Origin of the sequence: Mycobacterium sp. RTGN4 (assembly GCF_033804635.1) — a bacterium.
Classification (GTDB): domain Bacteria; phylum Actinomycetota; class Actinomycetes; order Mycobacteriales; family Mycobacteriaceae; genus Mycobacterium.
On record NZ_JAPZLB010000004.1, the window covers coordinates 172,059 to 285,375 of the forward strand.

Below are 113,317 nucleotides of genomic sequence, written 5' to 3' on the forward strand. Positions count from 1 at the left end.
GTTGACCATCTCATCCAGCGACGGGGTGATCAGGCCGGACAGCCCGATGATGTCCGCGTTGTGCTCCTTGGCCGCATCCAGGATCTTCTGGGCGGGCACCATCACACCGAGGTCGATCACTTCATAGTTGTTGCACTGCAGGACAACTCCGACGATGTTCTTGCCGATGTCGTGGACGTCGCCCTTCACGGTCGCCATGATGATCGTGCCGTTGGTGTCCTTGCTCGCGGCAGTGCCGTTCTGCTCCTTCTCCGCCTCGATGAACGGCAGCAGATAGGCAACGGCCTTCTTCATCACCCGGGCCGACTTCACGACCTGGGGCAGGAACATCTTGCCTGCGCCGAAGAGGTCACCGACGACGTTCATGCCGTCCATCAGCGGGCCCTCGATCACCTCGATCGGGCGACCACCAGCTTCGGAGATCTCGGCGCGCAATTCCTCGGTGTCGGTCTCGACGTCGGCGTCGATGCCCTTGACTAGGGCGTGCGTGATGCGCTCGCGGACCGGGAGAGATCGCCACTCGGCGGCAACCGGGTCCTCAGCCTTGTCCGCGCTGTTGAACCGTTCCGCGATCTCCAGGAGCCTTTCGGCAGCGTCCTCGCGACGGTTCAGGACGACGTCCTCGATTCGGTCCCGCAGTTCGGCGTCGATCGAGTCATAGGGCACCAGCGCACCCGCGTTGACGATGCCCATGTCCAGGCCGGCCTTGATGGCGTGGAACAGGAAGACCGCGTGGATCGCTTCGCGGACGGGGTTGTTGCCCCGGAACGAGAACGACACGTTCGAGATACCGCCGGAGATGTGCACCCCGGGAAGGTTGTCCTTGATCCAGGCGCAGGCCTCGATGAAGTCGATCCCGTACGTCGCGTGCTCCTCGATACCGGTCGCCAGCGCGAAGCAGTTCGGATCGAAGATGATGTCCTCGGCCGGGAAGCCGACCTCTTCGGTCAGGATCCGGTAGGCGCGCCCGCAGATCTCCTTGCGGCGCTCCAAGTTGTCGGCCTGACCCTGCTCGTCGAAGGCCATCACGACGACGGCGGCGCCGTACTTGCGGCACAACCGTGCCTCGCGGATGAACTTCTCCTCGCCCTCCTTCATGGAGATCGAGTTGACGATCGGCTTGCCCTGCACGTTCTTCAGGCCCGCCTCGATGACGTCCCACTTCGAGGAGTCGATCATCACCGGGACGCGGCTGATGTCCGGCTCGGACGCGATCAGCTTGGTGAACCGGTCCATCGCGGCAATGCCGTCGATCATGCCCTCGTCCATGTTGATGTCGATGACCTGCGCACCGACCTCGACCTGCTGCAGGGCGACCGACAGCGCGGTGTCGTAGTCCTCGGCTTTGATCAGGTTTCGGAACCGGGCGGAGCCGGTGATGTTGGTGCGCTCACCGATGTTCACGAACAGAGAGTCGTCGGTGATGTTGAGCGGCTCCAGGCCCGAGAGCCGGGTGGCCACCGGGATCTCCGGCAGCTCGCGCGGCGGCACGCCCCCGACGACCTTGGCGATCTCGGCGATGTGCGGGGGCGCCGTTCCGCAGCAACCACCGACCAGGTTGACCAGGCCGGCCTTGGCGAACTCGGCGATGTAGCCGGCCTGAGCCTCCGGGGACTCGTCGTACTCGCCGAAGGCGTTGGGCAAGCCTGCATTCGGGTAGCAGGAGACGAAGGTGTCCGCGATCCGCGCCACCTCGGCGATGTAGGGCCTCATCTCCGGCGCGCCCAGGGCGCAGTTAAGGCCGACTGCGAGCGGCTTCGCGTGTCTGATCGCGTTCCAGAACGCTTCGGTGACCTGACCGGACAAGGTCCGCCCGGAGGCATCGGTGATGGTGCCCGAGATGATCACCGGCCAGCGGCGTCCGCGGTCCTCGAACAGCGTCTCGAGGGCGAACACCGCCGCTTTGGAGTTCAGCGAGTCGAAGATCGTCTCGACGATGAGGAGATCAGAGCCTCCGTCGACCAGACCGTTCGCGGCTTCGAGGTAGGCAGCGACCAGCTGGTCGTAGGAGACGTTGCGGGCTCCGGGGTCGTTGACGTCCGGCGAGATCGACGCGGTCCGCGTCGTCGGGCCGAGGGCGCCTGCGACGTAGCGGGGCTTGTCCGGGGTGCTGAACTCGTCGGCGGCCTTGCGAGCCAGTGCGGCGCCCGCGTAGTTCAACTCGTAGGCAAACTCGTGCATGTCGTAATCGGAGAGCGACACCGCATTCGCGTTGAAAGTGTTGGTTTCGAGGATGTCGGCGCCCGCCTCGAGGTACTCGCGGTGGATCCCCGCGATGATCTGCGGCTGCGTCAAGTTGAGCAGGTCATTGTTGCCCTGAAGCGCGGTCGGCCACTCCATGAACCGTTCGCCACGGTAACCGGCCTCGTCCGGCCGGTCCCGCTGGATCGCCGTGCCCATCGCGCCGTCGATCACCATGATCCGCTGGCGCAGCGCTGCCGTCAGTTCGTCGGTGCAGTCGGGGCGGATGTTCGGCTCCAAGGCGTCCACGTAGGTTCCTTCCGTAACGGAAGGCGTCCTTAGCTCTGCCGAGCGTGGCGGATACCGGAAGGGGACTGGCCCCCCAAATAACCGTTGCAACGCCTCTCGACCAGAAAAGTCTACGTCGTCATTCCGATCGACGTCTGCGACGCCCAACTCGACGTCGCTACCGACCCCGACCCGCTTGGCGGCGTAGTCGCTCTTACCAAACACCTCCTCCGCCGACCCGCGCCGGGATGACGCTCGTAGGTACCACGCAGGGCTTACGCTGGCCTGGTGACAAACCTGCCCGATCTGCAGGACACCATCGTCGTGGCAGCCTTCGAAGGCTGGAATGACGCCGGTGATGCGGCCAGCGACGCGCTGGAACACCTCGACGCCATCTGGGAGGCCGAAACCATCGTCGAGATCGACGACGAGGCGTACTTCGACTACCAGGTGAACCGTCCCGTGATTCGCCAGATCGACGGCGTCACCCGCGAGTTGGTCTGGCCGTCGATGCGGATCTCGCACTGCCGCCCGCCCGGCAGCGACCGCGACATCGTGCTCATGCACGGGGTCGAGCCGAATATGAGATGGCGCACATTCTGCGCCGAACTGTTGGCCATCGCCGAGAAACTCAACGTCGACACCGTGGTGATCCTCGGCGCCCTGCTGGCCGACACCCCCCATACCCGCCCCGTGCCCGTGTCGGGCGCCGCCTACTCCCCCGAATCGGCCAAGGCCTTCGGCTTGGAGGAGACCCGGTATGAGGGGCCGACCGGGATCGCGGGCGTGTTCCAGGACGCGTGCGTCGCAGCGGGTATCCCGGCAGTCACGTTCTGGGCCGCGGTTCCGCACTACGTCTCGCAACCACCGAACCCGAAGGCCACCGTCGCGCTGCTGCGGCGAGTCGAGGACGTGCTCGACATCGAGGTCCCGCTGGCCGATCTGCCGAGTCAGGCCGAGGAGTGGGAGCAGGCGGTCACGGAGATGACGGCAGACGACGAGGAGATCGCCGAATACGTGCAGTCGCTCGAGGAACGCGGGGACGCGGAGGTCGACATGACCGAAGCGCTCGGCAAGATCGACGGCGATGCACTGGCTGCCGAGTTCGAGCGCTACCTGCGTCGCCGCGGGCCGGGCTTCCGCGGGTAGTAGCGGCCGTCAGCTGGCTAGCGCCTTGGCGGCCGCGCGCTCCAGGTAACGGGCCTTCGAGTTCTCGAACTTGGCCGACTCGGATTCCATGTGCGCGACGAACACTGCGAGTTCGTCCCGCAACCGCAGACCCTCGCCGGTGAAGTCGTCGCGCTCGAAGACCCGCCAGTACCGGAGCACCGGCAGCAGCACGTCATCGAGATGCTGGCGCAGGTCGTATATACCGCTGACTGCGATCTTGACGGCGTTGCGGCGGAAGTTGGGTATCGCGGCGCCCGGCATCTGAAAGGTGGCCAGGATTCGGCAGATCGCGCGCATCATCCGGTCGGGCGCAATGTCCAGAGCGGCGGAGGCGATGCCGCGGTAGAAGATCATGTGCAGGTTTTCGTCGGCGGACACCCGCTTGAGCAGCTGGTGGGCGATCGGCTCGTCGCACGCCGTGCCGGTGTTGCGGTGTGACACGCGCGTGGCGAGCTCCTGAATCGTGACGTAGACGAGCGTATCCAGCATCGACTCGGAGCCGACCGTGCCTTGTCCCTGTTGGCCGGGACTGAAGCCCGCCGTGACCTGGAGCATCCTGGCCCGTTCCAGCTCGACCGGATCGACGGCCCTGGTGACCACCAGATAGTCGCGGAGCGCGATGCCGTGCCTGTTCTCCTCAAGGGTCCAGCGATTGACCCAGGCTCCCCAGGCGTCGTCGAGGTTGAAGTGCTCGGCGATGGCGCGGTGATACGACGGCAGGTTGTCCTCGGTGAGCAGGTTGGTGATCATCGCGATCCGAGCCACCTCGGAGAGCCGGGACTGGTCGGGGTGCCAATCCTGTCCCCCGGCGGTGCCGAAATTCCGGCCGTCCGACCACGGTACGTAGTCGTGGGGGTTCCAGTTCTTGGCAGCGGCGAGATGCAGATTCATGCCTGCCTCGGCGACGGGTGCGAGCTCCTTCAAGAGTTGGAGGTCACTGATTGGTCTTGCCGCCATGCTTGGTTGACACCTGCGTCCCGTGGTCCGTAATCGGCCCGCGACCGTTTGGTGCATCGCGATGTATTGCGTGCTTAGGCTACCTCAGTAGCCCGCCAAACCTCGGGACGCGCACGTCAGGCCTTCACCGGCTGGGGGGCCTTCCACGTTCCGTTCAACGCATCGGGCTTCGGCCAGTAGAGCCGCAAGACGACCTGGAACGGCCCCTTCGGCGCGGGCAGCCAATTGGCCGCCTTGTCCGGGCCCGGCGACTCGTTCTGGAGGTAGAGCGTGATGCCGCCGTCGGGATCCTTGATCAGGCTGGACTCCATCGGGGAGTTGATGAGATAGCGATTCAGCGGATTTACTACCAACAGGCTCTGCGGCAACTCGTACATCGTCAGCGACCAGAACGCGTTCACGGGCGGCAACTGGCCCGAGGCGAAGTGGTAGGTGTACTTGTCCGCCCCGGTGAGCGCCTGGCCGGTCGAGTCCGTCGCCGATCCGGGGTAGATGGCCTCCGCGGCGGTGTTGCCGTAGATGCCGAATGCGGCGCCCGCCATGCGGTAGAGGTAATTGCCCTTGAGGTCGTCGGCGGTGCCGAAGAATTGGGCCGAGCCGACCTTCCCGGTGTCGACCTGATCCTTCTTGAGCCCGTCCAGTTCGGCCCACGCGTCGGCCATGCCCCCTTCGATTGCCGCTCGCGACTCGGGGCTCAGTTTGTCGGCGTCGAACGAACCGTCCGGCCCGATCCCGATGGTGGCGAACCGCGCCCGCAGGTCCTTCTCGGAGGGCACCGTCGGTGCGAACTTCAGCGCGAAGTCGAGGATGTCGAAGAACTGCGGCGACGTCTTCTCCTGGTCCCTGCTCAACGGTGGCACGAAGTCGATGGGAGGCGCGGGCGGCGGCGGAGGTTGATTCAGGAAGGCCGAAAGCGGCGTGACCTGGTAGCCATCCTGAATCTTCTTGACGTTGTCGAGGTCGGACGGACCCAGCAGCTGGGTGCGATAGAGCACCATGGCCAGGTCGGTGTCGCTGCGTATCACCTTGTCGATGCCTGCGGGTTGCTCGCCCTTCCAATTCGGTCCCACCAGAAGGTATTTCCCGCCGCCGTTGCCGGTGGTCCGGCTACCGACGTAGTCGAAGTTATAGGTGTAGAGATCGATGAACTGCAGCGAGTAGTAGCGGTCCTGCTCGATGGGCGGGACGGTCAACACCAGCGGTTCGGCGCGGAGGTCGGCCCCGACGGCCGAGTACGGCGTATCGGAGTTCGGGGTTTGAATGGTGGTGTCGGCGGGCGTGTAAACCCTTGCGGTGTTGTGGATCTGGTTCCAGTCGCCCTTGTACTCGGGATCATCGGAGTTGACGAAGTAGGAATACATGACCCGGTAGTTGTCGACGATCGGGAAGCCGTATACGTAGGCGTCCTTGGCGATCGCGCGGGCATCCTGTGGACTGACCGGGGCCGAAGCCGGCGGTGGCGGTGTCGAACTGACCGCCTGTGGCGACTGCGGCTTCGTGCAGCCGACCGCCAACACGAGCAGTGCCGCGGCGACGACGAGTCTGCGCATCATCACTTCTCCAGCGCCTCGGTGCGTGCGCTCATCGAGCGTCCGAGTGCAGCCACCTCGGCGTCCATCTTGGGCAGTAGCTCGGGCACGTGCTTGAGCGTGGCCGATTCGCCGATCGGCGATGCGAGAAGGGGTTTCAACCATCGCAACAGCCCAATCCATTGCGGGCAGTCGACGTGGCGCTTACGCGCTTCGATGCCCTTCACGAACAGCTCAGCACACTTCTCGACCGACGTGGTCTTGCCCAACGGGCCTGGCAGCCTTGCCAACATCTCCTTGAAGGCAGGCGAGTCGGCCTTCCCTTCGCGGACCAGCGGCGTGTCGATCCACAACATGTGCGCCGATCCAACATCAACACCCCGATGGGCGACCTCAAGGCGCAACGCGTTGGCGAAGTGTTCGGTGGCGGCCTTCGATGCGTCGTAGGGCGCCATGCCCGGGGCCGCCGCGTAGGCCGCCGCGGACGACACGATAAGCACGTATCCGCGCCGCTCGAGCACCGACGGCAGCGCGGCCCTCACGGTGTGGAACACCCCGACGACGTTGACGTCGATGAGGGTCTGGAAGGCCACCGGATCGACACCAAGTACCGAGCCTGCCGTGGCGATCCCTGCGTTCGCGATGACGACGTCGATCCCGCCGAACTGTGCGACGCCCTTCTCCACCGCTTTCTGCATGGCCGCCAGGTTCCGCACATCGGCGACGGCGGTCAGCACCCGCTCGTCACCGAATCGCGTTGCGACCTCTTTGAGCCGGCCCTCGTCGAGGTCGGTGAGCACCAGTTTCGCGCCCTTGGGATGCAGTCGGCCTGCCACTTCGGCGCCGATGCCATTGGCGCCCCCGGTGATCAGCACGACTTTCCCGTGTATAGAACCCATAGCCAGGAAACGTACTCCACCGCGACCACGGCGGGTCGATGTGGCGCGCTACAGCTGGATGCCGAGCAGTGCGTCGACCGCCGTCGCTACCAGGGCTGGCGCGGCGACGTCGTGGCCGCCGTAGGTGAGCGCATCGGTGCTCCAACCATCAAGTGCCGCAAAGGCTTTAGGAGTATCGAGGTCGTCCGCGAGGTAGCGGCGCACCCGGGCGAGCACGTCCTGAGCGTCAGGGCCGGAGTCCAGCGAGGTGGCCGAACGCCAGCGCTCCAGCCGGGCGTGGGCTTCGGCCAGCACCTCGGCACTCCACGATCGATCCTCGCGGTAGTGGCCGGCGAGGAGCCCCAGTCGAATCGCGGCTGGATCGACGCCGTCGGCGCGCAGTCCGGATACCAACACCAGGTTGCCGCGACTCTTGCTCATCTTGTGGCCGTCCCAGCCGATCATGCCGGCGTGCACGTAATGGCGCGCGAATCGCCGCTCCCCCGTGACGGATTCGGCGTGGGCGGCCGAGAACTCGTGGTGCGGAAAGATCAGGTCGCTGCCGCCGCCCTGCACGTCAAGGCCTGTGCCGATGCGATCCAAGGCGATCGCGGCGCACTCGACGTGCCAGCCCGGCCTGCCCGGGCCGAACGGCGACGGCCAACTCGGCTCGCCGGGACGTTCGGCAAGCCAGAGCAGGGCATCGAGTTCGTCGCTCTTGCCTGGCCGCTTGGGGTCTCCACCACGCTCGGCGAACAATCGCGACATCGTCTCGCGGTCGTAGCCGGACTCGTAGCCGAATTGCGCGGTGGCATCCGCCCGGAAGTACACGTCGGGGTATTCGGCGTCATCCACGACGTACGCCGCCCCGGAGGCGAGCAGCTTCTCCACCACCTCGACCACCTCGGCGATGGCCTCGGTGGCCGCCACGTAGTCATGCGGCGGCAGCACCCGCAGCGCAGCCATGTCCTCGCGGAACAGTTGCGTTTCCCTGTCCCCCAGCGCCCGCCAGTCGATGCCGTCGCGGGCCGCCCGCTCGAACAACGGGTCGTCGACGTCGGTGATGTTCTGCACGTAGTGCACGCGATGGCCGGAATCCAGCCAGACCCGGTGAACCAGGTCGAAGGTCAGGTAGGTGGCCGCATGGCCGAGATGGGTGGCGTCGTACGGGGTAATTCCGCACACGTACATGGTCGCCAGCTCGCCTGCGGACACCGGCCGTACCTGGCGGTCGGCGCTGTCGTAGAGCCTCAGCTGTGGACCCATACCGGGCAGCTCCGGAACGCTCGGCGCGGGCCACGATTGCATGGCGTCGACTCTAGGGGGTTGCATCAGCAGGTCGTCCCGATGGTGGCTCATCGAAGAGGGTGACAACGCGCGGCCCCATTACATTCCCGAAGCGCGGTACTTCAGTACGCCGAGCTGATCGCATCGAGCAGCACTTGCGCCAGTTCCGGCCGGCACATCAGGAAGTCGGGCAGGTACGGATCACGCTGGTTGTAGATGAGCGGTGACCCGTCGATGCGCGACGCGTGCAGCCCGGCCGCCAGCACGACGCCCGCCGGTGCCGCGGAATCCCATTCCCATTGGCCGCCTGCGTGCACGTAGGCATCGACGTCACCACGGACCACCGCCATGGCCTTGGCGCCGGCCGAACCGATCCCGACCAGCTCCACATCCAATTGCTTGCGCAGCCACCACAGGATGGGCGGCGGCCTGTTGGCACTGGTCGCGATGACGATCGGGCCTTCGGCGCGCGGTGGCGGAGCCGTCACGGTGTCGGTGCGAAACAGCTCGCCGACGGCGGGTAGTGCGACCGCCGCGTCGGTGATGGTTCCGGCAGGCCCGCCGGTGCGCTGCCAGAGCGCGATGTGGACCGCCCAGTCGACGTGCCCGCGCTTCGAGAACTCCCAGGTGCCGTCGACGGGGTCGACGATCCAGACGCGGTCGGCGTGCACGCGGGACAGGTCGTCGACGGCCTCCTCGGAGAGCACGGCGTCCTGTGGTCGCTGCTCGTGGAGCCTGGCCAGAATCAGCTTGTTGGCAATGGCGTCCCCGGCGTCACCGAGCTCGTACGGGTCGTAGTAGCCGACCTCTTCGCGCACTCTCAGGAGTAGCTCACCGGCCTCCTGCGCCACCTCCGCGGCCAGCGCCGCATCGGTCACTTAGGGGTGGCGCCGGGAGCACGCACCACCATGGGCACCGCAGGGAAGTAGGCGGCCATCTCCGACCGACAACGACGCAGCGCGGCCGTGCCGTAACCGCGGTGACGGTAATCGGGGTGAATCCAGATCCGCACGTTCACCTCCCCGCCGAGCAGTTCGCCGAAGACCATGCCGACCTTGTCGTCGTGTTCCTCGGCGACCAGCCAGACCGCCTCTTCTGCGGACACGCGCGCGACGGCCGCGCGCAGCTCCTCGTCGAGGTCGCCCGCGGGCCTGCCCGAGCCGTCTCCGGTGGCCCCGACGTCCTGCGTGCGCGCGGCGAAGAGGTCCCGATCCACGGCCGCGGAGAAGACCCGCAGCGCCAAGCTCTCGCCAGAACTGGCCGGACGCTCGCCGAGGGTGAAGCTGAGCTGCTTGTTGAGGTCGTCGAGCTCTTTCGCGATCTGACGGCGGGAATCCCTGGTCAGCTGGGCGAACGAGATGGCCATCACGGCCTCGCCACCGATCTTCGACGTGCCGAGTAGCTGGGCGATCGCATCGACGGCGGATGCGTTGTCGTCGGCCTCGACGATGACGTCGAGCACTTCGTGGCGACGGTCGAGAGCCTTCTGCAGAGCATCGGCGATCTCGCGGCGGGCGGCGGCACGGTCGTGATCAGTCATGACGACGAGCGTAGATCACCGAGGCAAAAGAGGCAGTCAGAATGCCGGCCACGGGATGGGGCGGCGTCGGTCCGGTCCGGGCATCACTGGATTGTCAAGCAGGCCAACGGCTCTGGCATACAGTGCGTCGATCTCGCGTGGGGTGATGTGGAGCCGCAGCACCTCCTCGAGGTCGGCGCACAGCGCATCTCTCAGGGCTCGGACGTCGCCCAAGGTGTCGTCATCGACCGGCTTACCCGCCCAACCCCACAGCACCGTGCGCAGCTTGTCCTCGGTATGGAGGCTGACGCCGTGGTCGACGCCGTAAACCGCACCGTCGACACTCGTCAGGATGTGGCCCCCCTTGCGGTCGGCGTTGTTGATCAACACGTCGAACACCGCCATCCGGAACAGCCTGGCGTCGTCGGCGTGAACCAACGTCACCTCATCGCCTGCGTAGTCGTAGGCCTGCAGGATCGGCAGATACCCGGGAGGTATCGCCCCTGCGGGCAGCAGGTCGACCAGGTCGGGCCCGGCCTCGGGTTCGTCGCCAACCTGATCACCGGGCTGGTCGACCCAACTCTGCAGCATCCCCGGGCCGGCTGGCCCGTCGCGAATAATGGTGTAGGGCACGATGTTCCAGCCCAAGTGCGCCGAAACCAAGTATGCAGCGAGCTCTCGACCCGCCAGGGTGCCGTCGGGGAAGTCCCACAGCGGCGCCTCCCCCGCGATCGGCTTGTATACGCAATGCCCCTGGCGGTCACCGAGGTTGGCCTCGCACAGGAAGGTGGCGTTGCTCGCGGAGCGGATGCGCCCGATGACGGTCAATTCACCGTCGCGCAGCACCTCGCCGGGGCCATCTCGCTCCGCAGTGCGGTCAGGCTTCGGGGTCATCGTCGTCGGACCCCGTCCAGGCGCCGCGCCGGTAGCCATTGGCGCGCACGCAGATGTGCCCCTCCGGATCGAGAGGTTCGTCACACAGCGGGCAGGGCGGTCGTCCAGCCGAGATGACGCGGTTGGAGCGCGCCGCGAACTGCTGGGCCGACTCCGGCGTGAGGAACACCCGCACCGCGTCGGGGCCGTCCTCGGCGTCGTCGAGCACCACCGAAGCGTCGAATTCCGTCTCCGAGACCGCGAGCAACTCGACCACGACGGTCTGAGCCTCGGAGTCCCAGCCCAGCCCCATGGTTCCGACCCGGAACTCGGCGTCGACGGGGGTGACCAGCGGGCTCAGATCCTCGATGTCGCCGGTGTCGGGTGGAATCGGGGTGCCGAACCGGCGATTGATCTCCAGCAGGAGCGCCGCGATGCGTTCGGCGAGCACGGCGACCTGCTGCTTCTCGAGGATCACCGAAATGATCCGCTTCTCGTGCACGGCCTGCAGATAGAACGTCCGGTTGCCTGGCTGCCCAACGGTCCCGGCCACGAAGCGGTCGGGTGAGCGGAAGACGTGAATCGAACGGGTCATGGCGAATTCCAAAATACCGGTAGAGGCACCGCAGCCGTAAACCCAGCGGCGGTGCCGTCAGTCGGTCGTCCCGCCCACGACCGCATCTCCACTCGGCTCCGGCTTGGCCGTCAGGGCAGCCGTCAACGCGGAGCCGGTGTGATTGACGTGCATGACGAACGGCCTCTGCGCCGTGTACCGAATCACACTCATCGAGGCTGGATCGGCGGTGATCCGTTGAAAACTGTCCAAGTGGGCGCCGAGCGCGTCGGCGACGATCGCCTTGATGACGTCGCCGTGCGTACAGGCCACCCACAGTGCGTCGCCGCCGTGCTCTTCGGCAAGCCTGCGATCGTGTTCGCGCACGGCGCAGACGGCGCGGGCCTGAACGTGCGCCAGCGCCTCGCCGTTCGGGAAGATCGCGGCGCTTGGCTGCTGCTGGACGACGGTCCACAACGGTTCCTTGAACAGCTCGCCGATCTTGCGGCCGGTCCACTCGCCGTAGTCGACCTCCGATATCCGCTCGTCGACGACGGGTTCCAGGCCAAGGGCGGCGGCCAGCGGTGCCACGGTCCGCTCGCAGCGCAGCAGCGGCGAGCGCACGATCGCCTTCACGGGCAATTCGCCGATTCGGTCGACGATGGCGGCCGCCTGTTCGCGCCCACGGTCGTCGAGGTCGACGCCCTCAGACCGGCCGGCCAGCGTATGGGCGGTGTTGGACGTGGAGCGCCCGTGTCGGAGCAGGATGACCGTCACTGCGCTGCAACCACTCCCGTGCCGAGCAGGACAAGCAGGACGACACCGAGGATCACCCGGTAGCCGACGAACCAGTACATGCCGTGGCGCACCAGGAATTTCAGGAACCACGACACCGCCGCGAGGCCGATGACGAACGCGATGACGACGGAGACCGCCAGTTGCGGGCCAGTCGCACTCAGACCCTTGCCGTCGGGGTGGAACGCATCGGGCAACGAATACAGCCCGGATGCGAGCACCGCGGGAATCGCGAGCAGGAAGCCGAACCGCGCCGCCGCCTCGCGCTTCTGGCCGAGGAACAGTCCGGCGCTGATCGTGGCACCCGACCGGGACACGCCAGGGACCAAGGCGAGGCACTGGGACAACCCGATGAGGACGCTGTCGCGCCAGGTGAACGCTTCGATAGGGCGAGTCTGCTTGCCGTAGTACTCGGCAGCGGCGATGACGGCGGAGAACACGATCAATGCGGTCGCGATGATCCAGAGATTGCGGACGTCGTCACGGATGTAGTGCTTGAAGATCAGTCCGGCCGCCCCGATCGGGATGGTGCCGATGATCACCCACCACCCCAGCCAGTAGTCGGACGTCCGGCGCGCGGCGTCGAAGAGCCCGCCGAACCACGCCTTCAGGATCCGGCCGATGTCGCGGGCGAAGTAGATCAAGACGGCGAGTTCGGTGCCGAGCTGACTGACGGCGGTGAACGACGCGCCCGCGTCGTCGGCGAAGAAGACCTGGGACACGATCGCCAGGTGGCCCGACGACGACACCGGCAGGAACTCCGTCAGGCCCTGGACCACGGACAACACGATCACCTGGAGCCATGACATGTCCATCACGCCGACGACCGTACCGTGGGCAGGCTGTCAGCGTGCTGAGCGCGGCACCGGTTGTGCGTCGGCAACGGCGTCGCGCACGACGGCGACGAGACTGCGTTCATCGGTGACGTCGACATAGGCCAGGTTGCGGGTTGCGACGGCCACTACGTCCTCGCTCTGCGGGACCGGTCCCGCGACGTGCGGCCGGTAGAGCTCGACCGCGAGCGTCTGCCGCTCGACGTGGAAGGAGAACGTGCGTCCGTCTCCGACCTGGCCGAACCCACTGGCGTGCATTCCCGTCGAAATGTCTTCGATTTCAAACTCTTCGCCTGCTACGTCCCTGTCCGCCATGAGCGTCATTCGTCGCACCATACCTTCGGGCCGGTACGTGAGCGTGCCTAAACTGGCCATTCGATTGACGTACCCGCCATCTGCCGAAAGTTACCCTTTGCCACCGCACGCAAAACACGCCAGTCGGCTAGCTCACAGCAGCCTGGCGCTTGTGATGATCGTTGCTGCCGTAGCGTGTTCGAAGCACTCAAACGACGCGCCGCCCCCCACGATCGCCCCCGCCTCCGCCGCCGTGTCACCGCCGGTCCAGACGCCTGTCGACGGCGTCGTTCGCCCGCTCGGCGGACCCGGTTTGACCTGCGTGTTCGACGAGGCGACAGCGACTTTGGTCGTGCTGTCCGGACCGTCGAGTGGGACGTCGACGATCACCACCTTCCCGGCGAGCGGCGCGCCGCGCAGCGTTGCGCTGCCGTCGGGGGCCACTGCCTTGACCGGCGACGGCCACGGCACGGCCTATCTGGCGGCACCGGGTGGGTACCTGCGCTTCGACGTCGCCCGCGGCGTAGTCGAACGCCACGACGTACCCGGCCAGCAGGGCACCGACTTCACCGCGATCACGCGCCGCGCCGACGGACGACTTGCGCTCGGTAGTGCCGACGGCGCGGTCTTCACGCTTGCCGCCGACGGGAGCGTCGACGCCCAACTCAAGATCTTCGCCCGGGTCGATGATCTTGTCGCACAAGGCGATACGGTCTTCGTGCTGGACCGCGCGCAGACGTCGGTGACCACCGTCGAACCCAGCGGCACGAAGGCCCAACACGCGTTGCGGGCCGGAGCGGGCGCCACCAACATGGCGCTCGATCCCGATGGTCGGGTGCTGGTGACCGATACCCGCGGCGAGCAGCTGCTGGTGTTCGGTTCCGACCCCCTGATACTGCGACAGCAGTATCCGGTGCGCGGCGCGCCGTACGGGGTCGCGGGTTCGGCGAGGTTGGCCTGGGTGTCAGAGACCGCAACCAACAGCGTCGTTGGTTACGATCTGGCCACCGGCATCCCCGTCGAAAAGGTGCGTTATCGAACCGTGCAGCAACCGAACTCCCTGGCCTTCGACGATGAGAGCGGCACCCTGTACGTGGTGTCGGGCTCGGGAGCGGGCGTGCAAGTCATCGCAGGGGCGGGACGACTGCCATGACCGCCATCCAGCGTGGCCGGATGCCTGCGGGCTGGGAAGGCGACCTATCCGACGAATACGAGTGGGTGCCGCTTCGGCTGCCACCGGACGTCACGCGATTGTCGGCGTCCATACGGTTGTCGATTGAGGCGGAGTATCGCGGCTGGGAGCTCACGCGGGTGCGCCTGTACACCGACGGCAGTCGGCGAGTCTTGCTGCGCCGCAAGAAAACCAGTGCCGACCGACCGTCCATCGATCAGCCTGCGATGTGATGGCGGCCGCATCCTGATGTACCGCGCGCTGAGCAAGATCCTGTTCCTGGTTCCGCCCGAACGCATTCACACGTGGGTGTTCGCATTCCTGCGTGCGGTCACCACGGCTGGCCCGACGCGCCGCACCTTGGCACGGTGGCTGGCCCCGCACGACCCGGTGCTCGAATCAACCGTGTTCGGCGTGCGATTCCCCGGCCCGCTCGGGCTCGCCGCCGGGTTCGACAAGAACGGTACGGGCCTGAACACATGGGGCGCATTGGGTTTCGGGTACGCCGAGGTCGGAACCGTGACGGCAGTGGCTCAACCAGGAAACCCCAAGCCGCGGATGTTTCGACTGGCCGACGACCGCGCCCTGCTCAACCGGATGGGGTTCAACAACCACGGGGCGGGCGAGCTCGCGCTGCGCCTGACCCGCCACACTTCCGAGGTGCCGATCGGGGTGAACATCGGCAAGACGAAGGTGACGCCCGCTGAACACGCCGTTGCCGACTACGCCGAGAGCGCAGCACTGGTCGGTCCCCTGGCCGCCTTCCTGGTGGTCAACGTCAGCTCCCCGAACACCCCCGGATTGCGTGACCTTCAGGCCGTGACGTCGCTGCGGCCCATCCTGGCCGCAGTCCGGGCTCAGACGACGACCCCGGTGCTCGTCAAGATCGCACCCGATCTCTCCGATCCCGACATCGACGAGATTGCCGATCTTGCAGTCGAACTGGGACTCGACGGGATCGTCGCCACCAACACCACTGTGTCCCGCGCCGGGCTCGTCACCCCGGATGTGGACGACCTGGGTGCGGGTGGCATCTCTGGACGTCCGGTCGCGCAGCGTTCGGCTGAGGTGCTGCGCAGGCTCTACAGGAGGGTCGGCGACCGGCTGGTGCTCGTCAGCGTCGGCGGCATCGAGACCGTCGACGATGCGTGGGACCGCATCACTTCGGGCGCCTCGCTGCTCCAGGGCTACACCGGGTTCATCTACGGCGGCGGCTTGTGGGCCAAGCACATCCACGACGGCCTGGCCCTCCGCCTGCGCGAGGGTGGGTTCGCGTCGCTGGCCGACGGGGTGGGCTCAGCTGCCCCCCGCGAGGACTAGCTCTGCTCGTAGGTGCCGTGGATGACTGCGCGCGCGATCGCGTGGCCGAACAGGTTGAAGCCGAGGTACGCGGGCGTGGCCCCCTCCGGAAGGTCGAGCTTCTCCACGTCGACGGCGTGCACGGCGATGAAGTAGCGGTGCGGTCCGTGGCCGGCGGGCGGGGCGGCACCAATGAACCGCTTCAGGCCCGCGTCGTTCGCCAACGTGAGTGCGTCGCCAGGGAATCCGCTCTGACTGCCGTCGCCGACGCCTGCTGGCAGCTCCGTCACCGTGGCGGGCAGGTTGGCCACCGCCCAGTGCCAGAAGCCCGACGCCGTCGGGGCATCGGGGTCATAGACCGTCACGGCGAAGCTGCGCGTGGTCTCGGGGAAGCCCGACCAACTGAGCTGCGGCGAGACGTCCGATCCCCCCGCGCCCATGATGCCGCTGACTTGGTCGTTGCCCAACGGTTGGCCGTCGGTTACCGACTCGGAGGTCAGGGTGAAGCCGGGCAGTTTCGGAAGGTTGTCATACGGGGTGCTCATTGGATCCTCTCAGTTGATCTGGCGGTGGTGAATCAGCAGTGCAGCAGGAAGTGTTCGAGCACCTCTGTCCCGAACGTCAGCGACTCGACGGGTACCCGCTCGTCGACTCCGTGGAACAGGGCCGCGAAGTCCAGTTCGGGCGGCAGGCGCAGCGGAATGAATCCGAAGCAGCGGATACCAAGGCGGGCAAAGTGTTTCGCATCAGTTCCACCGGACAGCATGTAGGGCACGATGCGCGCATCGGGATCCACCGTCAACAGCGCAGCGTTCATGGCGTCCACCAGGTCACCGTCGAACGTCGTCTCGTATGCCGGCAGCGAGGTGATCCACTCGCGGGTGACGTCGGGGCCGATGAGCTCGTCGATCGTCGCCTCGAATTCCGCTAGGCGCCCCGGCAGGACCCGGCAGTCCACCGTGGCCTCGGCGGTGCCGGGGATGACGTTGGCCTTGTAGCCGGCCTTGAGCATCGTCGGGTTGGCCGAGTCGCGCATCGTGGCACCGACGATGCGGCCGATCGGCCCCAGCTTGGCGATGGTCCCGTCCAGGTCGGGCGACTCCGGGTCGAAGGCGTGCCCAGTCTCCTCGCCGACGGCGGTCAGGAACTGCGCGACCGGGTCGGTCAGCACCAGCGGAAACCGATGTCCGCCGAGCCGCGCGACGGCTCCCGCGAGGATGGTGACGGCGTTCTCGTCGTGCACGAACGAGCCGTGCCCGGCCCGGCCGTGCGCGGTGAGGCGCATCCACTGCATGCCCTTCTCGGCCGTCTCGATGAGGTAGAGCCGCTTCTCGCCGCCGTCGCGGCGCGGCACCGTCAGCGAGAAGCCGCCGACCTCGCCGATGGCCTCAGTGATGCCCTCGAAGAGGTCCGGCCGATTCTCGACCAGCCACCCGCAGCCGTACTTGCCGCCGGCCTCCTCGTCGGCGACGAAGGCGAACACCAGGTCCCGCGGCGGCACGATCCCAGCGCGCTTGAAGTGCCGCGCGACCGAGATCATCATGCCGATCATGTTCTTCATGTCAATTGCGCCACGTCCCCAGACGTAACCGTCGGAGACCGCTCCCGAGAACGGGTGCACGCTCCAGTCCGCGGCCACGGCGGGCACCACGTCTAGGTGGCCATGGATCAACAGCGCACCGCGGCCGGGGTCAGCGCCGGGAAGTCGGGCGAAAACGTTTCCGCGCCCAGGTGCGCCGGACTCGAGGTACTCGGTCTGGTAGCCGACCTCCTCGAGCTGCTGGACCACCCAGCGCGCGCACTCCTCCTCGCCCGCGGTGGTCTCCAGCTCGCCGGTATTGGAGGTATCGAACCGAATCAGGGTGCTGACGAGTTCGACGACCTCGTCGCGAGCCGGGGAAGAATGAGTCACGGTCACCATTCGTACCATTGCACGGACAGCCTGGTTTGGGTCCAGGCACCCCGTTCGGTTAGCCTTAATCGCTCTTGTCCGAGTGGCGGAATGGCAGACGCGCTAGCTTGAGGTGCTAGTGCCCTATTAATGGGCGTGGGGGTTCAAGTCCCCCCTCGGACACAACCAGCGACACGACTCAGGTCGGCCGTTGCCTCGACTGCCGTAGGCGGCTCAGCCGGGAACGGTGACACCGATGGCGAAGTCGAAGTTCCCCACCCCGTGGCGGGCGAGCCCCATCACGACCAGGCCCATTCCTTCCAGCCAGTGCGCCATGTTCAAGCCGCCGACGTCTAGCGGGCGCAGCTTGAGGCTCTCGACGAACTCCGCCACACTCGCCTTGGCGCGCGCGTCGTCGCCGGCGATGAAGACGTCGAGCGGCCGGCCCTGGGCCAGGACAACACCGAAGATGGTGTTGAACGCCTTCACCACGCTGGCGCTGGCCGGAGCCGCCGTGGCAACTTCCTGCGCGATTGAGGTGTCATCGGGGATGGCCAGCCCGTCGGCCTCGGAATTGAAGGGGTTGCTGATCTCGACAATGACCTTGCCCGCCAAGGCGTCTCCGTACTGGGCGACGACCGGAACTACGTTGGCGTACAACAGGGCCACGATGACGATGTCGCCGGCAGGGACGGCGCCGAATTCTCCCGTCGTGGCGCTGCCGCCGAGAGCCTTAGCCACGTCAGCGGCCTTGGACTGATCGCGGCCGATGACCTCGACGGTGTTGCCGCCCGCTATGGCCAGCGCGCCAATGGTGCGGGCCATGTTTCCTGTGCCGATGATGCTGATGTTGCTCATGAGATGTCCTGTCCTAGTTGTCGATTGAAAGGTTGACTCCTCCACACCATCCAGATTCGGTGACTACTCAACCCATCGAGGAAGCGTGGAGGCGGATGGAAGTTTCCGTCGTTACTCAGCGCCCGTGCGCAATTCCCAGGGCTGCATACCGAGTGCATCCGCAAGGTTGCGCTGCAGCGCCACGCCGGCCGGCAGCGAGCGCCAAAATATGGTCACCTCGGCGATCTTGCCGCCCGCGTCGAGCAGGACGTAGAAGATCCCGTTGACCGCGGCGTCTCCGACTTGCAGGCGGTAGAACGCCGCGTGGTGGGTGTCGCCGCTGAGGACCTCCAGATAGGTGTCGTCGGACGACAGTCTGTTGACGGTCTGGATGGTTTCCACGGCGACCTCGCGGCCGGTGATCTGCTCGCCGAGCGGGCCGTAGAACACCACGTCCTCGGCGAGCAGACCGGTGAGGGTGTCTTTGTCTGCGCCGCCGTGAATGCAGTCGACGAAGGACTCCAAGGTTTCGCGGTGCGGGGCGAACGTGGTCATGGTTACTCCTTGAAGTAGTGGCCGTTGTCCAGATCGGCGAGCAGGCTGGGCTGAGTGGGTTCCCAGCCGAGGGTCTGGCGGGTGATGAGGTTGGACGCCGGGAGGTCGAGCGTGACCAGGTTCGTGAACATCCCGAAGTATCCCGGCAGCATCAGGACGTCCATGGGAACGCTGACGACGGGCAGGCCTAGCCGACTGCCAATGGCCTCGGCGATTTCGCGGAACGGGATGCCCCCATCCTGAACTGCGTGCCAATAGCTGCCGGCCGGACCCTTCTCCAGCGCCAGCCGGAACACGGATGCGACATCGCGGATGTGCACGGCGTTCCACAGGTTTTCGCCGTCCCCGGGATAGCCGGCGAAGCCCTTCTCCGTCGCGAGCGCAATGAGCCCTGGGAGAAAGCCGGCACTGTCGGTCGTGCTGTGCGCGATGAGCGGAAGCCGCACGATCGAAGACCGCACTCCCCGCTCAGCGAGGCCAACTACGGCGCTCTCCACGGCGTTACGAACACGCAGGGTGCCCTTGAACTCCTCCCCGCTGGGAAGGGCCGGGTCCTCTTCGGTGGCCGGCCGGCCCAGGTTCCCGGCCGAGCCGATGCTGCCCGCCGCGACAAGTGGCTTTCCGGTTCCCGCGAGCGCGTCGCCGTACGCGAGCATGATGGGGAGCTCCGCGGCGGCCACGGCGTCGATCCCGCCGGACGGAAGCAGGTCTTGCCGGTGCGCGACGTGGATGACGCCGTCGGAGTCCGCGGCCGCCTCCTTGAGCCCGTCGAGATCTTCGAGGTCGCCGAGACGCGCCTTCGCGCCGTGCGCGGACAGGGCCGCCGCGGCCGTATCCGACCGGGCCAGGGCGGTGACGTCGTGCCCGGCGGCGACGAGCTCGGGGATGATGTACGAACCGGCATGGCCGGTCCCGCCAGTGACGAAAATACGCATGTGACAGCCTTTCTGAGGTAGGTGGCGCTTAGCTGAGAACGTTGATACCGAGGACGAAGTTGGTGTGCTTGACGGAGTGGGCGACGAGGCCCAGCTGCAACAGGGCGGCGTTCTCGATTGCCCGCGCCATGGGCAGGCGACCGGCGTCCAGCGGGCGCAGTCCCAGGCTCTCGATGAACGCCGACACCCGTGCCTTTGCCTGCTCGTCGTCGCCGGCGATGAACACGTCCAATGGGCGACCCTCGGCCCAGCCGGCTGCCAGAACACCGGCAAACAAGGTGTTGAACGCCTTGACGACATGCGCGCCGGCCGGGGCGGCCTTCGCGATCTCCTGCGCGCCGGAACTGCCGTCGGGGGTGACGAAGCCCTTGGCATCGGGGGTGATGGGGTTGGTGATGTCGACGATGACCTTGCCGTCCAGGGCATCGCCGTATTCGCTAACCACCCCCGTCGCGCTGGCGTACGGCACGGCGAGGACGACGATGTCCCCCGCCGGGACGGCGCCGGGCGTCCCGACAGTGGCACCGTCGAGCGTGGCGGCCAATTCGTTGGCTTTGGCCGGGTCGCGGCCGATGATCTCGACTGCGTTGCCGCTGGCGAGCGCCCGGTCGGCCAGGGTGCTGGCCATGTTTCCCAGGCCGATAATGCTGATGCTGCTGCTCATGACATATCCCGTCTTGGCTGACGATCAAAAAGGTTGATGACTCAACCATACGCATATTTGGTGAGGCGTCAACCAATCCGGGTTAACATGGAAGCCGTGGACCCGAACTGGCTGAACGCTCGTGAAGACCGCGCGTGGGGGGCCTTCATCCACTCGCATGACCAGATCGAGGCCCACCTGAACCGTCGCCTGCAGGAATCGGGCCTGTCCGGGGCCGATTACACGGTCCTGGCGTCGCTCTCGGCTCTCGACGGGGACCGCATGCCCGCCCACGCGCTATGCACAGCACTGGGCTGGGAGAAGAGCCGGCTCTCTCACCAGGTTCGGCGCATGGAGAAGGACGGGCTGATCAGCCGCGAGCCCAACCCCGATGACGCCCGCAGCACATTGGTCTGCCTACTGCCCGCCGGCCGCGCCGCCATCGAGACGGCGGCGCCCGGGCACGTGGCGGACGTCCGCCGCAACTTCATTGACCTCTTTACCCCGGCCGAGCTCGACATGCTCGCCACGCTCAACGAACGAGTCCTGCGCCACCTGGCCACAGACGACGACTCCCCTGCCGAAGACGAGCCTTCATAACCTTCGCCGGGTGGGCCGCGTCAACTCACCCGACGGGCGAAGTCGGCGACGTCGGTGAGCGCCCGATGGAAGAGCTCCGGCACGGCCGCGGCGGCAATCTGCTCACCCGCGTGCCCGACCCCGTTGTAGGTGTGCCCGTCGGCCGCTACCCCGGCCTTCTTGAGGGCGCGAAGGTAGGCCAACCCCTCGTCGCGCAACGGGTCGAGTTCATCGGTGGTGATGACGTGCGGTGGCAGCCCCGCTAAGTCTTCAGCGCTGGCGAAGTAAGGCCACGCCAACGGATTTCGCGCATGCTCGCCGGCCGGATCGTATAACGCGGCCATCAACGTCATGGCCGACGGACCCAGGAAGTAGCCCTCGTTCTCGAACAACGACGGAAGTTGGGGGACCGGAGCGTCGTAGGCCCCGAAGATGAAGGGCACCTGTGCATACACGCCGTCGATCCGATCCAGTCGACCCTCGCGCTTCGCCTTCAGGGCGGTCGCTAGCGACAGGTTGCCGCCCCCGGATTCGCCCGTCACGACGATCGACGTCAGGCCCAGCTCGGCGCGATTGTCATGCATCCAGTCCAAGGCGCTGGCGCAGTCGTCGAGACCGGCCGGGAACGGATGCGGCCCGAGGACTCCCCCCGAGTTGCGAAACTCCACGCCGACCACCACACAGCCCTGGGCGGCCAGCAGCGCGCGCCATCCCGCCGTGGCCTCGTCGGCGGCCTGCAGGATCGCCATACCGCCACCGTGGAGGTGCATCAAGCCTGGCAGCGACCCTTTGACTCCGGTCGGGCGGTCGACGTGCAGCGTGATCGCGTTGCCGTCGACGCCGGTAATGGTGAGCGTGCGCGACTCGACGCCATCGGGCCTGGGGACGTCCGCCAGCAACGCGCCGAACACTGCGCCGAACCCCTGCTCGGCTTCGAGGGCGGCAGCCAACAATTCCTCGACGGGAGTCTGGCGATTCACCGGGTAGTCCGCCGCCCGCACGTCGAGCCCGAACGGAGCGAACAGCGCGACCATGCGTGGATCGGCTCTTGGGTCGGAACGCAGTTCCAGATTCGGGTCGCCGAGGCGGCCGGGGAGCTTGACTTGCACGGTGGGAGCGGCCATGTGCGCGAAGTTACACCGCTCAGTACACGTCGCGCACGTAACGTTTGGCCGCGACGAGCTCGCGCTTGTATTCGTGGGCCGCGCCACCGGACAGTCCACCGTGCGTGCGGATGATCGTCGTCAGTGCATCGTCGACGTCCTTGGCCATGCGGGACGCGTCCCCGCACACGTAGAAGTGAGCGCCGTCCTCGAGCCAGCGCCATACGTCGCGCCCATAGTCGAGCAGCTTGTGCTGCACGTAGACCCGATCCGGCTGATCGCGCGAGAAGGCGAGATCGAGCCGGTTCAACAGCCCGTCGCGGGCCATGTCTTCGAAATCTTCACGGTAGTAGTAGTTCTCGGCCCGGTGCCGATCACCGAAGAACAGCCAGTTCGGCCCGGAATGGCCGAGCGCACGTCGCTCCTGAAGGAATCCGCGAAACGGCGCGATGCCGGTGCCAGGACCGACCATGATCATCGGAGTCTCGGCATCCTCGGGCGGCCGGAAGTGTGGGGACGGTTGAAGGAAGATCTCGGCGTGCGAGGCCCGGTCGGCCAGAAACGTCGACGACACCCCGCCCCGCTCCTCACCTCGGACGCTGCGATACCGAACCACCGAGACGGTCAACTGCACCTCGTGTGGGCTCACCAACGGGCTCGACGAAATGGAGTACGACCGCGGGGTGAGCCGCACCAACGCTTCCTGCCATGCTGCGGGCTCCGCGCGGATGGCGAACTCCTCGACGACGTCGAGCCCACTGCGACCACGCAGCCATGCCTGGCGTTCGTCCTTCGGCGCCTTCAGGATCCGGGCGGACGCCTTGTCATTGCAGCGCTCCGCGACGAACGTCAGCAGGTTCGGCGTGATCCGACTGATGTCATAGGCCGATGTCAGCGCGTCGCGCATCGCGACCTCGGCGCCGTCGACTTCGATCGGCTCGGTGCCCGAGAAACCTGCGGCGGTCAGCCATGCGTCGACGACGGTCGGTGCGTTCGTCACGACCACTCCAAGCGCATCACCGACGGCATAGCCGACCTCATGCTCGGAGATGTCGAATCCGACCTGCCGAACTTCCTTCGCCGACGTTCGCGGTGTCAATAGGACGTTGCGGCACAACGGCACCCGCAAGGGGTTGGCGCGCGTGAAGGGCTCGGCCACCGGCATCGTCGGAGTGTCGTTGCCGACCTCCTCCGACGGGGCTCCGATGAGCTCGACGACCGAGTCCGCCCAATGCGCCATGGGCTCGTCGTCATACGCCTCGCACTCGGCTCGGTCGATGAGCTTCACCGCCCCGAGATCGGCGAGTCGCCGGTCGAGCGACTTTGCGTGGCCGCAGAAGTCGGCATACGACCGATCGCCGATGCCCAGCACCGCATACCGCACCCCGGCTAGCTTGGGCGCGTCGTCCGCGTGCAGCCTTGCCCAGAAGTCGCTCCCATTGTCCGGCGGTCCCCCGTCGCCGAACGTGCTGGTGATGATTACGACGTCGCGCCGCTGCGACAGATCGTCCACTTTCGCCTCGTCCATGTTCTGCAGCCGCGCACCCCCGAGCCGCTGCGCCACCCGGGCGGCGAACGCCTCGGCCGTTCCGGTCTGTGACGCCCACAGCACCAGCGGACCGTGCTCGGGCTGCGCTTGGGCAACGTCGGCCCCGACACGCGAGTATCGACCGGCGAGCAATCCGTCCAGCCATAGCCGAATCGACGGACGCACTGGGGCAGAAGACGGAAGCACTGGTACCCCCGGCGCACCTCCGGCGATACCGGTGAAGAAGCCTGCCAGGTAGAGCTTTTCGTCGTCCTCGAGCGCGGGCGCAAACTCAGGCAGTTCTGGCACGGTATCGATTGCGACGGGTTGCAGGCGCACCGCGCACACCTTGAACTCGGGTTGCAACGACAGCGGGTCGACGGCGTCGTTGGTGAGCGCATTGATGGTCAGGTGCTCGCCGTGCTCGTCGTTCCAGTGGAACGGCGCGAAACAGGTACCGGACCGCACCCGGTCGGTGACGACGGCGGGAAGCACCGCGCGACCACGCCGCGACGTCAGCTCGACCGAGGCGCCGTCGACGATGTCGAATGCGGCTGCGTCAACGGGATGTATCTCGACGAAGGGCCCGCTGTTGAGCTTGTTCAACTTGTCGACCTTGCCGGTCTTGGTCATGGTGTGCCACTGGTGTTGCAGCCGCCCGGTATTCAGCACGACGGGATACTCATCGTCCGGAAGTTCCTTGGCGTCCATGTGCGGGCGCGCGTGGAAGACCGCCCGCCGTGACGGCGTCGGAAACGCCAGCCGAGGCCGCTGCCCGCTTTCATCGACGAACAGCTCCTGACTGATCCCGTCGTTGACATATCGAATCGGGTTGCGGTCGGGTGATTCGCCGGCGACCGGCCACTGCAGCGGCGTCTCCCGCAGCCTTTCGTAACTGGCGCCGCGCAGGTCGTAACCCGTTCGGAGATTGGTGAATCCGCGGATCTCCTCGAAGATCTGCTCGCTGGACTTGAACGCGAAATCGGCACCGAACCCCAAGTGCTCGGCGACCTGGCAGATCAGCTCCCAGTCCGGCCTGGCGTCCCCAGGGGGCGGGATGGCCTGGGCCAGTAGCGTCAGATTGCGCTCCGAGTTCACCATCACCGCGTCCGACTCGGCCCACAGGGTGGCAGGCAGCACGATGTCGGCGTAGCGGTTGGTTGCCGTGTCGCGGTACGGATCCTGCGTGATGACAAGCTCGGCCGCTTCGAGCCCCGCGATCACCGTGCTGCGGTTGGCCACGCTGGCAACGGGATTCGTGCAGATGATCCAGCACGCCTTGATTTCGCCGGTGCCGAGTTGGGCGAACATGTCAATGGTCCCTGGACCCACGTCGCTGCGAATGCTGCCGTCGTCGAGGTCCCATTGCGCCTCGACGAACGCCCGGTCCTCGGCGGACGTGACGGCGCGCTGCCCGGGTAGCCCCGGACCCATGTAGCCCATCTCGCGGCCACCCATGGCGTTGGGTTGCCCGGTGAGCGACATGGGACCGCTGCCAGGGCGACAGATCGCACCGGTGGCCAGATGTAGGTTGCAGATGGCGTTGGTGTTCCACGTGCCGTGCGTGCTCTGGTTCAGACCCATGGTCCAACACGACATCCACTCGCCCGCCTCGGCGATCATCGCGGCCGCGCTGCGGATGTCGGCCTCGGGCAGCCCCGTGATCCCGGCGACGACGTCCGGCGGATAGTCAGCCAGGAAGTCCGGCATGCCATCCCAGCCCTCGGTGTGCTCGGCGATGAAGTCCTCGTCGATGTCACCGCCCTCGACAAGCAGGTGGAGAATCCCGTTGAGCAGTGCCAGATCGGTACCTGGCTTGATCGGCAGATACAGGTCGGCCTGCTCGGCGGTGGTGGTGCGGCGCGGATCGACCACGATCAGCTTGGCCCCTGCTTTGAGCCGATCCGCCATCCGCAGGTACAGGATGGGGTGGCAGTCGGCCATGTTCGACCCGATCACGAAGAACAGGTCGGCGCAGTCGAAGTCGGTGTAGGACCCAGGCGGCCCGTCCGCGCCCAGCGACTGCTTGTAACCCGTTCCCGCACTGGCCATGCAGAGCCGCGAGTTGGACTCGATGTGCACCGTGCGGACGAAGCCCTTCGCCAGCTTCGTTGCGACGTACTGCGCTTCGATCGACATCTGGCCCGACACGTAGAGCGCGACCGCGTCGGGGCCGTGTTCGTCGATGATGGCGCGCAGTCGGCGACCGGCCTCTGCCACCGCGTCGTCGACCTGGACGGGAGCAAGCTCCCCGTCACGCGACGGCCGCAGCAGTGCCGTCGTCAGCCGGCCCTCGTCGGCGCGCATCAACTCCGCGTGGGTGGCGCCCTTGGTGCACAGCCTGCCGAAGTTCGTGGGGTGCAACCGGTCTCCGGACACCCGCGCGATCACGGGCACACCCGTAGCGGGATCGGCCCGAGTCTCCACCGAGATCCCGCAGCCGACCCCGCAATACGAGCACGCGGTCCGCGTCGTCTGGGTCGTCACAGTGGTCTGCTCCGTCAGCCTGCGCCGACGGGTTGGGGCGCCCTGCCCACGTGCTCGCCGGTAACCGACCGCACCGACTGCATGCGCAGGAAGACGAACCACGTCACGACGGCGCAGACGACGTAGAAGGCGAGGAACACCCAGAACGCGTTGGTGGCCGACTTCGCCGCGCCGGTATATGACAGCCGCAGTGCGACGTTGATGAACACTCCGCCCAAGGCGCCAACGGCGCCCGCGAAACCGATGAGCGCACCGGACATGCGGCGCGACCAGGCCGCCTTCTCCTCCGGACCCCAGCCGTCCTTGTCCTGCGCCTTGGCCTCGAAGATCGACGGGATCATCTTGTAGGTCGAGCCATTGCCGATGCCCGACAGGACGAACAACACGATGAAACCGACGACGTAGCCGGTCATTTGGCCCCCTGTCGGGGCGCCCTTCATCCCGTCGTCGATCATGCCGGTGACGACCAGGATGCCCGCGGCGAAGATCATCGCGACGAACGTGTACAGCGTGATCTTGCCGCCACCGATGCGGTCGGCGAGCTTGCCGCCGAATGGCCGCGAGATGGAGCCGAGCAGCGGTCCGAGGAACGAGATCTGCGCGGCATGCAAGGCCGCCTGTGCGGCGTTGTCGCCGCCGGCTAGGAAGTTGATCTGAAGCACCTGGCCGAAGGCAAACGAGAAGCCGATGAACGACCCGAACGTGCCGATGTAGAGGAAGCTCATCACCCAGGAGTGCTTGTAGCGCAAGGCCTCTGCGAGCGCTCCGAGGTTGGACTTCTGATTGCGCAGGTTGTCCATGAAGAAGGCGGCCCCCAGCGCAGCAAGTGCGATCAGCACCAGATAGATGGCACACACCACTTCCGGCGCGGTGTTGCCGACGCTGGCGATGACGAGCAGGCCGATGAGCTGGATGACGGGAACACCGATGTTGCCGCCGCCGGCATTCAGGCCGAGTGCCCAACCCTTCAACCGCTGTGGGTAGAACGCGTTGATGTTGGTCATCGAGGAGGCGAAGTTGCCGCCACCGAACCCCGCGAACGCCGCGACCACCATGAACGTCGTGTACGACGTGCCGGGGGTGGTCATCGCCCACAAGGTCAGCACGGTCGGGATCAGCAGGAGCAGCGCGCTGACGATCGTCCAGTTGCGACCACCGAACTTCGCGGGTGCCACCGTGTACGGGATCCGCATGAATGCGCCGATCAGGGTGGGCATCGCGACCAGGTAGAACTTGCCCGCCGCGTCGATGCCGTAGACGTTCTGCGGCATGAACAGCACCATCACCGACCAGATCGACCAGATCGAGAAGCCGACGTGTTCAGCGACGATGGACCAGATCAGGTTGCGCTTCGCGATCTTGGCTCCGCCCGAGTCCCAGGCGGCGACGTCCTCGGCGTCCCAATGTTCGATGTTGCGGTCACGGGTCTGTCTAGACATGATGGCCCTTCCAGCAGAAATGCGGTCTGGCCAAGATTTACGCGCTTCTGGTTGTGCATCCGTTGCGCATCGGTATCCGCCATGTCAACACCAACTCACGCCGTTCGGGGCTTCTGGTGCGCAACGGTATTCACGCCCGCATCGCGTACGAAACGCTATGGAAACATCAGCCCCCTAGTCATTGAGGCATGAGCGACGGCAGCACGCCCCGATTCCTGCAAGGCGCATTCGACTTCGAGGGGAACGGCCTCGACAAGCCGGTGCTGCTCGACGAGTCGTTGCGGTACGTGGTACCTCCGGGCGCGGTCACGCAGCCCGTCTACTTCCGCGGGGGCAACTCGACCGACGAGCTGGTCACCGTCGTGCTGTTCCGCGACGGGCAGCCGATGCGGTACTTCCCGATCGCCGCCAAGGGCGCGACGCACGTCGCCCTGCGGGTGGTGGAGGACCTGCTCGGTGACACCGTGCTGGAGTTGTTCGTCGCGGCGCCCGGCGGTTGCGCAGGCACCGTGGTCGTCGACCTCGGTCTGGTGGAGATCTGATGGCGCCCCGGCTCGTCGTCGTAGGAAACGGAATGGCCGGGATCCGCGCCATCGAGGAAGTGCTCGCCCGCGGCGGCGCCGACATGTTCGACATCACGGTGTTCGGCGACGAGCCCTACGGCAACTACAACCGCATCTTGCTCTCCAATGTCCTTGCGGGCAGCGATGATCCGGCCGAGATCTACCTCAACGCGCTGGACTGGTACACCGACAACGCCATCGACCTGCGGGCTGGTGTGCGGGTGGTGCGCGTCGACACGTTCGCGCACCTGGTCCATGCCAACGACGGCACCTCGATGCGTTACGACAAGCTGATCCTGGCCACCGGCAGCCGGTCGTTCTTTCCGCCGATGTCGGGGCTGTGGGCCGACGACACGACGCTGGCCGACGGGGTGTTCGGCTTCCGCACCCTGGACGACACGGCGACCATGATCGCCGAAGCGTCCAATCGAACGAAGGCCGTGGTCATCGGTGGCGGCCTGCTTGGGCTCGAAGCGGCACGTGGCCTTCAGGGCCGCGGGCTGGCCGTCGACGTGGTACATGCAGGCCCGACGCTGATGAACGCCCAGCTCGACGAGCTGGCCGGGGCGATCCTGCGCAGGTCGGTGGAGGGCCTCGGCATCGGCGTACACACCGACAAGCGGACCACCGAGGTCATCGTCGATGAAGGCCGGCTCAACGGCATACGGTTCTCGGACGGAACGCGACTCGACTGCGACATGCTGGTGATCGCGGCCGGGATCCGGCCCAACGTCGGACTGGCGCAGCGCGCCGGACTGACCGTCGAGCGCGCGATCGTCACCGACGATCGCATGCGGTCCATCGACGACGACGACGTCTACGTGGTCGGTGAGTGCGCACAACATCGCGGCCAGGTCTACGGCCTGGTCGCGCCACTGTGGGAACAGGCCAAGGTGCTCGCCGACCAGCTGACCGGCACCGATGTCGGGTCGGCCTATCACGGTTCCAGGGTGGCGACCAAGCTGAAGGTCGCCGGAGTCGACGTCGCCTCGATGGGGATCAAGGCGCCGGAGCGACCCGACGACGAATTCGTGCAGTACTCCGAGCCGCGGCACGGCGTCTACAAGACGGTCGTGATCCGCGACGGGAAACTCGTCGGAGCGACCTTGGTCGGCGACGTCAGCAAGGTGTCGTTCCTCACGCAGGCGTTCGACACCGGACTCCCGCTGCCCGACGAACGGGTGTCGCTGATGTTCGACCTCGGCACTCCCGACGTCGCGGTCGGGGTCGCCGAACTCGACGACGACGCACAGATCTGCAACTGCAACGGTGTGAGCAAGGGCGCGTTGGTCGCCTGCGTGCGCGACGGCACGACCTCGGTCACCGGGGTGATGGCGAAGACCAAGGCGGGCAAGGGCTGCGGCTCGTGCAAGGAGCTCGTATGCCAGGTCGTCGAGTGGGCGGCCGACGGCGCCGTCACCGAGGATCCGTCCGCGTCGTGGTACGTGCCGGGTGTGCCTTATGACAAGCCGACGTTGATGGGGCTGATCCGCGAGCTCCAACTACATTCGGTGTCTTCCGTTTTCGCCGCGCTCACCCCGGACGGGCAGGCCGACGCGGGCTCCAAGATGGCTCTGGCGTCACTGCTCGAGATGATGTGGGCCGACGAGTTCGTCGACGAGCGCGACGCGCGTTTCATCAACGACCGCGTGCACGCGAACATCCAGCGCGACGGGACGTTCTCGGTGGTGCCGCAGATGAAGGGTGGCGTGACGAACGTGGCTCAACTGCGCCGCATCGCCGACGTCGCCGAGAAGTACGACGTGCCGATGATCAAGCTCACCGGCGGCCAGCGCATCGACCTGCTCGGCATCCGCAAGGAGGATCTTCCGTCCGTGTGGGCCGACCTCGACATGCCGTCGGGGTACGCCTACGGCAAGAGCTTCCGCACCGTAAAGACTTGTGTCGGAAGCGATTTCTGCCGTTACGGGGTGGGCGACTCGACCGCGCTTGGCATTGCCCTCGAGGAGCGCTACCAGGGGCTGGCCAGCCCGGCGAAGATGAAGCTCGCGGTGACTGGTTGCCCGCGCAACTGTGCCGAGGCGCTGTGCAAGGACCTTGGCGTCGTCGCCGTCGACGGCGGCCGGTGGGAGATCTACGTCGGCGGGGCCGCCGGAGCACACATCCGCAAGGGTGACCTGTTGGCCACCGTCGGCAGCGCCGCCGAGGTGATGACGCTCACCGGCCGGTTCCTGCAGTACTACCGCGAGGACGCGAACTGGCTCGAACGCACGTACAAGTGGGTACCACGCGTCGGCATCGACAAGATCCGTGGCGTGGTCGTCGACGATTCCGAAGGCATTGCCACCCAACTTGATGCAAACATGGCGAAGTCCGTTGGTGCCTATCGGGATCCGTGGCAGGACGGCAGGACGCCCGTCACCGAAGGTCAGTTCCGGACGGCGCTGCCGCTACTGCCGCTCCCCCAGGTGCCCGTCCGATGAGCGAGGTGGAAGTCGGTGCGCTCGAGGACATTCCAGTCGGAGAAGGCAGAACGTACGCGGTCGAGGGTGCGCAGGTGGCGGTGTTCCGGCTGCGGGACGGGACACTGCGGGCCATCGACGCGCTGTGCCCCCATCGGGGCGGACCGCTGGCCGACGGGCTCATCGACGAACGGGTGGTGGTCTGCCCACTGCACGGGCACACCTTCGACATGTGCACCGGAGCCGAGGCCGGCGGTGGCCTGGCGGTGCGCAGCTACCCGGTATCCGCCAACGACGGGGTGATCAGGATCGCCCACCCGTAGGGTGCCGCCGCGACTACTCGTCGGGCTTGACCGCCAACACCGGCTTCGGGCATTCCAACAACACTTGCTGAGAAACGCTGCCCAGTAGCAGCTTTCCGACCGGGTTGCGGTGCTTGACGCCGATCACCAGGAGCTCGGCATTGGGCCGCTGCATCGCCGACAACAGTTCCGTTGCGGCGTCGACCCCGACGGGCTGGATCCACTCGAACGGAACCCCGGAGGTGTTGAGTCGGGCCTGCACGTCGCGGACCTGGTCAGGTTGCGCGAACGCAGGGTCGGAGTAGGCGTCCCCCGACGTCGAGTTGATCACCAGAAGGTCGGTGTCGCGGCGCCTGGCCTCCGCGATGCCATGATCCAGCGCGGCCTGGCCGAACCGATCTGCCGTATAGCCGATGACGATCATGCCTGCGCCTTCTCTCGTTGATCCTTGTCGTCCTCGACGATGAGCAACGTCTCCTCGTCGCGGTGTAAAAGCTTCAGCACCAACGGAATGAGCAGCAGGATCGCCATGCAAACGTACGTGACGATCGCCACTGGTTCCGTGAACAGGCTGCTCCAATCGCCTCCGCCGAGCTGAAGACTTTGTCGCAGTTGACGTTCGATTCGCGGCCCGAGAATGACGCCGATGATCAACGGCAGCACCGGAAGTCCGAACCGACGCATCATCAATCCCAGCAACCCGAAGATCAACAACAGGGCGAGATCAAGGGGCTGAACGTTGACGGCGAACGCCCCGAGCGTGGCGAAGAAGAGGATGCCCGCGTACAAATACGGCCTCGGCGTACGCAACAGCTTCGCCCACAACGGAGCCAGCGGGAGGTTCAACACCAGTAGCAGGAAGTTGCCGATGAACAAGCTGGCGATCAACGTCCAGATGAGCAGCGGCTCCTTGGAGAACAGCGTTGGGCCTGGCTGGATTCCGTATGACACGAACGCGGTCAGCATCACCGCGGCGGTGGCGTTGGTGGGCAGCCCCAGCGACAGCATCGGCACCAAAGTGCCTGCGGCGGAAGCATTGTTGGCCGCCTCGGGTCCGGCGACTCCCTCGATGGCGCCCTTTCCGAACTCCTCGGGGTGCTTGGAGAGCTTCTTTTCGGTGATGTAGCTCAGGAACGTCGGAAGCTCGGCGCCGCCCGCGGGCAGCGCCCCGAACGGGAACCCGAAGGCGGTGCCGCGCAGCCATGGCTTCCACGACCGCTTCCAGTCGTCGCGACCCATCCACGGCCGTCCCACCGGGATCACCTCGGCAGGCTTCCTCCGAAGGTGGGCGGCCACCCACAGCGCCTCGCCGACGGCGAATATCGCGACGGCGATCACCACGATGTCGATGCCGTCGGACAGTTGGGGAATGCCGAACGTAGCGCGTGGCTGACCGGTGAGGAAGTCGATGCCGACAATGCCGATCGCCAGCCCGAGCACCAGCGAGATGGCACCGCGGAGCTTCGAAGAACCAAGCACGGCGGTAACCGCCACCAGGGCGAACAACATGATCGCGAGGTACGACGGCGCACCGAGTGTGACGGCGAACCGGGAGATGGCAGGCGCGAACGCGGCGAGCAGGATCGTGCCGATGGTGCCTGCCACGAACGAGCCGATGGCCGCCGTGGCCAACGCCTGGGCGGCGCGGCCGGCCTTGGCCATCTTGTTGCCCTCGATCGCCGTGATGACCGACGATGATTCACCCGGTGTATTGAGCAGGATGGACGTCGTCGAGCCGCCATACATGCCGCCGTAGAAGATGCCCGCGAACATGATGAACGCCGCGCTGGGGCTGACGTTGTACGTGATCGGCAGCAGCAGCGCCACCGTCATCGCGGGCCCGATGCCCGGCAGCACACCCACGGCGGTGCCCAGCAGTACGCCGATCGCGGCGTACAACAGGTTCATCGGCGTCGCGGCCTCCGCGAAACCCTGGAGCAGCCAGTTGAAGTTGTCCATGTCAGAGGATTCCGTCCAAGATGCCTGCGGGCAGCGGGATTCCGAGCCCGGAGTAGAACGCGTAGAAGCTGGCCAACGCCAGCACGAGTCCGATCACGAAGTTGCGGACGTAGTGGTTGCTGCCGAGTACCGTTGCGGCGCCTGCGAAGAAGAGCGTGCTCGTGACCACCCAGCCCAGCGGGTTCACCAGCAGGATCATCGCTACGAACAGGGCGATCAGCAGCCCGACGGTGCGCCAGTCCCCCGGCGCGTCCGGATCGATGTCCTCGCCTGCGTCGGCCTCACCCTTCGACCCGCGCGGGATGGCGACGGCCAGAATCACCGCGAGCACAAGCGCTGCAACGCCGACAATCATCGGGAAGAGCTTGGGCCCAACGGGATCCACCTTCGCGAAGCCCTCCGGCAGGCTCATCGCGCTGTACACCAGGAATCCCCCGACGAGCGCCAGCACGGCGACGACCAGGTACTGGCCATAGTCGGGTGATTGATCCGTCGACTCGGCTGGCTGCTGCTCCACGGTGCTCACACCAACCCCAATTCGGTCAACGTCGACGAGACCCGGTTGTCCTGATCCTTGAGGAACTTTTCGAAATCTGCGCCGGTCATGAACGCATCAGTCCATCCGTTCTTCACCAAGGCCTCCTTCCATTGCGGTGTGCCATGCATCTCCTCCAGCGCCTTCACCATCGCCTGCTTGTCCTTCTCGGCGATGCCCGGCGGGGCAAGGACGCCGCGCCAGTTGGCGAACGTTAGGTCGATTCCGGACTCCTTGAGCGTCGGCGCGTCCACGCCCTCGACCCGTTCTTCACCGGACACCGCGAGCACGCGAAGCTGGCCTGCCTCGATCTGGTCGATGAGTTCACCGGGACTCGACGTGCCGACGGTGATCTTCTTGCCGAGCAGTGCGGTCAACAGGTCGCCGCCGCCGTCGTAGGTGATGTAGTTGACGGTTTTCGGATCGACGCCGACGGTCTTGGCCAGTTCCATCGGAAAGAGGTGATCAGGGCCGCCGGGTGACGAACCGCCGCCGATGGTCACCTTGCTCGGATCTGCCTTCCACGCCGCAACGAGATCCTTGATCGTCTTGAACGGCGAATCCGCCGGGACGAAGACGGCGCCGGGGTCCTCGATCAGCTTCGCAAGAGCGGTGGCATCGGAGGCGCGCGCAGACGACCCATTCGTGAAGACGGAGCCGACCACACCGAGGCCCATCGTCATCATCAGATCGCCGTTGCCGCGTTCGTTGATGAGCCGGGCCATCGCCACCGTGCCGCCCGCGCCGAGCACGTTGAACACTTCGACGCGACCGGTGATGTCGTCGTCCTCCATGATCTTCACTGCGGTTCGGGCGGTCAGGTCGTAACCGCCGCCCGGGCTGTTGGGCACCATCATCCGGAGCCGGTGCAGGCCGGCCGGTTCCTCACCTCGGGTTACTCCGCACCCGACCGCAAGCGTGGCGGCCAGCAGCACGACCGCCGATCCAAAAGCCCATCGGCTCCATCGATGACGTATGGACACACGCGTCTCCCTCGCTCGCTGTGATGCTCAGCAATACTGTTCCCATTAGTGACGTGAGTCACTCTTACGGACGCAAAGGAAGTTGTGGTCATTGAGGTCGTGGTCATTGAAGAGCGTTTCGGCGCGAAGCCTGGCGGGCCAATTCCTGGTCTTCCAGTTGTTGGTCGTCGCCGTGGTGCTGGCCGCCGTCGCGGCGGTCTCGGTGGCGCAGTCGACCCGCGAGTTCCGCGAGGTACGCGGCCAGCGCATGATCGCCGTGGCCGAGAACCTCGCGTCGACGCCGATCCTGCGCGACCGGTACGCCGACCCGTTCGCCGCCAAGTACCTCGCGCCCGACCTCGATCGCGCGGTCGCACTCTCCGGTGCCAGGCTGGTCGAGCTCATTGGTCCGGATGGCGTGGTGCGGGCGTCGACCGATCCGGCTCGCGTGGGCCAGCACACCGACTTCGGGCGCAGCCGGGTGACCGATGGCCGCGCCTGGTCGGGCGACCTGGACGTGGAGGGCGCACACTCCCTCGTCGGCCAGGTGCCCGTGTTGTCGACCGACGGTGCGGTGCTGGCGGTGGTCTCGGTGAGCGAGCCGTATCCGTCGCTGTGGCAGTCGCTTTCCGGCGCGGGCGAACGCCTCCTGATCTACCTGGGGTTGGGTGCGGCGCTCGGCGTCCTTGCGTCGTGGCTGCTGTCGCGGCGCATCAAGCGGCACACCGGGGGGCTGGAGGTGGCCGAGATCGCCGGGCTCGCCGATCACCGGGAAGCGTTGCTGCACAGCATCCGTGAGGGCGTCGTCGCGGTGAACAATGACGGCGTCATCACGCTGCTCAACGACAGCGCCCAGGAGCTGCTCGGAGTGGACGCCGAGGCCGTGGGTCGGCGCGCGGACTCCGTCGGGTTGGACGCGGCGGTCGAGGAGTTCCTGCTGTCGGGCGAAGACGGCCGTGACGTCGTGATCGCCACGCGCACCAGGGTGCTGGCACTGAATCGGCGCGCTGCGAGCACCCGCGGCGAGCGCATCGGTACCGTCACCACGATGCGCGACAGCACCGAGTTGGCCTCCATGCAGGGTCAACTCTCGTCGCACAAGAGCGTCACGGACACGCTGCGCGCGCAGACCCACGAGTTCGCCAACCAGCTGCACACCATCTCCGGGCTCGTCCAGCTCGGCGAGTACGACGCAGTGCGCGACCTGGTCGGGACGCTGACCCGCCGTCGAGCCGAGATCAGCGATGCGGTGACCCGTCACGTATCCGATCCGGCCGTTGCCGCGCTACTGATCGCCAAGACCACGCTGGCCGCCGAGAGCGGGGTGGCACTGGTCATCGACGGACGCAGTCACCTCGCCGCGCTCGATCCTGCGCTGGCCACCGACGTGATCACAGTGCTCGGCAACCTCGTCGACAACGCCGTCGACGTCTCGGAGGGCTCAACCCGCCGAGACGTCACGGTGTCAGTGAATGATGCTGATGGACTGATGATTTCAGTGGCGGACTCCGGCCCAGGCGTGCCGGAAGAGCTACGGGAGGCGATATTCGCACGCGGCGTCACGTCCAAACCCGACGTACCAGGAGGGCGAGGCATCGGGCTGGCACTGGTAAGGCTGGTGACCGCGCAGCTCGGCGGTTCGGTGGCCGTCTCAGACGGGTCCGACGGAGGGGCGGTATTCGTGGTTCGGCTGCCTCAGGCTCGCGTCGCCGGTGCGAAGGTCGGCACCGATGCGTGACGTGCTCGTCGTCGACGACGACTTCATGGTCGCCGACATCCACCGCCGGTTCGTCGATCGGATTACCGGCTTCCGTGCGATCGGCGTCGCTCGCACCGGTGCCGAGGCCTTGGAACTAGCCGCCACGTCGAACCCCGACCTGATCCTGCTCGACGTCTATCTACCCGACATGACCGGCCTGGAAGTATTGCAGCGCTTGCGGTCTGGTGGCAATCGGGTCGGCGTCATCATGATCACCGCGGCACGCGAACTCGACACGGTGGCGGGTGCCCTCGACGGTGGCGCGGCCGACTACCTCATCAAGCCATTCGAATTCGAGCAGCTGCGCGTCAAACTGGAGGCGTTCGCCGCACGCGAGGATGCGCTGAGCTCGGCGACGGGGATTGACCAATCCCTTGTCGACACCTTGTTCGGCGGCGCGCCGAGTGGTGCAGCCGCCGCACCGCTTCCGAAGGGGCTTGGGACTGAAACGGGCCGGCACGTCTTGGACGCCGTCCGAGCGGCCGGTGAGGTTTCAGCCGCGGAATGTGCTGAACACGTGGGCATTTCACGGGTGAGTGCGCGACGATACCTGGAGCACTATCTCAGCATCGGCGAACTGACGTTGCGGTTGCAGTACGGGGCCGGACGCCCGGAACGGCGCTACAGCGCGTCCTGAGCACGTCGCACGGCCTCCTGCGCAAGCTGAACCCGAGACGTGACTCCTAGCTTTGCGTAGACGTGCGTCAGATGCGTCTGCACGGTGCGAGGCGAGACGAACAAGCGAACTCCGATGTCCTTGTTGCCCAGCCCTTCCCCAACCAACCGCACCACGTCGAGTTCTGTCGGCGTCAACGATCCCCATCCCGACGACGGACGCTTCCGTTCGCCGCGGCCGCGCTGGGCGTAGGCGATGGCCTCGTCTACCGACAATGCGGCACCCTCTGCCCAGCCTTCGGCGAAGGCCTGCTCGCCCAATGCTTCTTGCAAGCTCGCGATCACGTCCTCGACATCGCGGTCGTGCACCTTGAACCGCACCGCGCCCGTTGCGGCGCGGATCTCCGCCGCGGCACTGCACAGCCGTACCGCTTCTCGGTGGCTGGCGGCGCTCGCGGCGCAGCGGCCGAGGCACTCGAGCGCATCGGGAACTCCGAGCCGGACGCCTAGCACCGTTGCGATCGACAACGCTTCGTACACGTCCCGCTCCGCCGGCTCTGTCTCGCCGGCCGTAGTCAACACGCGGGCTCGCGATACGAGTGACATCATGCGGTGCCAGCCTCGAGTGTCCACTGTGCCGTCGTTTGCCGATTGGAGCGCACCCGGGTAATCGCCGCTGGCCAACTTCGCTTCTGCCCGAAACCAACTGAAGATCGCCCCGACCTGGCCCTGAATACTGACATACGGCCACGCCCGCGTGATGGCGTCCTCCGCGGGCTCGGCGTTTCCGTCCGCCAATTCGACTTGCGCCAGCATCGCGTATCCAGTGCCCTCCAATGCTGGGCTCAGTCCCTCGCCTGCCTCGATGGCGGCAAGCGCAGCGCTCCGTGCCGCTCGGCAATCTCCTTGGTGGGCAAAGCTGTTGGATTGTTGCAACAACGCGATGTAGGCGTTGAGTTGGTCGTTGTCGAGTATGGCGGCAGCACCGTCGCCTTGGCACATTGCGGAATGTGCGTGCAACTCCCCTCGCATCACCATCGCAGCGCCAACTCCCCAGTTCCGACAGAACCGCGCGACGAAACCGTCACCGATTGCTTCGGCCAACGCCGCGCCCTCGACACCAGTCCTGTGGGCCGTCACCGGATCGCCGGCGATGAACGCCGCGTACGCCTGCCAACCGAGAATCTGACTGAGCCGCCAGCGATCGTCCAGACCGCGCACCAACTCGACGGCCTCCGCGAAGAACGGCTCTGCGATGGCTGCGTCGTAGGACGCGATGCTGCCGCACGCGGCGAGCGCACGGCCAAGAAGGGCGGCATCGTCCAGTTCGCGCGCGATCGCCACGGCTCGCTGCGCTTCATCGATGTCGTAGGACGTGACGCCCCATGCATCGAGCACCGCCTTGTCGGCGTACGTCCGTGCGCGCACCGTCAACGACAACTCATCGAACGCCTCGCTCTCCATCAGCGCGGCGAACCGCTGCCTGCCCTCCAAGATGCGCCCCCGCGTCAACCAGAGCGGCAGCAGTGCCGAAGTCAGCGTCAATGCCAATTCGAGATCACCGCTTTCCCGGCACCAGTCGTACGCCGCTCGCAGATTGTCGAGCTCACGCTCGGCGGCATCGATCCCGGCCGTGTAGCTGGTACCCGACGGGGTGTCCAGCACCATTGCCGTCGCAACGTAGTGGTCCCGATGCCTGACTCGCACTTCGTCGGCTTCGCCTGACTCACCGAGCTTTTCGAGCCCGTACTGCCGGACCGTCTCTAGCATCCGGTATCGCGAGCCAACCGGACCGAGCTCGGCCACGATGAGCGACTTGTCGACCAGCAACGAAAGGAGATCCAGAATCTGATGCCCTTGAACGTCACCGCCGGCACCAACGGCCGCCGCGGCCTCGGCATCGAACCCGCCGACGAACGCCGCGAGTCGGCGGAACAGCACCCGCTCGGGTGCAGTCAGCAGGGCGTGCGACCAGTCCACGGACGCGCGTAGCGTCTGCTGCCGACGTACCGCAGTGCGCGCACCACCGGTCAAGAGCCGGAAGCGATCCTGAAGCCCTGCGAGGATGCCCGCGGGAGCCATCGACCTGACCCGCGCGGCAGCAAGTTCGATGGCCAACGGCATGCCATCGAGCCTGCGGCAAATCTCCGTCACGACAACGTGATTCTCGTCAGTGAGCGCGAAGTCGGCCTTGGCCAGCCGGGCACGATCGACGAACAGTTCCACTGCTTCGTCGTTCAGCGACAACGATGGCACGCGCCAGATCGATTCGCCCGGTACGCCGATGGGCTCGCGACTCGTCGTCAGCACGGTAACCCGCGAAGCGGCGCCGAGCAGTGCGGTCACCATCGTCGCAACTGCATCCAACAAATGTTCGCAGTTGTCCAGCACCACGAGCATGTCGCGGTCGGCGAGAAATCTCGTCAACGCGTCGATCGTCGAGCGGCCCGGTTGGTCTGGCAGCCCAACCGCCCGTGCGGTGGTCTTCGCGACGAGGTCTGGATCGACGATCGGCGCCAGGTCCACGTACCGAGCGCCGTTGCCAAAGTCAGCGGCCACGCGGCCCGCGACCTCCACGGCCAATCGGGTCTTTCCCACACCGCCTGCGCCGGTGAGGGTGATCAGCCGTTTGTCCGCCACCGCTGCGGCGACCTCACGAGACTCGGTCGCCCGTCCGACGAATCGGGTCAGCTGGACCGGAAGATGCTCGGTAACAGCCGTTTTCATCGCCCGTAGCGGCGGGAAGTCGTTGTTCAAGTCCGGATGGCACAGCTGGAGCACACGCTCGGGCCTCGCCACGTCGCGCATGGCGTGCGTACCGAGTTCGGTGAGCCACGCCCCCTCGGGGAGGGTGTCCATCACCAGTTCGGCCGCCGCACCCGTCAATACCGACTGGCCACCGTGCGCGAGGTCTCGCAGCCGAGCGGTGCGGTTGATCGTCGGGCCGACGTAGTTGCCTTCGTCGCGGAGGTGCAGTTCACCGACGTGTATCCCGATGCGGAGTCGGAGCGGGGCTAGCGGCGCCACCTGCAGGGCGAGTGCGCACGACACGGCGTCGCTGACGCGCGTGAAGGCGATCACGAAGCTGTCACCCTCGCCTTGTTCGACGGGACGCACCCCGTGGTGTCTGGCCACGACCTCGACCAGGGTCCGGTCCAGGCGGGCAACGGCGGTGCGCATCTCGTCGGGCTGCGCCTCCCACAACCGCGTCGACCCCTCAACATCGGCGAGCAGCAGCGTCACCGTCCCCGTCGGCAACCCCGTCGACCCCGTCACGCCAAGCTCACCCCAGTCAGTCGCGCTCATGCTAACCAGCGTGTGCCATCACCGTGGCCGAGAGCATCGGCGAATGCGCGTATATCGCAGAGAATTGCGTCCGCTCTGCCAAGATCGGGCATGCCCTCCCCCCGTCGCATAGTTGCGCTTCTCAGCGCCGTCGTCGTCCTCGGCGCATGCGCACCGCCTGCGCAGCGTCCGTCATCGCCCCCACCGACCGTCGATACCGCCAAGGTGGATGGGGTCATGAAGGTCGTCACGGACACCATGGCGGAGCAGCACCTGAAGGCCGTCATCGTCAGGGTGACCATCGACGGTCGGGAATTGCTCACCCGCGCCGTCGGCGAGTCCATGACCGGCGTGCCCGCCAACCCGGCCATGCACTTCCGCAACGGCGCGGTCGCCATCTCGTACGTGTCGACCCTGCTGCTGCGCCTCGTCGACAAGGGCAAGGTGAGCCTCGACGACAAGCTTTCGAAATGGTTGCCCGAGGTGCCGAATGCGGACCGCGTCACGCTGGGCCAACTTGCCCAGATGACTTCTGGCTACGTCGATTACGTCATCGGCAACACCGAATTCGAAGCTGCCCTCTACCAAGATCCATTCAAACAGTGGGAACCAGATCAACTGCTGGGCTTCGCGACGTCGCGTCCGCTGCTGTACGAACCGGGCACCAACTGGAACTACGCCCACACCAACTACGTGCTACTGGGCAAGGCGCTGGAGAAGGCCACCGGAACCGACATGCCCACGCTGCTACGGGACGAGGTGATCAAGCCGCTCGGGCTGACCAACACCGCCAATTCGTTCACCCCGGAGATTCCCGACCCCGTCCTGCACGCGTTCACCAGCGAGCGCCGTCAGGCACTCCAAATCCCCAGCGGGACACCGTTCTACGAGGAGTCCACGTACTGGAATCCGTCCTGGACCATCACACACGGGGCGATCCAGACGACCAACATCTACGACATGGAAGCCACCGCGGTCGGCATCGGATCGGGCAAGCTGCTTACCAAGAAGTCATATGACCTGCTGGTGTCCACCGACCTGCGTGGCAAGACCCACCCGCAGCCTGACTGCACCACGTGCGCGGAGATGAACGACGGCTACACCTACGGGATGGGCTTGGTGATCTCGGGCGACTGGTTGCTCCAGAACCCGCTGTTCGCAGGCGAAGCGGGCGTCGAGGCGTATCTGCCGTCGAAGAAGATCGCCATCGCGGTCGCGGTCACCTATGCGCCGGAGGCGTTCGACGACCAGGGCAATTACGTCAATTCTGCTGAGGTGCTGTTCCGCAAGCTCGGCGCCGAACTGGCCCCCGACGATGCCCCACCGGTGCCGCCCAAGTGAGCCGCGGCCTCGCCGCTTAGGGTTCCAGGGGTGGCACCGAAGGTTCTGTTCATCGTCAACGACCCCGTCGCGCCGCCTGCCGTGCTCGGCGAGGTCTTTTCCGAATTCGGATACGACGTCGACACGTTCGAGGTCGTCCCCGAGGGGCAAGGCGACGACCCGACGTCCGACGTCGAGTTCCCCGACCCGTTGCGCCATGACGTCATCGTGCCGCTTGGCGCACGGTGGGCCGCGTACGACGAGCGACTCCTGCAGACGTGGGTCGCCGACGAGATGAAGATGGTGCGCGCCGCGGACGCGGCAGGCGTTGGCGTGCTCGGCGTGTGCTTCGGCGGGCAACTGGTCGCGCAGGCACATGGTGGCACCGTGGAGCGCTCGCCCGATCCCGAGATCGGCTGGCACCAGGTCACCACCGACGCACCCGAGCTGATTCCCGACGGTCCGTGGTTCCAATGGCACTTCGACCGATTCACGGTGCCACCGGGAGCCGTGGAACTCGCGCGCAACGGCCGCGCCACGCAAGCGTTCGCGATCGGACATACCGTCGGGCTCCAGTTTCACCCCGAACTCGACAGTCCGTTGTTGGAGGCATGGCTTGCCAACGACGGCGCGGAAGCCGTCGCGCTTGGGCTTGACCTCGACGAATTACGTTCGGAGACAGCCCGATTGCAAGATGACGCGGCGAACCGGCTACGCGCCCTGGTGCGCGGCTTCCTCGACCGGGTGGCGCATCAGCCATGACCAAGCTGATGGGCCAACGCGTCGGCGAGCAGTGGCTGCCGGAAGCGGTGCCCAAGGATCTGCAGCTTGACGGGCAGCACCCGCTGGTCGGCCTCGGCTAGCTCGCGCACCCCCTGCTCGCCCAACAGCAGCCGGGGGCCGAACGACGGGACGGGCAGCAGCGCGGGCCGATGCAACACCCGTGCCAACGCCTTGGTGTAGTCGACGTTGCGCACCGGCGCAGGCGCCACCGCGTTGACCGGGCCCGCCAGCCGGTCGTCGTACAGCGCCCGGTAGTACACGTCCAGCAGGTCGTCCAGGCCTATCCACGACAACCACTGCCGCCCACTGCCGAGCCGTCCACCCAGTCCGGCGCCGAACAGCGGACGCAACAGCCGCAACGTGCCGCCGCGCGCGGCCTGCACGACCCCGGTCCGTACCGCCACGGTGCGCAACCCCGCGTCCGCGGCGGGCGCCGTTGCGGCCTCCCAGTCGGCGACGACGTCGGCAAGGAAGCCGTCGCCGCGGACGCTCTCCTCACACAGCTGCGCGTCACCGCGGTCGAACCCGTAGTAGCCGATGGCCGATGCGCTGACGAAGACGTTTGGGCCGTTTCTGCTGCAGGCGGCCACCTCGGCGAGCCTGCGCGTCGGTTCGATGCGGCTATCGCGGATCGCCGCGCGGTGGGCATCGGTGAACCGGCCTGCGATCGACGTGCCTGCCAGGTGCACGACGGCATCGACGCCGTCGAGCAGGTCGGGCGACGGGAGCTCGGTATTCCACTGCCGCTCGTCCGGCCTGCTCGGCGCATGCCTGACCAGGCGGATCACCTCGTAGCCGCCGCTGGTCAACAGCGCGGTCAGCTGCGACCCGACCAGACCCGAAGCCCCGGTGACCGCGATGACGAGCGGACGCGGCCCGCACGATGCGGCGTCGTCGTGCGCGGCCAGGTCGTCGGCCAGTTGGCGGTGGCGGTAGACGAACGTCGAACGCAGTGCGGCCGCAGGCAGCGGAGCGTCCACGCGATCGTGCACCCTGGTCTGCCCGCCGGGTAGTTCCTCGAAGTCGTGCGTGTGGCGCCAGTGCCCCACCAAGCGCGGAGGCCAAGTCCTCAGCCCGTCCGACGACAGTTCGTCGACGAAGCGGCGGGGAGGGTCATAGCAGCCGGCCTGGTGCTGCGCTATCCAGCGCAAGCCAGCGGGAAGCCCAAGCACGGCGCGACCATCGGCCAACGACTCCGCCTCGGCGACCACCGTCATCGGCTGCCATGGCGGTACCAGCCGCGGCATCGCCCCGGGCCGGCTGTGCCAGCCGAACACCTCCTCGAGCGGATGGCCGACGGTGCTCTGAAATTCAATGCCCACGAATACCGATTCGTCGCCGCGCCCACGCCGGATGGCCATCCGCACCGCAGCGTGCTCCGAATCACCCTGGTGGCATCCAAAGCTGGCTTCACCGGCGCCGACCTGGTCCCGGTCGGGTGTCGGCTGCTGACGATGCACGGCACCGCTGACACGTGGACGGATCCCGTTGCAGCACAAGCACAAACCACGCGGGCACACGCCCGCGGAGTGGACGCGCACTGGGAACCCGTCGAAGGCTGCGGCCACTTCCTGCTTCGTGACTATGCGCGGCGGAATCGAGTGACCGCAGATTTTGCGATGGCGCCGTGGGCAGAGCGCTTCACGCCTTAGGCTGCTGGTATCCCGAGCCCAATCTTTCAGCGGACGTTCCGGGACCGCCGCGAGGCGGGCCGTGTCCTGGCGGGGAGTCTCTCGGCCTACAGCAGCCGCGCCGACGTCGTGGTGTTGGGCCTTGCTAGGGGCGGTGTGCCCGTCGGCTGGGAGCTCGCCGCCGCGCTCGTTGCACCGTTGGACGTCTTCCTCGTCCGCAAGCTCGGCGTGCCCCAGTGGCCCGAACTCGCCATGGGGGCCATCGCCTCCGGCGGCGCGGTGGTGATCAACGAATCGGTCGTAAACAGCTTGGGCATCACCGATTCGCAGCTACGGGAAGTGCAGGAACGGGAAACTGCCGAACTCGAGCGGCGGGAGCTGGCATATCGGGGCGGGCGCGCTCGCCTCGACGTCCACGCCAAGGTCGTGATCCTGGTGGACGACGGGATCGCCACCGGAGCCAGCATGCGGGTCGCGCTTGCGGCGGTCCGAACCGCTGGGCCTGCCCGACTGATCGTCGCGGTGCCCGTCGGGCCGCGCCAGGTCTGCCGAGCATTGCGCCGCGACGCCGACGACGTGGTGTGTGCCGCCACACCCGCCCGGTTCGAAGCCGTCGGCCAGGTGTTCGCCGACTTTCACCAGGTCAGCGACGACGAAGTACGCGAGCTACTGAACTCCCCCACCACTGCTGGGCACTAGGTGGTGCCACGCAGCCGAGCTAGTCGTGTTTGGAGGGGTCCGCAGCACCGTCGTCGGTCTTGTCGTTGGACGCCCCAACGGACTCCGACACCTCAGTGACGGGTTCCTCGGGATAGTCCTCGGCCGACTCGACGGGTTCCAACACGGTGGTGGCATCGTCGGCGGGGACCACATCGTCCCCGTCTTCGACGTCCTCGGCGTCGCCATGGGAGCGTTCCCGCACCGCATCCACGATGAGCAAGAGCACGCCGATGACGCTGGCGCCGATACACACCCACGCGATCAACTCATTGCTGGTGACGACGGCGGTCACCAACGCGGCGAGCCCGATGACAGCCAGTACTAGCGCAACGATCAGCATCAATCAGCCGATCAGTTGTTTCCTCGGTTGAACTGGTTGAACCCGCCGCCGTCGTTGTTGGCGGTCGAGTCAACCGGCGCCGCCGATCCTCGCTGTCCGAGCTCTTCGAGCTGGGACTCCAGATAAGTCTTGAGCCTGGTGCGGTATTCACGCTCGAACGTGCGCAGCTGCTCGAGCCGGCCTTCCAGCACGGTGCGCTGCTGGTTGATGGTGCCCATGATCTCGGAGTGCTTGCGCTCGGCATCCGCCTGCAACGCGTCGGCCTTCTCCTGGGCCTGACGCAGCTGTGTCGACGAACGCGTCTCGGCGTCAGCCAGCAAGGCGTCGGCCCGCTGCTTGGCGTCGGCGAGCGTGGTCTCTGCCGTGTGCTTGGCCTCGCTGACCATGGCGTCGGCCTGCGCGCGGGCGTCGGCGAGCAGCTTGTCCGACTCGGTCTTCGCGGTGCCGGTCAGACGATCCGCCGTGTCCTGGGCAAGGCCCAAGATCTTGGCCGCCTTGATGTGCGATTCCTCGCTGGCGGGAGCCGCGGCCTGCGGTGGCGCCTCGTAGACCGGGGCGGGCGGCGGTACGTGAACCGGCTCCGGTTCGGGTGGCGGCGGCTGGTACGCGGGGATCGACTGGGTGGCCTGGACGCCGCCGCCGGCACGGGCCGTTGCGAGCTCCTGGTCCAGCTCGGACACCCGCTGACGAAGGTCGGCGTTCTCCTCGATCAGGCGCTGCAGCTCGTTCTCGACGAGATCGAGGAACGCGTCTACTTCGTCTTCGTTGTAGCCACGCTTGCCGATCGGCGGCTTGCTGAATGCGACGTTGTGGACGTCAGCAGGTGTAAGCGGCATTGTCCGCCCCCTTTGAGTCTGGACCGTCTACCGGTCTCAAAGTGTAGAGCCATGGTGGAAGTAACTGGCGCCCATCCTGTCACAACAGACCCTGCGGTTGCAGTGGAGGTCGAGAATTAAGAGCGAATTTCAAACTTGGGCCTCGAATTAAGGTTCCGATAAACCCTGGGCAACGTCATGCACCCGCCGCTTGGAACGCCAACTGCATGCCGATGAAGGCCGCGAGCAGCAGCACCATGATGGACAGATCGAACCGCACCGCACCTATTGTGAGCGGCGGAATCAGCCTCCGCAACAGCTTCACCGGGGGGTCGGTCAGGGTCAGCATGATCTCGAGGATCATCACCGTCGCGCCCTTGGGTTGCCAGTCGCGACTGAACGATCGGATGAATTCGACGACGACCCGCGCGATGAGCAGGAGCCAGAAGACGAACAGCGCGAAGCCCAAGATTTCGAAGAACAGGGGCAACTGGGTGACCTCACTCCAGGCAGATGTGTGACGTTCCAACGAACGCGAATCGAATCGTCGTCAGCCTACCCGGCCACCACTGGCCGGCCCCTAACTACTGGTAGGCGCTACTGGTAGGCGCTACTGGTAGGCGTAGAAGCCGGCCTCGGCGATCCGCTTGCGCTCGTCGGCCGTGACGTCGACGTCGGCGGGCGAGAGCAGGAACACCTTCGTCGCGACCTTGTCGAAGGAACCACGCAGCGCGAACGCGAGTCCGGCGGCGAAGTCGACCAGTCGCTTGGCATCGGCGTTGTCCATCGTGACCAGGTCCATGATGACCGGCGTCCCGTCGCGGAACCGTTCCCCGATGGTGCGGGCCTCGCTGTAGTCCTTCGGGCGCAGCGTGGTGATCTTCGCCAGTGGGCTGCCCGCCTCGAACAGTTCGGCCATCCGGCGGGGCTCCATGGCCACGGCGCCCCGGGTCGGAGTGCGCATGGCGTTGAAGCGGGGGCGCTCGAACTCACGCCTGCCACGGAAGCCGGGCTCTTCGGGGTACGCGCCGCGGTAACCCGCTGCGGCACCTTCCATCTCGCGACCGAACTCCCGCTCGAACTCACGACCGCCACGCTCTTCGTAGCCGCGGCCCTGGGCGTAGCCGTCGTCCTCGAACCGGTCTTCGCGACCCCGCCGTGCGAAGGACCGCGCCCCGCGGTCTTCGTCCTCGTAGTACTCGTCGTCGTAGTCGTCCATCGGCGCCATACCGAAGTAGGCCTTGACCTTATGCAATGTGCTCATCGGATGACCCTTCTGATGACCTTGGAGGTGTTGCCTGTGATGAAGATGTGACTGGAGTGACTGCTCATGGTGACGTTAACGGTCGGTGCCCCAATAGCGCGGTTCCGACACGCACACAGGTCGAACCATGTTCGACCGCCGCCTCGAGGTCGCTGGACATACCTGCCGATAGACCGAGGCGCTGCTGGTAGCCGGTCTGTATCCGCTCACGCTCCGCCGCCAGAAGTGCGAACGCCGCGGCCGGATCGGACCCCAGCGGCGGTACGCCCATCAGGCCGACGAATTCGAGCCCGTCGGCACCGTCGACGACAGCGCACAGCTCGTCCACCAACCCCGGATTCCCGATGTCCGCCCCGCCCCTGGACGGGTCGCCGTCGAGACTCACTTGGACGTACGCGTTGATCGGCTTTGCGCGCCTGCCATCGTCTAGCGCGGTCGTCGCGGCCCGGTCCAAGGCCGCGGCCAACCTGATGCCATCGACGGCGTGCACGGTGTCCGCCCACCCCGCTATCGCGCGCGCCTTGTTGCGTTGGATACGGCCGATCATGTGCCAGCGAATTGGTGGCGGTGACGTTTCAGAAGTAAAATACGCCGCAACTTCGGCCACCTTATTCGACGCTTCCGGCTCACGTGCTTCACCAAATTCAATACACCCGAGCCGTCGCAATTCAATTACATCGGATGCTGGAAAGAATTTCGTAACGGGCAACAATTCAATTTCGCCGAGCGGACGTCCGGCGGCTCGTGCGGCGGTGTCGAGTCGACTGCGCAGCGCGGCCAGCGCCTCGGCGAGTTCGGCTGCCCGCGCAGCGGTCATGCCATCCACACCAGAGCGGCAAGGCGGCCGGTCGGTGCCCCGCGCCGATGGCTGAACAGGTTGGGGTCATCGACCGTACAGCGCGGATCGGCATCGACTGCCATTACACCCAAATCCCTTAATTGCCTTGCGATTCCAGCGCGCAAGTCGAGCCCGGCAGTTCCACGGGCGCTTGTGGTGCGACTGCCGGGTAACACGGCCTCCACCTCCGCGGCCATGGCATCGGGAACTTCGTAGTTGCGGCCGCTGACTGCCGGACCGAGCAGTACCGAGATGTGCTCGACGTGTGCCCCTTGGGCCACCATCGTCTCGACCGTCTTGGCCACAATCCCCTTCTGCGCACCGACCCGACCCGCATGAACTGCGGCGATCACGCCGGCGCGCGCATCGGCCATTAATACCGGAACACAATCAGCGGTTACCACCGCCAGCGCCAATCCCGGTTTCGACGTCACCAATGCGTCGGTTTCGGCGATCGTCGGACTCGGACCGTCCACCACGACCACGTTGTCGCCGTGCACCTGGTTCATCCACACCAGTCCGTCGTCACCCAGGCCGGTGGCCGCCGCCAGGCGCTTGCGGTTCGCGGCGACCGCGCCCGGATCGTCGCCCACGTGGTCGCCCAGGTTGAACGAGTCGAACGGCGGTACCGAGACGCCACCCGCACGGGTAGTCGTCACGCGCCGGATGCGGAGGCTCACGGTGTCCAGTATCGCGACCCGATGGTTGGGGCTGCTGGTGTGGTCAGTGCCGCATGAATGGCGGCACGTCGACGTCGTCGTCGTCATCCCCGCCGCCGCCGATGCTCACCGTCGCACCGTTCGTGTGCAACGGAACGCTCGCCGCGTCGACGGGCTCGAACACCGGTGAGGTCACCTTGCCAGCGACTCCGGTCCTGATCGCGGGGCCGACGCCGACGACCGGCTTCCGACTCGGTCCGGTGGCGTCGAATCCGGCCGCGATGACCGTGACCCTGACCTCGTCGCCGAGCGAGTCGTCGATGACCGTGCCGAAGATGATATTGGCTTCCGGGTGTGCGGCATCCTGCACGAGCGACGCGGCCTCGTTGATCTCGAAGAGGCCTAGATCGCTGCCGCCGGCGACGGACATGAGCACGCCCTGCGCGCCCTCCATGGACTGCTCCAGAAGCGGTGAGTTGATCGCGATCTCGGCGGCCTTGAGCGCCCGGCCGTCGCCACGCGCCGCGCCGATGCCCATGAGGGCCGTACCTGCGCCCGACATGATGCCCTTGACATCGGCGAAGTCGACGTTGATCAGACCCGGCGTGGTGATGAGATCGGTGATGCCCTGGACACCGTTGAGGAGCACCTCGTCGGCGCTGCGGAACGCATCCATGAGCGACACCGCGGCGTCACCCATCTGCAGCAGCCGATCGTTGGGGATCACGATCAGCGTGTCGCAGCTTTCCCGAAGCGAGGTGATGCCGATCTCGGCCTGATTGGATCGGCGCTTGCCCTCGAAGGAGAACGGCCGGGTCACGACGCCGACCGTGAGCGCGCCGAGCTTGCGAGCGATGTTGGCGACGACGGGGGCACCGCCGGTACCCGTGCCACCACCCTCACCCGCGGTGACGAACACCATGTCGGCGCCGCGGAGCAGCTCTTCGATGTCGTCCTTGGCGTCTTCGGCAGCCTTGCGGCCCACCTCGGGATCGGCGCCTGCGCCGAGTCCTCTGGTGGAGTCCCTGCCGACGTCGAGTTTGACGTCGGCATCGCTCATCAACAGCGCTTGCGCGTCGGTGTTGATGGCGATGAACTCCACGCCCTTGAGGCCTTGTTCGATCATGCGGTTGACGGCGTTCACGCCGCCACCGCCGATGCCGACCACCTTGATGACGGCGAGATAGTTGTGCGGGGGCGTCATCGGTCGCTTTCCTCCCAGGTTGCCTTACGTGGTGCGGATCTTCCGGGGCAAACCCTCAACCTCAACCATAGGCTTAGAGTTATGTCAAGTAGTTCCGCGCAAACAGAACGGTAGGGCGAGGACAACGGGTATCGACGCAGGCGCGCCGACGAATTGCGGCATTTCTGCACGAACTTCGCGAGGTTGGTGCTACCTGACCGTCGGCAAATCCGGACTGGACACGTCGTAGGTGGTGCCGGGCTGAGTGAGCAGCGCCCCGAGCTTGAGCGCCTTCTCCTCCGTGCGGTCCGTGGTGCCCCAAATCACTTGCCTGCCATCGTTCAGGGTCAACGTGATGGCGGCAACGGACGGGGCGGCCACGCGGCTGACCTGACTGAAGACCTCGGGCCGCAATGCGGTGAGCACCTGGAGCGCGGCCTTGGTGGGTGGATCACTCGGACCAGGATGGTCGGCATCGAGGTACGGCAGCCCGGGCGGCGGTGGCGCAGTGGCGAAGTCGACGCCGTCGCGGTCGAAGAGGTGCGGGCCGTCGGGATAGTCCTTGGCGACGACGGGTATCCGCTCGGTGATCGTGATGCGCAGCGTCGAGGGGTATTCCCGCTGCACCCGGGCGCTGCCCACCCGGCGTATGGTCGCGACCCGCTCGGCAACGGCATCGGTATCGACCTGCAGGAGTGGGGTATCCGGCTTCACCGCGGCGGCCTGTTCGACCTCCTCCTTGGTGATCACGCCGAGCCCGGTGATCACCGTGGACCTAGCAGCCATGATGGGCGTGAAGTACAACAACAGCCCCAGTCCCACGACGACGATGCTGATACCCGTCGTCCACAGAAGTACCTTGAGCCCCCGAATCAGGCCGCGCGCAGGCGTTTTCGCTTGTGTGGCGGGCCGCCCTTCAACGCGACGCTTCGCGGCACGACGAGCCTCCTCGATCGCGACGGCCCGAGCCTGTGCGGCGCGCCGCTCTTCGCGTTCGCGACGCGCCCGCCGACGCGGTCCTTCGTAGTCAGGTTCGGCGTCGGGTTCGGCGGGGGGGTCGGCTTCGGCTTCGGCTTCGGTGGACGGTCCGGGCTCGGCCTCACCGGGGGCTTCGACCTCATTGGGCTCGGGCTCGGGTTCGGGCACCTCGTCGGTGTCCGACGGCCCGGTCATCGCGAGCCTGCCCTGGCCTGCAACGCCGCCAGGATCTCCTGTCCGAGCAGCGTGACGTCACCGGCGCCCATCGTGACGACGGCATCACCGGGGCGCGTGGCCGCCGCGACCCGATCGGCCACCGCAGAGAAGTCGGGCACGTAGTGCACCGGCGCCTCGACGTGCTCGGCGACGGTTGCTCCGCTCACGCCGGCGATCGGCTGTTCGCGTGCCGCATAGACGTCGAGCACGAAAACCTCGTCCGCGACGCTGAGGGCCTGCCCGAACTCCTTCGCGAACGTCTGCGTGCGGGAGTAGAGGTGCGGCTGGAACACCACGATCGACCGGCCCTCCCCCGCGACCGCGCGCAGCGCCTCGAGGTTGACCTTCACCTCCGTCGGATGATGGGCGTAGTCGTCGAACACTCGTACTCCGGCCGCCGTGCCCACCGCCTCGAACCTGCGTCGCGTCCCTTCGAATCCGGCCAGCCCGTCCAAGACCGCGTCCACGTCGGCGCCGGTCTGGATCGCCGCGAGCGCCGCCCCGAGTGCGTTGAGCGCCATGTGCCTGCCGGGCACCGCCAGGCGTAGTCCTCGGGCATGGGACTCCCCGGCCAGCCGCACCGTCGCGACTCCGCCGGTGCCTTGCTGTTCCCAATTAACAAGGGCAGCAGCAAGTTTCGAATCCTCACCGCTGCCGTAGCGCAAGACTCGGACACCACGTTCGGCCGAGCGCGCGGCGAGCGCCGCCGCTCCCGGATCGTCGACGCAGACCACCAACGCACCACCTGGGCGCAGCTTCGCCAAGAACTCATCGAAGACCGCCGCGTAGGCCGCCTCAGTGCCGAAGAAGTCCAGGTGGTCGGCCTCGACGTTCGTCACCACCGCGATATCGGGCGAATACTCGAGCAGGGATCCGTCGCTTTCGTCGGCCTCGGCCACGAACGTGGCACCGCTGCCGTGGTGGGCGTTCGTGCCCGCTTGCCCCAGGTCGCCGCCAATGGCGAAGGACGGATCGAATCCGCTGCGTTGCAACGCCACCACGATCATCGATGTCGTCGTCGTCTTGCCATGGGTGCCAGTCACCATGACGGTCGTGTAACCGTCCATCAGCTTTGCGAGCACCACCGGACGCATGATCACGGGGATGCCGCGCCGTCGGGCCTCCACCAACTCGGGATTGTCCTTCGGGATGGCGGCTTGGGTACTCACGACCGCCGTCGGGCCTCCCGGCAGCATGTCGAGCGCTGAGCCGTCGTGTCCGATCCGGATCGAGGCGCCGCGGGCGCGCAGTGCGGCCACCCCCCTCGACTCCTTGGCGTCCGAGCCCGAGACCAAGCCGCCGCGATCGAGCAGGATCCGGGCGATGCCCGACATCCCGGCGCCGCCGATCCCCACCATGTGCACCCGCTGCAAGTCGGCGGGTAATGACGGGCCGGTCACCGTTGACCCCTCCGCAACACATTCCCGGGTCGCTTCGCTCCTGCGCTCCGCAACACATTCCCGGGTCGCTTCGCTCCTGCCCTCCGCAACACATTCCCGGGTCGCTTCGCTCCTGCCCTCCGGAACATCACGGCCACGTCCAACGCCACCTGCGCCACCCGCTGTGCGGCATCCCGGTGCCCCGCCAGGCTCGCAGCCGACGTCATCGCAGCCAGCTTGTCGTCGTCACCGAGGAGTTCGCAGACGGTAGTCGCGAGGAAATTGGGCGTCAGATCCTCGTCGGCGACGAGCAGCCCGCCGCCGGCGCCGACCACGGGCAGTGCGTTCAGCCGTTGCTCGCCGTTGCCGATCGGCAACGGCACGTACACCGCGGGGAGCCCGACGGCGGTGACCTCGGCCACGGTCATGGCACCCGAACGGCAGATCGCCAGGTCGGCGGCGGCGTACGCGAGATCCATGCGACTCAGATAGGGCACCGAGGCGTATGGCGGATCGCCCGCCGCGGGTTCGCGAAGGTCGAGGGTGTTCTTGGGTCCGTGAGCGTGCAGCACCGAAATACCAGCTGCGGCAAAGTCTTTGGCAGCCGCGGCAACAGCGCGATTTATCGACTGTGCGCCTTGGGATCCACCGAACACCAACAACACGCGGGCATCGTCGGAGAATCCGAAGTGGGCCCGCGCCTCGGCCCGCATCGCGGCTCGGTCAAGGGCCGTGATCGCAGCACGGACCGGGACGCCTACCACCTCGACACCTCGTAGCCCCGGATCGGGCACCGCAGACAACACCCGGTCGGCGGAGCGTGCCCCGACGCGGTTGGCCCAGCCGGCACTGGCGTTCGCCTCGTGGATGACGACGGGCACCCGGCGCCTGCGGGACCCGACCAGGCTGCCGCGCGCGGCGAGATATGCGGGCAGCGCGACGTAGCCGCCGAAGCCGATGACGACGTCGGCGTCCACTTCATCGAACACCGCACGCGTCTGCCGCACCGCCTTGCGCACCCGCAGCGGAAGCCGGATCAAATCACCCGACGGTTTACGTGGCAGGGGTACAGGGGTGATCAACTTGAGGTCGTAGCCACGTTCGGGAACAAGCCTGGTCTCGATGCCGCGCTGGGTGCCGAGTGCGGTGATCCGGATTCCAGGATCCAGCGCCACCAGGGCGTCGGCCACTGCCATTGCCGGCTCGACGTGACCTGCGGTACCGCCACCCGCGAGCACCACGGAGAAGGGGCGATTCACCCGTAACGTTGACCTTCCAATGGTCGAGCCCGTGGGCTCGGTTGGCGCTGACGGCCTCCATGATGCCCTGAGCGCCGAACTGACTCATCGCCCGCATGGGCGGTCCTGCGCCCGGCGTCCTTGGCGGGTTTGCGCACCTGCCCCGATTTCGGCTTCGGCTTTGGCTTCGACTTGGCCTTTGACTTCGGCTTCGGGGCGGCCTTGGCCTGACGGCTCCGCAGGCGATCGCGCGCCGACTCGAGCCGTGTCGGCACATAGGGTTCAGGAAGGGGCAGCCGCAGTAACCGGGTCACGGTGTCGTCTCGGCCAGCACGCAACGCGGCCACCGCCTCCGGCTCGTGGCGCGCGGCATTCGTGACCACCCCAAGGATGAGAAGCGTTGTCGCCGTGGATGTTCCACCGGCCGATATCAGGGGCAGCTGAAGCCCCGTGATCGGGAGCAGCCCGACGACGTAGCCGACGTTGATGAATGCCTGACCAAGGATCCATAGCGTCGCGGTGGCGGTCAACAGCCGCAGGAACGGGTCGGCGGACCGGCGGGCGATGCGCATGCCGGTATAGGCGAACAGGCCGAAGAGGCACAGCAGTGCGGCCGCCCCGACGAACCCGAGTTCTTCGCCGATGATGGCGAAGATGAAGTCGTTGTGGGCGTTGGGCAGGTAATTCCATTTCGCCGTGCCCTGGCCTAGGCCGTCGCCGAACAGCCCGCCGTTGGCCAGCGCATACCGGGCCTGTTTGGCCTGATAGCCAGAGCCCTGCATATCGGCGCCGGGGTTCAACCACGACTGCACCCGGTCGGAGCGGTAACCCTCGGAGACGGCCAACACGGCAGCCGCCGCGACGACGGCGCCGAGCGAGGTCATGAAGACGCGAAGCGGTAGGCCGGCATACCAGAGCAGCCCGAGCAGGATGATGCCGAGCGACACCGTCTGCCCGAGGTCGGGTTGAAGGACGATCAGGAACAGTGCGAGCACCGCGGCGGGCACCAATGGGAACAGCAGCTCGCGCAACGAGGCCCGCTCAAGGCGGCGCGTGGCCAGCAGGTGCGCGCCCCAGATCAGGAACGCGATCTTGGCGAGTTCCGAAGGCTGCATCGAGAAGCCGGCAACCACGAACCAACCGCGGGATCCGTTGGCTTCCTTGCCGATTCCAGGAACCAACACCAGGATCAGCATCACGATGGTGAGCGCGAACGCCGGGAAGGCCAGCCGCCGCATGATGTTGACCGGCATGCGTAGCGCGATGTAGAACGCGAATAGCCCGACGATCGTCCACAGCACCTGCTTGGCGAAGATCACCCACGGCGAGCCGTCCTCGTCGTAGGAGTGCACACCGGAGGCCGACAACACCATGATCAGCCCGAGCGTGGTCAGCAGCGCCGTGACCGCGATGATGAGGTGAAAGGACGTCATCGGGCGTCCGAGCCATGCCCCAAACTGCGTCCGGGGCACCCGGGGCGCTTCGCTGGAGGTCGTGGCGGCAGGCTTCGCCGCGTCGGCCGGGGTGCCGCGGCGAAGCCGTAGCCGGGTAAGAATTGCGCTCACCGGCGAGACGCCAACCGATAGTTCACCTGAGTCACATGGTTAACACCAGACTCAACTTTCCCTCGCACCCCAGAATCCTCCCCCGTCACACCCCCAGAACGCGGATATCCGTCGCGTGTCGCGAAATGCGTGCGAGGGCGAGGCCGGTTAGCCCCCGACCGCGGCCAACCACTCGCTGTAGAACAACGCGACGCCGAGGCCACAGGCGATTGCCGTGAGCAGCCAGAACCGGATGATAACCGTGGTTTCTGCCCAGCCGACTAGCTCGAAGTGGTGGTGGAAGGGCGCCATGCGGAACACCCGTCGGCCCGTCGTGCGAAACGCCAGGATCTGCACGACCACCGACGTCACCTCGGCCACGAACAGCGCCCCGAGCACCACGGCGAGCGTCTCCGTCCGGCTCGTCACGGAAAGCCCCGCGATGATGCCGCCCAACGCGAGCGAACCCGTGTCGCCCATGAAGATCTTGGCCGGAGCGGCATTCCACCACAGGAACCCGATACAGGCGCCCGCGGTGGCGGCGGCGACCAGGGCGAGGTCCAACGGATCGCGCACGTTGTAACAGCCAAGACCCGGACTCGTCGCACACGCGTTGCGGTACTGCCAGAAGGTGATCAGCACGTACGCCGCGCTGACCATTGCCATGGCACCGGCGGCCAGCCCATCCAGGCCGTCGGTGAAGTTCACCGCATTGGACCACGCGTTCACGATGACGACCGCGAAGAGCACGAACACCGCGGGTGCCAGGGTGACCGTCGCGATCTCCCGGACGTAGGACAGTTGCGCGCTGCCAGGGGTCAGCCCGTCGGCATTGTGAAATTGCAGCACCAGTACGCCGAACAGCACCGCCGCAGTGAGCACCCCGACGGTCTTGGCCGTCTTGTTGAGCCCGAGGTTGCGTGAGCGACGAATCTTGATCAGGTCGTCGACGAACCCGACCCCGCCCAGCGCAGTGGCCAAGCCGAGCACCAGCAGCCCCGACGCGGACGGGCCCTCACCATCCATGGCGAGCCCCACCAGGTGCGTACCGAGGTAGCCGGCCCAGATGCCCGCGATGATCGCCACGCCACCCATGGACGGCGTGCCGCGCTTCTTCTGGTGGCTCGGCGGCCCGTCCTCACGGATCTCGTGGCCGAAACCCTGTCTGGTGAAGACACGTATCAGTGCGGGCGTCAGCAGGATCGACACCGCCAGCGCGATACCGACCGCGATCAGGATCTGCCTCATGACGCCCCGGCCCCGGAATCTGCGGCAAGCGTGTCGGCAAGCGCACCGAGCCCAGCCGAGTTCGAGGCCTTCACCAGCACCACGTCACCGTCGCGTAGTTCGGCCCGCAGCAACTCCAGGGCTGCTTCGGCGTCGTCGACCATCACGGCCTCGCTGCCCCACGACCCCTCCATCACCGCCCCGTGATGCATGGCGCTCAATGACCTCCCCGTTCCGACGACGACCAGTCGTGACACATCTAAGCGCACTGCCAGTCGTCCGATGCTGTCATGTTCGGCTATCGCGTCGTCGCCCAGTTCGGCCATCTCACCCAACACGGCCCAACTCCTGCGCTTCTGCCCACCCGCGGCCGCCATCCAGGCCAGTGCCTTCAGCCCCGCCCGCATGGAGTCGGGGTTCGCGTTGTAGGCGTCGTTGACGACGGTCACGCCGTCGTCGCGGGTGCGGACCTGCATGCGATGTCGCGACACCGGCCCTGCCGCTTCCAGCGCCGCCGCGACCTGGTCGAGGCTGGCCCCGCACTCCAGTGCGACGGCGGCCGCGCATAGTGCGTTGGACACCTGATGGTCGCCGTGCACGGCCAGCGCGACATGGGTCTTGGCATCGGAATGAGCGCCGCCGGCGTGCAACGTGAATCGGGGCCGGGCGAGTTCGTCGAGGGTGACGTCCCCCGCCCAGACGTCTGCGGCCGACGAGCGACCGACACGGACCACCCGCGCTGCGGTCAGCTCTACCATCGCGGCGACCACCGGGTCGTCGGCGTTGAGGATCACCACCCCAGAGGCCGGAACCGCCTGCGGCAGTTCTGCTTTCGTGGCGGCGATGGCCTCGCGGGACCCGAACTCGCCGAGGTGGGCGGTGCCGACGTTCAACACGACGGCGATCGACGGCGGGGCGATGGCTGCGAGCGCTGCGATGTTGCCCGGGTGCCGCGCCGACAACTCCAGGATCAGGTAGTCGGTGTCGGCGGTGGCGCGCAGCACCGTCCACGGATGGCCCAGTTCGTTGTTGAACGAGCCTGGCGGCGCGACGACCTCGCCGAGCGGAGTCAGCACCGCGGCCAGCAGATCCTTCGTGGACGTCTTGCCGGACGATCCGGTGACACCGACGATCGTCAGCCCCGCCGAAACCAACTCGGCGGCGACCGCACCGGCCAGCAGGGCGAGCGCCGCCAGTACGGCGGCACCGGAGCCGTCGGTGTCGTGCTCGAGCACGCCGGCAGATGAATCAGATTCGGCACCAATCGGTTTCACCACGATTGCCGGCACTCCGACCGGGCGGGCAGCCAGTACGGCAACAGCGCCTGCGGCCACCGCGGCGGGTGCATGGTCGTGTCCGTCGACACGTGCGCCGGGCAGCGCAATGAAAAGGCCGCCTGGCGTCACTGCTCTCGAGTCGAACTCGACGGTGCCGGTGATTCGGATGCGGTCGGCGTCGGCAGCCGAGACGTCGACGAGCTCTCCACCGACGATGTCGGCCACCTGCTTCAGGGTCAGGTCGATCACTTCGTCGTCCCGAGTTCTGCTATCGCCGCGGCCAATTCGTCGCGGTCGTCGAATGGTCTTGTGACACCGTGGCTGGTCTGGCCGGCCTCGTGGCCCTTGCCGGCAACCAGCACCACGTCGTTCGCCCTGGCCCAGCCGACCGCGAAGTCGATGGCCGCCCTGCGGTCGCCGAGCTCGACGAGCTGGGCGTCGGCACCGACCGCAGCCGCGCCTGCCATGATCGTCGCGCGAATGCGGTCCGGATCTTCGTCACGTGGGTTGTCGTCGGTGACGACGACGAGATCGGCGAGCTCCGCCGCGACGGCTCCCATCGGCTCGCGCTTGCCCTGATCCCGATTGCCTCCGGCGCCGAAGACGACCGCGATTCGACCGCCCGAGCCGTCCCCCGTCTCGAGCTGCGCCCGCAGCGTCTCCAGCACCGCCCGCAGCGCGCCCGGCTTGTGCGCGTAGTCGACCAGGGCAAGGAAGTCCTGGCCGCCGTCGATCGGCTGCATGCGGCCTGGCACGGTGGCCGTCCGCAGCCCCGGCGCAGCTTGTTCCGGCGACACGCCGACGGCGTCGAGGAGTGCCAGCGCGAGCAGTCCGTTGGCCACGTTGTATCGGCCGGGCAGCGCAATCCGCACCCGGTGGTGCACCCCGGCGGGATCCGCCGCCACGAACTCCTGACCGCCCTGGGCGTCGGTGTGCACGTGCTCGCTCGTCCACGCCGCATCGCGGCCGGTGGCGCTCACGGTCGTCGGACGGTGGGCCAGCGCCGCGATCGTCTGCCCCGCGTCGTCGTCGACACAGATCACCGAAATGTCTGCGTGAGTGGCAGATTCGGGATCGAACAGTCTCGCCTTGGCCTCGAGGTAGTCCTGCATGGTCGGGTGGAAGTCGAGGTGGTCACGCGACAGGTTGGTGAATCCACCCACTGCGAAGTGCACGGCATCGACCCTGCCCAGGGTCAGCGCGTGGCTCGATACCTCCATCACGACCGTGTCGACACCGCGCTCGACCATGACGGCAAGCAGGGCCTGCAGATCAGGCGCTTCCGGCGTAGTCAGGGCGCTGGGCTCGGCCCGCCCGTCGATGCTGATGCCGACCGTCCCGATGAGCCCGGCCACCCGATCTGCCGCGCGCAGCCCCGCCTCGACGAGGTAGGTCGTCGTGGTCTTGCCCGACGTCCCGGTCACGCCGATGACGCGGAGCCGCTCCGAGGGGTTCCCGTATACCGCGGCGGCCAGCTCGCCGAGTACCGCACGCGGGTTCTGATGAACGACCACCGGCACATCGATGTCCGTTGGCAAAATCTCCAGCCCGGCGGGATCGGTGAGCACCGCCACCGCACCGCGGCCAACCGCGTCGGCCGCGTAGCGTGCGCCGTGCGCAGTGGCGCCTGGCAGGGCCGCAAACAGATCGCCGGCGACGGCATCCTGGCTGCGCAACGTCACCCCCGTCACCACCAGGTCCGACACGGACGCTCCTGGCGCGGCGACGGCCCCTACCCGCTCGGCCAGTGGCACGAGAGCTTCACCCACCGGGCGCGAGGGACGCAACTTCATGGCGATGACACAGTACCGGCCGGCCTCGATAGCTCGGCATCCGTCCGCTTAGGTCTGCTGCAGGGTCAGCGGCGGGCCGGGGTCCGGCGACAGTGGGACGTTCTCGCGCTGAAGCAGCCAGGAGTCGATGTTGTGAATCAGCGGCGCCGCCGTCGTACCGGGTGACCCGTCGGCCGTGTGGTGCGGATTGTCCATCATCACGCCGACGACGTAGCGGGGATCGTCGGCCGGGGCCATGCTGGCGAAGGTGATCCAGTAGACGTCGTCGTAGTAACACCCGCAGCCCGGGTTGATCTGCTGCGCCGTCCCGGTCTTGCCCGCGATCTGGTAGCCCTCGACCGCCGCTCCGGACCCCGTGCCCTGTTGAATCCCGCGCGGGTCCTTCTGGATGGTGGCCCGCAGCATGTTGCGAACGGTTCTTGCGGTGTCCGACGAAACCACGCGCACGCCGTCGGGCCTCGGCTCGTCGGTCTTGGTCCCGTCAGCGGCGATGGTGGACTTGAGGATGCGTGGCGGAATCCGCACTCCGTCGTTGGCGATCGCCTGGTACATCCCCGTCATCTGTAGCAGGGTCATCGAAAGGCCCTGTCCGATGGGCAGGTTCGCGAACGAGCTACCGGACCACTGGTCGATGGGTGGGACCAGGCCCGAGCTCTCGCCCGGGAGCCCGACACCGGTGCGCTGTCCGAGGCCGAACTTGTCTGCCATGTCCGCCCAACGCTCCGGCCCGACCCGCTGAGCCAGCATCAGCGTGCCGACGTTGGACGACTTTCCGAACACGCCAGTGGTGGTGTACGGCGCAAGCCCGTGCTCCCACGCGTCGTGCACGGTGACGCCGCCCATGTCGATGGAGCCGGGTACCTGCAGCACCTCGTCGGGGTTGGTCAGCCCGAACTCGATGGCCGAGGACGCGGTGATGATCTTGTTCACCGAGCCCGGCTCGAACGGTGACGACACCGCCAGGTTGCCCAGCTCCCGGTTGTCCTGACGCCCGATGTCCTGACTCGGGTCGAACGTGTTGTCGTTCGACATCGCAAGGACCTCACCGGTCTTCGCGTCGAGCACGACGGCGGACACGTTCTTGGCCCCCGACAGGTCCTTGGCCTGCTGAACCTGCTGTTGGACGTAGTACTGGATGTCGTCGTCGATGGTGAGTTGGACGGTGGATCCGTCGACCGCGTCGTGGCGGTTGCGGTAGCTGCCCGGAATCACCACTCCGTCCGAGCCCCGGTCGTAGGTCACCGATCCATCGGTACCTGCCAACTTGGAGTCCAGCGAGTCCTCGAGTCCCAGCAGGCCGTGCCCGTCCCAGTCGATGCCGCCGACGACGTTCGCGGCCAGCGACCCGCCTGGATACTGCCGGATGTCCTGCCGTTCCGCGCCGACCTCGGGGTACTTCTTGATGATCGCGGTGGCGATGGCCGGGTCGACGGCACGGGCTAGGTAGGCGAAGGAGTCCTTGCTTCTCAATTTCTTGAGCAGCGTCGCGGCGTCCGGCTTGTTGTTCAGCAGGCCGGACACCCCGGTGGCGATCTCGCGTAGCCGCACATCTGGGTCGGGGGCTGCGGGCTTCTTCGCCTTCTCCTCGGCCAGCTGCTTCTGAATCCTGGCCGGTTGGAAGGTCAGTGCCCGTGCGGCGATCGTGAAGGCCAACTTGTCGGCATTGCGGTCGACGATGCTGCCCCGCACCGCCTCTTCGACGTCGGTGACCTTGAGCTGTCCGGCCGCCTCGGCGCGCAGCCCCGACGCCTTCGGCCCTTGGAGCGTGAACAGCTGTGCCGCGGCCACGACCAACACCAAGGCGATGACGCCGTTGCCCACCCGATGCCGAAATGCGAACGACGCGGTGCGTACGCCGTCGCCCGCGGAGGCCTCCCTGGTGCGCCTGGCGCGCGCGGAATGCGGCTGCGCTACTGATTTTTGGGCTTTACCCTTGGCGGCCGGCGCCGCGGGCTTGCGACCGCGTCGATCGCCGCGGCTCACGCGGGCGTTCCGGGAGCGGGCACCGCGACGGGCGCGAGCGGGTCGGCGGAAGGTAGCGGGCCAGGCAGCGCAGGCGCCTGCGGCGATGCGACGTGAGGTGTGTCGGCCGCCAGCGGTGTGACGGGTGCGTCGATGGGTGGTGCTGCGGGTGCGGCCAGCACCGGAACCTCGGAGCCGGGGCCGGGCACGACTGGCACGCCGGGCGCGGCAGGCACGCCGGGGACGGCAAGCAGCCCGGGGTTGGGAGCCACTGCGGGCGCCGCTGGCAGATGGACCGTCACCTCGCGCGGTTCGACGACGCGCGGCGCAGGCGGCGGCGGTGGTCCTGGCGGCGTCGGTTCGGGCAGTGGGGTGTTCAACGGCGGCGGCGGAACTCCCTCGGCCGGTTTGGGGCTCCCGACGACCACCCAGGCACCCGAGGGGTCCTGAACCAGATGCGCGGTGTCCCTGGACGGAATCATGCCGAGGTTGCGCGCCGACTCCGCGAGCGCGGGTGCGGCCTGCGCCTCGAGCACATCGCGCTCCAGCGCCTCCTTCTGCTGCATCAACGCTTGGTTGACTTCGCGCGCATGACTGAGGTGGTAGGACCTTTCTGCGGCGTCGGTCGACAACCACAGCGTGACGCCGAGGCCGAGGCCGAGGGCCCCGATGACCAGCACCACGAACGGCACCCTGGCGACGTAGGTGCGCGGATCCAGGTCGATGGACGACAGCTTGATGAGCAGCCGCTCGCGGAGCGGTATGCGAATGACCTTGGGCGCCTTGGCCTTGCGGGCCTTGGCCCTTGCCTTAGCCTGGGCCGCGTTCTTGGGCCGGGCAGGCGCGGCCGACGGCCGGGGAATCGGGCTGGTCCGCGGGGCCGAGCGGGTCGGCCGCTGCTCACGCGCCGGCTTGCGCCCGCGGGTTGGCGCGTCACCCGACCGGCGCATGGAAGCGCCCTCTGGAACCCGGCGCCGTTCCTTACTGCCGCGTGCTGGTTCTGTCCGCTTGGCCATCACGAATCTTCCCTTCTGACAACTTCTTTCAGAGGTCGCTTTTCCAGGGCCCTGAGCCGAACCGACGCGCTTCGCGGGTTGAGGTCCAACTCGACGGCGTTGGCCTTCTCCGCGCCTCGGGTCAGGGTGACGAAATCCGCCTCGTGACCCGGCAAGTCGACCGGCAGGCCTTCGGGCGTGCGCGACGCGGTCGCGGCGGCGAACTGACCCTTGACGATCTTGTCCTCGAGCGATTGGTAGGACATGACGACGATCCGTCCGCCCGCGGACAGCGCCGCCATCGCCGCAGGCAGAGCGTCGCGCAGCGAGTCGAGTTCGCCATTGACGGCGGTGCGCAACGCCTGGAAGGTGCGCTTGGCGGGGTGGCCACCGGTGCGCCGAGCGGGCGCGGGGATGGCCACGTACAGCAGTTCGACGAGCTCGCGGGTGGTCGTGAAGGGCTGTTGCTGCCTGCGCCGCACGATTTCTCGGGCTATGCGGGAAGCGAACCGCTCCTCACCGAACTCGCGCAGCACTCGGGCCAGTGCCCGCTCGTCGTAGGTGTTGACGACGTCGGCGGCGGTCAGCGGCGCATCGGGGTCCATGCGCATGTCCAGCGGCGCATCTTTCGAATACGCGAAGCCCCGCTCGGCCCTGTCCAATTGCATCGACGAGACGCCGAGGTCGAACAGCACGCCGTCGACAGTGGGCTCCGCGCGATCTGACCAGTACCCGTCGTAGCGAGTACGCACGAAGCTGACGCGGTCGCCGAACCCGGCCAGCCGTTCGGCTGCGATGGCCAGCGCCGTGGGGTCGCGGTCGAGTCCGACCAACCGCAATCCGGGTAGCTCGGTGAGGAATCGTTCCGCATGTCCACCCGCGCCAAGGGTGGCGTCGACCAGTACTGCGCCCGAGCCGTCGGCATGCTGGCGGGTGAGCGCCGGCGTCAGCAGTTCGACGCAGCGCTCGAGCAGGACGGGGACGTGAGGATGGTGATCGCGGGCTTGTGGCATCGCAGCAGCCTCGAGAAGAAGGGATGCCCCTGCACCGAGGTCCCTGCCCGAGTTGGCGGACCTGGCGTTGGGGAAGTACGCCAGGGCCGATTCGGGCAGAGGCCACGGTGCAAGGGCACGTGGGTCAGATGATGTCGTGAAGAGCTTCATCGGAGGCCGCTGAGAAGTTCTCTTCGTGGGTGGTTTGGTAGTCCTGCCAGGCCTGGGCGTCCCAGATCTCCAGGAAGCGAACCGAACCGATCACTACGCATTCCTTGCTGAGGTTCGCGTAGCGCCGGTGGTCGACCGACAACGTGATGCGCCCTTGAGTGTCTGGGTGCTGTTCGTCAGTGGCGGCGGCCAGGTTTCGCAGGTAGGCGCGGGCCTCCGGATTGCCGCGCGACGCCCGCTCGTCCTTCTCGGTGATCATTGCTTCGAACTCGGCCCGCGGGTACACGGCGAGGCTGTGATCCTGACTCTTGGTGACCATCAACCCCCCTGCCAGTGCATCGCGGAACTTGGCGGGCAGCGTGAGCCGCCCCTTGTCATCGAGCTTGGGCGTGTAGGTGCCGAGAAACATCCCCGCACCTCCCACCACTCGGTTGGCCCCGAGTCGCGTCGCTTCTGCCCTTCGGAGCACCCATTCGCTCCGCTGGTCGCCACTTTACCCCACAATCCCCCACTTAGCTCCATTCGTGGGCAAAAGATTGGTCGCCCGCCCCACCTACCGCCACCGATGCCGTCGAAGACCTCCACGCGCCGCGGACGCGAGCGCTGCAGAAATGGGGAAACCCCAGGTAGTCGCACCGCGAACGCCCGGTGGGGCGCAGTGGGGCGCCGAGCCTCGTCAGCGCCCGGTGAACGCAGGCTCCGGCGTGTCCTGGCGAAAGGGATTTTGCGGCGGGCCAAAGCACCCGGGCAGGCCCAAGGAAGGGAGCAGCCCAAAAAATTGGGGCAGCCCCTACCGGAGCTACCCCAAGGTCATGAAGCGTCGATCACTGTTCGAATCGGCGGCGGAACCTGTCCTCCATGCGACTGGTGAAGGAGCCGCCAGAGCCCTTGCCCCGCTTGGGGCGCGCCTGGCCCGCCTCGCCGGCAGGACGCTCCCGTCCACCTGCCACCCGAGGACCCGTGATCGCGAAGATCACGCCACCGAACATCACCACGAATCCAACGATGCTGAGCGCCAGGAAGACATGGCTGACGTTGGTGTAGAGCGGCACTCCCGAGACCAGGAGTGCAAGTCCGAGCGCGAACAGCAGTGCCCCCTGCAACCGACGACGCGCCGAAGGTGCGCGAAGAGTGCCACCACGGACACTCGACGCGAACTTGGGGTCCTCGGCATAGAGCGCGCTCTCGATCTGGTCGAGCATGCGCTGCTCATGATCCGAGAGTGGCATGCGTGCCTCCCTTGCCTGCCTGCACCTGCCGAGGCCGTGTCTACTGTTCAACAATGCGTGTATCCGCATTCACGGACACCTAATGATAATGATACGAGCTCAATCTGACCCGTACCACCTTGTTCGTCGCACGATTGTATGACGTTGGACGCCACTGCCGAGCCGCCACCGCAGCGACTGGGCCCCGACGGGATAATGACAACGATTCCTCCGGCCGCCGCCGGGGGCCGCACCGCACTCGAACGCGCGAAGGGCACCTGTAGGTTGTCGACGTTTCTGATCGACCTGTCGCCTGACGACATGCACTCCAGACTCGGCGATGCGCTGGCCATCTACGTGGGCGCAATGCGGTACCCCAGAGGCACCGAGGAGCAGCGGGCCTCGATGTGGCTGGAACACACCCGCAGGCTTGGCTGGAAAGCAGTGGCGGCCGTGGAATCGGTAGAGCCGCCTGACGATCCGACGACGCTGGTCGCGGCGCCGATGCTCGGGGTGGCCTACGGCTACTGTGGCGCGCCGGATCAGTGGTGGCAGCAACAAGTGGTCCAGGGGCTCGAGCGTGGTGGCACCGATCGGGCCCGCATCACCGACCTGATGACGAGCTACTTCGAGCTCACCGAACTGCACATCGACCCGCGGGCCCAGGGGCGCGGGCTCGGCGAAGCGCTGACCCGCAGGTTGCTTGCCGGGCGCAGCGAGTCACACGTGCTGCTCTCCACCCCCGAGATCAACGGCGAGTCCAACCGAGCGTGGAGGCTCTACCGACGGCTCGGCTTCGGCGACGTCATTCGCGACTACCACTTCGCCGGCGACCCGAGGCCGTTCGCGATACTCGGCCGATCACTACCGCTCTGAGCGGGTAGAGCTGGCACGATTACTCAGGTGCCCGCCGCCCGCTTCCGCGCCAGACGCCTGTCGGCCCTCCTGTTGCTGGTGCTGATCCTCCCGATCGTCGTCGGCTGTGTACGCGTGCGCGCGTCCATCACGGTCTCCCCCGACGACCGGGTGTCGGGACAGATCATCGCTGCGGCCAAACCGCGCAACAGCGATGACAAGGGTCCGCAGCTGCTCAACACGCTGCCGTTCAGCAACAAGGTTTCCGTGACGAGCTACGAGCGCGATGACTACGTCGGCTCGCAAGCCTTGTTCTCCGACCTCACGTTCGCCGAACTTCCGCAACTGGCGAACATGAACCGGGACTCCGCGGGCGTCGACATCTCGCTGCGCCGGGCAGGCGATCTGGTGATTCTCGAAGGCCGGGCCGACCTCACCTCGCTCAACGATCCGGATGCCGACGTGTCGCTTTCCGTGTCGTTCCCCGGCGACGTCACCTCGACCAACGGCAATCAGGTGTCGTCCGACATCGTCGAGTGGAAGCTCAAGCCCGGCATCGTGAGCACCATGAGTGCGCAGGCCCGCTACACCGACCCCAGCGCGCGTTCGTTCACCGGCGCGGCGATCTGGATGGGCATCGGCGCCTTCCTCGTCGCGGGCATCCTCGCGGGAGTGGCGTGGATGGCGCGTGATCGCAGCCCGATTCTGGAAGACACGCGCGAACGTCGTTGACGCGGGCGAAGTGGCCCTGACTTGCTACAAATCCGATCGCACGCTCTACTCTGAATGCACCCAGGGGTAGTGAAAGGGGCGCCGGCTGAGCGTTGATGCAGCGGCACCGTCGGCGATGGAACTGACGGGCGCCGTCACTGAGCAACTGCGGGAATACCTGCGCGGGCGGCGAAGCGACGCCGCCTACATAGGTGCCGACTACACCGAGTTGACCGCTGCCCTCGAAGAATTCGTATTGCGCGGCGGGAAGCGGCTGCGGCCCGCGTTCGCGTACTGGGGCTGGCGTGCGGTTGCCCCGCCGGGTGCCGTCGCCGACGCCGACGTACTGCGCCTGTTCTCCGCACTCGAGTTGCTGCACGCGTGTGCCCTGGTACACGACGACGTCATCGATGCGTCGGCCACGCGGCGCGGCCTGCCGACCATCCACCGGGTGTTCGCCGATCGTCATCGGGAACGGCAGTGGCACGGGTCATCCGAACAGTTCGGCCTGTCGGCGGCGATCCTGGCCGGCGACCTGTCCTTGGTCTGGGCTGACGACATCGTCGCGGGAGTCGAGCTGCCCATCGACGCGCACCGCAGAGTGCAGCGCGTGTGGGCCGACATCAGGACCGAGGTACTCGGTGGGCAGTACCTGGACATTGCCGCGGAGGCCAGCGGGGCGGAATCCGTCGCGTCGGCGATGACGGTCAATACCTATAAGACGGCGTCCTACACGATCTCGCGTCCGCTTCAGCTCGGCGCGGCGGCTGCCGCGGACCGACCCGACGTGCAGGACATCTTTCACGAACTCGGCACCGACCTCGGGGTGGCGTTCCAACTGCGCGACGACGTACTCGGCGTGTTCGGCGACCCGGCCGTCACGGGCAAGCCCTCCGGGGACGACCTTCGATCGGGTAAGCGCACCGTCCTGCTCGCCGAGGCCGTCGAACGCGCCGAAGCGAACGATCCGATCGCAGCCAAGCTGTTGCGCACGTCCATCGGCACGGACCTCACAGAAGCCCAAGTCCGCGAACTGTGCCTGGTCATCGAGTCGGTCGGCGCACTAGCCGCCGTCGAAGGCCGTATCGAGACGCTGACCCGGCGGGCACTGGAGACGCTCGCCGCGGCGCCGATTGACGCACATGCCAAGATCGGCCTCGCCGAGCTTGGCAGATTGGCCTCCAACCGGTCCGCCTGAGGAGCATGACTACCCCGACATCGACGCGCGACCCGAAACCCTGGCTGGGTCGCCACGTCCGCGCGCTACAGACCTTTGCCACCGCCGAGGAGGGCAGACCCGCCCTCCTGGGCTTCCTCGGCGCCGCCTTGATCACCGTCGGCGGCCTTGGCGCAGGCAGCACACGACTGCACGATCCGCTGCTCGAGTCGCTTCACCTGTCGTGGATGCGATTCGGCCACGGCCTGGTGTTGTCGTCGGTGCTGCTGTGGGCCGGAGTGGCGGTGATGCTGGTGGCCTGGCTGTGGCTGGGTCGTCGGGTCGTCGACCGCTCCGCGACCGAGTTCACGATGGTCGCAACGACATGGTTCTGGCTGCTGCCGCTGTTGCTGAGCGTGCCGGTATTCAGCCGCGACACCTACTCCTACCTCGCGCAGGGCGCCCTTCTGCGCGACGGGCTGGACCCGTACGTCGTGGGACCCATCGACAACGAGAACTCGTTGCTGGACAACGTGAGTCCCATCTGGACGACGACGACGGCGCCATACGGCCCCGTGTTCATCATGGTGGCCAAGTTCGTCACGATGATCGTCGGCAACGACGTCATCGCGGGAACCATGCTGCTGCGGTTGTGCATGCTGCCGGGACTGGTGATGCTGATCTGGGCGGCCCCGCGGGTGGCGCGCCACGTGGGCGCCAATGGCGCTGCGGCACTGTGGATCTGCGTGCTCAACCCGCTAGTCATCATCCATCTGATGGGTGGCGTGCACAACGAGATGCTGATGGTGGGGCTCATGATGGCCGCCATCGCCTTGACGTGCGCCGACAGACCCGCGTGGGGTGTTGTGCTGATCGCCCTCGCCGTCGCCGTGAAGGCCACCGCGGGGATCGCGCTGCCTTTCATGGTGTGGATGTGGATGCACCGATTACGGGATCGCCACGGCTTTGGCGGCCTGCGCGCGTTCGGGATCGCCACCGCGGCGTCGGTGGGAATCTTCGCGCTCGTCTTCGCCGTGGTTTCGTGGCTGGCGGGGGTCGGGCTCGGCTGGCTGACCGCGCTGGCGGGTTCGGTGAAGATCATCAACTGGCTGACGGTGCCCACTGCGGCGGCCAATCTCATCAACGCCGTCGGCGGACTGTTCTTCCCGGTCAACTTCTACGCCGTGCTGGACGTCACGCGCATCATCGGCATCGGCGTCATTGCCATCTCGCTGCCCTTGTTGTGGTGGCGATTTCGGCACAATGACCGGGAGGCGTTGACGGGCATCGCGCTGGCCATGCTGATCGTGGTGCTGTTCGTGCCCGCGGCGTTGCCCTGGTACTACACGTGGCCGCTGGCGGTGCTGTCGGCGCTGGCGCAGAGCCGATCTGCCATCGCCGTGATCGCGGGGTTCTCGACCTGGATCATGGTCATCTTCAAACCGGACGGTTCCCACGGCATGTATTCGTGGCTACACGTGTTGTTGGCCACGGGATGTGCTGTGGCAGCGTGGTATTGGCTCGCCAAGGCCCCTCTCGGCAAGGCCGACGAGCAACTGTCGCCGGAGCGTCAGTAGGCCATCGCCTGGGCGCGCCGGACCACCTCGCGCGCCTGATGCGAGTGCAGGGCGTCGACCGGACGTGCGTTGGGTTGTGCCTCGGTGGCGCCGTCCCGGCTGATGGTGAGCGACGAGTCCGGGGTGAACAACCACCGCAGGATCTCGGTCTCGTGGTAGCCACCATCGCGCAACACCACCAACAGGCCGGAAAGACTCTTCACGACGTGCCCTGAGCCGTCGAAGAAGATCGTTGGCACGACGACCACGCCGTCGCGGCGCACCGCGATGAGGTGACCCTCCCGCAGGTGCTGGTGCACCTTGGTCACCGGAACGCCAAGCATGGATGCCACTGCGGGCAAGTCGTAGACGGCTTCGTCGGGATCAAGTACGTCCTCGGCGGCCGGAATGCTGCTCATCGCACCGAGTCTAAGATGCGTGAGTGGAGACCAGCCACCAATCGGGCACGCTCGTCGGTGCCGTGCTGGACGGGCGCTACCGCGTCGACGGCATGATCGCGACCGGTGGCATGTCCACTGTGTACCGCGGACTGGACGTACGGCTGGACCGACCCGTCGCGCTCAAGGTCATGGATGCCCGGTATTCCGGCGACCAACAGTTCCTCACGCGGTTCCAACGGGAGGCCCGGGCCGTTGCGCGTTTGAAGGGCCAAGGGCTGGTCGCGGTGTACGACCAGGGCTTCGACGGACGGCATCCGTTCCTGGTCATGGAGCTCGTCGAGGGCGGCACGCTCCGCGAGCTGTTGCGCGAACGCGGCCCGATGCCACCCCACGCCGTCGCTGCGGTAATGGCGCCGGTGCTCCATGGGCTCGCAGTGGCTCACCACGCCGGGCTCGTACATCGTGACGTCAAACCGGAGAACGTGTTGATCTCCGACGACGGAGACGTCAAGATCGCGGACTTCGGCTTGGTGCGCGCCGTCGCCGAGGCGAAGATCACATCGACCAGTGTGATCCTCGGCACTGCGGCGTACCTCTCCCCCGAACAGGTCAGCACCGGGGACGCCACCCCGCGCAGCGACGTCTACGCCGCCGGAATCCTCACCTACGAACTGCTGACCGGTGACACACCGTTCAACGCCGATTCCGCGCTGGCCGTCGCCTATCAGCGGATGGACAACGACGTACCGCGCCCCAGTGCCGCAATTGCGGGCGTGCCACCGCAATTCGACGAATTGGTCGCAACCGCGACGGCCCGCAACCCCGCCGATCGGTTTGCCGACGCACAGGAAATGGTGGCCGAGCTCGAATCCATCAGCGAGGAATTGGCGCTGCCGCCGTTTCGCGTTCCGGCGCCACGCAATTCAGCCCAGCACCACGCGGCCGAGGTCTTTCACAGCCAGGTGGTCGAAGAGCAGACGACGGCGGTGACCACCGACCGGCCTGCGGCCCCGCCACCGATCCTTCCGGTGCGGACACCGCAACCCGCGCGGCCGCCGCTCAAGCACACCCGTGAGTTCACGCGCGAGGAACGGCCGCGCGAAAGACCGTCCGCACCAGCACAATCCGGGCACTTCGCAGGCATCGAGCTCAGTGAATTCGAGTGGGCCAGACAACGCGGCAGGCGGGCGCTGCTGCTGTGGGTACTCGCCATCCTGATCCTCACCGGACTGGTGGCCGCCGGCGCGTGGACGCTCGGCAGCAACCTGGCGGGCTTGATCTGACCAAAATCCCCGGTCGCTCCGCTCCAGCCCGCCGAATCAGTCGCGCAGCATCTCCGCGACCAGGAAGGCCAACTCCAGCGACTGCTGGGTGTTCAGCCGCGGATCGCACGCCGTCTCGTAACGCCCGGCCAGGTCCGAGTCCGAAATGTCTTGTGCACCACCAAGACACTCGGTGACGTTCTCGCCCGTGATCTCGACGTGGATGCCACCGGGATGCGTACCCAGCGCGCGGTGCACCTCGAAGAAGCCCTGAACTTCGTCGACGATGCGGTCGAAGTGACGCGTCTTGTATCCGGTTGACGACTCATGGGTGTTGCCGTGCATAGGATCGCACTGCCAGATCACCTGATGTCCGGTTGCCTGCACCTTTTCGATGATAGGCGGCAGCAGATCGCGAACCTTGTTGTTGCCCAGCCGACTCACGATGGTCAGCCGGCCCGGCTTGTTGTGCGGGTCGAGCCGCTCGACGTATTCGACGGCCAGCTCCGGTGTCATCGTCGGTCCGATCTTCACTCCGATCGGGTTCGCGACCACCTCGGCGAAGGCAATGTGCGCGCCATCGAGTTGGCGGGTGCGCTCCCCGATCCACACGTAGTGCGCCGAGAGGTCGTACAGCGCCGCCGCGCCGGCCTCGTCGTGAGACAGCCGAAGCATCGCGCGCTCGTAGTCCAACACCAGCGCCTCGTGGCTGGCGAAGATCTCGGCCGTCTGCAGGCTCTGGTCCGTGACGCCGCAGGCATTCATGAACCGCAACCCGCGATCGATCTCACCTGCCAGCGCCTCGTAGCGCGCGCCCGCCGGTGACGTGCGAACGAATTCTCGATTCCAGTCGTGCACTGACTCCAGCGACGCCAACCCGCCGGACGTCAGGGCACGCATCAGGTTCATCGCGGCGCTGGCGTTGGCGTAGGCCCGCACCAACCGCGAGGCGTCGTGCTCGCGGACGGAGGCGTCCGGCGCGAAACCGTTGATCATGTCCCCGCGGTACGACTTCAGGCCCAACGCGTCAACGTCCGCCGACCGCGGCTTGGCGTACTGGCCCGCGATGCGGGCCACCTTCACCACCGGCATGCTTGCGCCGTAGGTCAGTACGACGGCCATCTGCAGCAGCGTGCGGATGTTGCCACGGATGTGCGGCTCGGTGTTGTCGGCAAAGGTTTCGGCGCAATCGCCCCCCTGCAGCAGAAACGCCTCGCCGCGGGCGACCTGTGCGAGCAGGCCCTGCAGGCGCTCGATCTCCGAGGGCACGGTGATCGGGGGGACGCTCTCCAGCACGGTCCGCATTGCCGCGGCCTGGTCGGCGGGCCAGCCGGGCTGCTGAGCCGCGGGCTTGGCCAGCGCTGCGTCGAGCCGTTCGCGCAGTTCAGCGGGGAGCGGCGGCAGGTCCGGGAGCTGGTCGATGGGTACGTCGACGGTCCAGTTCACCCATCTATGGTAACTGCGCGCACCAGCGGGTTTTACCGACCACGCTGCCCGCCTGAGGACCGACCGTCAGGCGCGCTGCGCCCAGCCGCCGTCGTCTGTCATCAGTTCGTTCATGATGAGAAAACGGCGCAGGTTGTGCTTGGCGTCGACGAGGGCGTCGTGCGCCTCCCTGGGCCGCGGTGGCATACGCGGGCAACCGCGTTCCTCCCAGTACTGGCGCAGCTCGCGCGTGAAGCGCGGGATGGACGGCGGCAGATCCGTCATCGGACCCCATAACTGGCACAGCACGACGTGGTCGTAGGCGCTCACCCAGGCCCACAACTCGATCGGCTCGTCGCCGTCGATGTCGAAGAACGTCTCGAGGTCGTCGCGGATCTGGCGCCGGGATCGCCATAGCTTCGACGACGGCGAAGGCAGTTTTGGCAGTACGTTCTTGCGCACCCAACTGCCCGCCCGCTCGGGGTCGAATTCGGTTGAGATGGCGTAGTATTCGCGGCCGTCCTCGGCGGCGACGCCGATCGAGATGAGCTCGATCGTACGACCGTTGTCGATGAACTCGGTGTCATAGAAGAAGCGCATGGCAGGACCTACACACTCGCCTTCTCATGGACCGCAGGCGGTTCGGACGGCGCCGCCGCTGGGTGGATTTCGAGGTCGAGCTGCTGATCGACCTCCCTGTCGTCGGGAAAGTGCGGTTCCCCGGCGACGACGTGCTGCAGCCAAAGCTTGGCCTGAACGACTGGTCTGCGCAATCTGCGTTCCCTGACGAGCGCCCGGTGCATCCTGCGTGGACGGGTGGTGTAGCGCCACCGCGACCACGGTGCGTGCGGGCGAGACAGTCGGAAGGCTCCGACCAGCAACAGCGGCGTGATGAACATTCCGACGAGCCCCGTCCAGACCTTCCCCTTGAGCAACACGATCACGGCGAGCAGCAGCGTGCTCGCGGCGAGCACGATCACCGCCGCGCGGGCCAGTAACGAATGGTCGTCACGCCAGACCCCGACGTCGAAGAACGAGAGCGGGTTGAAGCCAAGCGCCAGCAGGCCCGCGATGGCGATCGCGGCGAACACCGCGTCGACCGACGTTCGGCCGTCCTCCGACCAGTACACGTCCTGGAGGTGCAAGATCAACGCGAACTCGTCGAGCACCAACGCGGCTCCGATTCCGAAGAACGTTGCAGCCACTGTGAATTCGGGTACTCCCCCATTGACGGCCAAGGTCACCATCGTCACGCCGGAGAGCATGACGAGGATCACCCCAATGACGACGTGGTGAATGTGCACGCCACCGTGCCCGATGTTGCGGGGCTGCCACCACTTACGGGGAGCGTCACTGTCTGCCTGGGCCCGGATGTAGCGAACGATGGTGCGCGTAACGAAGAAGGTGAGGATGAACGCCACCAGGCAACACAGCAGCGGCAACCGCCCGCGGGTGATGAAGTCCAGCTCGATGTTCAGGTGCACGGTCGAAACTTACGCCGACCAGCGCGTGTCCCGAACGGATACCCGCCGACACGCGTTGGCGCAACGATAGGCTGGAGCCCGACATGAGTACTCAGCGGTTGCGCGGCGTAGCGGGCTGGTGGCCAACCGTGGCGTGGAGGCTTTTTCAGCTGCTCACCGCGGCGGCGCTGCTCTGGGCCGGCTGGCGCCTGCTGGGCCACACGCCGTATCGCATCGACATCGACGTCTACCGCTTGGGCGGCCAAGCCTGGCTCGACGGTCGCCCGTTGTACAGCGACGGTGTGCTGTTCTCCACCCAGGCGGGCTTGGACCTGCCCTTCACGTACCCGCCGCTGGCGGCCATCACGTTCGCACCGTTCGCGCTGCTGCCCCTTCCGTTGGCAAGCGCCGCCATCACGCTCACCACGTTGGTGCTGCTCGTGGTCTCGACGTGGATCGTGTTGACGCGGCTGGCGGTCGGCGACCGGTGGCCCGCCTTCACTGGCCCCGGCTGGCTGCGACGGTGCTGGCTGGCCGCCGCCATCGTCGCGCCCGCCGTGCTGTTCCTTGAGCCGATTCGGTCGAACTTCGAATTTGGCCAGATCAACGTCGTGCTGATGACCCTGGTGATCGCCGACTGCGTGCCCCGTAAGACGCCGTGGCCGCGCGGGCTGCTGCTCGGCGTCGCGATCGCGCTCAAGCTGACGCCCGCGATCTTCCTGCTCTACTTCCTGTTGCGCCGTGACACCCGCGCGCTGGTGACCTCGGCGGCGGCCGCGATCGGGGCGACCCTGATCGGGCTGGTCTTTGCGTGGCGCGACTCCCTGCAGTACTGGACCGAGACCGTGCACGACACCGACCGGATCGGGACGGTCACGTTCAATACCAACCAGAACATCGCGGGTCTACTGGCGCGGCTCGGCGTGAGCGAGGGCCCGCGGTTCGTGCTGTGGACGCTGGCCTGCTTCGCGGTGCTCGGGCTCACCGTGTGGTCGGTACGGCGCATCCTGAAGGCCGACCAACCGACGCTCGCACTCGTGTGCGTCGCCCTGTTCGGACTGGTCGTGTCGCCGGTGTCGTGGTCACACCACTGGGTATGGGCGTTGCCTGCCGTGCTCGTCACCGCGGTGATCGGCTACCGGGAACGCAACGCGGCACTGGCAGCCGTGAGTGTGATCGGGGTCGTCCTGATGATCTGCTTGCCGTACGTGTTGTTGCCCCAACACCACGAATCCGCGGAGTCCGTATGGCGCCAGCTAGTGGGCGGGCCCTACCTGTGGTGGGCGCTGGCGGTGATCGCGGTGTCAGGTGCGGTGGCAGGCCCACTCGGCCGTCGCGCCGAGGGGGCGAGCCGCTCGGCGTTGAACGCCACTGCGCCGGTGCCCGCGACGAGCTAGCCCCTAGCCCGCGGCCGCCTCAGGAATACGGGCTGCCGGATTGCCGTCATCAGGCTTGTTCTCCTTGACGTCCGCGGCGTACAGGTCGACGTACTCCTGACCGGACAGCTGCATCAGTTCGTACATGACCTCGTCGACGACGGCGCGTTCGATGAACCGGTTGCCTGCCAGCCCCTCGAAGCGGGTGAAGTCCATGGGCTTGCCGAACTTCACCGTGACGCGGCCGAAGCGCCACATCTTGCTGCCCGGCGGGTTGACCCCGTCCGTGCCGATCATCGCCACGGGGATCACGGGCACGCCGGTCTGCAGCGCGACCCTGGCCAGTCCGGTCTTGCCCTTGTACAGCCGACCGTCGGGCGATCGGGTTCCCTCGGGGTACATGCCGAGCACCTTGCCCTCGGACAGGATGCGCGCGGCGGTGTTCAGCGCGGCGAGCGCGGAATCGGCGTCGGTGCGGTCGATGGGAACCTGACCGGCGGCCGTGTAGAACCAGCGCTGGAACCAGCCCTTGATGCCGGTTCCGGTGAAGTACTCGGACTTGGCCAGGAACGTGATGCGGCGTCGCACGACCAGCGGCTTGTAGAAGCTGTCGGCGACTGCGAGGTGATTGCTGGCGAGGATTACCGGCCCGGAGTCCGGAACGTATTCGAGCCCTTCAACTTTCGGACGACCGAGCAAATTCAGCAGGGGTCCCATGAAGACGAACTTGAATAGCCAGTACCACATCGACCCTCCCGCAGCGGGCCCCGCGAATGGTGCCCTGCGACAACCTTACCTACGCGATGTTGACTCGACCACAGGACGGCGTTGAGAAGCCGCTGTGACTGAGCGATTCACCGGAGGCCGGCTACCTCCACTCACTCCTCTACGGAGACCGGGATGTGCTGATAGTGCCCGGGGCCCGAGGGCGGTGGCTCGTCGTCCGGAGGTGGGGGGCCCGCCGGGGTGGACGGGTCCGGGGGTTCCGGATGGCCGGCTGATGCGCCTGCGGGCTCGGCCACCGCGCGCACGACCGCGAGCAGGGCGACGCTATGTTCGGCGATCACGGTCAGAAGTGGATGCTGTTCACCGTTGATCAGGGCCGCCAGCGCGCACACCGGACACCACACCTGCTGGCATTTGCCTGCGCCACTTCCTGCGGCCCGCGCCGCGGCCAGCCGCACTGCGGGGTCGAGTCGGTCGAGGATCGTCTGCGCCAGTTGCCGCAGCTCGGGAGCTATGTCTGAATGTCCCCGGCCGTCGGTGCGAGACTCGGTCACGCCGGCCACACCTCCGGATCAGGTCGAAAACGCACGGTCAACTCACCGCCTCGCAGCTGCGCGTCCAACACGATGCATCTGCGCAGGACGGACGCCAACTTAACCCGGCGCCGCAGTCCTGCTGCCCCGATGATGAGGTCGTCGTCGACCCGGCCCAACGTCAGCGTTGCCGGATCGACCTGCGGCAACTCTAGCCGTAATCGATAAATGGCATCGAGCCCGGATCCAGCTTCCCGGTCGACCACGGGCCGCAGCGGACCGGGTGGGGGCGACCCGTCTCGACGCCTCGCGCTGTCGAGCAGCTCCGCGAGCGCCTTCGGCCCGATGGGCTCGCCGGGCAGGTGCGGAACCAGCACCAGCTTCACGTCGCCGATGGCGTTGTCGAGCTCGGAGAGCACGTTGCGCTGCTCGGATATCCGCTCGGTGTACCAATCGAACGCCGGGTGCTCGGGCAGATTTCGGTATTCGTACGAATCATCTTGAACCAAATACTGATTCACGATCAGTTCGTCCACCGAGACACCCATCAGGGCCAGTGCGCCCAGGGTTCGGACCGCCTCCGCGGCGACCACCCGCTCCGGGGTGAGCACGAGGTGCGCGGTCACCCGGGACTCGTCGGTCAGCAACGCACCCAACTGCTCGGTGCCTGCTGCGATGCGTTCGACGAGGGTCACTACCCCTGCTGCCACGGCCTCGTCGGTCACTAGTGAGAGCCGACGGTGTCGCGGCCACGCGCGCTCGAGGTACAACCCGAAGGTGGCGGGCAACGTCAGCATCCTCATGGCGTCGGCAGTCGACGCGCAGTCGACGACAACATGATCCCAATCGCCGGAGGCCGCCAACTCGCCGACCTCGTGCAGTCCGAGTACCTCTTGGATTCCGGGAAATGCCGAAAGCTCTTCGGGGGCAACGGCACCCAGGTCCGATTCGGGAAAGCGGTCCGCGAGCACTCCTGCGACCTCGCGCCACCGGCTTTCCAGCAGCGCCAGGGTGTCCAGCGCCAGTGCGTCGAGGAATCCGCCCGTGCCCGCGGTGCGTCCGGCATCGAGATCGGCGAGCACTCGAGTCGGTCGGCGCTCGCCGGTCGGAGTGATCGCCACCCCGAGTACGTCGCCCGTGGAGTGGGCCTGGTCGGTGGAGACGACCAGTACCCGTAGGCCACTCTGCGCGTCGCGCACGGCCGTAGCGGTCGCCAACGTGGACTTGCCTACGCCGCCCTTGCCGACGAAGAGGCTAATCCGGGCGAAGGCCGCGCGCGCATCGGTCACTCAGCCTCGACTCGCTTCTTGAGGTCTTTGAGGGCCGTGTCGGTGAGCCTCCGCTCAGCTTTGCGCTTCAACAACCCGATCATTGGAATGACGAGGTCGACGGAAAGCTCGTATGTGACGTCGGTTCCAGAACCCTTGGGCGCCAAGCGATACTCACCGTCGAGCGCCCTCAGCAGGGAACTGGAGACCAGCGACCAGGTCACAGATTTGCGGTCGGACGGCCATACGTAGGACAACACCATGGTGTCCTTGAGCACGGCGGCGTCCAGCACCAGTCTGGCCGTCTTCGGATTGCCCTTGGCATCCGAATCGAGCACCTCTGTTTCCTTGTACTCCGCGACCCATTCCGGATATGAGCCGATGTCGGCGATGACGTCCATCACCGTCGAAGGGTCGGCATCGATATAAATCGTCTGCGCAGTCTTGTCCGCCACGTGTGTTCTCCGAGTCGTTCGGTGCGCTGAAGGACAAGCGGGTCCCTCAGCACAGAAATGTACCCGCACCCGACGGTCCCTGGGGTCCAGCGCAGTACCTCGAGGGCGCTCGGCCCAGCTTGCCGTCACGCCAGTCGGGAGACCCCGACCGGACGCTTCGCCTCCAACTTCTGCTTCATTTCGAAGGCCATGTCCTTGCCCGCCACCCGGCGCTTGTGGACCAACTTCGGGAGGTTCAGCTTGGCCAGCTCGAACGCCGCGATGCCAGCAGGCTCGGCGTGCAGGAAATAGTGCAGGATCACACCGTCGAACGACGGTTCCAGCCAGATCTCCATGGTCCCGGTCAATGCCCCGCTGACGGTCCAGCGCTGCCCCGCCGGGCCCCTGTCCTCGACCACCGACAGCCGCAGATCCGGCCACCACCGACGCCAATTAGCGGGATCGGCGACTGCCTTGCCGACGTCGACGGGGTCCGCGCACACGAACGTCTCGTCCGCGACCTGGATGCTGTTCATCGCTGGATAGCTTCACACATGCGCTCTCGCGGCCACTAGGCGGCCGACTAGGCTTAAGCGACGTCATTTCCGGCCCAGGGCCGACTCCACCGTCGAAAGGGCCAAGATCGTGCGCGAGTTCAGCGTCCCGGCATCGTTCACCGTCGGCGAGTACGACACCGTCGTCAGCTCCGTGTTCACCCACGAAACCGACGACCCCGACCACGTGATCATCCAAAGACTCGTCGACGGCTCTTGGTCGGACGTCACCTGCGCGCAGGTCGCCGCCCAAGTGCGTTCGGCCGCTTTGGGTTTGATCGCCGAGGGGGTGCAGCCAGGCGACCGCGTGGCGATACTGTCGGCAACACGGTACGAGTGGCCGATCATCGACTTCGCCATTCTGTCGATCGGGGCGGTCACCGTCCCGATCTACGAAACCTCATCGGCTGAGCAGGTGCGGTTCGTGCTCTCCGACTCGGGAGCCGTCGCGGTGTTTGCCGAGACCGACGAGCACGCAGGCAAGATCGAGCAGCTCACCGACGAACTGCCTGCGCTGCGCAAGGTCCTGCGCATCGACGGGACGGGTCCGGCCGCGCTCGACGAACTCGCCGAGGCAGGCAAGGGCACCGACCCCGCAGCACTCGAGGCACGCCTTTCGGCCATCAAGTCAGCGGACGTTGCGACGCTCGTCTACACGTCCGGCACCACCGGCAGGCCCAAGGGCTGCCAGCTGACGCACTCGAACCTGCTGCACGAGATGCGCGGCGCCAAGGCCTCCTTCCCGGCGCTGCTGGACAAGGGCGAGAAGCTGCTGGTGTTCCTGCCTCTGGCCCACGTGCTGGCCCGCGCCATCACGATCTGTGCGTTCAGCAACAAGGTGACACTCGGCTTCACCAGCGACGTCAAGAATCTGGTGCCGACGCTCGGCGTGTTCAAGCCGACGCTGGTGGTCTCGGTGCCCCGCGTGTTCGAGAAGGTCTACAACACCGCCGAACAGAACGCCCGCGACGACGGGAAGGGCTGGGTCTTCGGCCCCGCGGTGAACACCGCGATCGAGTGGAGCCAGGCTCAGGAGAGCGGAGGGCCGGGCCTGCTGCTGAACCTCAAGCACTCCCTCTTCGACCGGCTGGTCTACGGCAAGCTGCGCGCGGCGCTCGGCGGCAACTGCCACGCCGCGATCTCAGGAGGCGCGCCGCTCGGTGCCCGGCTCGGGCACTTCTACCGCGGCGTCGGGTTGACCATCTACGAGGGTTACGGACTCACCGAGACCAGCGCAGCGATCACCGTCAACCAAGTCGGTGCGGTGAAGGTGGGCTCGGTCGGAAAACTGTTGCCGGGCAACAGTATGCGCATCGACGACGACACCGAACTGCTGGTCTCCGGTGGCGTCGTGTTCAGTGGCTACTGGAACAATCAGGCCGAGACCGACGCGGTGTTCTCGGACGGTTGGTTCCACACCGGCGATCTTGGGGCCATCGACGACGACGGCTTCCTGACCATCGTCGGCCGCAAGAAGGAGATCATCGTGACGGCCGGCGGCAAGAACGTCGCCCCGGCACTGTTGGAGGATCGCCTGCGGGCACATCCGTTGATCAGCCAGGCCTTGGTCGTCGGCGACGCACAGCCGTTCATCGCGGCCCTGATCACGATCGACCCCGAGGCGTTCCCCGGGTGGAAGCAGCGCAACGGCAAGGACGCATCGGCTTCGGTGGGCGACCTCGCCGAGGATTCCGATCTGATCGCCGAGGTCGAACTGGCCGTCAAGGACGCCAATCAGGCGGTGTCCCACGCCGAGTCGATTCGCAAGTTCCGGATTCTGCCGGTCGACTTCACCGAGGACACCGGCGAGCTCACCCCGACGTTGAAGGTCAAGCGCAAGGTCGTCGCCGAGAAGTTCGCGAGCGACATCGACGCCCTGTACACGAAGTCCGACGGCTAACCGCTCAACAACTCCGCCAACCGCCTAGCCTTGGCGCGCCACTGCCAGTTCTCGACGACCCACTGCCGGCCCGCTGCTCCCATGGCTGCGGCACGCGCAGGGTCGGCCAACAGGTCGCCGACGGCAGCGGCGATGGCGCCGACGTCCCAGCCGTCGACGACGAGCCCGGTCTCACCGTCGCAGACCGACTCCGGGGCGCCCCCGGAGCGGCCAGCCACGACGGGCACGCCAGTGGCGGAGGCTTCTAGATAGACGATGCCCAGCCCCTCGACGTCCAGCCCGGAGCCGCGGGTCCGGCACGGCATCGCGAACACGTCGGCCATCGCGTGGTGGGCAGGTAGTTCCTCCCCTGGCACGCCCTCGGTGAAGATCACGTGTTCGGCCACGCCGAAGCCGTGTGCGAGCCGGCGCAGCTTGTCCAGGTACGGGCCACCTCCGACGATCACCAGGGCCGCCCCCGGCACCCGCTGCCGGATCGACGGCAGCGCCTGAATCAGCATGTCCTGCCCCTTGCGCGGCACCAGCCGCGACACACACACGACGACCGGGCGCTCGCCGAGTCCGTATCGTGCGCGCAGTTCCGCGCGGGCGACGGAGTTGGGTTCGAATCGGTCCGTGTCGACACCGGGTGCGAGGTGTTCCAGCGCCGCTCGAGGCCCGAACGCCGAGGCAAACCTGCTTCGCGTGTAGTGACTGATGAACGTCACGACGTCGGTGTCGTTCCCGATGCGCCGCAACGCCGTTCGGGCCAGCGGCAACATCGACCAGCCCACCTCGTGACCGTGGGTGCTCGCGATCACCCGGCGGGCGCCCGCGGCGCGGGCGAGCGGAGCGAGTAACGCCAGCGGTGCCGCCGCGCCGAACCAGACGGTGTCGATTTCGTCGCGGGCGATGAGCCTGCGCATCCGCACCGCCACCGAAGGCTCCGGCACCATCAGCGTCGTCGGATGCCGCACCACGTCGACACCGCATGCCGAGGCGCGTTCGTCGTACTCGTCGGCACCCTTCCACTTGGGCGCGTAGACGGTGATCGAGTGCTCGCCCGTCAGCACGAGTTCGTCGACGAGGTTCTCCAGATACGACTGAATGCCGCCACGCCTCGGCGGGAAGTCATTGGTAACCAGCAGAACCCGGGTCATCGCGGTCAGGCTAGCCGCTCAGCCACTGCCGCCAGGCCACCAGCACCCGGTCCATGTCGGTACCGAGCGTGTTCCGGACCGCCGTGGCGACGTCCGCGTGGCCGCGCCCGCACGCCGCCAGGTAGAGCCGGCGCAGGGTCGGCGTCCCGTACTGGTCGGCGACGAACCGGCTGAACCACCATGCCTGGTCGTAGGCCAACGACCGCGCCGCACCGGCGCCGTCGAAGTCCGCGTCGGTGGGGAGCCGGGCCAGTTCGGCCGCCCGCGCTGGACCCGGCCGTGGTGCGGCGGGGCGCCCCACGAAGTCGGCCGCCCCCTCGGTCAGCGCCCACGGGGCGTCGGTGGCCGTTTCGGATCTTGCGGCGTAGTGGAAGAGTTCGTGGCGCAACACGATCCGCAGCGCTTGAGCATCCATCGACGTCGCGCCGGGCGCGAAGAGGATGCGCTGGGACGTGGTCGTCGCGGCGTTGTCCGGGGTACCGCCGCCCATGCCGAGGAACTCCTGGTCCGTCCCTGCGGCCACGATGAGCACCTGACGCGGCCAGTCCGCGCCCCAGAAGGCGGTGACGGCGTCCGCGGCGCCGTCGAGTTCGGAGCCGATCCGATCGGTCAGGAGCTTCGTGTCCGCTCCGCCGAGGGGCATCAAGGTGACGGTGCGACCATCCGTCAGTGCTCTCGAAGTGGTCACGCCGGACGGCGCATCGGGGGCGACGGAGACCGAGGGCGCCGCAACGGGCACCGCGGCGGTCGAGGTGGGCCACGCGATCAGCGCTGCGCCGAGCACCAGCTCAGCGAGCAGCAGTGAGCCCAGGAAGGGGCGCTCAGTAACGGCGGACGTTGTGAATCGGCGCATTGCCTACCGGGGCGACCCGCACCGGTGTGCCGTAGGTGGAGGCGTGCACCATCATCCCGTCGCCGATGTAGATCGCGACATGCGAGGCATCGCCGTAGTAGGTGATCAGGTCACCCGGCTGCATCTGGTCCATCGACACCGGCTGACCACCCTGCGCCAACGCCTGGCTGGAGTGCGGCAGATTGACGCCGGCCTGTCCGAAGGCCCACATGACGAGACCGGAGCAGTCGAACGCATTGGGACCCGACGCGCCCCACGAATATGGCGATCCGATTCGGGTCAGCGCCGCTTGCACAGCGACCGCGCCTTCGCCGCCCGCAATGGGCAGCGCGGCTTCTGGCGGTGCTATGTCACCTGGGGTGATACCACCCGGCGCGGCAGCAAGGACCTCGGGTCCGTCGGCGGGCGGCAACGCCTCGGGGGCAGGCGCCGGCGGGAGGGCGGCCAGGGCTTCGCGCTGCGCGGGAGTCAGCTGCGTGTACTGCGATCTGACGACGCCGATCTGAACTTGGAGCTTGCTTTGCTTTGATTGCAAATCGGCGCGCACAGCGGCGGCCTGCTCGGCCGCGGTCTTGGCGGTGGCGGCCGATGCCGCGGACGCCGATTCGACATGAGCGGCCTGATCACTGGCTGAGCGGAAGCTTTGCATCTGTGTGGTCATCTCGGTGGCCATGACGCGCTGTACGGCGAGTTGGTCGATGAGGTTCTGCGGAGAGTCGGCGGTCAGCATCGCGTTGAGTCCGTCTGTGCGACCACCCATGTACTGCGCGGCAGCAACCTTGTCTACGGCGCCCTGAAACTTTGCCAAGTCTGCGTTGGCGGCATCTACCGCAGCCATGTCGGCGGCGTGCTGCGCGTCGGCAGATTGTTGTGCCGCAACCTTTTCGCTGAGGTCCAGCTGGGCCGAATGCATGGCCTCGGTGGTCTGCTCGGCCTGCCTCGACAGCTCGTTGAGCTTAGCCAGGGCATCATCTGCCGGATCGGCGTGCACACTTCCTGCGACGATTCCACCCAGCAACATCGCACCTGCGATTGCACTAACTAGGGGTCGTCGAATTCCACGGTTGCATCGCTGCGTGCGGTTGAAACTCAAGATTTCGCGTCCTTCAACTGCCGTTACGAGCCGTCGAAACTGCTGTCAGGTCTCAGATAGGTTACGAAACGGCATCGGGGTTGTCCAACAGAACGGCAAATTTAACAGGAGCAAGGGAATTTTCTTCGCTGTCTTTGACAGCTGCGTGTCGCTAGGCGGCGCCCGAATCCCCTTCGGGTTCAGAGTGGCGGTGGATGGGAACCAACCGCAACCGTGGTGCCAGCCCCGCGTCGGCCAGCACCTCCAAGGCCTTGCGCTCGTCGTCCAGCAAACTCTCAGGAATGCCGAGCAGGACACTCACCACGCAGTCCTGGCATCCGATCCCGCGTACCGCGCAGTCGTCGCAGTCGATGACGACGGCTCCGGTGTCCGAATTGGGTGGCTCCGGGGTATTGGACGTGTGTGCCATTTCCGGCGCTCCTCTCGATGCTCGTTCGAAGGTTCGTTCGAATCCTCCGCGTCACAGCCACGCTAACGACGGCCACTGACAAATCACACGGATGTCAGTTACCGGGCCTACGGTCACGTGCCATGGGGCAGCTGAGCTTCGTCGACCTCGGGTCGGAGGACGGGCTGGCTCCGCTGTCGCTCCACGACACCACCTTCGTGGTCGTCGACCTGGAGACCACCGGGGGCCGCGCGAAGGAATCCGCGCCAGGCCGAAACGACCACGACGCCATCACCGAGCTCGGCGCAGTCAAGGTGCGCGGCGGCGTGGTGCTCGGCGAAATGGCCACCCTGGTCGACCCCGGCCGCTCCATTCCGCCCCAGATCGTCACCCTCACGGGCATCACCACCGCCATGGTGTGCAACGCCCCGACGATCGAGTCGGTGCTACCGACCTTCCTCGAGTTCTCCCGGGGCGCGGTGCTGGTGGCCCACAACGCCGGCTTCGACGTCGGGTTCCTGAAGGCGGCCGCCGAGCGGTGCGGGCTGCCGTGGCTCCGGCCACCCGTGCTGTGCACGGTCAAGTTGGCACGCCGGGTGCTCACCCGGGACGAGGCGCCCAGCGTCAGGCTTTCGGCGCTGGCGCAACTCTTCGGCGCATCCACCACGCCGACGCATCGCGCGCTCGACGACGCACGCGCCACGGTCGACGTTCTGCACGCCCTGATCGAGCGGGTCGGCAATCAAGGCGTACAGAGCTACCCGGATCTGCGGGCCTACCTGCCCGACGTCAGTCCTGCCCAACGCCGCAAGCGCACGCTTGCGGTGGGCTTGCCCCGCCGCCCGGGCGTGTACCTGTTCCGCGGCCCGACCAACGAGGTGCTCTACGTCGGCACCGCCGTCGATCTGCGACGCAGGGTCGGGCAGTACTTCACCGGTGCCGAACCGCGCACGCGGATCAAGGAGATGGTGCTGCTGGCCACCGCCGTCGATCACGTCGAGTGCGCGCACGAGCTCGAGGCGGGTGTGCGCGAGCTTCGCCTGCTTGCCGCCCACGCACCGCCGTACAACCAACGCTCCAAGTTCCCGCACCGGTGGTGGTGGGTGGTGCTCACCGACGAGGCCTTCCCGCGCTTCTCGATCGTGCGGGCCCCCAAGCACGACGTCGCGGTCGGGCCGTTCCGGGTTCACGGCGACGCCGTCGACACAGCAGCCCTGCTGGCCCGCTTCACCGGTATACGCACATGCTCCGTCCGTTTGGGCCGTTCGGCGCTCCACGGGCCATCCTGCGTCCAGCGCGAGGTATCGCCGTGCCCGGCACAGCGCGACGTGAGCGCTTCCGACTACGCCGCCGCTCCCGATGCCGCAGCCCAGATGATCGCGGGCCGCCACGACGACGCCCTGCGCGCCGCGCTCGCGCACCTCGACGAATTGGTGGGTCGGGGCCGCTACGAAACGGCTGCACGGCTACGCGATCACACCGCTACGGCCATCGATGCGCTGTGGCGTGGACAACGTCTGCGTGCGCTGGTGGGGGTCGAAGAGCTCGTCGCGGCACGTCCCGACGGCAGCGGCGGCTGGCACCTCGCGGTCATCCGACACGGTCAGCTGGCCGCCGCAGCGAATGCACCCCGCGGGGTGCCACCGATGCCGGTCGTATCCACGATTTGCGCTGCCGCACAAGTGATTCTGCCCAGTCAAGCCCCACTTGGTGGCGCACTCGTCGAGGAAACGGCGTTACTCGCCCGATGGCTCGCGCAACCCGGGGTGCGCGTGGTTCGCGCCACTTCCGGATATGCCACGCCGCGCGGGTCCGCCGGCCGCCTGGCGCTCTGGTCGGCCACGGCCAGGTCCGCACGCATCGCCGCGCAACAAGCAGTCGAGGACGACGCCGAGCTGATCGGCCGCCTGCAGCGTCGCCCGAAGACTGATCTGGCCGAGCTCAGAGCTTCGCGGTAAAGCGCACCCACCGCGCAAGCAGCTGTTCGGCCGCACCGGAGTCGATCGCTTCCTTGGCGCGCGCCAGCCCGTCCTCCCAGGCGGGCACCCACTTGGCATCACTGGACAACCCCGCATGGGCGACCATCGCGCCCGCCGCGTTGAGCATGACGGCGTCGCGGACCGGCCCCGTGGCGCCTGCGAGCACCTCCCGGACCGACGCGGCGTTGGCCTCGGCGTCACCGCCGGTCAACTCGGCCAAGTCCGCGCGCCGAAAGCCGAATGCGGCCGGGTCGAACGTCAGCCGCTCCACCGTGCCGGCCTGGACCCGCCAGATGGTGCTGGTCGTGGTGGTGGTCAGTTCGTCGAGTCCGTCGTCTCCGTGCACGACCAACACGCTGGACGCCCTGGCCGCGAAGACTCCGGCCATGACCTCGGCAAGGTCACCCCACGCGCAGCCGATGAGCCCGGCCCGCGGTGCCGCCGGATTGGTCAGTGGCCCAAGCAGATTGAAGACGGTCGGCACACCGATCTCGCGACGGACCACCGAGGCGTGCCGATAGGAGGGATGAAATTGCGGGGCGAAGCAGAACCCGATGCCCACTTCTGCCACGCTGCGCGCCACGTCGTCGGGTCCCAAGTCGATCCGCACGCCGAGTGCCTCCAGCGTGTCGGCTCCGCCGGACAGCGAGGACGCGGCGCGGTTGCCGTGTTTGACGACGGGAATTCCGCTCGCGGCGACCACGATCGACGCCATCGTGGAGAGGTTCACGGTGTTGGCGCCGTCGCCGCCGGTACCGACGACGTCGACCGAGTCATTGCCGAACGAATCGGTCGGCACCCGTCGCGCGTGTCGAAGCATGGTGTCCGCAAGCTCGGTGACTTCCGCGGACGTCGGCCGCTTCATCTTCATCGCGACCGCGAACGCGGCGATCTGGGCGGGCGTCGCGGCGCCGGTCATGATCTGGTCCATCGCCCACGACGCCTCACCGGAGAGGAGCGGCTGCCGGGTGGTCAGTCGCCCGAGCAGCTGCGGCCAGGTCTGGGAATCGTCAGTAGACACGGCCCGATTATGACGAATGTTGCGACCCGGGTGGAGTTCAACAACTACAAAGCGTCATACTTGCTCCTGTGACGAGTGCTGTAGGGACCTCGGGAACCGCGATCACTGCGCGCGTGCATTCGCTGAACCGTCCCAATATGGTAAGTGTCGGCACCATAGTGTGGCTTTCCAGCGAACTCATGTTCTTTGCTGGACTGTTCGCCATGTACTTCACCGCTCGGTCGCAAGCCGGCGGCAATTGGCCGCCGCCCCCGACCGAGCTGAACCTGGTGCAGGCGGTGCCGGTCACGCTGGTGCTGATCGCCTCGTCGTTCACCTGTCAGATGGGCGTCTTCGCCGCTGAACGTGGCGACGTCTTCGGACTGCGCCGCTGGTACGTCTTGACCTTCGCGATGGGCCTGTTCTTCGTCCTCGGCCAGGGCTACGAGTACTACCACCTCGTCAGCCACGGAACGACGATCCCGGGCAGCGCATACGGCTCCGTCTTCTACCTCGCGACGGGCTTCCACGGCCTGCACGTCATCGGCGGCCTGATCGCCTTCATACTCCTGTTGGCCCGCACCCGGATGAGCAAGTTCACCCCGGCCCAGGCCACCGCAGCGATCGTCGTGTCGTATTACTGGCACTTCGTCGACATCGTGTGGATCGCACTGTTCGCCGTCATCTACTTCGTCCGATGATCGGCTCGCCGATGCGTTCGATGATCCGTTGGCCGATGAGAAGGGGTTCGATGACCAGCAAGTCCCGCCGTCGGCTGCGCCGTCGTCTTTCGGCAGCAGTCCTGTTGCTGATCGGACTTCTCTTCGCGGGTGGGCTCGCCGCCACCCTGACGCCGAAACCGCAAGTCGCACAAGCCGACGAGTCCTCGTTGGCGCTGCTGCGCACGGGCGGGCAGCTGTTCGAGACCTCCTGCGTGACATGCCACGGCGCGAACCTGCAGGGCGTGCCGGACCGCGGGCCGAGCCTCATCGGCGTCGGTGATGCGGCGGTGTACTTCCAGGTCTCCACCGGACGCATGCCCGCCATGCGCGGTGAGGCGCAGGCTCCGCAGAAGGCCCCCATCTTCGACGAGCACCAGATCGACGCGCTCGGCGCCTTCGTTCAGGCCAACGGCGGCGGCCCGACCGTTCCGCGCGACGCCAACGGCGGGGTGGCGCAGGACTCGCTGCTCGGCCACGACGTCGCTCGCGGTGGCGACCTGTTCCGGCTCAATTGCGCTTCGTGCCACAACTTCACCGGGAAGGGCGGCGCGCTGTCGTCGGGCAAGTACGCCCCCGACCTGTCCGACGCCGAACCCGCCCAGATCTTCACCGCGATGCTGACCGGGCCGCAGAACATGCCGAAGTTCTCCGACCGTCAGCTGAGCCCGGAGCAGAAGCGCGACATCGTCGCCTACGTCAGGCAAGCCACCTCGACACCTGACCCCGGCGGCTACGGTCTCGGTGGTTTCGGGCCCGCTCCGGAGGGCATGGCAGCCTGGATCATCGGGATGGTCGCGGTGATCGGCATTTCGATGTGGATCGGATCACGCGCATGAGTGACACCAAGGGCCCAGAAATCCCGACCGATGCCGAACTGGCCGAGCTCTCCCGCGAGGAGCTCGTCGAACTCGGCGGTCGGATCGACGGCGTCGAGACCGTCTTCAAGGCGCCCCGGTGGCCGGTTGAGGGCACCAAGGCCGAGAAGCGCGCCGAGCGGGCCGTCGCGTATTGGCTTCTGTTTGGCGGCCTTTCGGGCCTGGCGCTGTTGGTCATCTTCCTGTTCTGGCCGTGGGAGTACAAGCCGTTCGGCTCCGAGGGCGAGTTCATCTACTCGCTGACCACTCCCCTATACGGGCTGACGTTCGGGCTCTCGATTCTGGCCATCGGCATCGGTGCGGTGCTGTTCCAGAAGAAGTTCATCCCCGAGGAGATCTCGATCCAGGAGCGCCACGACGGCGCTTCGCCGGAGGTCGCCCGTAAGACCATCGCGGCCAACCTGACCGACGCCCTCGAGGGTTCAACCATCAAGCGGCGCAAGCTCATCGGGCTGTCGCTCGGCATCGGACTCGGCGCCTTCGGACTCGGCACGGCCGTCGCGTTCATCGGCGGGCTCATCAAGAATCCTTGGGCCAAGGTCGTGCCGACGGCGGACGGCATGAATGCCGTGCTGTGGACCTCGGGTTGGACCCCGCGCTTCCACGGCGAGACCATCTTCATGGCCCGTGCGACCGGCCTGCCCGGCGAGTCGCCGTTCGTCAAGATGCGGCCCGAGGACATCGACGCCGGCGGCATGGAGACCGTGTTCCCCTGGCGCGAGAGCGACGGCGACGGCACCACCGTCGAGTCCGCCCACAAGCTCACCGAGATCGCGATGGGCGTGCGAAACCCCGTGATGCTCATCCGCATCCGCCCCTCGGACATGGGCAAGGTGGTCAAGCGGCAAGGCCAGGAGAGCTTCAACTTCGGCGAATTGTTCGCATTCACCAAGGTGTGCTCGCACCTGGGCTGCCCGTCTTCGCTGTACGAGCAGCAGACCTACCGCATTCTCTGCCCCTGCCACCAGTCGCAATTCGACGCGTTGCATTTTGCCCGGCCCATCTTCGGCCCCGCTGCACGCGCGCTCGCACAACTTCCGGTGACAATCGACAAGGACGGCTATCTAGTAGCCAACGGCAATTTCATCGAGCCCGTCGGACCTGCATTCTGGGAGCGGAAATCATGAGTCCACAGAATCGTTCAACAAAGCTGGCTGATATCGCAGCTTCGCAAGGCGAAGCCATCGATTCGCGCTACCACCCATCAGCTGCGGTGCGCCGTCAGCTGAACAAGGTCTTCCCCACCCACTGGTCGTTCCTGCTCGGCGAGATCGCGCTCTACAGCTTCATCGTGCTGCTGCTCACCGGCGTGTATCTGACCCTGTTCTTTGACCCGTCGATGGCCGAGGTCACCTACCACGGGGTGTACCAGCCGTTGAACGGCGTGCAGATGTCGCGCGCATACGAGTCCACGCTGGATATCACCTTCGAAGTGCGTGGCGGGTTGTTCGTCCGCCAGATCCACCACTGGGCCGCCCTGCTGTTCGCGGCGTCGATCATGGTCCACCTCGCCCGCATCTTCTTCACCGGCGCGTTCCGTCGGCCCCGCGAGGCGAACTGGGTGATCGGCTCGCTGCTGCTGATCCTGGCCATGTTCGAGGGTTACTTCGGCTACTCGCTGCCCGATGACCTGCTCTCCGGAACCGGGCTGCGCGCGGCGTTCTCCTCGATCACCTTGGGCATGCCCCTGATCGGCACATGGCTGCACTGGCTGCTGTTCGGCGGCGACTTCCCCGGCCAGATCATCATTCCCCGGTTGTACGCACTGCACATCCTGCTACTTCCCGGAATCATGTTGGCGCTCATCGGCGTTCACCTGGCGATGGTGTGGTTCCAGAAGCACACCCAGTTCCCCGGACCGGGCCGCACCGAGCAGAACGTGGTCGGCGTGCGCGTCATGCCGGTCTTCGCGGTCAAGTCCGGCGCGTTCTTCGCCATGACCGTCGGCATCCTCGGCATCATGGGCGGGCTGCTGCAGATCAACCCGATCTGGCAGCTGGGTCCCTACAAGCCGTCCCAGATTTCAGCAGGCAGCCAGCCCGACTTCTACATGATGTGGACAGACGGATTGGCCCGTATGTGGCCGGCATGGGAGTTCTACCCCTTCGGACACACGATTCCCGCGGCCGTGGCGGTCGCGTTGATCATGGGCCTGGTATTCATCCTGCTGATCATCTACCCGTTCCTGGAGAAGAAGTTCTCCGGCGACGACGTCCACCACAACCTGTTGCAGCGGCCCCGCGACGTGCCCGTCCGGACGTCGATTGGTGCCATGGCGATCGCGTTCTACATGGTGTTGACCCTCGCGTGCATGAACGACATCATCGCGCTCAAGTTCCACATCTCGCTCAACGCGACGACGTGGATCGGCCGCATCGGCATGGTCGTGCTGCCCGCGATCGTGTACTACATCACCTACCGGTGGTGCGTGGGTCTGCAGCGCAGCGACCGCGCAGTGCTCGAGCACGGCATCGAGACCGGCATCCTCAAGCGGCTGCCTCACGGGGCCTACATCGAGTTGCATCAGCCACTCGGCCCCGTCGACGACCACGGTCATCCGATCCCCCTCGAATACCAGGGTGCCGCCCTTCCGAAGAAGATGAACAAGCTTGGCTCGGCAGGCGCGCCGGGCGCAGGCAGCTTCCTGATTGCCGACCCCACGACCGAGAGCGACGCGCTGGCCGAGGCCGCTCACGCCGCCGAACACCGTGCGCTCACCGCTGTGAAGGAGTATCAGGACGAGCTGAATGGCTCGTCGAACGGCAACGGATCCTCGAACGGTCACCACTGATCGGCTGAACGGCTGCCTTCCCGTCCGTTAGGGCGGGAACGGCGGACCGGCGCGTGATCCGCGACGCCGAAGACGGAGGGGCAGACCCGGGAGGACACTCGGGGGCGGCTCAATCGTCTCGCGCGGCCGGCTGACACCCCGCACACCGGCACTTCAGACAAGTCACTTCCCGGGCCTGCGCCACAAACCTACAGCTCAAATCAACCCCCGATACCTGACACACAGAAGCGCCGCACGCCCAACCGAGCACGTCGTCCGATCCGGGGCTGAGCTTCGGGCTGACGCCCGCGGGGCGAGCGGCGCTTAACTCAGTACGTCGCGCAGCTGACGCAGGAAGTACCACGGGGCGGCGGGCAAGGCCACCGTCACCAGTCCGGCCACGACGTAGGCAGCCCAGGCCAGCCCGTCGTGTTCCGATGCCATCAGATAGGTGCCGATGCCGATGGCGGCCGTCGCGGCGCCGATCGCACTGGCCATAACCAGCGTGCAGCGCAGCGAAAGCTGCTCCACGGCAGCAGTCGGGAATCCGACACGACTGGTGGGCGGCGGGACCGCTTGACGACGGATGGCAGGCGCACCAAAGCCGCGCTGCCTACCTTCGGTGCCCAACGGCGGGCCGAACACGTTCTGCGTCGAGGAGGGAGGCCCAGCTTCGGTCCGCCCGCCGTTGTCGAGCGCCGATTTGCGGGCCCGGATCAAGAGCGGGATGGCGCCGACGATGACAATCGCCGACACCCCGATGACGGTGTAGAGCAACCATGGCGTCGGGCTGCTCTCCCCCGCCGCCGAATGGGGCCGCCCGAGGTCGACCAGGGCGACGATGGCGGCCACCGCGGCCGCCAGTGCAACCAGCCAGAGCGCAGCGCACACGCCCAACAAGATTCGGTCGGTCTGGTCCGGTGCATCGAGGGTTGACCGCGTGCGTCCCGCGGCGTCGTCGTATGTCATCAGCAGGCAGTCTGCCAGTCATTGTTCTGTTGCGAGGCGATCGTCTGACCGTCGCTGGTGGTGATCGAGCAGTTCAGCTTGCTCAGCCGCAGCAGGCTCGAGGCCTGAACGGAGCCGAACTCCGACATCGAGATGGGTGTCACGGTCAGCGACCACGGGATGTACACGTTCTGCTGGGTGCGTTGCCTGCCCGATGCGTCGGTATATGTCACCGAGATCCTGTCCAGCGGCGCCTTGGTACCGGTCACCGTGTACGTGATGAATCGAGGGCCGGCCGGCGGCGTGCTGGCCGGGGGCGGCGGCGGGGCTCCCTCGGCGGGCGGTGGTGGCGTGTCCTGCGTCACCGTGACCGTCTCCGGCGGTGGAGGCGGAGGCTCTTCACTGGTCGGCGGTGGCGGCGGAGGGGGTGGTGGCGGCTCCGGCGGCGTCGTGGTGGTAGTGATCTCGTCCTGAACGGGCGGGCCTGGTGTCGTAGTGCTGGTGGACGGTGTCGCCAGGTTGGTGTTGTCGGTGCGGGTGACGAGCACCGCCACTGACGCGACCAGGGCGATGGCGGCGACGATCGCGACCACCCCGACCACCCACGGCCAACGCGGAGGCTGCTGGTCGGCGAGCGCAGCGGATTCGTAGCCGTCGTACTCGTAAAGCGCGACTTCGGACGGAACGTAGGGCCCGCTGGTGAACTGCTCGGATTCAGGTGCCGAGTACGCCTGCGAGTGGATCTCCGTCTCCCCCGTCGGGGGTGGTGCCTCGCCAGTCGGCTCGTCCGGTGTCGGAGAATCCGATTCTGGGGGATTCGGCCCGCTCATCTACGCCTATCCTTTTCGACTGCTGATTCGGCGCGACGCCACCTGTGGGGTGGTGACCGACCGTGCTCTGGCAACCTTACCGAACGCCTCGATCACGCGGTCCTCGCCGCGAGCCGGGTCACCCAACTGACGTTTGATTTGTGATCTTTGCGCGCGGCGTGACCATGCGCGATGCGCGTCAGTGCTTCTCGGCACCGATGTAGTACTCGAAGACCAGGCCGGCCACCGACGCCAGTACGAACACGACGCCCGCAGCGATCAGCCATGGGAGCCACAACGCGGTCGCGACGGCCGTGACCGACGCCGACAGGGCGATGAGCAGGGGCCACCAGCTACCCGGGCTGAAGAAGCCCAGTTCCCCAGCGCCATCGGCGATCTCGGCGTCCTCGTAGTCCTCGGGCCGGGTATCCAAGCGACGGGCCACGAAGCGGAAGAACGTGCCGGTGATGAGCACCAGCCCGGTGGTGAGCACCAGCGCCGTCGTACCGGCCCATTCGATGCCGCCGGTCGCGTACATCGCCGTCAGCACGCCATAGCCAACCGCAGTCAGCGCAAAGAACGCGGTCAGGAACTCGAACAGCCTCGCCTCGATATGCATGTGTCGTCCCTACTTGCTCGCCTGGGGGGCAACCCCGGCCTGCTCACCGCGCCGGGTGTCGAACGGGTGGGTGGTAACCGCCTCGGCTGGCAGGCCAATGGCCCTCAGCGCGTCGGCATTGGTCCCGTCTGGGTGGTCGGTGCGGTATTGGAGGTAGGCCTTGAAGTCGTTGGGTTCCACGACGCGAACCTCGAAATTCATCATCGAGTGGTACGTCCCGCACATCTCGGTGCATCGCCCGACGAAGGCGCCGGTCTCCTGGATCTCGCTGACCTGGAAGATGTTGTCCGAGTTGTTGGCCTTGGGATCCGGCATCACGTCGCGCTTGAACAGGAACTCCGGCACCCAGAACCCGTGGATCACGTCGGCGGACGCGATCTGGAACTCAATGCGCTTGCCCTTGGGCAGCACCAGGATTGGAATCTCGGTGCTCGTTCCGATGGTCTCGACCTTGTCGAAGTTCAGGTACGTGCGATCTTCGGGGTTCAGTCCGTGGATCGGGCCGACGAGCTCTTCACCGTGAGCGTCCTTGCCTTCCGGCTTGGACACCATGGCGTCCTTGCGGGCGGCGTCGACGCCGTCGTACTTGATCGTGCCGTCCTTGAAGTCGACCTTCTGGTAGCCGAACTTCCAGTTCCACTGGAACGCCGTGACGTCGACGACGACCTCGGGATTCGGGTCCTTGTGGAGCATCGTCTCCTGCACCACGACGGTGAAGTAGAAGAGCACCGAGATGATCAGGAATGGCACCACGGTCAGCACCAGTTCCAGCGGCATGTTGTAGCCGAACTGACGCGGCAACTCGGTGTCGGTCTTCTTCTTGCGGTGGAACGCGCTGGTCCAGAAGATCAGGGCCCAGACGATGACGCCCACCACCAGCGACGCGATCACGCACGCGATCCACAACTCGCGGTTGAGCTTGGCTTCTGGCGTGATGCCCTTCGGCCAGCCGAGCGCGAGCGCGTCGGCCCAGCTACAACCGCTGAGCAGCAGCGCAGTGCCGCCGAGCACAACGGACAACGCCACCAGCTTGCACCCGCGAGCGGTCACGTTGGCGCCTCCTGAAAGTCGGTGGAAACGGGCGAATACTACGCAGCGTAGACCACACCCACGGGGCGGAGCGAAGCGACTCGGGAATGGCCCGGCGGGCAGGAGCGAAGCGACCGGGGAATGTCACGGCGGGCAGGAGCGAAGCGACCGGGGTATGTCACGGCGGGACGACTCCCGGCTCTCGTTGGCGAACCGGCATACTGGCCCGGTGTGTGGACTCCTGGCCTATCTGACTGACCCGTCCACAAGGGTTTCTCCCGAACTCGACGACGCGGTGTCCGGTGCTGCGCACCTGATGCGTCACCGAGGCCCTGACGAGCCGGGAACCTGGTCCGACGACGACGTGGTGCTGGGTTTCAACAGGCTGTCGATCATCGACATCGCGCACAGCCACCAGCCGCTGCGCTGGGGTCCGCCGGAGGCCCCCGATCGCTACGTGTTGGTGTTCAACGGCGAGATCTACAACTACCTCGAACTGCGCGACGAGCTCACGGCCGACTACGGCGTGGCGTTCGCCACCGTCGGCGACGGTGAGACGATCGTCGCGGCCTATCACCACTGGGGCACCGAGGCCCTGAACCGGCTGAGGGGCATGTTCGCGTTCGCGCTGTGGGACACCGTCGAGCGTGAATTGTTCTGCGCGCGCGACCCGTTCGGCATCAAGCCGCTCTTCATGGCGACCGGCCCCGGCGGCACGATCGTCGGCAGCGAGAAGAAGTGCCTGCTCGCCCTGGCCGAGAACGCAGGCGTCGACCTCGGCATCGACGTGCGCGCCGTGCAGCACTACACGGTGCTGCAGTACGTGCCGGAGCCCGAGACGTTGCATCGGGGCGTGCGCCGGTTGGAGTCCGGCAGCTACGCGAGGATCCGACCGGGTGGCACGCCCAAGGTGACTCGCTACTTCGAGCCCAAGTTCGCGGCCGTGCCGTTCGTCGCCGGCCGCGAGCAGAGCCGCTACGACGAGATCACCGCGGTGCTGGAGGATTCGGTTGCCAAGCACATGCGTGCTGACGTCACCGTTGGCGCATTCCTGTCAGGCGGCATCGACTCGACGGCGATCGCTGCGCTCGCGATGCGGCACAACCCGCGACTGATCACGTTCACCACGGGTTTCGAGCGCGAAGGCTTCTCGGAGGTCGACGTCGCCGTGGCATCGGCGGAGGCCATCGGTGCCCGGCACGTGACGAAGGTCGTCAGCGCGGCCGAGTTCGTAGCAGCGTTGCCCGAGATCGTCTGGTATCTCGACGAACCCGTGGCCGACCCCGCCCTGGTGCCGTTGTTCTTCATCGCCCGCGAGGCGCGCAAGCACGTGAAGGTGGTGCTGTCCGGCGAGGGTGCCGACGAGTTGTTCGGCGGCTACACGATATATCGAGAACCTTTGTCGCTGAAGCCTTTCGACTATCTCCCCCGGCCCGTCCGGCGCACGCTGGGCAAGGCGTCCAAACCCCTGCCCGAAGGGATGCGGGGCAAGAGCCTGCTGCATCGCGGCTCGTTGACCCTCGAGGACCGGTACTACGGCAATGCGCGCAGCTTCTCCGACGAGCAACTGCGCGCCACGCTGCCGGGATTCCGCCAGGAGTGGACGCACACGGACGTCACCGCGCCGCTCTACGCCAGCTCGAACGGGTGGGATCCGGTGGCGCGCATGCAGCACATCGACCTCTTCACCTGGCTGCGGGGCGACATTCTGGTCAAGGCCGACAAGATGACGATGGCGAACTCACTCGAGCTGCGGGTGCCATTCCTGGATCCCGAGGTCTTCGCGGTGGCCTCACGATTGCCGTTCGACCAGAAGATCACCCGCACTACGACCAAGTACGCGCTACGCCGCGCGTTGGAACCGATCGTGCCCGCGCACGTGCTCAACCGACCGAAACTTGGTTTCCCCGTGCCGATCCGGCACTGGTTGCGCACGGGAGAGCTGCTCGACTGGGCGTACGCGACCGTCAACGCGTCACAGACGGGCGACCTGATCGACGCCGCGGCGGTGCGTCAGATGCTCGACGAACATCGCAGCGGCGCAAGTGATCACAGTCGCAGACTCTGGACCGTGCTGATCTTCATGCTGTGGCACGCGATCTTCGTCGAGCACAGCGTCACGCCACAGATCAGCGAGCCGCACTACCCCGTGCAGATCTAATCTGCCACGGCGGTGCCGTGGATCAGGCCAGCGCTCCGGCGATCTCGGCGCCGGCGTCCGTGCCGTAGGCATCGGTAATGCGGGTCATCGCAGCCGCCTTGTCCCAGTTCCACTCCTGCGGACCGGGCGCCTCGAACACCAACACGGCGACCATCGACGCCAGCTGCGCGGACCGCTCGAGGCTCAGCCCGGCACTGCGCCCGGTGAGGAACCCGGCGCGGAACGCGTCGCCGATGCCGGTCGGGTCGGCCTGATGCGTTTCGGGCACCACGCCGACGTGAACGAAGGTGCCGTCAGAGGACACCAGGTCGACGCCCTTGGGCCCAAGCGTGGTGACGCGCAAGCCGATCTGGTTCATCACCTGGGCCTCGCTCAACTCCGACTTCTGCAGCAGCAGATCCCACTCGTAATCGTTGGTGAACAGGTAGGTGGCTCCGCCGATGAGCTTGCGGATCTCCTCGCCCGACAGGCGCGCCAACTGCTGCGAAGGATCCGCGGCGAACGACAGCCCCAGCGCGCGGCATTCCTCGGTGTGCAGGAACATCGCCTCTGGGTCGTTCGCGCCGATGATGACGAGTTCCGGTGTGCCCGTCCGCGTTACGACGTCGGTAAGCTTGATGTTCCTGGCCTCCGACATGGCTCCCGGGTAGAAGGACGCGATCTGCGCCATGTCCTCGTCGGTGGTGCAGACGAATCGAGCGGTGTAGGCCGAGTCGGAGATCAGCACACTCTCGCAGTCGACGCCATGCGCCCCGAGCCATTGCCGGTATTCGGCGAAGTCCTTGCCCGCCGCACCGACGAGCGCGACGTCCCCTCCGAGCACCCCGATGGCGAAGGCCATGTTGCCTGCGACGCCACCGCGGTGGATCACCAGATCATCCACGAGGAAGCTCAGCGAAACCTTCTGCAGGTGATCGGCCAAAAGCTGTTCGGAGAATTTCCCAGGGAACTGCATCAGATGGTCGGTCGCAATGGATCCCGTCACCGCAATGGTCACGCAGGGTCACCCTTCATTCGAGTCAGCCGCTTTCGTTTGAGTAAGACGCTTTGCAGTCGGCCGTTTTTGTAGAAACGAGCTGCAGGTCAGTGCGCTAGCCTAACAACGTCATGGCCGGACCAATTCCGTACCCCGAATCCCCTTACCCGGAATCACTGCCCCAGCAGCCGTTTCCGCCGACGGGGCCGCCACCGGCTTCCGCCGCCTACCCCGGCGGCCTTCCGCCTCCGGTCGAGTACCCGAAAACGCCCAGGCGAAGCCGATGGTTGGTCATCGTGCTCGGGCTGTTGGTGGCCGCAGTCATCGCAGCCGTCGTAGCGGCGCTGATCCTCGCCGAGCGGCGCCCCGCGGGGGCCGGCGACGCCGTGTTGAATCCGGATTCGGCGAAGGCTGCCATCCAGCAATACCTCGACGCACTCGCCCAGGGCGACGACGAGACCATCGCACGGAACGCATCCTGCGGGCTCTTCGACGCCATCAAGGACAAGCAGCCTGACATGGCCCTGGCCAAGCTCGCCAGCGACGTATTCCGTCGGCAGTTCGACAGTGTTCAGGTCCAGCAGGTCGACAAGATCGTGTCGCTGTCCGAAAACCAGGCGCAGGCCCTGTTCACCATGAAGGCGAAGACGGCCACGCGTGAGACCGAGGTGGACCGTCAGTCCGTTGCACAGTTGCTCGTCCAGGGCAACGAAATCCTGGTCTGTTCCTATCTACCGCGGAGCGCGGGACCCTTCTAAGCGGGTCAGTTGAAGGAGTCGCCGCAGGCGCAGGACCCGGTGGCGTTCGGATTGTTGATGGTGAAGCCGCCACCGGTCAACGCGTCGACGAAGTCGATCTGGGCATCCTGCAGGTAGGGCGCGCTCATCCGGTCGACGGTCAGCTGGACGCCGTCGAAGTCGACGTCGAGGTCGCCGTCCTGTGACCGGTCGTCGAACTCGAGCTTGTACCGAAGGCCTGCGCAGCCGCCTGGCTCGACGGTGATCCGCAGGAACACGTCATCGCGCCCTTCCTGCTCCATCAGCGTCTTGGCCTTGGCAGCCGCGGCGTCGGTCAGGATGACGCCGTGGGCCGCGGTGATGGTCTTCGACTCGTCCTGAACTGTCATCGATTCTCTCCCTGGTGCGTGCTCACGGATGCGTTGCCTCGGCTCGATGCCGAGAAACCGCCTTGAACTTCCTCAACGGTACCTTGTTGGGCCGCTATTCCCGACCCTCAGCAGATTCGCCACGGCGCGGTCACGCCCAATTGGCGGAGGTCTGCCTGGCCAGGCCGGCCAGCTGATTTGCGGCGTCATCCATCGCGAGTTGGATCGATCCGGCGTAGTCGGCAATGGAGTGCGCCTGCGCAATGCCTGCGTTGCTCAGCGCTGCGCCGTCCAACGTGACCTGGCCAGCCAATACGAGCACGGGCGCATCCCCGGCGCCCGCCGCCAGCGCACTGACCACCTTGCCGTGCAGGGACTGGTCGTCGAACCGACCTTCACCGGTGATGATGAGCTCGGCGGCGGCGACGTCGTCTGCCAAGCCGGTGTGCTCGGCGATGATTGCGGCCCCGGACTCGCGGCGGCCGCCAAGGGCCAACAACGCAGCGCCAAGGCCGCCTGCGGCTCCCGCACCGGGTTCACCGCGGACATCGCGACCCGCCGCGGCGAGTTCGGCAGCCCAATCGGTCAACCGGCGTTCGAGCGCGGCCACCGTGGCGGGGTCGGCACCCTTCTGTGGGCCGAACACCGCCGCGGCGCCCCGCTCGCCCAGCAACGGATGTTCGACGTCGGTGGCGGCGATCAGTTCGACGTCGGCAAGTCGGGCTTTGGCGGCCGCCAGCCCGCCCAGCGCGTCGACCAGGCCGCGTCCGCCGTCGCTACACGCACTGCCACCCAGTCCGACCACGATTCGACGCGCGCCCGCCTGCAGCGCAGCGTCGACCAATTGGCCGACGCCCACGCTGTGCGCTTCGACGGCCGTTCGGACCGTGGGGCCCTCTGGCAGTAGCGCCAGCCCGCACGCCTGGGCGCATTCGAGATAGGCCGTGTCCGACGCCGGATCGAAAACCCACTCCGCGGTGACTTCGTCGGAAAGTGGGCCCGACACCCGAAGCGAACGACGCTCGCCAAGCCTGCTGGCCAGAACGTCGACGAAACCCGGTCCCCCGTCGGATTGCGGAGCCAGCGTCAGCGCGTCGTCGGGACGGCCGCTTGCCCAGCCGGCCGCGATGGACTCGGCGGCCTGCACCGCGGTCAAACTGTCCCCAAAACAGTCGGGGGCGATCAGCACACGCAGCGCCTGACCCGTCATTCCAGCAGGGTATGTCGGCGCAATCGGAGGCGCATGCCGGGCAGCGCGGATACGGAAGTAACCTGGTGGCGTGAATCTGCTGGGCCGTAAGAAGAACACCGCGCAAGCCGAAGTGGACGCCGCGTCCGCAGCGGCCGCCGACGAAGAGGCCCAAGCAGCCGCCCGCGTCACCGCGCCCAAGGGCAGACCGACGCCGAAGCGCAGCGAGGCCGCCCGCAAGCGCGGCCCGGTGGCGCCTGCGCCGTTGACCGCCTCCGAGGCAAGGAAGCGCCGCAAGGAACTTGGCGGTCCGAAGCTCAGCAAGGAGGAACGCAGCGCCGAGAAGGTCCAGCGCCGCGCCGCCATGGCGGACCGCCGCGAACGGATGATGGCTGGCGAGAACGGTTACCTCCTGCCCCGCGATCAGGGTCCCGTGCGGCGCCTGGCCCGCGACGTGGTGGATTCCCGCCGCAACGTGCTGGGCCTCTTCATGCCCGCCGCGCTCGCCATGGTGTTCGTGATGCTGTCGATCCCGTCGTTGGCGGTGCAGCAGGCCGTCACGCCGGGCATGCTCGTGCTCATCGTGGTGATGGCGATCGATGGCGTCTTCGTCGGCCGCCGCGTCAACAAGGCCGTCGACGCAAAGTTCCCCGACAACACCGAAAGCGGCTGGAAGCTGGGGCTCTACGCGGCCAGCCGGGCCTCCCAGCTGCGCCGGATGCGGGCACCGCGCCCGCAGGTCAAGCGCGGCGACAAGATCGACTGATCCGCCGTGCGGGTTCTGACGCTCGGCGGCATCCGGTCGGGCAAGTCGGCGTGGGCGGAAGCGACGATGGCACGTTCCGTCGGCCCCGATGACCCCGTCCGCTACGTGGCCACCGGAGCCTTGAGTGACGACCCTGACTGGACGGTCCGGGTGACCATTCACCGGGCCCGCAGGCCGGCATCCTGGTCAACGGTCGAAAGTGCCGACGTCGCAGCGCAATTGAGCGCCCCGAAGCAGCCCGCCACCCTGGTCGATGACATGGGCGGCTGGCTGGTCGCGGCAATGGATCGCCACGGCGCGTGGACCGGCGGTTCGGTGACGCGCGACGTCGACGAGCTCGTCGGCGCGGTCGACGGCTACGGTGGGCCGCTCGTCCTCGTCAGCCCGGAAGTCGGCTTGTCGGTGGTGCCCGCGACGGAGTCCGGCCGGCTGTTCGCCGACGCGCTCGGCGCGCTGAACCAGCGGTTGGCCGCCGTGTGTGACCGCGTCGTCTTGGTGATCGCCGGGCAGGAACTGATCGTGAAGGAGTCGAAGTGACGGACTTTCCCGGCATCACGCCGCCGGATGCGCAGGCGGAGGCCGCCGCCCTCGCCCGCCAGGGCACGCTGACCAAGCCGCCGGGGGCACTGGGCAGGCTCGAAGCGCTGTCGGTGTGGGTTTCGGCGTGCCAAGGGGTCTGCCCCCCGCGACAGTTCGAGCGGCCACGGGTGGTCGTGTTCGCAGGCGATCACGGGGTCACCGCGGCCGGGGTCTCGGCCTTTCCGTCAGAGGTGACTGCGCAGATGGTCGCGAACTTCGAAAGTGGCGGGGCGGCCATCAACGTGTTGGCCGAGCTGGCGGGCGCCTCCGTGCGCGTCGTCGACATCGCCGTCGACTCCGATGGCCCACTGACGCCTGCGATCGGGAAGTACAAGGTGCGCCGCGGCAGCGGCAACATCGCCGTCGAGGACGCCTTGACTGCCGAGCAGACCGACGCCGCGGTGGAGGCGGGGCGTCGCATTGCCGACGAAGAGGTCGACGGCGGTGCCGATCTGTTGATCGCGGGCGACATGGGCATCGGAAACACCACGCCGGCAACGACGCTGATTGCCGCGCTGACAGATTCGGAGCCCGTCGCCGTCGTCGGAAGGGGCACCGGGGTCGACGACGAAGGCTGGGCCCGCAAGACCGCGGCCATCCGGGACGCCTTGTACCGGGGGCGCGGGCTTTCGACGAGTCCCCTTGCGCTGCTTCAGGTCTGCGGCGGTGCGGACCTGGCCGCGATGGCAGGTTTCTGCGCCCAGGCCGCGGTACGCCGCACGCCGGTACTGCTCGACGGCGTGGTGGTGACTGCGGCGGCGCTGGTGGCCGACCGCTTGGCGCCGGGCGCACGCGCGTGGTGGCAGGCCGGCCACCGCTCCACCGAGCCCGCCCACGCGCTGGCGTTGGAGCGGTTGCAACTCGATCCGATCGTCGACCTCCAGATGCGGCTGGGCGAGGGCACGGGCGCGGCCGTGGCCCTGCCGATCGTGCGGGCCGCGGTGGCCACGCTCGCCTCGATGGCCACGTTCGGGGAGGCGGCCGTAAACGACGGCGGCACGTGATCTCCTCGCTCGCCGGCGCGTTGGCGTTTGCGACGGTGCTGCCGATACCTGCACGTCATGCGTTCGGGCGCGGCGCGCTGACGGCCTTGCCTCTGGTGGGCGTGCTGCTGGGCGGCGCGGCGGCCGGGACGACGTGGGCGGCGGCACACGCCTTCGGTGCGGGACACGCGCTCACCGGCATGGTCGCCGTTGCGGTGCTGGCGCTGCTCACCCGCGGGCTGCACCTCGACGGCTTGGCCGACACCGCCGACGGACTCGGCTGCTACGGACCGCCCGAACGCGCGCTCGCCGTCATGCGGGATGGCGCAGCAGGCCCGTTCGGCGTGGCGGCCGTGGTGCTCACGCTGGTAATTCAGGGGCTCGCGTTCTCGACCACGAGTCTTATCGGCATCGTGGTCGCCGTCGCGGCGGGCCGGGTGGCCGTGGTGCTGGCCTGTCTGCGCGGGGTGCCCGCGGCGGCGGGCAGCGCCCTTGGCGGGGCCGTGGCGGGCACTCAACCGCGGTGGGTGGCGGCAGCCTGGGTCGTGGCCGTCGCGGGCGCCGCCACGTTGGCAGCGCCGCGGCCATGGCAGGGCCCCGCAGCCGTACTCGTCGCCTTGGCACTCACGGCCGCGTTGGTCGCGCACTGCGTCCGCCGATTCGGGGGCATCACCGGTGACGTGCTCGGCGCTGCGCTCGAATTGACGACGACGGTCGCCGCGCTGGGACTGGCCGTGCGTTAGTCGAGCCGTGTCATCCAGCCGTGCGTGTCGGCGAACGTGCCCCGCTGGATACCGGTCAACGTGTCGCGCAGCGCCATCGTCACTTCGCCCGGTTCGCCATCGGCGATGGTGAACTCGCCATCGCCGGACTTGACGTGCGACACCGGTGTGATCACCGCGGCCGTACCGCAGGCGAACACCTCGGTGATCTCGCCTGCGGCGGCCTTCTTCTGCCACTCGTCGACGTCGATCTTGCGTTCCTCTACGGAGAATCCCGCATCAGTTGCCAACTGCAACAACGAATCTCGCGTGATTCCGGGAAGCAGTGAACCGCTTAGTTCGGGTGTGACGAGCCGCGCCGAACCCCCGCTTCCGAACACGAAGAACAGGTTCATGCCGCCCATTTCCTCGACGTTGCGGCGCTCGATCGCGTCCAGCCAGACGACCTGGTCGCAACCGTGTTCGGTAGCCTCGGCCTGAGCCAGCAGCGACGCCGCGTAGTTGCCGCCGAACTTGGCCGCACCGGTGCCGCCGGGGCTGGCGCGCACGTATTCGGTGGACAACCACACCGACACCGGCTTGAGGCCGCCCTTGAAGTACGCGCCGGCCGGGGAGGCGATGACCATGTAGCGATACTGCGTGGAAGGCCGCACGCCGAGTCCGGGTTCGGTGGCGAAGATGAACGGTCGCAGGTACAGCGACTCCTCCCCGCCCGCCGCGGGAACCCAATCGCTGTCGACGGCGATCAGCTGCCGCAGCGATTCGATGAACACGTCGGCAGGCAGTTCGGGGATGGCCAGTCGACGCGCGGACGTGCGCAACCGGGCCGCGTTGGCGTCCGGCCGGAACGAGACGATCGAATCGTCCGCCCAGCGGTAGGCTTTCAGCCCTTCGAACACTTCTTGGGCGTAGTGCAGCACGATCGCCGAGGGATCGAGCGCGATCGGACCGTACGGAAGGACCGAGGCGTCGTGCCAGCCCTGGCCTTCGGTGTAATCGATGGACACCATGTGATCGGTGTGGAACCGCCCGAATCCGGGGTCGCCAAGGATCTCGGCACGTACCTCGTCGCTCGCCGGGCTGGAATTGCGGGCAAGCGAGAACTCGAGGTGGCCTTCGGTCATATGGCGATTGTATAACCCGCGGCTAGCGAGTTTTAGCCTCCACGAAAGGCGGCGCGACCACCTCGCACTCGAGCGCTTTGCCGCGCACGTCCACCGCCACGCGCTGCCCGTCCGCGATGCCTGCGTCGGCGTCGATCAGCGCCAGCGCGATACCGAGTTTCAGTGTGGGAGAAAAGGTTCCGGAGGTCGTGACCCCGACGGGGGTGTCGCCGGCGAGCACCGTCATATCGGCGCGCAACACCCCGCGGCCGACGGCCCGTAGCCCGCGCAGGAGTCGTGTCGGTCCGGCCGCCTTTTCCGCCAGCAAGGCGTCGCGGCCCCAGAATGCGTCCTTCTTCCACCCGACCGCCCACCCGCAGCGGGCCTGCAGCGGCGAGCTCTCCAGCGACAGTTCGTGGCCGTGCAGCGGATAGCCCATCTCAGTGCGCAGCGTGTCGCGTGCGCCCAGGCCTGCGGGCTCCCCACCTGCGGCCGAGACGGCTTCGACCAGCGCGTCGAACACCACTGCGGCCCGGTCCCAGGACGGCAGCAGTTCATAGCCGTGCTCGCCGGTGTAGCCGGTGCGGCAAACCCGGACCGGAACGCCGCCGAACTGGGCATCGGCGTAACCCATGTAGTTCATCTCCGTGGGAAGCCCGAGGCTGCCGACCACGTCGGCGGACTTCGGACCCTGCACGGCCAGCACTGCGTAGGCGCGATGCTCGTCGGTGATCGTCAGTCCCGACGGCGCCCGCTCGATCAGTGCGGCCACGACGGCAGGCGTGTTGGCGGCGTTGGGCACCAGGAAGATCTCGTCGTCGGAGACGTAGTAGGCGATCAGATCGTCGATCACACCGCCGGAGTCGTTGCAGCACAACGTGTATTGCGCCTTACCCGGCCCGATGCGGCGTAGGTCGTTGGTCAGCGCGGAGTTGACGTACTGCGCCGCCCCGGGCCCACGAACCAGCGCCTTGCCGAGGTGGCTGACGTCGAACAGGCCGACGGCATTGCGGGTCGCGTTGTGTTCGCTCACCGTGCCGGCGTATGACACCGGCATCGACCAGCCCGAAAATTCGGCGAAGCTCGCGCCGAGCTCGCGGTGGCGGTCCTCCAGGGGGCCCTGCAGCAGGTTGTCACTCACGCCCGACACCCTAATCTCCGCGCATCGCTAGGGTTTAGTCCCGTGACTACTACTCCCGGCTACCAGTCCCCCACCGTCACGGTCTCGGCCACCCTGCCCAAGAAGGGCCTCGGCGCGTCGGTGCTGATCGTGCCCGTGGTCGCGGGCGAGGACGACGAACCCACCGTGGTCGCGAACCCGTTCCTGGACGCCGAGGCGACCGGCGAGATCGAGGTCGCGTTGAAGGCGCTCGGAGCCAAGGCCGCTGCGGAGTCGACCACCCGGGTGATCGCCCCGTCGCTGCCCGTGGCCAGCGTGCTGGCGGTCGGCCTCGGCAAGGCTCGCGACGAGTGGCCTGCCGATGTGATCCGGCGAGCGGCGGGCGTCGCCGCTCGGGCACTGTCCGGCACCGAGTCGGTGGTGACGTCGTTGACCGAGCTGGACCTGGAGGCCGCCATCGAGGGCCTGATCCTGGGGTCCTACCGGTTCACCGACTTCCGCAGCGCCAAGACGGCGCCCAAGGAGCCGGGCCTGACGACCCTGACGGCCCTCTCGACGGCGAAGGGCGCCAAGTCCACCGCGGCCCGCGCAGCCGACATCGCCACTGCGGTGGCCACCGCCCGAGATTTCGTGAACACCCCGCCGAGCCACCTGTTCCCGGCTGAATTCGCCAAGCGGGCAAAGGCTTTGGGCGAGGCCGCCGGCCTTCTCGTCGAAGTGCTCGACGAGAAGGCACTCGACAAGGGCGGGTACGGCGGGATCGTCGGCGTCGGCAAGGGCTCGTCGCGCCAACCGCGGTTGGTGCGGCTGATCCACAAGGGCGGCACCTCCAAGAAGTCGAAGACGGTCGCGCTCGTCGGCAAGGGCATCACGTTCGACACCGGCGGCATCTCCATCAAGCCTGCGGCGAACATGCATCACATGACATCGGACATGGGTGGCGCCGCGGCCGTCATCGCCACGGTCGTGCTGGCCGCCAAGCAGCAGCTGCCGATCGACGTCATCGCAACGGTGCCGATGGCCGAGAACATGCCGTCGTCCACGGCGCAGCGGCCCGGCGACGTGCTGACCCAGTACGGCGGAATCACCGTCGAGGTGCTCAACACCGACGCCGAGGGCAGATTGATCCTGGCCGACGCCATCGTGCGGGCCTGCGAGGACGAGCCCGACTACCTGATCGAAACGTCCACGTTGACGGGCGCGCAGACCGTCGCGCTCGGCGCCCGTACGCCAGGGGTGATGGGCAGCGACGAGTTCCGCGATCGGGTGGCCGCGCTGTCGCAAGGCGTCGGCGAGAACGCCTGGCCCATGCCATTGCCCGACGAGCTCAAGGACGACCTGAAGTCGACGGTGGCCGACCTGGCGAACGTCAGCGGGTCGCGGTTCGCGGGGATGCTCGTCGCTGGGGTGTACCTGCGTGAGTTCGTCGCCGATGGCGTGCAATGGGCGCACGTCGACATCGCGGGTCCGGCCTACAACAGCGGCGGCCCGTGGGGCTACACCGGCAAGGGTGGTACGGGCGTACCGACGCGGACCATGTTCGCGGTGCTGGAGGACGTGGCCGCCAACGGCTGATACCTCGCCGAACGTGAATTACCCGTCCTCGAGCGCACGTCGCCGCTCTCGCTTGCGTTCGATGCGGCGGCGGGCGTCGTAATCGCGCATGCGCTGGGGATAGCCGACCTTCTGCACGTCGTACACGGGGATCTGGAGCTGGTCGCTGAGCTTGCGGGCACCGGCATCACCGCCGGCGCGTCGGCGGGTCCACTCGCCGTCTGCGGCGATCAGCACGACCGTCACCTCGGTGACGGTGGTCTTCGGTTCCACGAAAGCCTCGACACCCTCGTGCTCCACGACCCACTGACGTAGGTAATTGAGGTCGGCATCCGGATCCTGGCCGTCGGTCGAGCGCCGTGGGCCACGACCGCGAAACCTGTTCAACAGTCCCAACTGGACCTGACTCCCTTCAGCGCTGCCTCCCGCAATCGACGGGACCTCACTTTCGATAGTGCCAGAGCAAAACGTGCTGTCGGAGGGCAGAAGCGAAGCGACTGGGGATTCTGCAGAGTCTGCGACGACCGACGGCGATGGACGTGACAGGATGGGGAATCGACATTCGACCCGTGCCGAGCGACCGTCCGAGGAGTCAACACACATGGCCATCTCCGTCCAGATGCCCGCACTCGGTGAGAGCGTCACCGAGGGCACCGTCACGCGATGGCTGAAGCAAGAGGGCGACACCGTCGCTGTCGACGAGCCGCTGCTTGAGGTCTCGACCGACAAGGTCGACACCGAGATCCCGTCGCCGGTCGCCGGCGTGCTGACCAAGATCATCGCGCACGAGGATGACACCGTGGAGGTCGGCGGCGACCTCGGACTCATCGGCGAGGCGGGCGAGGGCGGCGGCGGCGACGCGCCCGCCGAAAAGGCACCCGAACCCGAACCCGAACCTGCTGCCGAAGCGCCGGCACCCGAGGCCGCCGAACCCGAACCGGAGCCCGCACCCGCGCAGCCGGCCAAGCCAGTCGCGTCGACCGGCGAGTCAACGTCGGTCACGATGCCCGAACTCGGAGAATCCGTCACCGAGGGCACCGTCACCCGCTGGCTCAAGAAGGTCGGCGACTCGGTCGCGGTAGACGACCCACTGGTCGAGGTGTCCACCGACAAGGTCGACACCGAGATCCCCTCGCCGGTGGCGGGCACGCTGCTGGCGATCACTGCCGAGGAGGACGACGTCGTCGCCGTCGGCGGTGAACTGGGCAAGATCGGTGCAGAGGGCGCCGCGCCCGCAGCCGAGCCGGCACCCGAACCCACGCCGGAGCCGAAGCCCGAACCGAAGCCAGAGCCCAAGCCAGAGCCGAAGGCCGAGCCCAAGCCGGAACCAAAACCAGAGCCCAAGCCCGAACCGAAACCAGAACCCAAGCCGGAGCCCGCCACCGCAAAGGCAGAGCCCGCAGGCGACGGCAGCCCATACGTCACTCCACTGGTGCGCAAGCTGGCCGGCGAGCACGGCGTCGACCTGACGACGGTGAAGGGCACGGGCATCGGCGGCCGAGTCCGCAAGCAGGACGTGCTGGCAGCCGCCGAGGCGAAGAAGGCACCCGCACCCGCTGCGCCCGCGGCCTCCGCGCCTGCGGCTCCCGCACCGGCGGCCACCCCCGCCCCGGCCCTGGCGCATCTACGCGGCACCGTCCAGAAAGCCAACCGGATCCGTCAGATCACGGCCAAGAAGACGCGCGAATCCCTGCAGACCACAGCACAATTGACTCAGACCCATGAGGTCGATCTGACCAAGATCGTGAACCTGCGTGCGCGGGCCAAGGCCAGCTTCGCGGAGCGCGAGGGCGTCAACCTGACGTTCCTGCCGTTCTTCGCGATCGCCGTGATCGACGCCCTGAAGGCGCACCCGAACGTCAACGCCAGCTACAACGAGGACTCCAAGGAGATCACCTACTACGACGCCGAGCACCTTGGCTTCGCGGTCGACACCGAGCAGGGGTTGCTCTCCCCCGTCGTCCACAACGCTGGGGATCTGTCACTGGCTGGGCTGGCCCGCGCCATCGCCGACATCGCCGCCCGCGCGCGGTCGGGCAACCTCAAGCCCGACGAGCTTTCGGGTGGCACCTTCACGATCACCAACATCGGCAGCCAAGGGGCGTTGTTCGACACGCCGATCCTGGTGCCGCCGCAGGCGGCGATGCTGGGCACCGGCGCGATCGTCAAGCGGCCACGCGTCGTCGTCGACGACAACGGCAACGAGTCGATCGGCGTCCGGTCGGTCTGCTACCTGCCGTTGACCTACGACCATCGACTGATCGACGGCGCCGACGCGGGCCGTTTCCTGACCACCATCAAGCGTCGCCTCGAAGAGGCCGCGTTCGAGGCCGACCTCGGTCTCTAGAAAGGCTGACGGCCAGTGGCCGATGGAAACAACAATGCCGTCGTCGCGATCGCGGGTTCCTCCGGACTGATCGGTTCGGCCCTGACGTCGGCCCTGCGCGCGGCCGACCACCGGGTGGTGAGGATCGTCCGGCGGGCGCCGTCGAATCCCGACGAGTTGTTCTGGAATCCCGACATTGGCGAGTTCGACGCGAGCGCGCTGCGTGGCGTCGACGCGGTGATCAACCTGTGCGGCGTGAGCGTGGGTGGTAAACGCTGGTCGGGAGCGTTCAAGCAAAGCCTGCGCGACAGCCGCATCGGGCCAACCGAGGTGCTGTCGAGCGCCGTCGTTGCGGCCGGCGTGCCAGTACTCGTCAACGCCAGTGCGGTCGGCTATTACGGCGACACCCGTGACCGCGTCGTCGACGAGTCGGCACCCGCGGGTCGCGGTTTTCTCGCCGGGCTGTGCCAAGACTGGGAGGCGGCAACGGAATCCGCTACGCACGGGGGCGTGCGGGTGGTGTTGGTGCGCACGGGTTTGGTGTTGGCCCCAGCGGGTGGGCTGCTGGCCCGCATCAAGCCGCTGTTCGGCCTTGGGCTCGGCGCGCGACTCGGCAACGGTCGCCAGTACATGCCGTGGATCAGCCTCGAGGACGAGGTCCGTGCGCTGCTTTTCGCGATCGGTCACGACCTGTCCGGACCGATCAACGCAACGGGGCCCGCGCCCGTCACCAATGCCGAGTTCACGGGAGCATTGGGCCGCGCCTTGAACCGGCCGACGCCGATTGCCGTACCGGGGTTCGCACTGCGCACCCTGCTCGGCGAGTTCGCCGAGGAAGGCGTGCTCGGCGGGCAGCGCGCCATCCCCGCAGCGCTCGAACGCGCCGGATTCGAGTTTCACCACAAGACAATCGGCGAAGCCTTCGGCTACGCGACCGCTCCGAAGGATTAACTCCAGTAGCCTGGAAACATGGCTTCGGCGTCGATCAGATCCGCAGACACTGGGGTTGACGTCCGCCGACTCGGCATCATCGACTACCAGGAGGCCTGGCGCCTGCAGCGGTCACTCGCCGAGGCGCGCCAAGCCGGCGGGCCGGACACCCTGCTGCTGCTCGAGCATCCCTCGGTGTACACCGCGGGCAAGCGGACCGAGCCCCACGAGCGCCCGCGCGACGGTCGCCCCGTGGTGGACGTCGATCGCGGCGGCAAGATCACCTGGCACGGGCCTGGGCAGCTGGTCGGCTACCCGATCATCGGCCTGGCGCAGCCGCTCGACGTGGTGAACTTCGTACGCCGCCTTGAAGATTCGTTGATAGCGGTGTGCGCAAACGTTGGGCTCAGCACCGGCCGTGTCGAAGGCAGGTCAGGAGTGTGGGTGCCCGGCCTGGGTGGTCGACCAGACCGCAAGATCGCCGCCATCGGCATCCGAGTCGCCAAGGCGACGACGTTGCACGGGTTCGCGCTCAACTGCGACTGCGAGTTGGACGCGTTCTCGTCGATCGTGCCGTGCGGCCTCGCGGACGCGGGCGTCACGTCGCTGACCGCCGAGCTGGGCCACCGCGTCACCGTCGACGACGTAGCTGGCCTCGTCGGCGAAGCGGTCCGCGACGCCCTGGATGGCCGTCCGGCGCTAGCATCGATGCAATGAGCGTCGAGCCCGAATCCCCCGTCGCAGGCCCGTCGGCTCCTGGGATCCGCAAGCCGCTACGGCTTGAGGTCCGTAACGCCGAGACTCCCATCGAACGCAAGCCACCGTGGATCAAGACGCGGCTGCGGATGGGCCCGGAGTATCAGGAACTGAAGGCCCTGGTCCGTCGGGAGGGCCTCCATACCGTCTGCGAAGAAGCCGGCTGCCCCAACATCTACGAATGCTGGGAGGACCGGGAGGCCACCTTCCTCATCGGCGGGGAACAGTGCACACGCCGCTGCGATTTCTGCCAGATCGACACCGGCAAGCCCGCCGAGCTCGATCGCGACGAGCCCCGCCGGGTGGCCGAGAGCGTCGCCGCGATGGGGCTGCGCTACAGCACCGTTACCGGCGTCGCCCGTGACGATCAGCCCGACGGCGGCGCCTGGCTGTACGCCGAGACCGTGCGACAGATCAAGGCGCTCAACCCGAACACCGGCGTCGAACTGCTCATCCCCGACTTCAACGGCATCGCCGAGCAGCTTCAGACGGTGTTCGACGCACGCCCGGAAGTGTTGGCGCACAACCTCGAAACGGTGCCGCGCATCTTCAAGCGCATCCGTCCCGCGTTCCGGTACCAGCGCAGTCTCGACGTGCTGACTGCGGCCCGCAACGACGGCCTGGTGAGCAAGAGCAACCTGATCCTCGGGATGGGTGAAACGCCCGAAGAGGTCCGTTCAGCGCTCACCGACCTCCACGAGGCGGGTTGCGACATCGTCACCATCACGCAGTACCTCCGCCCGACCGTGCGCCACCACCCGGTGGAACGCTGGGTCAGGCCCGAGGAGTTCGTCGAGCACCAGAAGTTCGCCGAGGGGCTCGGCTTCGCCGGTGTCCTCGCTGGTCCGCTGGTGCGTTCGTCGTATCGAGCGGGTCGGTTGTATGCGGAGGCCGCGCGGATACGGATGAATGCCAGCCCACCCGTATCCTGATCGAATGGCTAAGAGCAAGGACCCCGCAGCCGTCAAGGCCGCGAAGGCTGAGGCGAAGGCGACGCGCAAGGCGGCCTCCAAAGAGCGCAGGAGCCAGCTGTGGCAGGCGTTCCAGATTCAGCGCAAGGAAGACAAGCGGCTCCTGCCGTACATGATCGGCGTGTTCGTGCTCGTCGTGGCTGCCGCGGCGGTCGCGGGTTACTTCAGCGGCAGCATCTTCACGATGGTGATGCTGATCGTGCTCGGCGTCATACTCGGCGCCCTGCTGGCGTTCATCATCTTTGGCCGCCGGGCCCAGAAGTCGGTCTATAGCAAGGCCGACGGTCAGACCGGCGCGGCCGCGTGGGCGTTGGAGAACATGCGCGGCAAGTGGCGGGTGACGCCAGGCGTCGCGGCCACCGGACACTTCGACGCGGTGCACCGCGTCATCGGCAGGCCGGGCGTGATCTTCGTCGGCGAAGGGGCGGCCGCCCGCGTCAAACCGCTGCTCGCGCAGGAGAAGAAGCGCACCGCCCGACTGGTCGGCGAAATTCCGATCTACGACATCGTGGTCGGCAACGGCGAGGGTGAGGTGCCGCTGTCCAAGCTGGAGCGCCACCTGACCAAGCTGCCTGCCAACATCACCGTCAAGCAGATGGACTCCCTGGAGTCGCGCCTGGTGGCGCTGGGTTCACGGATGGGGCCTGCGGCGATGCCCAAGGGGCCGCTGCCGGCGGGCGCGAAGATGCGCGGCGTGCAGCGCTCCGTGCGCAGGAAGTAACCGGCTAGCGGCGTACGACCGCGGTTCCAGTGAGCTTGTCCTGGAGTCCGCGGCCGTCGCTGTCGGAGAACAGCACGGGCACGATCAGGAACACCAGCAGCCCACGCACCAGCGCTCGCCCAACGCCGACGTGCTCGCGGTGGTCGATCGACGCGACCCGCAGGCCAAAGGCGTACTGCCCTGGCGTGAAGGTGAACAGTCGCACCGCCACGACGCCCAGCAGCAACCAGACCAACACTCCTGCCGTCGAACCCCGCCACGAGTACAAGAACTCGGCTTCGCCGATGAACCCGAATACGACAAGCAGGCGGGCCAACCCGGCGGCGATGAACCAGTCCACGAAGAGTGCGCCGATGCGACGACCGGTGCCGGCCAACGAACCCGGGCCGGTCGGCGGCAGACCTAGGCGCTGACCTGGATAGTCGTCTGCGCCCTTTCCTGGCGTTCCCTGTTCGTAAGGTGGTGGACCGGACAGCCAGGATCCGTACTCGCGGGGCATGCAGCCAGCATAGGTTGGAGCGAATTGCGTAACGTCCGCGCAACATGCGGTTGACTGCAGTGCAACATCGTGTCCATAGCGTCAACCGGCGGGCTACCAGTCAAAGGAGATTAATTCAGTGGCAGAAAAGACAGCCGACGACCTTTTCAAGCTGATCAAGGACGAGAACGTCGAGTACGTCGACATTCGATTCTGCGATCTGCCCGGTGTCGTCCAGCACTTCTCGATCCCGGCCTCCGCCTTCGATGAAAGTGTGTTCGAAGACGGATTGGCGTTCGACGGATCATCGGTGCGTGGCTTCCAGTCGATTCACGAATCCGACATGATGCTGCTGCCGGACCCCGAAACCGCGCGCATCGATCCGTTCCGCAAGGCCAAGACGCTCAACGTCAACTTCTTCGTGCACGACCCGAACGACAAGTCGGCCTACTCGCGTGACCCGCGCAACGTCG

110 protein-coding genes and 1 tRNA gene (2 of these 111 only partly in view) are annotated in these 113,317 nt (G+C 66.9%); 40 read left to right on the top strand and 71 right to left on the bottom strand.

Annotation, left to right across the window (positions count from 1 at the left end; all coding sequences use genetic code 11):
- On the bottom strand, window positions 1–2,490 hold the 5' portion of the coding sequence (metH, locus tag SLQ30_RS10685) for a methionine synthase (RefSeq protein WP_413467991.1). Its footprint begins 1,251 nt before the window's first position; only the first 2,490 of its 3,741 coding nucleotides appear in the window; the start codon lies at window positions 2,488–2,490; the stop codon falls past the left edge of the window.
- Window positions 2,491–2,757: 267 nt separating this feature from the next.
- Between metH and SLQ30_RS10690 the strand changes: the two genes are divergently transcribed.
- A complete protein-coding gene (locus tag SLQ30_RS10690; protein WP_413467992.1) occupies window positions 2,758–3,618 on the top strand; it encodes a PAC2 family protein in 861 nt (286 codons plus the stop codon).
- Window positions 3,619–3,627: 9 nt separating this feature from the next.
- Here SLQ30_RS10690 and SLQ30_RS10695 read toward each other — a convergent pair whose 3' ends face one another.
- The 11 genes from SLQ30_RS10695 to SLQ30_RS10745 form a co-directional block, all read right to left on the bottom strand.
- Window positions 3,628–4,596 (bottom strand): acyl-ACP desaturase, encoded by a 969-nt coding sequence (locus SLQ30_RS10695; protein ID WP_319446247.1) that lies wholly within the window; start codon window positions 4,594–4,596, stop codon window positions 3,628–3,630.
- A gap of 116 nt (window positions 4,597–4,712) precedes the next feature.
- On the bottom strand, window positions 4,713–6,149 hold the full coding sequence (locus tag SLQ30_RS10700; RefSeq protein WP_319446248.1) for a DUF1254 domain-containing protein: 1,437 nt from the start codon (window positions 6,147–6,149) through the stop codon (window positions 4,713–4,715).
- Complete coding sequence (locus SLQ30_RS10705; RefSeq protein WP_319446249.1) at window positions 6,149–7,024, bottom strand: SDR family oxidoreductase; 876 nt, start codon at window positions 7,022–7,024, stop codon at window positions 6,149–6,151. The genes SLQ30_RS10700 and SLQ30_RS10705 overlap by 1 nt, the downstream gene beginning before the upstream one ends.
- Window positions 7,025–7,072: 48 nt before the next feature.
- On the bottom strand, window positions 7,073–8,311 hold the full coding sequence (mshC, locus tag SLQ30_RS10710) for a cysteine--1-D-myo-inosityl 2-amino-2-deoxy-alpha-D-glucopyranoside ligase (RefSeq protein WP_319446250.1): 1,239 nt from the start codon (window positions 8,309–8,311) through the stop codon (window positions 7,073–7,075).
- Between the two features lie 101 nt (window positions 8,312–8,412).
- Complete coding sequence (locus SLQ30_RS10715; RefSeq protein ID WP_319446251.1) at window positions 8,413–9,168, bottom strand: 3'(2'),5'-bisphosphate nucleotidase CysQ; 756 nt, start codon at window positions 9,166–9,168, stop codon at window positions 8,413–8,415.
- Window positions 9,165–9,830, bottom strand: coding sequence for a GNAT family N-acetyltransferase (locus tag SLQ30_RS10720; RefSeq protein ID WP_319446252.1), 666 nt, complete (start codon window positions 9,828–9,830; stop codon window positions 9,165–9,167). Before SLQ30_RS10720 ends, SLQ30_RS10715 begins: the two co-directional genes overlap by 4 nt.
- 36 nt (window positions 9,831–9,866) lie before the next feature.
- Entirely contained in the window at window positions 9,867–10,703 is an 837-nt protein-coding gene (locus SLQ30_RS10725; RefSeq protein ID WP_319446253.1) for an SCO1664 family protein, read from the bottom strand.
- Window positions 10,687–11,277: a DUF3090 domain-containing protein gene (locus tag SLQ30_RS10730; RefSeq protein WP_319446254.1), complete on the bottom strand. Its 591-nt coding sequence runs from the start codon at window positions 11,275–11,277 to the stop codon at window positions 10,687–10,689. Before SLQ30_RS10730 ends, SLQ30_RS10725 begins: the two co-directional genes overlap by 17 nt.
- Window positions 11,278–11,334: 57 nt before the next feature.
- Window positions 11,335–12,012, bottom strand: a complete 678-nt coding sequence (locus SLQ30_RS10735; RefSeq protein WP_319446255.1) for a histidine phosphatase family protein — start codon at window positions 12,010–12,012, stop codon at window positions 11,335–11,337.
- On the bottom strand, window positions 12,009–12,839 hold the full coding sequence (locus tag SLQ30_RS10740; protein WP_319446501.1) for an undecaprenyl-diphosphate phosphatase: 831 nt from the start codon (window positions 12,837–12,839) through the stop codon (window positions 12,009–12,011). Before SLQ30_RS10740 ends, SLQ30_RS10735 begins: the two co-directional genes overlap by 4 nt.
- Window positions 12,840–12,875: 36 nt before the next feature.
- Window positions 12,876–13,187, bottom strand: a complete 312-nt coding sequence (locus SLQ30_RS10745) for a hypothetical protein (protein ID WP_319446256.1) — start codon at window positions 13,185–13,187, stop codon at window positions 12,876–12,878.
- A 145-nt stretch (window positions 13,188–13,332) separates the two neighbouring features.
- On the opposite strand from SLQ30_RS10745, the gene SLQ30_RS10750 reads away from it, so the two are divergent.
- From SLQ30_RS10750 to SLQ30_RS10760, 3 genes are read left to right on the top strand one after another with little or no spacing between them, the layout of a single operon-like run.
- Window positions 13,333–14,310, top strand: a complete 978-nt coding sequence (locus SLQ30_RS10750; RefSeq protein WP_319446257.1) for a hypothetical protein — start codon at window positions 13,333–13,335, stop codon at window positions 14,308–14,310.
- Window positions 14,307–14,561, top strand: a complete 255-nt coding sequence (locus SLQ30_RS10755; protein ID WP_319446258.1) for a DUF5703 family protein — start codon at window positions 14,307–14,309, stop codon at window positions 14,559–14,561. The genes SLQ30_RS10750 and SLQ30_RS10755 overlap by 4 nt, the downstream gene beginning before the upstream one ends.
- A 16-nt stretch (window positions 14,562–14,577) precedes the next feature.
- Window positions 14,578–15,648 carry a quinone-dependent dihydroorotate dehydrogenase gene (locus SLQ30_RS10760; protein ID WP_413468006.1) on the top strand — a complete coding sequence of 357 codons (1,071 nt, stop codon included), beginning with the start codon at window positions 14,578–14,580 and terminating at the stop codon, window positions 15,646–15,648.
- Here SLQ30_RS10760 and SLQ30_RS10765 read toward each other — a convergent pair.
- Window positions 15,645–16,172, bottom strand: coding sequence for a YbhB/YbcL family Raf kinase inhibitor-like protein (locus tag SLQ30_RS10765; RefSeq protein ID WP_319446259.1), 528 nt, complete (start codon window positions 16,170–16,172; stop codon window positions 15,645–15,647). The two genes, SLQ30_RS10760 and SLQ30_RS10765, sit on opposite strands and share 4 nt — an antisense overlap.
- Before the next feature lie 32 nt (window positions 16,173–16,204).
- Window positions 16,205–17,548, bottom strand: a complete 1,344-nt coding sequence (locus tag SLQ30_RS10770) for a M20/M25/M40 family metallo-hydrolase (RefSeq protein ID WP_319446260.1) — start codon at window positions 17,546–17,548, stop codon at window positions 16,205–16,207.
- A 67-nt stretch (window positions 17,549–17,615) separates the two neighbouring features.
- Here SLQ30_RS10770 and SLQ30_RS10775 point away from each other — a divergent pair.
- Window positions 17,616–17,701 (top strand) — tRNA-Leu (locus tag SLQ30_RS10775).
- Between the two features lie 51 nt (window positions 17,702–17,752).
- Here SLQ30_RS10775 and SLQ30_RS10780 read toward each other — a convergent pair.
- The 4 genes from SLQ30_RS10780 to SLQ30_RS10795 all read right to left on the bottom strand — a co-directional run bounded on the left by SLQ30_RS10780 (window position 17,753) and on the right by SLQ30_RS10795 (window position 20,509).
- Entirely contained in the window at window positions 17,753–18,376 is a 624-nt protein-coding gene (locus tag SLQ30_RS10780) for an NADPH-dependent F420 reductase (RefSeq protein ID WP_319446261.1), read from the bottom strand.
- Between the two features lie 111 nt (window positions 18,377–18,487).
- A complete protein-coding gene (locus SLQ30_RS10785) occupies window positions 18,488–18,910 on the bottom strand; it encodes a hypothetical protein (RefSeq protein ID WP_319446262.1) in 423 nt (140 codons plus the stop codon).
- A 2-nt stretch (window positions 18,911–18,912) separates the two neighbouring features.
- On the bottom strand, window positions 18,913–19,845 hold the full coding sequence (locus tag SLQ30_RS10790; protein WP_319446263.1) for an SDR family oxidoreductase: 933 nt from the start codon (window positions 19,843–19,845) through the stop codon (window positions 18,913–18,915).
- A 28-nt stretch (window positions 19,846–19,873) separates the two neighbouring features.
- Complete coding sequence (locus SLQ30_RS10795) at window positions 19,874–20,509, bottom strand: NADPH-dependent F420 reductase (RefSeq protein ID WP_319446264.1); 636 nt, start codon at window positions 20,507–20,509, stop codon at window positions 19,874–19,876.
- Between the two features lie 96 nt (window positions 20,510–20,605).
- Between SLQ30_RS10795 and SLQ30_RS10800 the strand changes: the two genes are divergently transcribed.
- A complete protein-coding gene (locus SLQ30_RS10800) occupies window positions 20,606–21,088 on the top strand; it encodes a MarR family winged helix-turn-helix transcriptional regulator (RefSeq protein WP_319446265.1) in 483 nt (160 codons plus the stop codon).
- 20 nt (window positions 21,089–21,108) lie between these two features.
- Here SLQ30_RS10800 and SLQ30_RS10805 read toward each other — a convergent pair whose 3' ends face one another.
- From SLQ30_RS10805 to SLQ30_RS10815, 3 genes are read right to left on the bottom strand one after another with little or no spacing between them, the layout of a single operon-like run.
- On the bottom strand, window positions 21,109–22,191 hold the full coding sequence (locus SLQ30_RS10805; RefSeq protein WP_319446266.1) for an alpha/beta hydrolase fold domain-containing protein: 1,083 nt from the start codon (window positions 22,189–22,191) through the stop codon (window positions 21,109–21,111).
- Between the two features lie 19 nt (window positions 22,192–22,210).
- On the bottom strand, window positions 22,211–26,185 hold the full coding sequence (locus SLQ30_RS10810; protein WP_319446267.1) for a bifunctional nitrate reductase/sulfite reductase flavoprotein subunit alpha: 3,975 nt from the start codon (window positions 26,183–26,185) through the stop codon (window positions 22,211–22,213).
- A 14-nt stretch (window positions 26,186–26,199) separates the two neighbouring features.
- Entirely contained in the window at window positions 26,200–27,624 is a 1,425-nt protein-coding gene (locus tag SLQ30_RS10815; RefSeq protein WP_319446268.1) for a nitrate/nitrite transporter, read from the bottom strand.
- 188 nt (window positions 27,625–27,812) lie between these two features.
- Between SLQ30_RS10815 and SLQ30_RS10820 the strand changes: the two genes are divergently transcribed.
- Genes SLQ30_RS10820 through SLQ30_RS10830 form a run of 3 tightly spaced genes read left to right on the top strand, consistent with a single transcriptional unit; the run spans window position 27,813 to window position 30,933 of the window.
- On the top strand, window positions 27,813–28,166 hold the full coding sequence (locus SLQ30_RS10820) for a molybdopterin oxidoreductase (RefSeq protein ID WP_319446269.1): 354 nt from the start codon (window positions 27,813–27,815) through the stop codon (window positions 28,164–28,166).
- The gene (gene nirB / locus SLQ30_RS10825) at window positions 28,166–30,631 is read left to right on the top strand and encodes a nitrite reductase large subunit NirB (protein WP_319446270.1); all 2,466 of its coding nucleotides are present in this window, start codon (window positions 28,166–28,168) and stop codon (window positions 30,629–30,631) included. The genes SLQ30_RS10820 and nirB overlap by 1 nt, the downstream gene beginning before the upstream one ends.
- Window positions 30,628–30,933: a Rieske (2Fe-2S) protein gene (locus SLQ30_RS10830; protein ID WP_319446271.1), complete on the top strand. Its 306-nt coding sequence runs from the start codon at window positions 30,628–30,630 to the stop codon at window positions 30,931–30,933. Before nirB ends, SLQ30_RS10830 begins: the two co-directional genes overlap by 4 nt.
- Window positions 30,934–30,946: 13 nt before the next feature.
- Here SLQ30_RS10830 and SLQ30_RS10835 read toward each other — a convergent pair whose 3' ends face one another.
- Genes SLQ30_RS10835 through SLQ30_RS10850 form a run of 4 tightly spaced genes read right to left on the bottom strand, consistent with a single transcriptional unit; the run spans window position 30,947 to window position 34,341 of the window.
- Window positions 30,947–31,336, bottom strand: a complete 390-nt coding sequence (locus SLQ30_RS10835) for a universal stress protein (protein WP_319446272.1) — start codon at window positions 31,334–31,336, stop codon at window positions 30,947–30,949.
- Complete coding sequence (locus SLQ30_RS10840) at window positions 31,333–32,871, bottom strand: tripartite tricarboxylate transporter permease (protein WP_319446273.1); 1,539 nt, start codon at window positions 32,869–32,871, stop codon at window positions 31,333–31,335. The genes SLQ30_RS10835 and SLQ30_RS10840 overlap by 4 nt, the downstream gene beginning before the upstream one ends.
- Before the next feature lies 1 nt (window position 32,872).
- Window positions 32,873–33,388, bottom strand: coding sequence for a tripartite tricarboxylate transporter TctB family protein (locus SLQ30_RS10845; protein ID WP_319446274.1), 516 nt, complete (start codon window positions 33,386–33,388; stop codon window positions 32,873–32,875).
- 5 nt (window positions 33,389–33,393) lie between these two features.
- Complete coding sequence (locus SLQ30_RS10850) at window positions 33,394–34,341, bottom strand: Bug family tripartite tricarboxylate transporter substrate binding protein (RefSeq protein ID WP_319446503.1); 948 nt, start codon at window positions 34,339–34,341, stop codon at window positions 33,394–33,396.
- A gap of 154 nt (window positions 34,342–34,495) precedes the next feature.
- Between SLQ30_RS10850 and SLQ30_RS10855 the strand changes: the two genes are divergently transcribed.
- Complete coding sequence (locus SLQ30_RS10855; protein WP_319446275.1) at window positions 34,496–36,106, top strand: ATP-binding protein; 1,611 nt, start codon at window positions 34,496–34,498, stop codon at window positions 36,104–36,106.
- Entirely contained in the window at window positions 36,099–36,764 is a 666-nt protein-coding gene (locus SLQ30_RS10860) for a response regulator (protein WP_319446276.1), read from the top strand. The genes SLQ30_RS10855 and SLQ30_RS10860 overlap by 8 nt, the downstream gene beginning before the upstream one ends.
- Here the strand turns inward: SLQ30_RS10860 and SLQ30_RS10865 are convergent.
- Window positions 36,749–40,048, bottom strand: coding sequence for a LuxR C-terminal-related transcriptional regulator (locus tag SLQ30_RS10865; RefSeq protein ID WP_319446277.1), 3,300 nt, complete (start codon window positions 40,046–40,048; stop codon window positions 36,749–36,751). The two genes, SLQ30_RS10860 and SLQ30_RS10865, sit on opposite strands and share 16 nt — an antisense overlap.
- 90 nt (window positions 40,049–40,138) lie before the next feature.
- Between SLQ30_RS10865 and SLQ30_RS10870 the strand changes: the two genes are divergently transcribed.
- Together SLQ30_RS10870 and SLQ30_RS10875 are read left to right on the top strand one after the other, a co-directional pair.
- Window positions 40,139–41,368 carry a serine hydrolase domain-containing protein gene (locus SLQ30_RS10870; RefSeq protein WP_319446278.1) on the top strand — a complete coding sequence of 410 codons (1,230 nt, stop codon included), beginning with the start codon at window positions 40,139–40,141 and terminating at the stop codon, window positions 41,366–41,368.
- A 30-nt stretch (window positions 41,369–41,398) separates the two neighbouring features.
- Window positions 41,399–42,109: a glutamine amidotransferase-related protein gene (locus SLQ30_RS10875; protein ID WP_319446279.1), complete on the top strand. Its 711-nt coding sequence runs from the start codon at window positions 41,399–41,401 to the stop codon at window positions 42,107–42,109.
- On the opposite strand, the gene SLQ30_RS10880 is transcribed toward SLQ30_RS10875, so the two are convergent.
- Window positions 42,100–43,452, bottom strand: a complete 1,353-nt coding sequence (locus SLQ30_RS10880) for a TIGR01777 family oxidoreductase (RefSeq protein ID WP_319446504.1) — start codon at window positions 43,450–43,452, stop codon at window positions 42,100–42,102. The two genes, SLQ30_RS10875 and SLQ30_RS10880, sit on opposite strands and share 10 nt — an antisense overlap.
- 69 nt (window positions 43,453–43,521) lie before the next feature.
- Here SLQ30_RS10880 and SLQ30_RS10885 point away from each other — a divergent pair, with 69 nt between their 5' ends.
- A complete protein-coding gene (locus tag SLQ30_RS10885) occupies window positions 43,522–43,782 on the top strand; it encodes a hypothetical protein (RefSeq protein WP_319446280.1) in 261 nt (86 codons plus the stop codon).
- A gap of 9 nt (window positions 43,783–43,791) precedes the next feature.
- Entirely contained in the window at window positions 43,792–44,460 is a 669-nt protein-coding gene (locus SLQ30_RS10890; protein WP_319446505.1) for a phosphoribosyltransferase, read from the top strand.
- 19 nt (window positions 44,461–44,479) lie between these two features.
- On the opposite strand, the gene SLQ30_RS10895 is transcribed toward SLQ30_RS10890, so the two are convergent.
- The 19 genes from SLQ30_RS10895 to SLQ30_RS10985 form a co-directional block, all read right to left on the bottom strand.
- Window positions 44,480–44,821, bottom strand: coding sequence for a hypothetical protein (locus tag SLQ30_RS10895; protein WP_319446281.1), 342 nt, complete (start codon window positions 44,819–44,821; stop codon window positions 44,480–44,482).
- Between the two features lie 11 nt (window positions 44,822–44,832).
- Window positions 44,833–45,657, bottom strand: a complete 825-nt coding sequence (locus SLQ30_RS10900) for a DivIVA domain-containing protein (protein ID WP_319446282.1) — start codon at window positions 45,655–45,657, stop codon at window positions 44,833–44,835.
- 175 nt (window positions 45,658–45,832) lie between these two features.
- The gene (locus SLQ30_RS10905) at window positions 45,833–46,126 is read right to left on the bottom strand and encodes a YggT family protein (protein WP_319446283.1); all 294 of its coding nucleotides are present in this window, start codon (window positions 46,124–46,126) and stop codon (window positions 45,833–45,835) included.
- A gap of 120 nt (window positions 46,127–46,246) precedes the next feature.
- Window positions 46,247–46,900, bottom strand: a complete 654-nt coding sequence (locus tag SLQ30_RS10910) for a cell division protein SepF (protein WP_319446284.1) — start codon at window positions 46,898–46,900, stop codon at window positions 46,247–46,249.
- A 64-nt stretch (window positions 46,901–46,964) separates the two neighbouring features.
- Window positions 46,965–47,717 carry a YggS family pyridoxal phosphate enzyme gene (locus SLQ30_RS10915; RefSeq protein WP_319446285.1) on the bottom strand — a complete coding sequence of 251 codons (753 nt, stop codon included), beginning with the start codon at window positions 47,715–47,717 and terminating at the stop codon, window positions 46,965–46,967.
- On the bottom strand, window positions 47,714–48,418 hold the full coding sequence (pgeF, locus tag SLQ30_RS10920) for a peptidoglycan editing factor PgeF (RefSeq protein ID WP_319446286.1): 705 nt from the start codon (window positions 48,416–48,418) through the stop codon (window positions 47,714–47,716). The genes SLQ30_RS10915 and pgeF overlap by 4 nt, the downstream gene beginning before the upstream one ends.
- A 43-nt stretch (window positions 48,419–48,461) precedes the next feature.
- Window positions 48,462–49,601, bottom strand: a complete 1,140-nt coding sequence (gene ftsZ, locus SLQ30_RS10925) for a cell division protein FtsZ (protein WP_319446287.1) — start codon at window positions 49,599–49,601, stop codon at window positions 48,462–48,464.
- Between the two features lie 189 nt (window positions 49,602–49,790).
- The gene (locus SLQ30_RS10930; RefSeq protein ID WP_319446288.1) at window positions 49,791–50,753 is read right to left on the bottom strand and encodes a cell division protein FtsQ/DivIB; all 963 of its coding nucleotides are present in this window, start codon (window positions 50,751–50,753) and stop codon (window positions 49,791–49,793) included.
- Window positions 50,750–52,174: a UDP-N-acetylmuramate--L-alanine ligase gene (murC, locus tag SLQ30_RS10935; RefSeq protein WP_319446289.1), complete on the bottom strand. Its 1,425-nt coding sequence runs from the start codon at window positions 52,172–52,174 to the stop codon at window positions 50,750–50,752. Before murC ends, SLQ30_RS10930 begins: the two co-directional genes overlap by 4 nt.
- Window positions 52,171–53,433, bottom strand: a complete 1,263-nt coding sequence (gene murG / locus SLQ30_RS10940) for an undecaprenyldiphospho-muramoylpentapeptide beta-N-acetylglucosaminyltransferase (RefSeq protein WP_319446506.1) — start codon at window positions 53,431–53,433, stop codon at window positions 52,171–52,173. The genes murC and murG overlap by 4 nt, the downstream gene beginning before the upstream one ends.
- A complete protein-coding gene (ftsW, locus tag SLQ30_RS10945; RefSeq protein ID WP_319446290.1) occupies window positions 53,409–54,956 on the bottom strand; it encodes a putative lipid II flippase FtsW in 1,548 nt (515 codons plus the stop codon). Before ftsW ends, murG begins: the two co-directional genes overlap by 25 nt.
- A 147-nt stretch (window positions 54,957–55,103) precedes the next feature.
- A complete protein-coding gene (mraY, locus tag SLQ30_RS10950; RefSeq protein ID WP_319446291.1) occupies window positions 55,104–56,183 on the bottom strand; it encodes a phospho-N-acetylmuramoyl-pentapeptide-transferase in 1,080 nt (359 codons plus the stop codon).
- On the bottom strand, window positions 56,180–57,688 hold the full coding sequence (locus SLQ30_RS10955; RefSeq protein WP_319446292.1) for a UDP-N-acetylmuramoyl-tripeptide--D-alanyl-D-alanine ligase: 1,509 nt from the start codon (window positions 57,686–57,688) through the stop codon (window positions 56,180–56,182). Before SLQ30_RS10955 ends, mraY begins: the two co-directional genes overlap by 4 nt.
- Complete coding sequence (locus SLQ30_RS10960; protein WP_319446293.1) at window positions 57,685–59,232, bottom strand: UDP-N-acetylmuramoyl-L-alanyl-D-glutamate--2,6-diaminopimelate ligase; 1,548 nt, start codon at window positions 59,230–59,232, stop codon at window positions 57,685–57,687. The genes SLQ30_RS10955 and SLQ30_RS10960 overlap by 4 nt, the downstream gene beginning before the upstream one ends.
- A 48-nt stretch (window positions 59,233–59,280) precedes the next feature.
- On the bottom strand, window positions 59,281–61,302 hold the full coding sequence (locus tag SLQ30_RS10965) for a peptidoglycan D,D-transpeptidase FtsI family protein (protein ID WP_413468007.1): 2,022 nt from the start codon (window positions 61,300–61,302) through the stop codon (window positions 59,281–59,283).
- Window positions 61,212–62,213, bottom strand: coding sequence for a hypothetical protein (locus SLQ30_RS10970; RefSeq protein WP_413467993.1), 1,002 nt, complete (start codon window positions 62,211–62,213; stop codon window positions 61,212–61,214). The genes SLQ30_RS10965 and SLQ30_RS10970 overlap by 91 nt, the downstream gene beginning before the upstream one ends.
- Window positions 62,210–63,352 (bottom strand): 16S rRNA (cytosine(1402)-N(4))-methyltransferase RsmH, encoded by a 1,143-nt coding sequence (gene rsmH, locus SLQ30_RS10975; RefSeq protein WP_319446296.1) that lies wholly within the window; start codon window positions 63,350–63,352, stop codon window positions 62,210–62,212. The genes SLQ30_RS10970 and rsmH overlap by 4 nt, the downstream gene beginning before the upstream one ends.
- On the bottom strand, window positions 63,327–63,761 hold the full coding sequence (gene mraZ / locus SLQ30_RS10980; protein ID WP_319446297.1) for a division/cell wall cluster transcriptional repressor MraZ: 435 nt from the start codon (window positions 63,759–63,761) through the stop codon (window positions 63,327–63,329). The genes rsmH and mraZ overlap by 26 nt, the downstream gene beginning before the upstream one ends.
- A 415-nt stretch (window positions 63,762–64,176) precedes the next feature.
- Entirely contained in the window at window positions 64,177–64,581 is a 405-nt protein-coding gene (locus SLQ30_RS10985; RefSeq protein ID WP_319446298.1) for a DUF3040 domain-containing protein, read from the bottom strand.
- 264 nt (window positions 64,582–64,845) lie between these two features.
- Between SLQ30_RS10985 and SLQ30_RS10990 the strand changes: the two genes are divergently transcribed.
- The 4 genes from SLQ30_RS10990 to SLQ30_RS11005 all read left to right on the top strand — a co-directional run bounded on the left by SLQ30_RS10990 (window position 64,846) and on the right by SLQ30_RS11005 (window position 68,859).
- The gene (locus SLQ30_RS10990; protein WP_319446507.1) at window positions 64,846–65,436 is read left to right on the top strand and encodes a GNAT family N-acetyltransferase; all 591 of its coding nucleotides are present in this window, start codon (window positions 64,846–64,848) and stop codon (window positions 65,434–65,436) included.
- Between the two features lie 18 nt (window positions 65,437–65,454).
- Window positions 65,455–66,147, top strand: a complete 693-nt coding sequence (locus SLQ30_RS10995) for an LppM family (lipo)protein (RefSeq protein ID WP_319446508.1) — start codon at window positions 65,455–65,457, stop codon at window positions 66,145–66,147.
- A 115-nt stretch (window positions 66,148–66,262) separates the two neighbouring features.
- Window positions 66,263–67,324: a bifunctional (2E,6E)-farnesyl/geranyl diphosphate synthase gene (idsA2, locus tag SLQ30_RS11000; protein WP_319446299.1), complete on the top strand. Its 1,062-nt coding sequence runs from the start codon at window positions 66,263–66,265 to the stop codon at window positions 67,322–67,324.
- 5 nt (window positions 67,325–67,329) lie between these two features.
- Window positions 67,330–68,859: an alpha-(1->6)-mannopyranosyltransferase A gene (locus tag SLQ30_RS11005; RefSeq protein WP_319446300.1), complete on the top strand. Its 1,530-nt coding sequence runs from the start codon at window positions 67,330–67,332 to the stop codon at window positions 68,857–68,859.
- Here the strand turns inward: SLQ30_RS11005 and SLQ30_RS11010 are convergent.
- Window positions 68,853–69,257 (bottom strand): Rv2175c family DNA-binding protein, encoded by a 405-nt coding sequence (locus SLQ30_RS11010; protein WP_319446301.1) that lies wholly within the window; start codon window positions 69,255–69,257, stop codon window positions 68,853–68,855. The two genes, SLQ30_RS11005 and SLQ30_RS11010, sit on opposite strands and share 7 nt — an antisense overlap.
- A 23-nt stretch (window positions 69,258–69,280) precedes the next feature.
- Here SLQ30_RS11010 and SLQ30_RS11015 point away from each other — a divergent pair, with 23 nt between their 5' ends.
- Complete coding sequence (locus SLQ30_RS11015) at window positions 69,281–70,522, top strand: protein kinase domain-containing protein (protein ID WP_319446302.1); 1,242 nt, start codon at window positions 69,281–69,283, stop codon at window positions 70,520–70,522.
- A gap of 36 nt (window positions 70,523–70,558) precedes the next feature.
- On the opposite strand, the gene SLQ30_RS11020 is transcribed toward SLQ30_RS11015, so the two are convergent.
- From SLQ30_RS11020 to SLQ30_RS11030, 3 genes are all read right to left on the bottom strand, one after another.
- Window positions 70,559–71,947: a class II 3-deoxy-7-phosphoheptulonate synthase gene (locus SLQ30_RS11020; RefSeq protein WP_319446303.1), complete on the bottom strand. Its 1,389-nt coding sequence runs from the start codon at window positions 71,945–71,947 to the stop codon at window positions 70,559–70,561.
- Window positions 71,948–72,013: 66 nt separating this feature from the next.
- Entirely contained in the window at window positions 72,014–72,526 is a 513-nt protein-coding gene (locus SLQ30_RS11025) for a polyadenylate-specific 3'-exoribonuclease AS (RefSeq protein ID WP_319446304.1), read from the bottom strand.
- A gap of 8 nt (window positions 72,527–72,534) precedes the next feature.
- Window positions 72,535–73,410 carry a hypothetical protein gene (locus SLQ30_RS11030; protein ID WP_319446305.1) on the bottom strand — a complete coding sequence of 292 codons (876 nt, stop codon included), beginning with the start codon at window positions 73,408–73,410 and terminating at the stop codon, window positions 72,535–72,537.
- Between the two features lie 83 nt (window positions 73,411–73,493).
- Between SLQ30_RS11030 and SLQ30_RS11035 the strand changes: the two genes are divergently transcribed.
- Entirely contained in the window at window positions 73,494–74,786 is a 1,293-nt protein-coding gene (locus tag SLQ30_RS11035; protein ID WP_319446306.1) for a glycosyltransferase 87 family protein, read from the top strand.
- A 3-nt stretch (window positions 74,787–74,789) separates the two neighbouring features.
- Here the strand turns inward: SLQ30_RS11035 and SLQ30_RS11040 are convergent, their stop codons facing one another.
- From SLQ30_RS11040 to SLQ30_RS11060, 5 genes are all read right to left on the bottom strand, one after another.
- Window positions 74,790–75,512, bottom strand: a complete 723-nt coding sequence (locus SLQ30_RS11040; protein WP_319446307.1) for a lysophospholipid acyltransferase family protein — start codon at window positions 75,510–75,512, stop codon at window positions 74,790–74,792.
- Window positions 75,513–75,643: 131 nt separating this feature from the next.
- A complete protein-coding gene (locus tag SLQ30_RS11045) occupies window positions 75,644–76,045 on the bottom strand; it encodes a hypothetical protein (RefSeq protein ID WP_319446308.1) in 402 nt (133 codons plus the stop codon).
- Window positions 76,042–77,313, bottom strand: a complete 1,272-nt coding sequence (locus tag SLQ30_RS11050) for an ArsA family ATPase (protein ID WP_319446309.1) — start codon at window positions 77,311–77,313, stop codon at window positions 76,042–76,044. Before SLQ30_RS11050 ends, SLQ30_RS11045 begins: the two co-directional genes overlap by 4 nt.
- Window positions 77,310–77,747, bottom strand: coding sequence for an SRPBCC family protein (locus tag SLQ30_RS11055; RefSeq protein WP_319446310.1), 438 nt, complete (start codon window positions 77,745–77,747; stop codon window positions 77,310–77,312). The genes SLQ30_RS11050 and SLQ30_RS11055 overlap by 4 nt, the downstream gene beginning before the upstream one ends.
- Window positions 77,748–77,872: 125 nt before the next feature.
- A complete protein-coding gene (locus tag SLQ30_RS11060; protein ID WP_319446311.1) occupies window positions 77,873–78,262 on the bottom strand; it encodes a polyketide cyclase / dehydrase and lipid transport in 390 nt (129 codons plus the stop codon).
- 109 nt (window positions 78,263–78,371) lie between these two features.
- On the opposite strand from SLQ30_RS11060, the gene SLQ30_RS11065 reads away from it, so the two are divergent.
- A complete protein-coding gene (locus tag SLQ30_RS11065; RefSeq protein WP_319446312.1) occupies window positions 78,372–80,180 on the top strand; it encodes a long-chain fatty acid--CoA ligase in 1,809 nt (602 codons plus the stop codon).
- Here SLQ30_RS11065 and SLQ30_RS11070 read toward each other — a convergent pair.
- The 4 genes from SLQ30_RS11070 to SLQ30_RS11085 all read right to left on the bottom strand — a co-directional run bounded on the left by SLQ30_RS11070 (window position 80,177) and on the right by SLQ30_RS11085 (window position 83,674).
- Window positions 80,177–81,319: a glycosyltransferase family 4 protein gene (locus SLQ30_RS11070; protein ID WP_319446313.1), complete on the bottom strand. Its 1,143-nt coding sequence runs from the start codon at window positions 81,317–81,319 to the stop codon at window positions 80,177–80,179. The two genes, SLQ30_RS11065 and SLQ30_RS11070, sit on opposite strands and share 4 nt — an antisense overlap.
- 10 nt (window positions 81,320–81,329) lie before the next feature.
- Complete coding sequence (locus SLQ30_RS11075; RefSeq protein WP_319446314.1) at window positions 81,330–82,172, bottom strand: peptidase; 843 nt, start codon at window positions 82,170–82,172, stop codon at window positions 81,330–81,332.
- Window positions 82,141–83,193 (bottom strand): peptidoglycan hydrolase RipC, encoded by a 1,053-nt coding sequence (gene ripC, locus SLQ30_RS11080; protein ID WP_319446315.1) that lies wholly within the window; start codon window positions 83,191–83,193, stop codon window positions 82,141–82,143. The genes SLQ30_RS11075 and ripC overlap by 32 nt, the downstream gene beginning before the upstream one ends.
- Before the next feature lie 223 nt (window positions 83,194–83,416).
- Window positions 83,417–83,674 carry a hypothetical protein gene (locus SLQ30_RS11085; protein ID WP_319446316.1) on the bottom strand — a complete coding sequence of 86 codons (258 nt, stop codon included), beginning with the start codon at window positions 83,672–83,674 and terminating at the stop codon, window positions 83,417–83,419.
- A gap of 122 nt (window positions 83,675–83,796) precedes the next feature.
- Here SLQ30_RS11085 and SLQ30_RS11090 point away from each other — a divergent pair, with 122 nt between their 5' ends.
- Window positions 83,797–85,611, top strand: coding sequence for a DEDD exonuclease domain-containing protein (locus SLQ30_RS11090; RefSeq protein ID WP_413467996.1), 1,815 nt, complete (start codon window positions 83,797–83,799; stop codon window positions 85,609–85,611).
- On the opposite strand, the gene trpD is transcribed toward SLQ30_RS11090, so the two are convergent.
- A complete protein-coding gene (gene trpD, locus SLQ30_RS11095; protein ID WP_319446509.1) occupies window positions 85,595–86,671 on the bottom strand; it encodes an anthranilate phosphoribosyltransferase in 1,077 nt (358 codons plus the stop codon). The two genes, SLQ30_RS11090 and trpD, sit on opposite strands and share 17 nt — an antisense overlap.
- Window positions 86,672–86,721: 50 nt before the next feature.
- On the opposite strand from trpD, the gene SLQ30_RS11100 reads away from it, so the two are divergent.
- From SLQ30_RS11100 to SLQ30_RS11115, 4 genes are read left to right on the top strand one after another with little or no spacing between them, the layout of a single operon-like run.
- Window positions 86,722–87,333 carry a heme-copper oxidase subunit III gene (locus SLQ30_RS11100; RefSeq protein WP_319446317.1) on the top strand — a complete coding sequence of 204 codons (612 nt, stop codon included), beginning with the start codon at window positions 86,722–86,724 and terminating at the stop codon, window positions 87,331–87,333.
- Between the two features lie 20 nt (window positions 87,334–87,353).
- A complete protein-coding gene (locus SLQ30_RS11105; protein ID WP_319446510.1) occupies window positions 87,354–88,190 on the top strand; it encodes a cytochrome c in 837 nt (278 codons plus the stop codon).
- Window positions 88,187–89,356, top strand: a complete 1,170-nt coding sequence (locus tag SLQ30_RS11110) for a ubiquinol-cytochrome c reductase iron-sulfur subunit (RefSeq protein ID WP_319446318.1) — start codon at window positions 88,187–88,189, stop codon at window positions 89,354–89,356. The genes SLQ30_RS11105 and SLQ30_RS11110 overlap by 4 nt, the downstream gene beginning before the upstream one ends.
- Window positions 89,353–91,020 carry a cytochrome bc complex cytochrome b subunit gene (locus tag SLQ30_RS11115; RefSeq protein WP_319446319.1) on the top strand — a complete coding sequence of 556 codons (1,668 nt, stop codon included), beginning with the start codon at window positions 89,353–89,355 and terminating at the stop codon, window positions 91,018–91,020. Before SLQ30_RS11110 ends, SLQ30_RS11115 begins: the two co-directional genes overlap by 4 nt.
- A 303-nt stretch (window positions 91,021–91,323) precedes the next feature.
- Here SLQ30_RS11115 and SLQ30_RS11120 read toward each other — a convergent pair whose 3' ends face one another.
- The 4 genes from SLQ30_RS11120 to SLQ30_RS11135 all read right to left on the bottom strand — a co-directional run bounded on the left by SLQ30_RS11120 (window position 91,324) and on the right by SLQ30_RS11135 (window position 94,527).
- On the bottom strand, window positions 91,324–91,968 hold the full coding sequence (locus SLQ30_RS11120; RefSeq protein WP_319446320.1) for a DUF2561 family protein: 645 nt from the start codon (window positions 91,966–91,968) through the stop codon (window positions 91,324–91,326).
- Window positions 91,968–92,777, bottom strand: a complete 810-nt coding sequence (locus SLQ30_RS11125; protein WP_319446321.1) for an MmpS family transport accessory protein — start codon at window positions 92,775–92,777, stop codon at window positions 91,968–91,970. The genes SLQ30_RS11120 and SLQ30_RS11125 overlap by 1 nt, the downstream gene beginning before the upstream one ends.
- A 178-nt stretch (window positions 92,778–92,955) precedes the next feature.
- Complete coding sequence (locus SLQ30_RS11130) at window positions 92,956–93,375, bottom strand: cytochrome c oxidase subunit 4 (protein ID WP_319446322.1); 420 nt, start codon at window positions 93,373–93,375, stop codon at window positions 92,956–92,958.
- Window positions 93,376–93,384: 9 nt separating this feature from the next.
- On the bottom strand, window positions 93,385–94,527 hold the full coding sequence (locus tag SLQ30_RS11135) for a cytochrome c oxidase subunit II (protein ID WP_413468008.1): 1,143 nt from the start codon (window positions 94,525–94,527) through the stop codon (window positions 93,385–93,387).
- Window positions 94,528–94,633: 106 nt separating this feature from the next.
- On the opposite strand from SLQ30_RS11135, the gene asnB reads away from it, so the two are divergent.
- A complete protein-coding gene (gene asnB / locus SLQ30_RS11140; protein ID WP_319446324.1) occupies window positions 94,634–96,565 on the top strand; it encodes an asparagine synthase (glutamine-hydrolyzing) in 1,932 nt (643 codons plus the stop codon).
- 22 nt (window positions 96,566–96,587) lie between these two features.
- Here asnB and SLQ30_RS11145 read toward each other — a convergent pair whose 3' ends face one another.
- On the bottom strand, window positions 96,588–97,562 hold the full coding sequence (locus SLQ30_RS11145; protein WP_319446325.1) for a carbohydrate kinase family protein: 975 nt from the start codon (window positions 97,560–97,562) through the stop codon (window positions 96,588–96,590).
- A 110-nt stretch (window positions 97,563–97,672) separates the two neighbouring features.
- Between SLQ30_RS11145 and SLQ30_RS11150 the strand changes: the two genes are divergently transcribed.
- Window positions 97,673–98,299 (top strand): hypothetical protein, encoded by a 627-nt coding sequence (locus SLQ30_RS11150; RefSeq protein WP_319446326.1) that lies wholly within the window; start codon window positions 97,673–97,675, stop codon window positions 98,297–98,299.
- Window positions 98,300–98,304: 5 nt separating this feature from the next.
- Here the strand turns inward: SLQ30_RS11150 and SLQ30_RS11155 are convergent, their stop codons facing one another.
- Both SLQ30_RS11155 and SLQ30_RS11160 read right to left on the bottom strand, forming a co-directional pair.
- Complete coding sequence (locus tag SLQ30_RS11155; RefSeq protein ID WP_319446327.1) at window positions 98,305–98,667, bottom strand: iron-sulfur cluster assembly accessory protein; 363 nt, start codon at window positions 98,665–98,667, stop codon at window positions 98,305–98,307.
- A 130-nt stretch (window positions 98,668–98,797) separates the two neighbouring features.
- Entirely contained in the window at window positions 98,798–99,856 is a 1,059-nt protein-coding gene (locus SLQ30_RS11160) for a glycerate kinase (protein ID WP_319446328.1), read from the bottom strand.
- A 70-nt stretch (window positions 99,857–99,926) separates the two neighbouring features.
- On the opposite strand from SLQ30_RS11160, the gene SLQ30_RS11165 reads away from it, so the two are divergent.
- Genes SLQ30_RS11165 through SLQ30_RS11180 form a run of 4 tightly spaced genes read left to right on the top strand, consistent with a single transcriptional unit; the run spans window position 99,927 to window position 102,906 of the window.
- Window positions 99,927–100,601 (top strand): DUF3043 domain-containing protein, encoded by a 675-nt coding sequence (locus SLQ30_RS11165; protein ID WP_413467997.1) that lies wholly within the window; start codon window positions 99,927–99,929, stop codon window positions 100,599–100,601.
- Between the two features lie 6 nt (window positions 100,602–100,607).
- Entirely contained in the window at window positions 100,608–101,138 is a 531-nt protein-coding gene (locus SLQ30_RS11170) for a bifunctional adenosylcobinamide kinase/adenosylcobinamide-phosphate guanylyltransferase (protein ID WP_319446329.1), read from the top strand.
- On the top strand, window positions 101,135–102,184 hold the full coding sequence (gene cobT / locus SLQ30_RS11175; protein WP_319446330.1) for a nicotinate-nucleotide--dimethylbenzimidazole phosphoribosyltransferase: 1,050 nt from the start codon (window positions 101,135–101,137) through the stop codon (window positions 102,182–102,184). The genes SLQ30_RS11170 and cobT overlap by 4 nt, the downstream gene beginning before the upstream one ends.
- Window positions 102,181–102,906 carry an adenosylcobinamide-GDP ribazoletransferase gene (locus tag SLQ30_RS11180; RefSeq protein WP_319446331.1) on the top strand — a complete coding sequence of 242 codons (726 nt, stop codon included), beginning with the start codon at window positions 102,181–102,183 and terminating at the stop codon, window positions 102,904–102,906. Before cobT ends, SLQ30_RS11180 begins: the two co-directional genes overlap by 4 nt.
- On the opposite strand, the gene SLQ30_RS11185 is transcribed toward SLQ30_RS11180, so the two are convergent.
- Together SLQ30_RS11185 and gcvT are read right to left on the bottom strand one after the other, a co-directional pair.
- Entirely contained in the window at window positions 102,903–104,009 is a 1,107-nt protein-coding gene (locus SLQ30_RS11185; RefSeq protein WP_319446332.1) for a branched-chain amino acid aminotransferase, read from the bottom strand. The genes SLQ30_RS11180 and SLQ30_RS11185 overlap by 4 nt on opposite strands.
- A 22-nt stretch (window positions 104,010–104,031) precedes the next feature.
- Window positions 104,032–105,129, bottom strand: coding sequence for a glycine cleavage system aminomethyltransferase GcvT (gene gcvT / locus SLQ30_RS11190; protein WP_319446333.1), 1,098 nt, complete (start codon window positions 105,127–105,129; stop codon window positions 104,032–104,034).
- Between the two features lie 42 nt (window positions 105,130–105,171).
- Here gcvT and SLQ30_RS11195 point away from each other — a divergent pair, with 42 nt between their 5' ends.
- Entirely contained in the window at window positions 105,172–106,683 is a 1,512-nt protein-coding gene (locus tag SLQ30_RS11195; protein ID WP_319446334.1) for a leucyl aminopeptidase, read from the top strand.
- Between the two features lie 18 nt (window positions 106,684–106,701).
- On the opposite strand, the gene SLQ30_RS11200 is transcribed toward SLQ30_RS11195, so the two are convergent.
- Window positions 106,702–107,058 carry an oxidoreductase gene (locus tag SLQ30_RS11200; protein WP_319446335.1) on the bottom strand — a complete coding sequence of 119 codons (357 nt, stop codon included), beginning with the start codon at window positions 107,056–107,058 and terminating at the stop codon, window positions 106,702–106,704.
- A 205-nt stretch (window positions 107,059–107,263) separates the two neighbouring features.
- On the opposite strand from SLQ30_RS11200, the gene sucB reads away from it, so the two are divergent.
- From sucB to SLQ30_RS11225, 5 genes are read left to right on the top strand one after another with little or no spacing between them, the layout of a single operon-like run.
- A complete protein-coding gene (gene sucB / locus SLQ30_RS11205; RefSeq protein ID WP_319446336.1) occupies window positions 107,264–109,009 on the top strand; it encodes a 2-oxoglutarate dehydrogenase, E2 component, dihydrolipoamide succinyltransferase in 1,746 nt (581 codons plus the stop codon).
- Between the two features lie 15 nt (window positions 109,010–109,024).
- Window positions 109,025–109,939 (top strand): TIGR01777 family oxidoreductase, encoded by a 915-nt coding sequence (locus SLQ30_RS11210; RefSeq protein ID WP_319446337.1) that lies wholly within the window; start codon window positions 109,025–109,027, stop codon window positions 109,937–109,939.
- 18 nt (window positions 109,940–109,957) lie between these two features.
- Entirely contained in the window at window positions 109,958–110,635 is a 678-nt protein-coding gene (gene lipB / locus SLQ30_RS11215) for a lipoyl(octanoyl) transferase LipB (protein WP_319446338.1), read from the top strand.
- Window positions 110,632–111,606, top strand: coding sequence for a lipoyl synthase (lipA, locus tag SLQ30_RS11220; protein WP_319446339.1), 975 nt, complete (start codon window positions 110,632–110,634; stop codon window positions 111,604–111,606). The genes lipB and lipA overlap by 4 nt, the downstream gene beginning before the upstream one ends.
- Window positions 111,607–111,610: 4 nt before the next feature.
- On the top strand, window positions 111,611–112,366 hold the full coding sequence (locus SLQ30_RS11225) for a DUF4191 domain-containing protein (protein WP_319446340.1): 756 nt from the start codon (window positions 111,611–111,613) through the stop codon (window positions 112,364–112,366).
- Window positions 112,367–112,370: 4 nt separating this feature from the next.
- Here SLQ30_RS11225 and SLQ30_RS11230 read toward each other — a convergent pair whose 3' ends face one another.
- The gene (locus SLQ30_RS11230) at window positions 112,371–112,865 is read right to left on the bottom strand and encodes an RDD family protein (RefSeq protein ID WP_319446341.1); all 495 of its coding nucleotides are present in this window, start codon (window positions 112,863–112,865) and stop codon (window positions 112,371–112,373) included.
- Window positions 112,866–112,983: 118 nt separating this feature from the next.
- On the opposite strand from SLQ30_RS11230, the gene glnA reads away from it, so the two are divergent.
- On the top strand, window positions 112,984–113,317 hold the 5' portion of the coding sequence (gene glnA, locus SLQ30_RS11235) for a type I glutamate--ammonia ligase (RefSeq protein WP_319446342.1). The gene runs 1,103 nt beyond the window's last position; 334 of the gene's 1,437 nt are visible here — the first part of the coding sequence; its start codon is at window positions 112,984–112,986; its stop codon lies off the right edge, out of view.

Coding starts and splice junctions, on each gene's coding strand:
- SLQ30_RS11155 (WP_319446327.1), bottom strand. CDS start 98,667: ATGACAGTTCAGGACGAGTCGAAGACCATCACCGCGGCCCACGGCGTC.
- SLQ30_RS10915 (WP_319446285.1), bottom strand. CDS start 47,717: ATGACCGCTGCGCGGGCAGCCGAACTCGCCGAGGCGCTGGCCGCGCTG.
- SLQ30_RS10770 (WP_319446260.1), bottom strand. CDS start 17,548: ATGGTGACCGTGACTCATTCTTCCCCGGCTCGCGACGAGGTCGTCGAA.
- SLQ30_RS10750 (WP_319446257.1), top strand. CDS start 13,333: ATGATCGTTGCTGCCGTAGCGTGTTCGAAGCACTCAAACGACGCGCCG.
- SLQ30_RS11025 (WP_319446304.1), bottom strand. CDS start 72,526: ATGCGCTTCTTCTATGACACCGAGTTCATCGACAACGGTCGTACGATC.
- nirB (WP_319446270.1), top strand. CDS start 28,166: ATGGCGCCCCGGCTCGTCGTCGTAGGAAACGGAATGGCCGGGATCCGC.
- mraZ (WP_319446297.1), bottom strand. CDS start 63,761: ATGTTTCTCGGCACCTACACGCCCAAGCTCGATGACAAGGGGCGGCTC.
- SLQ30_RS10755 (WP_319446258.1), top strand. CDS start 14,307: ATGACCGCCATCCAGCGTGGCCGGATGCCTGCGGGCTGGGAAGGCGAC.
- SLQ30_RS10870 (WP_319446278.1), top strand. CDS start 40,139: ATGCCCTCCCCCCGTCGCATAGTTGCGCTTCTCAGCGCCGTCGTCGTC.
- SLQ30_RS10785 (WP_319446262.1), bottom strand. CDS start 18,910: ATGACCACGTTCGCCCCGCACCGCGAAACCTTGGAGTCCTTCGTCGAC.
- SLQ30_RS11120 (WP_319446320.1), bottom strand. CDS start 91,968: ATGACATACGACGACGCCGCGGGACGCACGCGGTCAACCCTCGATGCA.
- SLQ30_RS10900 (WP_319446282.1), bottom strand. CDS start 45,657: ATGCCGCTTACACCTGCTGACGTCCACAACGTCGCATTCAGCAAGCCG.
- SLQ30_RS11010 (WP_319446301.1), bottom strand. CDS start 69,257: ATGAGCAGCATTCCGGCCGCCGAGGACGTACTTGATCCCGACGAAGCC.
- SLQ30_RS10740 (WP_319446501.1), bottom strand. CDS start 12,839: ATGTCATGGCTCCAGGTGATCGTGTTGTCCGTGGTCCAGGGCCTGACG.
- SLQ30_RS10700 (WP_319446248.1), bottom strand. CDS start 6,149: ATGATGCGCAGACTCGTCGTCGCCGCGGCACTGCTCGTGTTGGCGGTC.
- sucB (WP_319446336.1), top strand. CDS start 107,264: ATGGCCATCTCCGTCCAGATGCCCGCACTCGGTGAGAGCGTCACCGAG.
- SLQ30_RS10765 (WP_319446259.1), bottom strand. CDS start 16,172: ATGAGCACCCCGTATGACAACCTTCCGAAACTGCCCGGCTTCACCCTG.
- SLQ30_RS10895 (WP_319446281.1), bottom strand. CDS start 44,821: ATGCTGATCGTTGCGCTAGTACTGGCTGTCATCGGGCTCGCCGCGTTG.
- SLQ30_RS10725 (WP_319446253.1), bottom strand. CDS start 10,703: ATGACCCCGAAGCCTGACCGCACTGCGGAGCGAGATGGCCCCGGCGAG.
- SLQ30_RS10745 (WP_319446256.1), bottom strand. CDS start 13,187: ATGACGCTCATGGCGGACAGGGACGTAGCAGGCGAAGAGTTTGAAATC.
- SLQ30_RS11110 (WP_319446318.1), top strand. CDS start 88,187: ATGAGTGACACCAAGGGCCCAGAAATCCCGACCGATGCCGAACTGGCC.
- SLQ30_RS10815 (WP_319446268.1), bottom strand. CDS start 27,624: ATGTCTAGACAGACCCGTGACCGCAACATCGAACATTGGGACGCCGAG.
- ripC (WP_319446315.1), bottom strand. CDS start 83,193: ATGTTGCTGGGTGGAATCGTCGCAGGAAGTGTGCACGCCGATCCGGCA.
- SLQ30_RS10865 (WP_319446277.1), bottom strand. CDS start 40,048: ATGAGCGCGACTGACTGGGGTGAGCTTGGCGTGACGGGGTCGACGGGG.
- SLQ30_RS10790 (WP_319446263.1), bottom strand. CDS start 19,845: ATGCGTATTTTCGTCACTGGCGGGACCGGCCATGCCGGTTCGTACATC.
- SLQ30_RS11125 (WP_319446321.1), bottom strand. CDS start 92,777: ATGAGCGGGCCGAATCCCCCAGAATCGGATTCTCCGACACCGGACGAG.
- SLQ30_RS10820 (WP_319446269.1), top strand. CDS start 27,813: ATGAGCGACGGCAGCACGCCCCGATTCCTGCAAGGCGCATTCGACTTC.
- SLQ30_RS10705 (WP_319446249.1), bottom strand. CDS start 7,024: ATGGGTTCTATACACGGGAAAGTCGTGCTGATCACCGGGGGCGCCAAT.
- SLQ30_RS11115 (WP_319446319.1), top strand. CDS start 89,353: ATGAGTCCACAGAATCGTTCAACAAAGCTGGCTGATATCGCAGCTTCG.
- SLQ30_RS10730 (WP_319446254.1), bottom strand. CDS start 11,277: ATGACCCGTTCGATTCACGTCTTCCGCTCACCCGACCGCTTCGTGGCC.
- SLQ30_RS11230 (WP_319446341.1), bottom strand. CDS start 112,865: ATGCCCCGCGAGTACGGATCCTGGCTGTCCGGTCCACCACCTTACGAA.
- mraY (WP_319446291.1), bottom strand. CDS start 56,183: ATGAGGCAGATCCTGATCGCGGTCGGTATCGCGCTGGCGGTGTCGATC.
- idsA2 (WP_319446299.1), top strand. CDS start 66,263: ATGGAACTGACGGGCGCCGTCACTGAGCAACTGCGGGAATACCTGCGC.
- SLQ30_RS11085 (WP_319446316.1), bottom strand. CDS start 83,674: ATGGCACACACGTCCAATACCCCGGAGCCACCCAATTCGGACACCGGA.
- SLQ30_RS11005 (WP_319446300.1), top strand. CDS start 67,330: ATGACTACCCCGACATCGACGCGCGACCCGAAACCCTGGCTGGGTCGC.
- SLQ30_RS11035 (WP_319446306.1), top strand. CDS start 73,494: ATGAGTACTCAGCGGTTGCGCGGCGTAGCGGGCTGGTGGCCAACCGTG.
- SLQ30_RS10695 (WP_319446247.1), bottom strand. CDS start 4,596: ATGGCGGCAAGACCAATCAGTGACCTCCAACTCTTGAAGGAGCTCGCA.
- lipA (WP_319446339.1), top strand. CDS start 110,632: ATGAGCGTCGAGCCCGAATCCCCCGTCGCAGGCCCGTCGGCTCCTGGG.
- SLQ30_RS11225 (WP_319446340.1), top strand. CDS start 111,611: ATGGCTAAGAGCAAGGACCCCGCAGCCGTCAAGGCCGCGAAGGCTGAG.
- SLQ30_RS11090 (WP_413467996.1), top strand. CDS start 83,797: ATGGGGCAGCTGAGCTTCGTCGACCTCGGGTCGGAGGACGGGCTGGCT.
- SLQ30_RS10760 (WP_413468006.1), top strand. CDS start 14,578: ATGTACCGCGCGCTGAGCAAGATCCTGTTCCTGGTTCCGCCCGAACGC.
- SLQ30_RS11130 (WP_319446322.1), bottom strand. CDS start 93,375: ATGCATATCGAGGCGAGGCTGTTCGAGTTCCTGACCGCGTTCTTTGCG.
- ftsZ (WP_319446287.1), bottom strand. CDS start 49,601: ATGACGCCCCCGCACAACTATCTCGCCGTCATCAAGGTGGTCGGCATC.
- SLQ30_RS10780 (WP_319446261.1), bottom strand. CDS start 18,376: ATGAGCAACATCAGCATCATCGGCACAGGAAACATGGCCCGCACCATT.
- SLQ30_RS11150 (WP_319446326.1), top strand. CDS start 97,673: ATGGCCGGACCAATTCCGTACCCCGAATCCCCTTACCCGGAATCACTG.
- SLQ30_RS10840 (WP_319446273.1), bottom strand. CDS start 32,871: ATGGACAACTTCAACTGGCTGCTCCAGGGTTTCGCGGAGGCCGCGACG.
- SLQ30_RS10860 (WP_319446276.1), top strand. CDS start 36,099: ATGCGTGACGTGCTCGTCGTCGACGACGACTTCATGGTCGCCGACATC.
- SLQ30_RS10910 (WP_319446284.1), bottom strand. CDS start 46,900: ATGAGCACATTGCATAAGGTCAAGGCCTACTTCGGTATGGCGCCGATG.
- SLQ30_RS11060 (WP_319446311.1), bottom strand. CDS start 78,262: ATGAACAGCATCCAGGTCGCGGACGAGACGTTCGTGTGCGCGGACCCC.
- SLQ30_RS10795 (WP_319446264.1), bottom strand. CDS start 20,509: ATGAGCAGCAGCATCAGCATTATCGGCCTGGGAAACATGGCCAGCACC.
- SLQ30_RS11185 (WP_319446332.1), bottom strand. CDS start 104,009: ATGACCGAAGGCCACCTCGAGTTCTCGCTTGCCCGCAATTCCAGCCCG.
- SLQ30_RS10835 (WP_319446272.1), bottom strand. CDS start 31,336: ATGATCGTCATCGGCTATACGGCAGATCGGTTCGGCCAGGCCGCGCTG.
- SLQ30_RS11040 (WP_319446307.1), bottom strand. CDS start 75,512: ATGTGGTACTGGCTATTCAAGTTCGTCTTCATGGGACCCCTGCTGAAT.
- SLQ30_RS10960 (WP_319446293.1), bottom strand. CDS start 59,232: ATGAAGTTGCGTCCCTCGCGCCCGGTGGGTGAAGCTCTCGTGCCACTG.
- SLQ30_RS11105 (WP_319446510.1), top strand. CDS start 87,354: ATGATCCGTTGGCCGATGAGAAGGGGTTCGATGACCAGCAAGTCCCGC.
- SLQ30_RS10985 (WP_319446298.1), bottom strand. CDS start 64,581: ATGCCACTCTCGGATCATGAGCAGCGCATGCTCGACCAGATCGAGAGC.
- rsmH (WP_319446296.1), bottom strand. CDS start 63,352: ATGAAGCTCTTCACGACATCATCTGACCCACGTGCCCTTGCACCGTGG.
- lipB (WP_319446338.1), top strand. CDS start 109,958: ATGGCTTCGGCGTCGATCAGATCCGCAGACACTGGGGTTGACGTCCGC.
- mshC (WP_319446250.1), bottom strand. CDS start 8,311: ATGCAATCGTGGCCCGCGCCGAGCGTTCCGGAGCTGCCCGGTATGGGT.
- SLQ30_RS10720 (WP_319446252.1), bottom strand. CDS start 9,830: ATGACTGATCACGACCGTGCCGCCGCCCGCCGCGAGATCGCCGATGCT.
- SLQ30_RS10805 (WP_319446266.1), bottom strand. CDS start 22,191: ATGGCCGCTCCCACCGTGCAAGTCAAGCTCCCCGGCCGCCTCGGCGAC.
- SLQ30_RS11160 (WP_319446328.1), bottom strand. CDS start 99,856: ATGACGGGTCAGGCGCTGCGTGTGCTGATCGCCCCCGACTGTTTTGGG.
- SLQ30_RS10830 (WP_319446271.1), top strand. CDS start 30,628: ATGAGCGAGGTGGAAGTCGGTGCGCTCGAGGACATTCCAGTCGGAGAA.
- SLQ30_RS11075 (WP_319446314.1), bottom strand. CDS start 82,172: ATGCGCCGATTCACAACGTCCGCCGTTACTGAGCGCCCCTTCCTGGGC.
- SLQ30_RS11070 (WP_319446313.1), bottom strand. CDS start 81,319: ATGACCCGGGTTCTGCTGGTTACCAATGACTTCCCGCCGAGGCGTGGC.
- SLQ30_RS10930 (WP_319446288.1), bottom strand. CDS start 50,753: ATGACCGGGCCGTCGGACACCGACGAGGTGCCCGAACCCGAGCCCGAG.